General features: G+C 67.1%; 113 protein-coding genes, 1 pseudogene and 1 riboswitch (2 of these 115 running past the window's edge). Of the genes and pseudogenes, 49 read left to right on the forward strand and 65 right to left on the reverse strand.

The window, feature by feature from the left end; all coding sequences use genetic code 11:
- The 7 genes from moaD to CRT60_RS28930 all read right to left on the reverse strand — a co-directional run.
- A protein-coding gene (moaD, locus tag CRT60_RS28900) for a molybdopterin converting factor subunit 1 (RefSeq protein WP_098739904.1) crosses the window boundary here: on the reverse strand, positions 1 to 148 show its 5' portion. It extends 104 nt beyond the left edge of the window; 148 of the gene's 252 nt are visible here — the first part of the coding sequence; its start codon is at positions 146 to 148; its stop codon lies beyond the left edge, outside the window.
- A gap of 10 nt (positions 149 to 158) precedes the next feature.
- Positions 159 to 1424 carry a molybdopterin molybdotransferase MoeA gene (locus CRT60_RS28905; RefSeq protein ID WP_098739905.1) on the reverse strand — a complete coding sequence of 422 codons (1266 nt, stop codon included), beginning with the start codon at positions 1422 to 1424 and terminating at the stop codon, positions 159 to 161.
- A 70-nt stretch (positions 1425 to 1494) separates the two neighbouring features.
- Positions 1495 to 2166, reverse strand: coding sequence for an HAD hydrolase-like protein (locus CRT60_RS28910; protein WP_098739906.1), 672 nt, complete (start codon positions 2164 to 2166; stop codon positions 1495 to 1497).
- A gap of 30 nt (positions 2167 to 2196) precedes the next feature.
- A complete protein-coding gene (mobB, locus tag CRT60_RS28915) occupies positions 2197 to 2697 on the reverse strand; it encodes a molybdopterin-guanine dinucleotide biosynthesis protein B (RefSeq protein WP_098739907.1) in 501 nt (166 codons plus the stop codon).
- An 11-nt stretch (positions 2698 to 2708) separates the two neighbouring features.
- Positions 2709 to 3311 carry a CDP-diacylglycerol--glycerol-3-phosphate 3-phosphatidyltransferase gene (pgsA, locus tag CRT60_RS28920; RefSeq protein WP_098739908.1) on the reverse strand — a complete coding sequence of 201 codons (603 nt, stop codon included), beginning with the start codon at positions 3309 to 3311 and terminating at the stop codon, positions 2709 to 2711.
- Between the two features lie 78 nt (positions 3312 to 3389).
- Positions 3390 to 5408, reverse strand: a complete 2019-nt coding sequence (gene uvrC, locus CRT60_RS28925; RefSeq protein WP_098739909.1) for an excinuclease ABC subunit UvrC — start codon at positions 5406 to 5408, stop codon at positions 3390 to 3392.
- 405 nt (positions 5409 to 5813) lie between these two features.
- The gene (locus CRT60_RS28930) at positions 5814 to 6584 is read right to left on the reverse strand and encodes an SDR family oxidoreductase (protein ID WP_098739910.1); all 771 of its coding nucleotides are present in this window, start codon (positions 6582 to 6584) and stop codon (positions 5814 to 5816) included.
- A gap of 97 nt (positions 6585 to 6681) precedes the next feature.
- On the opposite strand from CRT60_RS28930, the gene CRT60_RS28935 reads away from it, so the two are divergent.
- The 3 genes from CRT60_RS28935 (at position 6682) to CRT60_RS36305 (ending at position 8262) form a co-directional block, all read left to right on the forward strand.
- Entirely contained in the window at positions 6682 to 7497 is an 816-nt protein-coding gene (locus CRT60_RS28935) for a hypothetical protein (protein WP_098739911.1), read from the forward strand.
- 40 nt (positions 7498 to 7537) lie between these two features.
- On the forward strand, positions 7538 to 7897 hold the full coding sequence (locus tag CRT60_RS36545) for a hypothetical protein (RefSeq protein WP_098739912.1): 360 nt from the start codon (positions 7538 to 7540) through the stop codon (positions 7895 to 7897).
- Between the two features lie 203 nt (positions 7898 to 8100).
- Positions 8101 to 8262 (forward strand): RSP_7527 family protein, encoded by a 162-nt coding sequence (locus CRT60_RS36305; protein ID WP_161958130.1) that lies wholly within the window; start codon positions 8101 to 8103, stop codon positions 8260 to 8262.
- An 86-nt stretch (positions 8263 to 8348) separates the two neighbouring features.
- Here the strand turns inward: CRT60_RS36305 and CRT60_RS28945 are convergent, their stop codons facing one another.
- The gene (locus tag CRT60_RS28945) at positions 8349 to 8729 is read right to left on the reverse strand and encodes a DUF983 domain-containing protein (protein WP_098739913.1); all 381 of its coding nucleotides are present in this window, start codon (positions 8727 to 8729) and stop codon (positions 8349 to 8351) included.
- 175 nt (positions 8730 to 8904) lie between these two features.
- Between CRT60_RS28945 and CRT60_RS28950 the strand changes: the two genes are divergently transcribed.
- The 3 genes from CRT60_RS28950 to CRT60_RS28960 are packed head-to-tail and all read left to right on the forward strand — an operon-like array spanning position 8905 to position 11633.
- Positions 8905 to 9885, forward strand: coding sequence for an ABC transporter substrate-binding protein (locus CRT60_RS28950; protein ID WP_098739914.1), 981 nt, complete (start codon positions 8905 to 8907; stop codon positions 9883 to 9885).
- A 57-nt stretch (positions 9886 to 9942) separates the two neighbouring features.
- Complete coding sequence (locus CRT60_RS28955; RefSeq protein ID WP_098739915.1) at positions 9943 to 10839, forward strand: ABC transporter permease; 897 nt, start codon at positions 9943 to 9945, stop codon at positions 10837 to 10839.
- Positions 10836 to 11633 carry an ABC transporter ATP-binding protein gene (locus CRT60_RS28960; protein WP_098739916.1) on the forward strand — a complete coding sequence of 266 codons (798 nt, stop codon included), beginning with the start codon at positions 10836 to 10838 and terminating at the stop codon, positions 11631 to 11633. The genes CRT60_RS28955 and CRT60_RS28960 overlap by 4 nt, the downstream gene beginning before the upstream one ends.
- Here the strand turns inward: CRT60_RS28960 and CRT60_RS28965 are convergent.
- From CRT60_RS28965 to CRT60_RS28990, 6 genes are all read right to left on the reverse strand, one after another.
- Positions 11630 to 13429: a monovalent cation:proton antiporter-2 (CPA2) family protein gene (locus CRT60_RS28965; protein ID WP_244592827.1), complete on the reverse strand. Its 1800-nt coding sequence runs from the start codon at positions 13427 to 13429 to the stop codon at positions 11630 to 11632. The two genes, CRT60_RS28960 and CRT60_RS28965, sit on opposite strands and share 4 nt — an antisense overlap.
- 114 nt (positions 13430 to 13543) lie before the next feature.
- Complete coding sequence (locus CRT60_RS28970) at positions 13544 to 14386, reverse strand: FTR1 family iron permease (protein ID WP_098739918.1); 843 nt, start codon at positions 14384 to 14386, stop codon at positions 13544 to 13546.
- Between the two features lie 75 nt (positions 14387 to 14461).
- Positions 14462 to 14809 (reverse strand): cupredoxin domain-containing protein, encoded by a 348-nt coding sequence (locus tag CRT60_RS28975; protein ID WP_098739919.1) that lies wholly within the window; start codon positions 14807 to 14809, stop codon positions 14462 to 14464.
- Positions 14810 to 15015: 206 nt separating this feature from the next.
- The gene (locus tag CRT60_RS28980; RefSeq protein WP_098739920.1) at positions 15016 to 15429 is read right to left on the reverse strand and encodes a GFA family protein; all 414 of its coding nucleotides are present in this window, start codon (positions 15427 to 15429) and stop codon (positions 15016 to 15018) included.
- A complete protein-coding gene (locus CRT60_RS28985) occupies positions 15426 to 15875 on the reverse strand; it encodes a GFA family protein (protein ID WP_098739921.1) in 450 nt (149 codons plus the stop codon). The genes CRT60_RS28980 and CRT60_RS28985 overlap by 4 nt, the downstream gene beginning before the upstream one ends.
- Positions 15876 to 15878: 3 nt before the next feature.
- A complete protein-coding gene (locus CRT60_RS28990; RefSeq protein WP_098739922.1) occupies positions 15879 to 16118 on the reverse strand; it encodes a DUF1127 domain-containing protein in 240 nt (79 codons plus the stop codon).
- A gap of 171 nt (positions 16119 to 16289) precedes the next feature.
- Here CRT60_RS28990 and CRT60_RS28995 point away from each other — a divergent pair, with 171 nt between their 5' ends.
- The 6 genes from CRT60_RS28995 to CRT60_RS29020 all read left to right on the forward strand — a co-directional run bounded on the left by CRT60_RS28995 (position 16290) and on the right by CRT60_RS29020 (position 22763).
- Positions 16290 to 17177: a transcriptional regulator GcvA gene (locus tag CRT60_RS28995; protein WP_098739923.1), complete on the forward strand. Its 888-nt coding sequence runs from the start codon at positions 16290 to 16292 to the stop codon at positions 17175 to 17177.
- A gap of 57 nt (positions 17178 to 17234) precedes the next feature.
- Positions 17235 to 18209, forward strand: coding sequence for an aspartate carbamoyltransferase catalytic subunit (locus tag CRT60_RS29000; RefSeq protein WP_098739924.1), 975 nt, complete (start codon positions 17235 to 17237; stop codon positions 18207 to 18209).
- Entirely contained in the window at positions 18209 to 19504 is a 1296-nt protein-coding gene (locus CRT60_RS29005) for a dihydroorotase (RefSeq protein WP_098739925.1), read from the forward strand. Before CRT60_RS29000 ends, CRT60_RS29005 begins: the two co-directional genes overlap by 1 nt.
- A gap of 4 nt (positions 19505 to 19508) precedes the next feature.
- Positions 19509 to 20108 (forward strand): glycerol-3-phosphate 1-O-acyltransferase PlsY, encoded by a 600-nt coding sequence (plsY, locus tag CRT60_RS29010; RefSeq protein WP_098739926.1) that lies wholly within the window; start codon positions 19509 to 19511, stop codon positions 20106 to 20108.
- A gap of 242 nt (positions 20109 to 20350) precedes the next feature.
- Positions 20351 to 22303, forward strand: a complete 1953-nt coding sequence (locus CRT60_RS29015) for an acetoacetate--CoA ligase (protein ID WP_098739927.1) — start codon at positions 20351 to 20353, stop codon at positions 22301 to 22303.
- Between the two features lies 1 nt (position 22304).
- Positions 22305 to 22763, forward strand: coding sequence for a hypothetical protein (locus CRT60_RS29020; RefSeq protein WP_098739928.1), 459 nt, complete (start codon positions 22305 to 22307; stop codon positions 22761 to 22763).
- Positions 22764 to 22819: 56 nt separating this feature from the next.
- Here the strand turns inward: CRT60_RS29020 and CRT60_RS29025 are convergent, their stop codons facing one another.
- Positions 22820 to 23812 (reverse strand): TerC family protein, encoded by a 993-nt coding sequence (locus CRT60_RS29025; RefSeq protein ID WP_098739929.1) that lies wholly within the window; start codon positions 23810 to 23812, stop codon positions 22820 to 22822.
- Positions 23813 to 24247: 435 nt separating this feature from the next.
- On the opposite strand from CRT60_RS29025, the gene CRT60_RS29030 reads away from it, so the two are divergent.
- From CRT60_RS29030 to CRT60_RS29045, 4 genes are all read left to right on the forward strand, one after another.
- Positions 24248 to 24523, forward strand: a complete 276-nt coding sequence (locus tag CRT60_RS29030; RefSeq protein WP_012974184.1) for an HU family DNA-binding protein — start codon at positions 24248 to 24250, stop codon at positions 24521 to 24523.
- Positions 24524 to 24557: 34 nt separating this feature from the next.
- Positions 24558 to 24968 (forward strand): Ros/MucR family transcriptional regulator, encoded by a 411-nt coding sequence (locus CRT60_RS29035; RefSeq protein WP_098739930.1) that lies wholly within the window; start codon positions 24558 to 24560, stop codon positions 24966 to 24968.
- A gap of 716 nt (positions 24969 to 25684) precedes the next feature.
- Positions 25685 to 26575, forward strand: a complete 891-nt coding sequence (rpoH, locus tag CRT60_RS29040) for an RNA polymerase sigma factor RpoH (RefSeq protein WP_098739931.1) — start codon at positions 25685 to 25687, stop codon at positions 26573 to 26575.
- A 353-nt stretch (positions 26576 to 26928) separates the two neighbouring features.
- Complete coding sequence (locus CRT60_RS29045; RefSeq protein ID WP_098739932.1) at positions 26929 to 28275, forward strand: globin-coupled sensor protein; 1347 nt, start codon at positions 26929 to 26931, stop codon at positions 28273 to 28275.
- A gap of 89 nt (positions 28276 to 28364) precedes the next feature.
- On the opposite strand, the gene CRT60_RS36550 is transcribed toward CRT60_RS29045, so the two are convergent.
- Together CRT60_RS36550 and CRT60_RS36310 are read right to left on the reverse strand one after the other, a co-directional pair.
- Positions 28365 to 28535 (reverse strand): hypothetical protein, encoded by a 171-nt coding sequence (locus CRT60_RS36550; protein ID WP_158285618.1) that lies wholly within the window; start codon positions 28533 to 28535, stop codon positions 28365 to 28367.
- Positions 28532 to 28693: a hypothetical protein gene (locus tag CRT60_RS36310; RefSeq protein WP_161958131.1), complete on the reverse strand. Its 162-nt coding sequence runs from the start codon at positions 28691 to 28693 to the stop codon at positions 28532 to 28534. The genes CRT60_RS36550 and CRT60_RS36310 overlap by 4 nt, the downstream gene beginning before the upstream one ends.
- Before the next feature lie 236 nt (positions 28694 to 28929).
- On the opposite strand from CRT60_RS36310, the gene CRT60_RS29050 reads away from it, so the two are divergent.
- Positions 28930 to 29586: a GNAT family N-acetyltransferase gene (locus CRT60_RS29050; protein WP_098739933.1), complete on the forward strand. Its 657-nt coding sequence runs from the start codon at positions 28930 to 28932 to the stop codon at positions 29584 to 29586.
- 44 nt (positions 29587 to 29630) lie between these two features.
- On the opposite strand, the gene CRT60_RS29055 is transcribed toward CRT60_RS29050, so the two are convergent.
- The gene (locus tag CRT60_RS29055) at positions 29631 to 30134 is read right to left on the reverse strand and encodes a hypothetical protein (RefSeq protein ID WP_098739934.1); all 504 of its coding nucleotides are present in this window, start codon (positions 30132 to 30134) and stop codon (positions 29631 to 29633) included.
- A gap of 240 nt (positions 30135 to 30374) precedes the next feature.
- On the opposite strand from CRT60_RS29055, the gene CRT60_RS29060 reads away from it, so the two are divergent.
- Positions 30375 to 31493 carry an alpha/beta fold hydrolase gene (locus tag CRT60_RS29060; RefSeq protein ID WP_244592828.1) on the forward strand — a complete coding sequence of 373 codons (1119 nt, stop codon included), beginning with the start codon at positions 30375 to 30377 and terminating at the stop codon, positions 31491 to 31493.
- A 20-nt stretch (positions 31494 to 31513) separates the two neighbouring features.
- Here CRT60_RS29060 and CRT60_RS29065 read toward each other — a convergent pair whose 3' ends face one another.
- The 3 genes from CRT60_RS29065 to uvrB all read right to left on the reverse strand — a co-directional run bounded on the left by CRT60_RS29065 (position 31514) and on the right by uvrB (position 35545).
- Complete coding sequence (locus tag CRT60_RS29065) at positions 31514 to 32371, reverse strand: alpha/beta fold hydrolase (protein WP_161958168.1); 858 nt, start codon at positions 32369 to 32371, stop codon at positions 31514 to 31516.
- Between the two features lie 37 nt (positions 32372 to 32408).
- Entirely contained in the window at positions 32409 to 33308 is a 900-nt protein-coding gene (locus CRT60_RS29070; RefSeq protein WP_098739937.1) for a lytic transglycosylase domain-containing protein, read from the reverse strand.
- Between the two features lie 95 nt (positions 33309 to 33403).
- Entirely contained in the window at positions 33404 to 35545 is a 2142-nt protein-coding gene (gene uvrB, locus CRT60_RS29075; protein WP_098739938.1) for an excinuclease ABC subunit UvrB, read from the reverse strand.
- Between the two features lie 385 nt (positions 35546 to 35930).
- Between uvrB and CRT60_RS29080 the strand changes: the two genes are divergently transcribed.
- Positions 35931 to 36947 carry a sensor domain-containing diguanylate cyclase gene (locus tag CRT60_RS29080; RefSeq protein WP_098739939.1) on the forward strand — a complete coding sequence of 339 codons (1017 nt, stop codon included), beginning with the start codon at positions 35931 to 35933 and terminating at the stop codon, positions 36945 to 36947.
- A gap of 44 nt (positions 36948 to 36991) precedes the next feature.
- On the opposite strand, the gene CRT60_RS29085 is transcribed toward CRT60_RS29080, so the two are convergent.
- From CRT60_RS29085 to CRT60_RS29095, 3 genes are all read right to left on the reverse strand, one after another.
- Positions 36992 to 37378, reverse strand: coding sequence for a DUF6285 domain-containing protein (locus CRT60_RS29085; protein WP_098739940.1), 387 nt, complete (start codon positions 37376 to 37378; stop codon positions 36992 to 36994).
- Positions 37378 to 38469: a phosphotransferase family protein gene (locus CRT60_RS29090; RefSeq protein WP_098739941.1), complete on the reverse strand. Its 1092-nt coding sequence runs from the start codon at positions 38467 to 38469 to the stop codon at positions 37378 to 37380. Before CRT60_RS29090 ends, CRT60_RS29085 begins: the two co-directional genes overlap by 1 nt.
- A 202-nt stretch (positions 38470 to 38671) precedes the next feature.
- Positions 38672 to 41317, reverse strand: a complete 2646-nt coding sequence (locus CRT60_RS29095; RefSeq protein ID WP_098739942.1) for a glycosyltransferase — start codon at positions 41315 to 41317, stop codon at positions 38672 to 38674.
- 188 nt (positions 41318 to 41505) lie between these two features.
- On the opposite strand from CRT60_RS29095, the gene CRT60_RS29100 reads away from it, so the two are divergent.
- The gene (locus CRT60_RS29100; protein ID WP_098739943.1) at positions 41506 to 41721 is read left to right on the forward strand and encodes a hypothetical protein; all 216 of its coding nucleotides are present in this window, start codon (positions 41506 to 41508) and stop codon (positions 41719 to 41721) included.
- Between the two features lie 55 nt (positions 41722 to 41776).
- Here the strand turns inward: CRT60_RS29100 and gcvPB are convergent, their stop codons facing one another.
- The 5 genes from gcvPB to CRT60_RS29125 form a co-directional block, all read right to left on the reverse strand.
- Positions 41777 to 43348, reverse strand: coding sequence for an aminomethyl-transferring glycine dehydrogenase subunit GcvPB (gene gcvPB, locus CRT60_RS29105; RefSeq protein WP_098739944.1), 1572 nt, complete (start codon positions 43346 to 43348; stop codon positions 41777 to 41779).
- Entirely contained in the window at positions 43345 to 44688 is a 1344-nt protein-coding gene (gene gcvPA / locus CRT60_RS29110; RefSeq protein ID WP_098739945.1) for an aminomethyl-transferring glycine dehydrogenase subunit GcvPA, read from the reverse strand. The genes gcvPB and gcvPA overlap by 4 nt, the downstream gene beginning before the upstream one ends.
- 1 nt (position 44689) lies before the next feature.
- Complete coding sequence (gene gcvH, locus CRT60_RS29115; RefSeq protein WP_098739946.1) at positions 44690 to 45064, reverse strand: glycine cleavage system protein GcvH; 375 nt, start codon at positions 45062 to 45064, stop codon at positions 44690 to 44692.
- 52 nt (positions 45065 to 45116) lie between these two features.
- Positions 45117 to 46229 (reverse strand): glycine cleavage system aminomethyltransferase GcvT, encoded by a 1113-nt coding sequence (gene gcvT / locus CRT60_RS29120; protein WP_098739947.1) that lies wholly within the window; start codon positions 46227 to 46229, stop codon positions 45117 to 45119.
- A 169-nt stretch (positions 46230 to 46398) separates the two neighbouring features.
- A riboswitch (glycine riboswitch) is annotated at positions 46399 to 46514 on the reverse strand.
- A 196-nt stretch (positions 46515 to 46710) separates the two neighbouring features.
- Complete coding sequence (locus CRT60_RS29125) at positions 46711 to 47241, reverse strand: hypothetical protein (RefSeq protein WP_098739948.1); 531 nt, start codon at positions 47239 to 47241, stop codon at positions 46711 to 46713.
- Between the two features lie 220 nt (positions 47242 to 47461).
- Between CRT60_RS29125 and ispH the strand changes: the two genes are divergently transcribed.
- Entirely contained in the window at positions 47462 to 48439 is a 978-nt protein-coding gene (gene ispH / locus CRT60_RS29130; RefSeq protein ID WP_098739949.1) for a 4-hydroxy-3-methylbut-2-enyl diphosphate reductase, read from the forward strand.
- 31 nt (positions 48440 to 48470) lie between these two features.
- Here the strand turns inward: ispH and CRT60_RS29135 are convergent, their stop codons facing one another.
- Genes CRT60_RS29135 through CRT60_RS29150 form a run of 4 tightly spaced genes read right to left on the reverse strand, consistent with a single transcriptional unit; the run spans position 48471 to position 51547 of the window.
- Positions 48471 to 49949, reverse strand: a complete 1479-nt coding sequence (locus CRT60_RS29135; RefSeq protein ID WP_161958132.1) for a cobyric acid synthase — start codon at positions 49947 to 49949, stop codon at positions 48471 to 48473.
- Between the two features lie 4 nt (positions 49950 to 49953).
- Complete coding sequence (gene cobO, locus CRT60_RS29140; RefSeq protein ID WP_098739950.1) at positions 49954 to 50568, reverse strand: cob(I)yrinic acid a,c-diamide adenosyltransferase; 615 nt, start codon at positions 50566 to 50568, stop codon at positions 49954 to 49956.
- Positions 50565 to 51089, reverse strand: a complete 525-nt coding sequence (cobU, locus tag CRT60_RS29145; protein ID WP_098739951.1) for a bifunctional adenosylcobinamide kinase/adenosylcobinamide-phosphate guanylyltransferase — start codon at positions 51087 to 51089, stop codon at positions 50565 to 50567. The genes cobO and cobU overlap by 4 nt, the downstream gene beginning before the upstream one ends.
- Complete coding sequence (locus CRT60_RS29150; RefSeq protein ID WP_098739952.1) at positions 51086 to 51547, reverse strand: cupin domain-containing protein; 462 nt, start codon at positions 51545 to 51547, stop codon at positions 51086 to 51088. Before CRT60_RS29150 ends, cobU begins: the two co-directional genes overlap by 4 nt.
- A 181-nt stretch (positions 51548 to 51728) precedes the next feature.
- Here CRT60_RS29150 and CRT60_RS29155 point away from each other — a divergent pair, with 181 nt between their 5' ends.
- Positions 51729 to 52553, forward strand: coding sequence for an alpha/beta hydrolase (locus CRT60_RS29155; protein WP_098739953.1), 825 nt, complete (start codon positions 51729 to 51731; stop codon positions 52551 to 52553).
- Between the two features lie 12 nt (positions 52554 to 52565).
- On the opposite strand, the gene CRT60_RS29160 is transcribed toward CRT60_RS29155, so the two are convergent.
- The 3 genes from CRT60_RS29160 to CRT60_RS37615 all read right to left on the reverse strand — a co-directional run bounded on the left by CRT60_RS29160 (position 52566) and on the right by CRT60_RS37615 (position 54280).
- Positions 52566 to 52796 (reverse strand): FmdB family zinc ribbon protein, encoded by a 231-nt coding sequence (locus tag CRT60_RS29160; protein ID WP_098739954.1) that lies wholly within the window; start codon positions 52794 to 52796, stop codon positions 52566 to 52568.
- Positions 52797 to 52887: 91 nt separating this feature from the next.
- Positions 52888 to 53106, reverse strand: coding sequence for a heavy-metal-associated domain-containing protein (locus CRT60_RS29165; RefSeq protein ID WP_342210687.1), 219 nt, complete (start codon positions 53104 to 53106; stop codon positions 52888 to 52890).
- A gap of 25 nt (positions 53107 to 53131) precedes the next feature.
- A complete protein-coding gene (locus tag CRT60_RS37615; protein ID WP_280177252.1) occupies positions 53132 to 54280 on the reverse strand; it encodes a divergent polysaccharide deacetylase family protein in 1149 nt (382 codons plus the stop codon).
- Between the two features lie 125 nt (positions 54281 to 54405).
- On the opposite strand from CRT60_RS37615, the gene CRT60_RS29175 reads away from it, so the two are divergent.
- The 8 genes from CRT60_RS29175 (at position 54406) to lexA (ending at position 60610) form a co-directional block, all read left to right on the forward strand.
- The gene (locus CRT60_RS29175) at positions 54406 to 54858 is read left to right on the forward strand and encodes an STY0301 family protein (RefSeq protein ID WP_098739956.1); all 453 of its coding nucleotides are present in this window, start codon (positions 54406 to 54408) and stop codon (positions 54856 to 54858) included.
- Positions 54859 to 55004: 146 nt separating this feature from the next.
- On the forward strand, positions 55005 to 55613 hold the full coding sequence (locus tag CRT60_RS29180) for an anthranilate synthase component II (protein WP_098739957.1): 609 nt from the start codon (positions 55005 to 55007) through the stop codon (positions 55611 to 55613).
- On the forward strand, positions 55610 to 56644 hold the full coding sequence (gene trpD, locus CRT60_RS29185; RefSeq protein WP_098739958.1) for an anthranilate phosphoribosyltransferase: 1035 nt from the start codon (positions 55610 to 55612) through the stop codon (positions 56642 to 56644). The genes CRT60_RS29180 and trpD overlap by 4 nt, the downstream gene beginning before the upstream one ends.
- On the forward strand, positions 56644 to 57447 hold the full coding sequence (gene trpC, locus CRT60_RS29190) for an indole-3-glycerol phosphate synthase TrpC (RefSeq protein WP_098739959.1): 804 nt from the start codon (positions 56644 to 56646) through the stop codon (positions 57445 to 57447). The genes trpD and trpC overlap by 1 nt, the downstream gene beginning before the upstream one ends.
- A 4-nt stretch (positions 57448 to 57451) precedes the next feature.
- Entirely contained in the window at positions 57452 to 57949 is a 498-nt protein-coding gene (locus CRT60_RS29195) for a GNAT family N-acetyltransferase (RefSeq protein WP_098739960.1), read from the forward strand.
- Positions 57946 to 58440 (forward strand): cyclic pyranopterin monophosphate synthase MoaC, encoded by a 495-nt coding sequence (gene moaC, locus CRT60_RS29200; RefSeq protein WP_098739961.1) that lies wholly within the window; start codon positions 57946 to 57948, stop codon positions 58438 to 58440. Before CRT60_RS29195 ends, moaC begins: the two co-directional genes overlap by 4 nt.
- 4 nt (positions 58441 to 58444) lie before the next feature.
- Positions 58445 to 59674, forward strand: coding sequence for a molybdopterin molybdotransferase MoeA (locus CRT60_RS29205; RefSeq protein ID WP_098739962.1), 1230 nt, complete (start codon positions 58445 to 58447; stop codon positions 59672 to 59674).
- A 210-nt stretch (positions 59675 to 59884) separates the two neighbouring features.
- Positions 59885 to 60610, forward strand: coding sequence for a transcriptional repressor LexA (gene lexA, locus CRT60_RS29210; RefSeq protein ID WP_098739963.1), 726 nt, complete (start codon positions 59885 to 59887; stop codon positions 60608 to 60610).
- A gap of 73 nt (positions 60611 to 60683) precedes the next feature.
- On the opposite strand, the gene CRT60_RS37620 is transcribed toward lexA, so the two are convergent.
- The gene (locus tag CRT60_RS37620) at positions 60684 to 62837 is read right to left on the reverse strand and encodes a ComEC/Rec2 family competence protein (RefSeq protein WP_098739964.1); all 2154 of its coding nucleotides are present in this window, start codon (positions 62835 to 62837) and stop codon (positions 60684 to 60686) included.
- 156 nt (positions 62838 to 62993) lie between these two features.
- Between CRT60_RS37620 and gltX the strand changes: the two genes are divergently transcribed.
- From gltX to CRT60_RS35910, 3 genes are all read left to right on the forward strand, one after another.
- Entirely contained in the window at positions 62994 to 64400 is a 1407-nt protein-coding gene (gene gltX, locus CRT60_RS29220; RefSeq protein WP_098739965.1) for a glutamate--tRNA ligase, read from the forward strand.
- Positions 64401 to 64499: 99 nt separating this feature from the next.
- The gene (gltA, locus tag CRT60_RS29225) at positions 64500 to 65813 is read left to right on the forward strand and encodes a citrate synthase (protein WP_098739966.1); all 1314 of its coding nucleotides are present in this window, start codon (positions 64500 to 64502) and stop codon (positions 65811 to 65813) included.
- Positions 65806 to 66009: a hypothetical protein gene (locus CRT60_RS35910; protein ID WP_143273409.1), complete on the forward strand. Its 204-nt coding sequence runs from the start codon at positions 65806 to 65808 to the stop codon at positions 66007 to 66009. Before gltA ends, CRT60_RS35910 begins: the two co-directional genes overlap by 8 nt.
- A 9-nt stretch (positions 66010 to 66018) precedes the next feature.
- Here CRT60_RS35910 and CRT60_RS29230 read toward each other — a convergent pair whose 3' ends face one another.
- The gene (locus CRT60_RS29230; RefSeq protein ID WP_098739967.1) at positions 66019 to 66417 is read right to left on the reverse strand and encodes a rhodanese-like domain-containing protein; all 399 of its coding nucleotides are present in this window, start codon (positions 66415 to 66417) and stop codon (positions 66019 to 66021) included.
- 100 nt (positions 66418 to 66517) lie between these two features.
- Between CRT60_RS29230 and ftrA the strand changes: the two genes are divergently transcribed.
- Entirely contained in the window at positions 66518 to 67507 is a 990-nt protein-coding gene (ftrA, locus tag CRT60_RS29235; RefSeq protein WP_098739968.1) for a transcriptional regulator FtrA, read from the forward strand.
- Positions 67508 to 67580: 73 nt separating this feature from the next.
- Here the strand turns inward: ftrA and gloA are convergent, their stop codons facing one another.
- The 15 genes from gloA to rpsB all read right to left on the reverse strand — a co-directional run bounded on the left by gloA (position 67581) and on the right by rpsB (position 81787).
- The gene (gene gloA, locus CRT60_RS29240; RefSeq protein ID WP_098739969.1) at positions 67581 to 67976 is read right to left on the reverse strand and encodes a lactoylglutathione lyase; all 396 of its coding nucleotides are present in this window, start codon (positions 67974 to 67976) and stop codon (positions 67581 to 67583) included.
- Positions 67973 to 69202 (reverse strand): lipid-A-disaccharide synthase, encoded by a 1230-nt coding sequence (gene lpxB, locus CRT60_RS29245; RefSeq protein WP_098739970.1) that lies wholly within the window; start codon positions 69200 to 69202, stop codon positions 67973 to 67975. Before lpxB ends, gloA begins: the two co-directional genes overlap by 4 nt.
- Before the next feature lie 11 nt (positions 69203 to 69213).
- Positions 69214 to 70071, reverse strand: coding sequence for an LpxI family protein (locus CRT60_RS29250; RefSeq protein ID WP_098739971.1), 858 nt, complete (start codon positions 70069 to 70071; stop codon positions 69214 to 69216).
- 12 nt (positions 70072 to 70083) lie between these two features.
- Entirely contained in the window at positions 70084 to 70878 is a 795-nt protein-coding gene (gene lpxA / locus CRT60_RS29255; protein ID WP_098739972.1) for an acyl-ACP--UDP-N-acetylglucosamine O-acyltransferase, read from the reverse strand.
- Positions 70875 to 71357 carry a 3-hydroxyacyl-ACP dehydratase FabZ gene (fabZ, locus tag CRT60_RS29260; protein ID WP_098739973.1) on the reverse strand — a complete coding sequence of 161 codons (483 nt, stop codon included), beginning with the start codon at positions 71355 to 71357 and terminating at the stop codon, positions 70875 to 70877. Before fabZ ends, lpxA begins: the two co-directional genes overlap by 4 nt.
- A gap of 229 nt (positions 71358 to 71586) precedes the next feature.
- Positions 71587 to 72231: an OmpH/Skp family outer membrane protein gene (locus tag CRT60_RS29265; RefSeq protein WP_098739974.1), complete on the reverse strand. Its 645-nt coding sequence runs from the start codon at positions 72229 to 72231 to the stop codon at positions 71587 to 71589.
- A gap of 1 nt (position 72232) precedes the next feature.
- The gene (gene bamA, locus CRT60_RS29270; RefSeq protein ID WP_098741085.1) at positions 72233 to 74521 is read right to left on the reverse strand and encodes an outer membrane protein assembly factor BamA; all 2289 of its coding nucleotides are present in this window, start codon (positions 74519 to 74521) and stop codon (positions 72233 to 72235) included.
- 78 nt (positions 74522 to 74599) lie between these two features.
- Positions 74600 to 75733 (reverse strand): RIP metalloprotease RseP, encoded by a 1134-nt coding sequence (gene rseP / locus CRT60_RS29275; protein WP_098739975.1) that lies wholly within the window; start codon positions 75731 to 75733, stop codon positions 74600 to 74602.
- 36 nt (positions 75734 to 75769) lie between these two features.
- Positions 75770 to 76966 carry a 1-deoxy-D-xylulose-5-phosphate reductoisomerase gene (locus CRT60_RS29280; RefSeq protein ID WP_098739976.1) on the reverse strand — a complete coding sequence of 399 codons (1197 nt, stop codon included), beginning with the start codon at positions 76964 to 76966 and terminating at the stop codon, positions 75770 to 75772.
- Complete coding sequence (locus tag CRT60_RS29285) at positions 76957 to 77850, reverse strand: phosphatidate cytidylyltransferase (RefSeq protein ID WP_098739977.1); 894 nt, start codon at positions 77848 to 77850, stop codon at positions 76957 to 76959. The genes CRT60_RS29280 and CRT60_RS29285 overlap by 10 nt, the downstream gene beginning before the upstream one ends.
- Complete coding sequence (locus CRT60_RS29290) at positions 77792 to 78532, reverse strand: isoprenyl transferase (RefSeq protein WP_098739978.1); 741 nt, start codon at positions 78530 to 78532, stop codon at positions 77792 to 77794. The genes CRT60_RS29285 and CRT60_RS29290 overlap by 59 nt, the downstream gene beginning before the upstream one ends.
- A 6-nt stretch (positions 78533 to 78538) precedes the next feature.
- The gene (gene frr / locus CRT60_RS29295; RefSeq protein ID WP_098739979.1) at positions 78539 to 79096 is read right to left on the reverse strand and encodes a ribosome recycling factor; all 558 of its coding nucleotides are present in this window, start codon (positions 79094 to 79096) and stop codon (positions 78539 to 78541) included.
- Positions 79097 to 79100: 4 nt separating this feature from the next.
- Entirely contained in the window at positions 79101 to 79856 is a 756-nt protein-coding gene (gene pyrH, locus CRT60_RS29300; protein ID WP_098739980.1) for a UMP kinase, read from the reverse strand.
- A 66-nt stretch (positions 79857 to 79922) separates the two neighbouring features.
- The gene (gene tsf / locus CRT60_RS29305; RefSeq protein WP_098739981.1) at positions 79923 to 80855 is read right to left on the reverse strand and encodes a translation elongation factor Ts; all 933 of its coding nucleotides are present in this window, start codon (positions 80853 to 80855) and stop codon (positions 79923 to 79925) included.
- A gap of 149 nt (positions 80856 to 81004) precedes the next feature.
- Positions 81005 to 81787: a 30S ribosomal protein S2 gene (rpsB, locus tag CRT60_RS29310; RefSeq protein WP_098739982.1), complete on the reverse strand. Its 783-nt coding sequence runs from the start codon at positions 81785 to 81787 to the stop codon at positions 81005 to 81007.
- A 245-nt stretch (positions 81788 to 82032) separates the two neighbouring features.
- Between rpsB and CRT60_RS29315 the strand changes: the two genes are divergently transcribed.
- On the forward strand, positions 82033 to 82887 hold the full coding sequence (locus CRT60_RS29315; RefSeq protein ID WP_098739983.1) for an EcsC family protein: 855 nt from the start codon (positions 82033 to 82035) through the stop codon (positions 82885 to 82887).
- A gap of 57 nt (positions 82888 to 82944) precedes the next feature.
- Here the strand turns inward: CRT60_RS29315 and aspS are convergent, their stop codons facing one another.
- Positions 82945 to 84771, reverse strand: a complete 1827-nt coding sequence (gene aspS, locus CRT60_RS29320; protein WP_098739984.1) for an aspartate--tRNA ligase — start codon at positions 84769 to 84771, stop codon at positions 82945 to 82947.
- A 356-nt stretch (positions 84772 to 85127) separates the two neighbouring features.
- On the opposite strand from aspS, the gene rnd reads away from it, so the two are divergent.
- Both rnd and CRT60_RS29330 read left to right on the forward strand, forming a co-directional pair.
- The gene (rnd, locus tag CRT60_RS29325; RefSeq protein WP_098739985.1) at positions 85128 to 86318 is read left to right on the forward strand and encodes a ribonuclease D; all 1191 of its coding nucleotides are present in this window, start codon (positions 85128 to 85130) and stop codon (positions 86316 to 86318) included.
- A 299-nt stretch (positions 86319 to 86617) separates the two neighbouring features.
- Positions 86618 to 87904, forward strand: coding sequence for an EAL domain-containing protein (locus CRT60_RS29330; RefSeq protein WP_098739986.1), 1287 nt, complete (start codon positions 86618 to 86620; stop codon positions 87902 to 87904).
- A gap of 6 nt (positions 87905 to 87910) precedes the next feature.
- On the opposite strand, the gene CRT60_RS29335 is transcribed toward CRT60_RS29330, so the two are convergent.
- Positions 87911 to 88672: an SDR family NAD(P)-dependent oxidoreductase gene (locus CRT60_RS29335; RefSeq protein WP_098739987.1), complete on the reverse strand. Its 762-nt coding sequence runs from the start codon at positions 88670 to 88672 to the stop codon at positions 87911 to 87913.
- A gap of 208 nt (positions 88673 to 88880) precedes the next feature.
- Here CRT60_RS29335 and CRT60_RS29340 point away from each other — a divergent pair, with 208 nt between their 5' ends.
- Together CRT60_RS29340 and gmk are read left to right on the forward strand one after the other, a co-directional pair.
- Entirely contained in the window at positions 88881 to 89747 is an 867-nt protein-coding gene (locus tag CRT60_RS29340; protein ID WP_098739988.1) for a YicC/YloC family endoribonuclease, read from the forward strand.
- 69 nt (positions 89748 to 89816) lie between these two features.
- The gene (gmk, locus tag CRT60_RS29345; protein WP_098739989.1) at positions 89817 to 90464 is read left to right on the forward strand and encodes a guanylate kinase; all 648 of its coding nucleotides are present in this window, start codon (positions 89817 to 89819) and stop codon (positions 90462 to 90464) included.
- Positions 90465 to 90479: 15 nt separating this feature from the next.
- Here gmk and CRT60_RS29350 read toward each other — a convergent pair whose 3' ends face one another.
- Positions 90480 to 91211, reverse strand: a complete 732-nt coding sequence (locus tag CRT60_RS29350; RefSeq protein ID WP_098739990.1) for a DUF6065 family protein — start codon at positions 91209 to 91211, stop codon at positions 90480 to 90482.
- A gap of 233 nt (positions 91212 to 91444) precedes the next feature.
- On the opposite strand from CRT60_RS29350, the gene CRT60_RS29355 reads away from it, so the two are divergent.
- The 3 genes from CRT60_RS29355 to CRT60_RS29365 all read left to right on the forward strand — a co-directional run bounded on the left by CRT60_RS29355 (position 91445) and on the right by CRT60_RS29365 (position 94789).
- On the forward strand, positions 91445 to 93133 hold the full coding sequence (locus CRT60_RS29355; RefSeq protein WP_098739991.1) for a methyl-accepting chemotaxis protein: 1689 nt from the start codon (positions 91445 to 91447) through the stop codon (positions 93131 to 93133).
- Positions 93134 to 93225: 92 nt separating this feature from the next.
- Positions 93226 to 94353 carry a PLP-dependent cysteine synthase family protein gene (locus CRT60_RS29360; RefSeq protein WP_098739992.1) on the forward strand — a complete coding sequence of 376 codons (1128 nt, stop codon included), beginning with the start codon at positions 93226 to 93228 and terminating at the stop codon, positions 94351 to 94353.
- A gap of 16 nt (positions 94354 to 94369) precedes the next feature.
- Entirely contained in the window at positions 94370 to 94789 is a 420-nt protein-coding gene (locus CRT60_RS29365; protein ID WP_098739993.1) for a winged helix-turn-helix domain-containing protein, read from the forward strand.
- Positions 94790 to 94873: 84 nt separating this feature from the next.
- On the opposite strand, the gene CRT60_RS29370 is transcribed toward CRT60_RS29365, so the two are convergent.
- Positions 94874 to 95116: an Lrp/AsnC ligand binding domain-containing protein gene (locus tag CRT60_RS29370; protein ID WP_042694936.1), complete on the reverse strand. Its 243-nt coding sequence runs from the start codon at positions 95114 to 95116 to the stop codon at positions 94874 to 94876.
- 4 nt (positions 95117 to 95120) lie between these two features.
- Complete coding sequence (locus CRT60_RS29375) at positions 95121 to 96689, reverse strand: DEAD/DEAH box helicase (protein WP_098739994.1); 1569 nt, start codon at positions 96687 to 96689, stop codon at positions 95121 to 95123.
- Positions 96690 to 96946: 257 nt separating this feature from the next.
- On the opposite strand from CRT60_RS29375, the gene CRT60_RS29380 reads away from it, so the two are divergent.
- On the forward strand, positions 96947 to 97492 hold the full coding sequence (locus tag CRT60_RS29380) for a hydrolase (RefSeq protein WP_098739995.1): 546 nt from the start codon (positions 96947 to 96949) through the stop codon (positions 97490 to 97492).
- A 109-nt stretch (positions 97493 to 97601) separates the two neighbouring features.
- Positions 97602 to 98270, forward strand: a complete 669-nt coding sequence (locus tag CRT60_RS29385; protein WP_098741086.1) for an alpha/beta fold hydrolase — start codon at positions 97602 to 97604, stop codon at positions 98268 to 98270.
- 48 nt (positions 98271 to 98318) lie between these two features.
- Here the strand turns inward: CRT60_RS29385 and CRT60_RS29390 are convergent, their stop codons facing one another.
- The 3 genes from CRT60_RS29390 to parE all read right to left on the reverse strand — a co-directional run bounded on the left by CRT60_RS29390 (position 98319) and on the right by parE (position 101996).
- A complete protein-coding gene (locus CRT60_RS29390) occupies positions 98319 to 98873 on the reverse strand; it encodes a hypothetical protein (RefSeq protein WP_098739996.1) in 555 nt (184 codons plus the stop codon).
- Positions 98874 to 98976: 103 nt separating this feature from the next.
- On the reverse strand, positions 98977 to 99783 hold the full coding sequence (locus CRT60_RS29395; RefSeq protein WP_244592830.1) for a hypothetical protein: 807 nt from the start codon (positions 99781 to 99783) through the stop codon (positions 98977 to 98979).
- A 224-nt stretch (positions 99784 to 100007) separates the two neighbouring features.
- Positions 100008 to 101996, reverse strand: coding sequence for a DNA topoisomerase IV subunit B (gene parE / locus CRT60_RS29400; protein ID WP_098739997.1), 1989 nt, complete (start codon positions 101994 to 101996; stop codon positions 100008 to 100010).
- 108 nt (positions 101997 to 102104) lie between these two features.
- On the opposite strand from parE, the gene CRT60_RS29405 reads away from it, so the two are divergent.
- Positions 102105 to 102500: an acyl-CoA thioesterase gene (locus CRT60_RS29405; RefSeq protein ID WP_014247936.1), complete on the forward strand. Its 396-nt coding sequence runs from the start codon at positions 102105 to 102107 to the stop codon at positions 102498 to 102500.
- Between the two features lie 6 nt (positions 102501 to 102506).
- Here CRT60_RS29405 and CRT60_RS29410 read toward each other — a convergent pair.
- The 4 genes and pseudogenes from CRT60_RS29410 to CRT60_RS29425 all read right to left on the reverse strand — a co-directional run.
- Positions 102507 to 103076: pseudogene (locus CRT60_RS29410) on the reverse strand (ArsC/Spx/MgsR family protein); the annotation flags it as partial.
- A gap of 16 nt (positions 103077 to 103092) precedes the next feature.
- Positions 103093 to 104121, reverse strand: coding sequence for an ABC transporter substrate-binding protein (locus CRT60_RS29415; protein ID WP_098739999.1), 1029 nt, complete (start codon positions 104119 to 104121; stop codon positions 103093 to 103095).
- Between the two features lie 34 nt (positions 104122 to 104155).
- Positions 104156 to 104953, reverse strand: coding sequence for an ABC transporter permease (locus CRT60_RS29420; protein WP_098740000.1), 798 nt, complete (start codon positions 104951 to 104953; stop codon positions 104156 to 104158).
- 7 nt (positions 104954 to 104960) lie between these two features.
- Positions 104961 to 105785 carry an ABC transporter ATP-binding protein gene (locus CRT60_RS29425; protein ID WP_098740001.1) on the reverse strand — a complete coding sequence of 275 codons (825 nt, stop codon included), beginning with the start codon at positions 105783 to 105785 and terminating at the stop codon, positions 104961 to 104963.
- Positions 105786 to 106024: 239 nt separating this feature from the next.
- Between CRT60_RS29425 and ftsH the strand changes: the two genes are divergently transcribed.
- The 4 genes from ftsH to CRT60_RS29445 form a co-directional block, all read left to right on the forward strand.
- A complete protein-coding gene (gene ftsH, locus CRT60_RS29430; protein ID WP_098740002.1) occupies positions 106025 to 107806 on the forward strand; it encodes an ATP-dependent zinc metalloprotease FtsH in 1782 nt (593 codons plus the stop codon).
- A gap of 176 nt (positions 107807 to 107982) precedes the next feature.
- Positions 107983 to 108729: a substrate-binding periplasmic protein gene (locus CRT60_RS29435; protein ID WP_244592831.1), complete on the forward strand. Its 747-nt coding sequence runs from the start codon at positions 107983 to 107985 to the stop codon at positions 108727 to 108729.
- A complete protein-coding gene (locus tag CRT60_RS29440) occupies positions 108726 to 110351 on the forward strand; it encodes a SpoIIE family protein phosphatase (protein ID WP_098741088.1) in 1626 nt (541 codons plus the stop codon). The genes CRT60_RS29435 and CRT60_RS29440 overlap by 4 nt, the downstream gene beginning before the upstream one ends.
- A gap of 164 nt (positions 110352 to 110515) precedes the next feature.
- A protein-coding gene (locus tag CRT60_RS29445; RefSeq protein ID WP_098740004.1) for a response regulator transcription factor crosses the window boundary here: on the forward strand, positions 110516 to 110610 show its start. The gene runs 667 nt beyond the window's last position; 95 of the gene's 762 nt are visible here — the first part of the coding sequence; the start codon lies at positions 110516 to 110518; its stop codon lies beyond the right edge, outside the window.

A 110610-nucleotide genomic window follows, 5' to 3' on the forward strand; every position in this document is an offset into this window, starting at 1 on the left:
TGTTCGCCAGGGCTTCGGCATGGCGGGGGCTGCGGCTCTTCAGCCATTCGACCAGCGCACCGGCTGTGGTGACCTCCGCCGGCAGTTCCACCGTCTCGGTCGGCACGCCGATCTTGCTGCGCAACCAGGCGAAATAGAGAATCTTCATCACACGCCCTCTACAGGAATTCTTTAAAAGGCAGGAAATCGACGGTCATGCCGGGCTCGACCCGCGCCAGATCCTCGGGCAACTCGATCAAGCCCTCGGACTCCACCAGAGACGACAGCACGCCGGCCCCGTCGCGCGGGTATTTGGTCGCCTCCAGCGCGCCATCGGCGCCCGACACCAGCGACCCGCGCAGGAACTCGCGACGGCCCGGCTTCTTCTTGTGGGCGAAGCCCGCGCGCACCGGGATCGGCCTCGGCGTCTCGCCGGATGCCCCCATCAGCGTCAGCAGGATCGGCCGGGCGATGCGCAAGAAGGTCACCACCACTGCGACCGGATTGCCGGGCAAGCCGACGAACACGGCGTCGCGCACCCGGCCCAGCGCCACCGGCCGTCCCGGCTTGATCGCCAGCCGCCAGAAATCGAGCCGCCCATTCGCCTCCACCGCCGGCTTGACGTGATCCTCCTCGCCGGTGGACATGCCGCCGGAGGTGATGAGCGCGTCATGGCCGGACGCAGCCTCGGCCAGAGCGTCGCGGATGGCCTCGAACCGGTCGGGCAGAATGCCGAGGTCGGTGACGGAGCAGCCCAGCCGGGTCAGCAACGCGATCAAGGCAAAGCGGTTGGCGTCATAGACGGCGCCGGGCTCCAGCGCCTGCCCCGGCTGCCGCAGCTCGTCGCCGGTGGAGAACACCGCCACCCGCAGGCGGCAGCGCACGTCCAGCATCGCATGGCCGAGCGAGGCGGCGAGCGCTATGTCCTCCGGCCGCAGGCGGCGCCCGGCCGAAAGCACGACCGAGCCCTCGCGCACATCCTCTCCCGCCAGCCGGCGGTTCACGCCACGGCGAATGCCGGGCGGCAAGACGACCGTGGCATCGCGTCCGGTCCCGGCGCTGCGGCAATCCTCCTGCATGAAGACGGTGTCCATGCCGGCGGGCATCGGCGCGCCGGTGAAGATCCGCACCGCCTCCCCCCGCGCCGCCGGCCGGCCGAGCCACTGCCCGGCGGCAACCCGCGCCGTCACCGGCAGCGTGGTGGGGGCGTCGGGGTCAAGGTCGTCGAAGAACACGGCATAGCCGTCCACAGCGGCGTTGTCGTGCGGCGGCACATTGAAGGGCGCCACCAGATCGGCGGCCAGAACCCGCCCCAGCGCATCGGACAGCGGCACGGCTTCGGTCGCCGTCACCGGCCCGACCCGTCCGGCCAGCAGAGCCAGCGCCGGCTCCAGCGCCATCATCGGTCCGCCGAAGGCGAAGCAGTCATTATCGAGTTGCACCATGGCCGCCACTCTAGTCCGTTGCGGCGTCGGGTGCGAAGAGGGAAAAGGCGCGCTTTCCGGGACGTGGCATTCAGCCGCCGAACAGGCCCGGAATCTCATCCACCCGGGTCAGCAGCCGATCCGGACGCAGCAACGCCAGCGCATCGCCGCGCGTATAGCCCCAGGAGACCGCGGCACAGGCCATGCCCACCGTCCGAGCCGCCTCGATGTCGCGCACCTCATCGCCGATCCCGATGGCCTGGGACGCCGGAACGCCGGTCGTGCGCAGCATCCTGCGAAACTTCGCCGCCTTGCCGAACAGCGAGGCGCCGCAGCCGTAATGAGCCACCTGCCCCGCCGCCTCCGGCCCCAGGATGCGGCGGATGTTCCCGACGGAATTGGAACTGACGACGGCGACCGCCACCCCACGGCCAGTGAGCGCCCGCAGCATGTCCGGCACGCCGTCGAACAGCCGGATGCCGTCGATGTCGCGCGCCATCAGTCGGCGCATGTGGTTGGCGATGAAGGGAAGCTTCCAACTCGGCACCCGCAGGTGCCGCATGATCTGCCGCGCGTCATAGCCGCGGAGCAGTTCGACCTCGTCGGCCTGCACACGGTTGAAGCCATAGCGGTCGGCGACACCGTTCAGAACGCCGACGAACCAGGGAAAGGAGTCGGCCAGCGTCCCGTCGAAATCGAAGATGGCGAGTCGAAGGCCATCGCGGTCGGGTGCCCGCTGGGTGGAGGAGGAAGCGCCATCCATACTACCGTCCGACCACGTGAAGGCTGAGCCTCACCCCAACCCGCAGCGCGCAACGATGAAGGCAGCGACCGCATCCGCGTCGTTCAGGTCCAGCACCGGAACCGGGCATTCCGGCACAGCGCTGTCGCTTGCCACCGCGACGATGGTGGGGTCGTCCGGTGCGATCAGCGCCTTGTCCACATCGGCCCGCCAGACCTCGATCTTCTCGTGCCGGTCGCGCTTGAAGCCCTCGATCAGCAGCAGATCGACCGGCGCGATCTTGCCGATCAGCTGGTCCAGCGTCAGTTCCGGTTCGGCGTCGCGCAGTTCGTGCATCAGCGCCCAGCGGCGCGGGGAACTGACCAGAACCTCCGTGGCGCCAGCCATGCGGTGGTTGTGGCTGTCCTTGCCGGGATGGTCGATGTCGAAGCCCTTGTGCGCATGCTTGACCGTCGAGACCCGCAAGCCGCGCGCCGTCAGCGCTGGAATCAGGCGCACCATCAGCGAGGTCTTGCCGCTGCCGCTCCAGCCGGTCAGCCCGAAAATCTTCATGTCGGAAACTTTCAACCGGCGCTACGGGCCGAACGGGCGGCACCGGGCTTCGCCGGCTGCTCCGCCATCATGTGGGTCAAGCCGGCGCGCATGTAGTCCCACCCGGTGTAGAAGGTCAGCGCCGCCGCGATCCACAGGCCGACCGTACCGATGAAGGTCACCGGCAGTTCGACCGGACCATAATCGCCGACGATCAGGAAGCCCAGCGCGATCATCTGGATCGTCGTCTTCCATTTTGCCAGCCAGGTCACCGGCACGCCGACATTCAGGCCGGCCAGATACTCGCGCAGGCCAGACACCAGAACCTCGCGCAGCAGGATCACAACCGCCGGCAGGATCGACAGGCCGGTCAGCCGGTGGAATCCCACCAGCATGATCAGCGTCGCCGCCACCAGCAGCTTGTCGGCGATGGGGTCCAGGAACTTGCCGATCACGCTTTCCTGCGCCCAGGCGCGCGCCAGATAGCCGTCGAACCAGTCGGTGATGCAGGCGGCCGCATAGAGCGAGCAGGCGGTGTAGGCGGCCCACGCCTCCGGCACATAGAACAGCCCGACCACCACCGGGATCACCGCGATGCGCGACAGGGTCAGCAGGTTGGGCAGGCTGGTCAGCATGACGGAGAACTCGAACCGCTGGAGGATGTCGCCGCACGGCGCCCGTGAGAGAGCCGGCTGAATTCGTGTGCCTGCATTCTAACCATCGGGATGGAAGTGATCGTATATCTTTTTCGCAACGGTCCGATTGATCCCTTCCACCGCCTCCAGATCGGCGAGCCCGGCGCGCGCCACGGCGGCGCCGCTGCCGAAATGGTGCAGCAGGGCCTTCTTGCGGGCAGGACCGATGCCGGCGATCTCGTCGATGGGCGATTTGCCGATGGCCTTGGTCCGCTTGGCCCGGTGGGTACCGATGGCGAAGCGGTGCGCCTCGTCGCGCAGCCGCTGCAGGAAATACAGCACCGGATCGCGCATCTCCATCTGGAAAGGCGGACGGTTCTCCATGAAGAAATGCTCGCGCCCCGCGTCGCGGTCGGGCCCCTTGGCGATGCCGACCAGCGTCACATCGTCGATGCCAAGCTCCGCGAACACCTCAAGCGCGACGTTCAGCTGCCCGAGGCCGCCGTCGATCAGCACCAGATCGGGCCAGCTTCCCAGGCTGCGTTCCGGATCCTCCTTCACCGCCCGGCCGAATCGGCGGGTCAGAACCTCGCGCATCATGGCGAAGTCGTCGCCGGCCGCACCCTCCGTGCGGATGTTGAACTTGCGGTAGGCGTTCTTGATGAAGCCCTCCGGGCCGGCGACGATCATCCCGCCGATGGCGTGCGCGCCCTGGATGTGGGAGTTGTCGTAGACCTCCACCCGCTCCGGCGCCGAATCCATCCCGAAGGCGGCGGCCACCCCCTCCAGCAGCCGCGCCTGGCTGGAGCTTTCGGCCAGCCGGCGCCCATGCGCCTCGCGCGCGTTGGTCAGCGCATGCTCTACGATCCGGCGCTTCTCGCCGCGCTTGGGCTCCGCCAACTCCACCTTATGCCCGGCGCGGACCGCCAGCGCCTCGTTCAGCAGCTCCAGCTCCGGTAGGGCATGGCTGACCAGAACCAGCGGCGGCGCCGCCTTGTTCTCGTAGAACTGGGCGATGAAGGCGGCCAGCACCTCCTCGGTCTCTGCCGCCTTGTCGTGGCTGGGAAAATAGGCGCGGTTGCCATAGTTGCGCCCGCCGCGGAAGAAGAAGACCTGGATGCAGGTCACCCCGCCCTCGGCATAGGCGGCGATGACGTCGGCATCCTCCACCACCCCCTCGACATTGATGTCCTGGTGGGCCTGGATCGCCGTCAGGGCGCGGATGCGGTCGCGGTAGCGCGCCGCCGTCTCGAAATCCATCGCGTCCGAGGCGGCCATCATCCGGTCCGCGAACTCCGTCTGGATGTCGCGGCTCTTGCCCGCCAGGAAGGCGCGCGCCTGATCGACCTGCGCCTGATACTCCGCCGGGCTGACCCGGCCGACGCAGGGCGCCGTGCAGCGCTTGATCTGGAATTGCAGGCAGGGCCGGGTGCGGGCAGCGAACACCGTGTCGGCGCAGTTGCGCAGCAGGAAGGCGCGTTGCAGAGCCGTGATGGTGCGGTTCACCGCCCCGGCCGAGGCGAAGGGGCCGAAATAGTCGGCATCGCGCCCACGGGCGCCGCGGTGCTTGGTCAGCTGCGGATAGTCATGGTCCTTGGTGATCATGATGTGCGGAAACGTCTTGTCGTCCCGCAACAACACGTTGTAGCGCGGCATCAGCTTCTTGATCAGGTTCGATTCGAGAAGCAGCGCCTCCACCTCGGTGTGGGTGTTGACGAACTCCATCGTCTCGGTCTCCGCGACCATGCGCTGGAGCCTGACCGGCAGCTTTCCCACCTGGGTGTAGTTGGTCACCCGGCGTTTCAGGTTGCGCGCCTTGCCGACATACAGGACCGCCCCGTCGCCCGCCAGCATGCGATAGACGCCCGGCGTCTGCGGCAGGGTCTTCAGATGCTCCCGAATGATCTCGACACCCCGGTTGATGTCGGCCGGACGCCGCTTCGGCCGCGCGGCGGCACCTTCCCCCACCGGCACTGCATCGGTCGGGGCGGCCAGATCGGTCAAACCGTCTTCGGCCAGTCGATGTTCAGCGAAACCATCTGCGGCATCGTCGGCCGAGGGGGAATCCAGGGGGTCTGAGGAATGCGTTTCGGACATGACCAGAATGTCGTCGAGCGGCCGCCGCGGGTCAACTGTTGGGCACATGCAGGTCGCATGTGGATCGACTCACCCCTCCGGAAGAATATCCACGAAACCTGTGGATAAGTTTGTCGATAACGGAGGGAGTAGCCCGCCCGGAGCTAGGCGCCGCAAGGGATCGCATGCCTCTGCCTATTTTTTGAGCATTTTTGCTAAGCTATTGATTTCACTAGGGCAGGGTCAAGTCAAGGGCGGGAATTGACGCGCTGACACAAAATCGTCCCTGCGGCGCAGGCGCCTCTTGCGCGGGGTGGGGCACCTGTGTAAAACGCGCGGTCCTTTTCCTCGCCCCCGCTTCCATCACGTCCGTCGTCCGGCGCCGGACGGGCGCCTTTTGCCATGTTTACACGCTGTAACACACCGTCATTCAACGGGCACGAAGCCATGCGCCGGCTGCGCCCATCCCAGATGCTCGCCACCGTCCAGCGCGATCATCTGTCCTGTCATCGCCGGGGCGGCGATCAGGAAGCGGATGGCGGCGCAGACCTCCTCCGGCTTGGTGCCGCGCCGCAGCGGAGTCGAGTCCCACTGCGCGGCGAATTCCTCCACCGTCTGGCGGTCGTTGCGCAGGGTCGGGCCGGGACCGATGCCGTTGACGCGGATCCGCGGGGCCAGCGCCAAGGCCATCGTCCGGGTCAGCGCCCACAGCCCCATCTTCGACAGGGTGTAGGAGACGAAATGCGGCGTGGGGTTCCAGACGCGCTGGTCGATGATGTTGACGATCAGCCCGCTCTCGCCTTCGGGCAACCGAGACGCGAAGTCCTGCGACAGCACGAAGGGAGCCCGCAGGTTGGCCTCCATATGCGCATCCCACGATTCGCGGGTCACGTCGGCAACCTCGTCGCGTTCGAACCGGGATGCGTTGTTGACCAGCAGCGTCAGCGGACCGAGCCGCTCCGTCACCGCCGGCACCAGGGTCTTCACCTCCGCCTCGCAATCCAGATCGGCGGCGAAGGCGATGGCGCGTCCGCCCGCCCGCTCGATCTCCGCGACGACGGCATCGGCCTCCGAGCGGGAGCTTCGGTAATGGACGGCGACGTCCCACCCCTGCCCCGCCAGATCGAGCGCGATGGCCCGCCCGATGCGCTTGCCGGCCCCGGTGACGAGGGCCGCTTTCCTCTTGATCTCGACCATGGCGCCATAGGTACCTTGCCACCCTCGTGGGTCAAGGGGTGAGACGGCCAAAAAGCGAGGCGCCAGGAAGAGACCGACGGGAGGGAATTGGCCGGCGATGTTGCGCGAAGCCTTCGAATATCTGACCACCCCCTGCCCGCCGCTGGCCCGCAGGTTCGGCTATCTGTCGGAGATGGTGGCGCTGGGCGCCCGCCACCGGCGGCAAGGACGGGCGTGGGCGCCGCACGTCGCCGCCTGCCACCGCTTCGTCGAACAGGCGATGGAATGGGCGACTCCGGGCGGACGGGCGCTCATTGCCGGGTCCGGGCTGCTGATCGAAATCCCGCTGGAAAGGCTGACGGCCCGCTTCGACGAGGTGGTGCTGGTCGACATGCTGCACAGCCGCGCCGTCCGCCGCAGGGCCGCCGCCCTTCCCAACGTCCGGCTGGTCGAGATGGACGTCAGCGGTGCCCTGGCCCCGCTTGCCGCGTCGCTCGACAGCCGCGGCCCGCTGCCGACCGGCTTCGTCGCGCCGATGCTGGAGGGAGCCCCCTTCCGCTTCGCGCTCTCCTGCAACCTGCTGTCCCAGTTGCCCCTGCTGCCGCTGGAGGCAGTAGAGCGCCGCGCCCCGAAGATCCCGGCGGCGGACCGGATGGCCTTCGCGCTGCGCATGGTCCACGGCCACCTGCGCTGGCTGACCGCCATCGCCGAACACGCGGCTCTGTTCACCGACATCGACGCCTCCTGGATCCATGGCGGCACCGTATCCGAGGTGGAGGATTCGACCTGGGGCCTCGCCCTTCCCGCCCCCGACATGTCCTGGCTGTGGGACATCGCCCCGGCACCGGAGCAGGACCGTCGGCACGATCTGCGCCACAGCGTCGGCGGCTGGTTCGACTTGCGGTCGGTGACAAGTGCCTTTCCGCCCTGTTGAGGAACACGAAACCTCGACACAGCAGACCGGAGAGCACCCCATGGCAACCAATGACCGCAATGACGGCCGCAAGACCGGCAACGCCACAGGCCCCAGCGACAGCGGCGGTGTCGACGAGCGCGACATCCCGCTGGATATCCGCGAGACGCGCGATCATCTGGACGTCGACGAGGAGATCGAAGGCTTCCAGCGGATCATCGGACCCGGCGCCGGCGGCCCTGTCGACCAGCCCGACGAGGATTTCGGCATCCCCGGCAGCGAGGAGGCCGGCGGTCTCGGCACCGGTCCGCTGCCGCCGCGCCAGCCCGACCGTCCGCAGGGGCAGGCGGGAGAACGCGGCAATGACCGCATCGTCTCCGACCGCAATGTCGCGGTGGACGGCGCACGCGACCGCGAGTGAGGCCGGACCGGCGAACCGCGTCCTGCGGCAATAGTTCGCACCTCCGTTGATTGACAAAGCTGATACGGAAAACGTCGGTCGGCGTTGCACGCACCGCGCTTCATGGGACAGCGGCTCTGCCCTATGTTGAACTCCACAAAGCAAACAATGCCAAAGGGAGTGGACGTCTCTCACCTCACGTGGAGATTCCCAGAGCCATGACCATGTCTATCGATGAAGTCCGCGATCCCCGCAGCCACGACGAAATCATGCTGGCCGCCCGCCAGCTGCGCGCCGAGTACCTGCGCGAGCTGTTCGGCAAGCTGCGCGCCAGCCTGTCCGGCGCCCGCACCGGCCACGGCAGCGCCCTGCCGAGCGCGCGCTGACAGCAAGCAGTGTTCAAGATGTAATGAGATGCGGCACCGTGCCTCACCGCACGGTGCCGTTTTCCGTTTCAGCGTCGGCCGAAGCCTTAGCCGCGCTCCGACCCCGGCGCTCCCGTGCTCCACAGCAGCCCCAGCACCAGCCCCTTGCAGCGCGGCAGCAGAAGCAGCGTCAACAGCAGGGTCAGCGACGGCCAGATCGTCAGATGCACCCAGGTCGGCGGCTCGTAGGTCTGTTCGACAGACAGCAGGGCGGGAATGACGATGTGGCCGACGATCAGGATCGTCATCCATGGCGGCGCGTCGTCGGCACGCAGATGACCATAGGCCTCGCCGCAGGCCGAACACTGGTCGACCGGCTTGAGGAAGTTCCGCAGCAGCCGGCCGCGCCCGCAATTGGGGCAGCAGCCGATCAGGCCGCGGAAGGAGGCGAGAAACTTCGACGGAGCCGTTCCGGTCCCTGCGATCATGGCCACTCCTTCCGTGTTGCCCACAATATAGGCTCTTCTCCGGCAAACCACACTCCCGATTGTGGGCAGGGTCGGCATGCCGCCATATCCTGACCCGAACGCCCCTGCTGCCGAGTTGACGGCGGCGCCCGCGCGGTCTAGGGGAAGACCTTTGCGTTGCGGAGATTTTCAAGCCATGTCCTTCACCCGCCTGTTGTGCGCCGCGGCGGCACTCGCCGCCTTCGTCGGTCCGATCGCCGCGCCGGTTCCGGCCATGGCGCAGAGCAAGACCGTCGCCATCACCGCCATCGTCCAGCACCCGGCGCTCGACGCCACCCGCGACGGCATCGTGGAGGCTCTGAAGGACGCCGGCTTCGTCCAGGGCCAGACCCTGAAGGTCGAATACCAGAGCGCGCAGGGCAATCCGGCCACCGCTGCCCAGATCGCCCGCCAGTTCGCCGGCTCCCGCCCCGACGTGATCGTGCCGATCTCCACCCCCTCGGCCCAGGCGGTGGCGGCGGCGACCCGCGATATCCCGGTTGTCTTCACCGCGGTGACCGATCCGATCTCGGCCCAGATGGTGAAGTCGATGGAGAAGCCCGGCGCCAACATCACCGGCCTGTCAGACATGGCCCCGGTGGGCGAGCATGTGGCGCTGATCCGCGAGATCCTGCCGCAGGTCAAGCGCATCGGCGTGCTGTACAACCCCGGTGAGCCCAACTCCATCGTGCTGGTCAAGGCGCTGAAGGACGAGGCGGCCAAGGTGGGCCTGAGCGTCGTCGAAGCCTCCGTGCCGAAATCGTCCGATGCCCAGCAGGCGGTGCGCAGCCTCGTCGGCAAGGCCGATGCCGTCTACATCCCGCTCGACAACACCGTCGTCTCGGCCCTGGAAAGCGTGATCGCGGTCGGCCAGCAGGCGAAGCTGCCGATCTTCTCCGCCGACACCGACAGCGTCGCCCGCGGCACGGTCGCCTCGGTCGGCTTCGACTATTTCCAGGTCGGCAAGCAGACCGGCGCCATCGTCGCCCGCGTCCTGAAAGGCGAGAAGCCGGGCGACATCCCGGTGGCGCTCGCCAAGGGCACCGACCTGTTCGTCAACCCCAAGTCCGCCGCAGCCATGGGCGTCACCCTGCCCGACGCGGTGGTGAAGCGCGCGACGAAGGTTGTCGGGCAGTAAGCGATCGTCAGGGGGGAGCGGAGCGCTCCCCCGCAAAGCCCTTTCAAAAGCACCGCAATGACTGAAATCGCCCTCTTCGGCGCCATCGAGATCGGCCTCGTCTATGCGCTGGTCGCCATCGGCGTCTATCTGTCCTTCCGCATCCTGGACTTCCCCGACCTGACGGTGGACGGAAGCTTTCCGCTGGGGGCGGCCGTCTGCGCGGTGCTGCTGATCGCCGGGGTCAATCCATGGCTCGCCAGCCTCGCGGCGGCACTCGCCGGTGCGGCGGCCGGGCTGGTCACGGCGACGCTGAACGTCCGCTTCAAGATCCTGCATCTGCTCGCCAGCATCCTGACGATGATCGCGCTGTTCTCGGTCAACCTGCGGGTCATGGGCCGGCCGAACGTCGCGCTGCTGATGCAGGACACCGTGCTGACTCCTTTCTATGGGCTGGGCATCCCCGACCACATCGTCCGTCCGCTGGTGGTCGGCATCATCGTCGCGGCGGTCGTGCTGCTGCTCGCCCGTTTCCTGGGCAGCGAGTTCGGGCTGGCGATGCGGGCCACCGGCGTCAATGCACGGATGGCGCGGGCGCAAGGCGTCGACACCGACGCCCATGTCTATGCCGGCATCGCCCTGTCGAACGCCCTGGCCGGTCTGGCCGGCGCCCTGTTCGCCCAGACAAACGGCTTCGCCGACGTCACCACCGGCATCGGCACCATCGTCGTCGGGCTGGCCGCCGTGATCGTCGGCGAGACGGTGCTGCCCGCCCGCGCGCTGGCGCTGGCGCTGGTCGGCTGCGTCGCCGGGTCGATCCTCTATCGTCTCGCGGTGCAGCTGGCACTGTCGGCCGACGCCATCGGGCTACAGGCCTCCGACCTCAATCTGGTGACCGCGGTGCTGGTCGCCGTCGCCCTGATCCTGCCGCGCCTGAAGGCGAAGGCCAGCCGCAGCACGAAAGCCGCCCGATGATCGTCGTCGAAGACATCCACGTCACCTTCGGGCGCGGCACGCCGCTGGAAAAGCATGCGCTGCGCGGCGTCGACCTGACCATTCCCGAAGGAGAGTTCGTAACCGTCATCGGCTCCAACGGCGCCGGCAAATCCACCTTCCTCGGCTCGCTGGCCGGCGACGTGCTGGCGGAGCAGGGGCGCATCTCCATCGACGGCACCGACGTCACCCGCTGGGACACGCCGCGCCGCGCCGGTCTGGTCGCCCGTGTCTTCCAGGACCCGATGGCCGGCAGTTGCGCCACCTTGACCATCGAGGAGAACATGGCGCTCGCCGCCGCCCGCGGACGCCGCCGCGGTCTGGCACCGGCGCTGGGCGGTGACCGCCGCAAGGGCTTCCGCGACTGCATCGCGGCGCTGGGCCTGGGGTTGGAGAACCGGCTGCACGACCGCATGGGCCTGCTGTCCGGCGGCCAGCGTCAGGCGGTCAGCCTGCTGATGGCGACGCTCGCCGGTTCCAAGATCCTTCTGCTGGACGAGCACACCGCGGCACTCGATCCCGCCACCGCCGATTTCGTGCTGGATCTGACCCGCCGCATCGTCCGCGACAACCGCCTGACCACACTGATGGTCACCCATTCGATGCGGCAGGCGCTCGACTATGGCGACCGCACGCTGATGCTGCACGAGGGCCGCGTCGTGCTGGACGTGGCGGGGGAGGAGCGCACCGGGCTCGATGTGCCGCACCTGCTCGCGCTGTTCGCCAGGCAGCGCGGCGGGGCGGAAATCAGTGACGACAGCCTGCTGATCGGTTAGGCGCTGGCGGTTCTCGGTTCCGCCTCTCCCTGCACGGCATCCTCGCGATCCGCCTCGAACAGCGATTGAAGCTCGGCGGCGGCATCGCGGGAGGTCTGGATCAGCTTGGTCTCGTCATTGTGGACGGCGTGCTGGCGGACCAGGGTCCGCTCGTCATGGGCGCGGAAGGTCTCCAGCGTCCGCGTGACCTCGCCCTCCGCCATGCCCATCTGGCGCAGCACGTCGCCGGTCAGCCGGATGCTGCTGTCGAAGGTCTCGCGCACGATGTGGGTGACCCCGCGGTCCATCAGATGGTGGACGTGGCGGCGGTTGCGGGCGCGGGCGAAGATGGTCAGGTTGGGGAAATGGCGGGTCGCCATCTCGACCACCCGCAGCGACTGCTCCATGTCGTCCAGCGCCACCACCAGCACACTGGCCTTCTCCGCCCCGGCGGCGCGCAGAAGCTCGACGCGCGTCGGATCGCCGTAATAGGCCTTGCTGCCGAACTTGCGGACGAAGTCGACCTGCGCCGCACTGCTCTCCAGCGCGGTGAAGGCGATGCCGCGCATCCGCAACACGCGGCCGACCACCTGCCCGACCCGGCCGAAGCCGCAGATGATGACCGGCGGATTCTCGTCGGGCGGGGTATCGAACGGGCGCTTGGGCTTGCCTGCCATCAGGCGCGGCGCGAACCAGCGTTCCTCCGCCGCGAACAGGAAGGGGGTCGCCAGCATCGACAGGGTGACCACCAGCATGGCCGCCGACGCCTGTTCCCCCGCCATCGCACCGCCGCCGACCGCCAGCCCGAACAGGACGAAGCCGAACTCGCCGCCCTGGCTCAGCACCGTCGCCATCCGCCCCGCCCCGGCCCAGGGCACGCCGGCGATGCGGGCCAGCACCAGCAGCACCGCCCCCTTCACCACCAGCAACGCCATGGCAAGGCCGAGGAAGCGGATCGGGTGCGCCATCAGTGTCGGCACATCCGCCCCCATCCCGACCGAAACGAAGAACAGGCCGAGCAGCAGCCCCTCGAACGGCTCGATGTCCGCCTGCACCTCGTGCCGGTATTCCGAATCCGACAACAGGACGCCGGCCATGAAGGCGCCCAACGACATTGACAGGCCGGCCTCCTGGATCAGCACGGCGGTGCCGATGACGATCAGCAGGGCGGTGGCCGTGAAGATCTCCGGCGCGCCGGCACGGTCGACAGCATGGAAGATCGGCCGCAGCAGATAGCGCCCGCCGATCAGCACCAGCGCCACCGCGACCACCGCCTTGGCCACGGCCAGCCAGGCGCCGTCGGCATGCGGAACGGAGCCGCTGCCCAGCAGCGGCAGCAACGCCACCGCCGGGATGATGGCGAGGTCCTGGAACAGCAGGATTGAAAAGGCGTTGCGCCCGGACTGGTTGGCGAGCAGACCGCGCTCCGCCATCATCGGCAGGGCCATGGCGGTTGAGGACAGGGCGAAGCCGAAGCCCAGCACCACCGCGGTCGGCCAGGCAAGCCCCAGCCCCCAGCCGCACAGCGCAGCGATCACAGCACCGGTGACGGCGACCTGCGCACCGCCCAGCCCCAGCACCGATTTCCGCATGACCCACAGGCGGGCGGGCCGCAACTCCAGCCCGATCAGGAACAGCAGCATGACGACGCCGAGTTCCGAGGCGTGGGCAATCGCCCCCACATTGGTCACCAGCCCAAGGCCCGCAGGCCCCACCGCCAGTCCGGCGGCGAGATAGCCGAGCGGCGCGCCGAACCCGAACCTTTTCGCCACCGGCACGGCGACCACCATCGCCGCCAGCAGCACAACCAACGTCACAAGCTCCGCCATATTCCCCGCCGCTCGACTGTCGCAGCGGCACTATGACGCGATTTCAACGGGCAAGGCCAGACGCTTGACCGCCGGCCCGGCCCTACACCTTCATGCTATTGATCATTCCGCTGCGGACGCAACCCGCGACCGGTTCGACGGCGAATTGCCGGCCGCCCAGCGGGTCAGCAGCAGGATGCCGGCGACCACGCCGACATAGGCGATCAGCTGCGCCTCGGTCGGACGGTCGGTGTAGCCGACCAGAACATGCAGCGCCTGCCCGATCAGGCTGTTGTCGCGCAGAATGGCCGAGCTGTCCCACAGCACGGTTCCGCCGGCATTCAGCATGCCGCCCTGCGCCAGGAAATTGACCGCGGTGGCGGCCATGCCGGCGGCCAGCAGCGTCAGCAGCCACGTGGTGGTGGCGAACAGGTGCCGTGTCGGAATCTGCACCAGCCCGGCATAGAGCAGGACCGAGACCAGCCCGCCCAGCGCCACGCCTCCCAGCCCACCCGCCGCCACGGTGGCAATTCCGCCCTCTTCCGACGCCAGGATGCCGGTCAGGAACAGGACGATCTCCGACCCTTCGCGCAGGACGGCGACGCCGATGACGATGGCCAGTGCAGCCAGCGACTTCTCGCCGCTCCTTACCGCATGGCCGACCGCCTTCATGTCGCGCGCCAGCTCGCGGCCATGCTGCGCCATCCAGGCATTGTGCCAGGCCAGCATGACGACGGCGATCAGCAGGACCGTGGCGTTGAACAGCTCCTGCCCGGTGTCGGCGAACAGCGAGCTGATGCCGTCGGCGAAGGCGGCGACGACGCAGGACCCGACGATGCCGCCGACGATGCCGAGGGCGATCCACCGGCCGCGTCCGGCCACCCCCTGGGTGGCGGCCAGCACGATGCCGACGATGAGGCCCGCTTCGAGGACCTCGCGAAAGACGATGATCAGACTGGCGAGCATGGTCGTCTCCGGTGCTGGGCGGTCTCTGGCATAAGACTGCGCCCTAAGACTGCATCGAACGGTCTTAAGACTGCGTCACTCGGCGATCACGGCGCCCTGCGCCGTCGCCTCGTGGAACTCGCCGAAGAAGGGATAGCGCCCCGGCTTCAGCGGACCGACCATGACCTTGATCTGCTTGCGGCCGCCGACGATCTTCTCGACCTTCATCTCGCCGCTTTCGAACTCTTCCGACGTGGCGTCCTGGTTGTCGACGAGCAGGGTGACCCGCTTGTTGGCAGGCACCTTGACCTCGGCCGGTTCGAACTTGTGATCCTTGATGACGATGGTGATCGCATCGTCGGCCCGGACCGGAGCGGCGTTCAGAAAAACCGCGCCGGACATGGCGATGGCGCAGGCGGCAGACAGCAGGGAAACACGGCGCATTCGCGGAAAACCTCAGGGGCTGGTGGGCCTTTTGCTTCTGAAAATCATTCTCACCCCAGCCATCCAGGGTCAAATGAAAAGGCACCCTCAGGCTCCGCAACGCACCTGCGACGGAAACGCGCACCCGGCAGGAATGCGGCCGTCCACAAACAACTGTCCCTGCCAACTGTCCCTGGCAACTTTCCGTGCCTGAAATCCCGGCGCGCCTATTCCGGTTCCGACGAAGCCGGAAACTGCTCAAGCCCGTCGGTGATCTCGTAGTAATCGGCTTTGCCGGCGACATAGCCATGGCGGAGCGTCGTCAGCCCGGTCGGCTGGTCCAGGCTGCCGGCGGCGATCTCGATCTCGCTTTTGCCGTCGCCCTTCCAGAACAGCGACGATCCGCAGCGGCCGCAGAATCCGCGCTCCGCGATGTCGGAGGAGCGATACCAGGACAGGGTCGCGTCGGCATCGAAGGTGACGGTGTCGCGCGGCACGGTGATGTAGGCGCCGATATGACCGTGGAAACGGCGGCATTGGCCGCAATGGCAGGTCACCACCCCGTCCGGCCGCTCGGCCAGCAGGAAGCGCACGCCACCGCACAGGCAACCCCCGGAAAGTGCCCTGCCCTGTCCGCTCATTCCACCGTCTCTCCCGTGCTGGCCCGGCGTTCGATGCCGTCGTCGCCGATGTCGTAATAGGCGCCCTTGTGGTCGACGAAGATATGACGCTCGACCCGGAGCGCCGACGCATCGTCCAGGCTGCCGGCGGTCACGGTGATGCGCGGTCCATCCTCGGCATCGCCCTGGTCGAGCGCCTCCCAGAACAGCCCGGCACCGCAACGCGCGCAGAAGCCGCGCCGCGCCCGGTCGGAAGAGGCATACCATGTCAGCGTTGCGTCGTTCAGCAGACGCAACGCCGCACGCGGCAGGCCGGTGTAGGCGCCGACATGGCTATGCTGGCGCCTGCATTGGGAACAGTGGCAGAAGGAGATCGGCTCCGGATGCGTGTCGATGGCATAGCGCACGCCGCCGCACAGGCAGCCGCCGGTCCAGACCCGCTCTCCCCCTGCCGTGGCGTCGGTCATCGCTCACCCCCGCCAGAACGGCTTCTCGGCCTCATAGTCGGCGTCGGCACGGGAAATGCCGATGTCCGACAGCAGGTGGTCGGGCAAGGCCTCCAACGCGCGGCGCTGGCGGCGGCGCTCGTTCCAGGTGGCGAGGCGGTCGAACAGCGACACCACGCGCCCGCCCAGACCGGGATTGGCCTGCACCGGCTTGGCGACGAACAGCTCTGCGGCGGAAAACTGCGACTGCGTTCCCTTTGCCATGATTCCATTTCCTTCGCTGGATGGGGAGCGGGGCATCGGCCTCGCCGCTCCGTTCAGTGATCGTTTGTGAAACTGAGAATGGGGCACGGGACGCTTGCCGACAAACGACGCTTTCTCATAGAATCGATTAGCTTTGCTAATCCGAATCCACCTCCGGTCCATAACTGCCCCATGTCCCGCCGCCTGCCCCCGCTGAACGCGCTCCGCGCCTTCGAAGCCGCCGCCCGCCATCTTTCCTTCACAAAGGCCGCCGAGGAACTGCATGTGACGCAGGCCGCCGTCAGCCACCAGATCAAGGCGCTGGAGGAGTGGCTCGGATTACCGCTGTTTCGCCGAATGAACCGGGCGCTGGCGCTGACCGAGGCCGGGCAGAGCTACCTGCCGCCGGTGCGCGAGGCGATGGACACGCTGTCCCAGGCGACCGACCGGCTGATCCGCGCCGACAGCAGCGGCACGCTGACCATCTCCACCATGCCCAGCTTCGCGTCCAAATGGCTGGTGCCGCGGCTGGTCCGCTTCCAAAAGCGTCATCCCGATATGGACGTGCGGGTCCACAGCACGGCGCAGGTGGTCGATTTCGCCCGGCATGACGTCGATCTGGCGATCCGCTTCGGCAATGGGCTGTGGCCGGATCTGCGGGTGGAGCGGCTGTTGACCGAGGACATCTTCCCGGTCGGCCATCCATCCCTGTTGTCCGGCAAGCGGCCGCTGGTTAATCCGGAGGATCTGCGGCACCACACGCTGCTGCACGACGACTACAACATTTCCTGGGCGGTGTGGTGCCGGGTGGCGGGGATCGAGGGCGTGGACACCGAACGCGGCCTGCGGTTCGACGATTCGTCCTTCACCCTCCAGGCGGCGATCAACGGCCATGGCATAGCACTCGCCCGCGGCGTGCTGGTGGCCGACGACATCGCCGCCGGGCGGCTGGTCCGCCTGTTCGATGTGCGGCTGCCTGGAAGCCTCGCCTATTACGTCGTGGCACCGCAGCATTACTTTTCCCGGCCCAAGGTGAAGGCCTTCTACGACTGGTTGTTCGAGGAAGCGGGAGCGGTGTGAAACCCTTCGCATGGAGCGGCTTGCGGGCGTAACGGACCGCTCCTATAGTCCGCGGCCATGAGCGCGAACCCGCCCCCCGACACGGTCTTCCCGCACCGCCACCTTCTCGGAATCGAGGGGCTGCGGGCTGGCGAGATCACCCAGATTCTCGACCTCGCCGATGGCTATGTCGAGCAGAACCGCCGCCCCGTGAAGAAGTCCAACCTGTTGGACGGCCGCACGCAGGTGAACCTGTTCTTCGAGAACTCCACCCGCACCCGCACCAGCTTCGAGCTGGCCGGCAAGCGGCTGGGGGCCGACGTCATCAACATGTCGACCGACAGCAGCTCGGTGAAGAAGGGCGAGACCCTGATCGACACGGCGATGACGCTGAACGCCATGCACCTCGACGCGCTGGTGGTGCGCCACGCCGATTCAGGTGCCGTCAAACTGCTGGCCGACAAGGTCAACTGCTCCGTCATCAACGCCGGCGACGGCCACCACGAACACCCGACCCAGGCCCTGCTCGACGCGCTGGCGATCCGCCGCCGCCTCGGCCGGCTGGACGGGCTGATCGTGGCGATCTGCGGCGACATCCTGCACAGCCGCGTCGCGCGCTCCAACATCCACCTGCTGAACGCCATGGGCGCCCGGGTGCGCTGCGTGGCGCCGCCGACCCTGCTGCCGTCGCAGATCGAACGGCTGGGCGTCGAGGTCCATCATTCGATGAAGGCCGGACTGCGCGACGCCGACGTGGTGATGATGCTGCGCCTGCAGACCGAGCGGATGAGCGGCCAGTACGTCCCCTCCACCCGGGAATACTTCTACTTCTACGGCCTCGATTACGAGAAGCTGGAGGTGGCGAAGCCCGACGCGGTCATCATGCACCCCGGTCCGATGAACCGCGGCGTGGAGATCGATTCGGAGGTCGCGGACGATCTCAAGCGCTCGATGATCCTCGATCAGGTGGAGCTGGGCGTCGCCGTCCGCATGGCCGTGCTCGACCTTCTGACCCGCGAACGCCGCCAGTCCGACCTTGCGGGAGCCGTCTGATGAGCAGCCGTACCGTCTACCGCAACGCCCGCCTGCTCGATCCGGCGACGGGCCTCGACCAGCGCGGCGACCTGCTGATCGATGGCGAGACCATCGCCGATTTCGGCCCCGGCCTGTTCAACGACTCCACGCCCGAAGGCGCGGAGGTCATCGACCTCGCCGGCCAGTGCCTCGCGCCCGGCCTCGTCGACATGCGGGTGCTGATCGGCGAACCGGGCGAGGAGGAAAAGGACACGATCAAGAGCGCGTCGCGCGCCGCGGCGGCCGGCGGCATCACCGCCATGGCGCTGCTGCCCAACACCGACCCGGTGCTGGACGAGGTCGCGGGACTGGAGTTCATCGCGCGGCGTGCCCGCGAGGTGAAGCTGGTCAAGGTCTTCGCCTACGGCTCCGCCACCCGCGGCACCGAAGGCAACGAGATCACCGAGATGGGCCTGCTCGGGCAGGCCGGCGCGGTCGCCTTCACCGACGGCACCAAGGCCATCGTCAGCGCCAAGACCATGCGCCGGGCGCTCAGCTACGCCAAGACCTTCGGCAAGCTGATCGTCCAGCACCCCGAAGAGCCTTCGCTGGCGTCGGGCGGCATGATGAATTCCGGCGAGATCGCCACCCGCCTCGGCCTCGTCGGCATCCCGCGCGAGGCCGAGATCATCATGATCGAGCGCGACCTGCGGCTGGCCGAGCTGACCGGCGGGCGCCTGCACTTCGCCCACGTCACCACAGGCGAATCCGTCGACCTGATCCGCCGCGCCAAGGCGCGCGGGCTGACGGTGACCTGCGATACCGCTCCGCACTATTTCGCCCTGACCGAGACCGACGTCGGCGATTACCGCACCTATGCCAAGGTGTCGCCGCCGCTGCGCGGCGAGATGGACCGCCGCGCCATCGTCGAGGGGCTGGCCGACGGCACCATCGACGCCATCGCGTCCGACCATGTGCCGCAGGACCAGGACCAGAAGCGCCTGCCCTTCGCCCAGGCCGCCCCCGGCGTCATCGGGCTGGAGACCCTGTTCCCGCTGACGCTGGAACTGGTGCACAAGGGCAGGATGCCGCTGCTGAAGGCGCTGGCCTGCGTCACCGCCAACCCGGCGGCCATCCTCGACTTGCCGCTCGGCCGCATCGTCAAGGGCGGGCCGGCCGATCTGGTCGTCTTCGATGCCGACGTGCCGTGGCAGATCGACGTCAGCCGCTTCAAGTCGAAGTCGAAGAACTCGCCTTTCGAGAACCGTCCGGTCCAGGGCCGGCCGCTGCGCACCGTCGTCGACGGCCGCACCGTCTGGCAGGCGGAGGGCTGATCCGGTGCTTATCCTCGTGCTTGCCGCCCTGCTGGGCTACCTGCTGGGCTCGATCCCCTTCGGGCTGGTGCTGACCCGGATGGCCGGTCTGGGCGACATCCGCCAGATCGGTTCCGGCAACATCGGCGCCACCAACGTGCTGCGCACCGGCAACAAGCCGCTGGCGCTGGCGACCTTGCTGCTCGACAGCGGCAAGGGCGCCATCGCGGCCCTGCTGGCCCTGTGGTGGGCCGGACCGGAGGCGGCGGTTCTGGCCGCCGGCGGCGCCATGCTGGGCCACAGCTTCCCGGTCTGGCTGGGCTTCAAGGGCGGCAAGGGCGTCGCCACGGCAATCGGCGTCCTGCTGGCCGTGTGCTGGCCGGTCGGGCTGCTGGCCTGCCTGACCTGGATCGTCATGGCGGCGCTGTTCCGCATCTCGTCGCTGTCGGCGCTGACGGCTCTCGGCGTCAGCCCGTTGACCGGCTGGTATTTCGGCGGACCGCTGGTCGCCGGCCTCTGCCTGTTCATCGCCGTGCTGGTTTTCATCCGGCACGAGGCGAACATCCGGCGCCTGCTGAAAGGCGAGGAGCCGAAGATCGGCGCCGGCAAGAAGAAGGCCGCCTGACCGGCAATCCGGCAGACAGGTGACAGGAGGGCGGGGAGGAAACTCCCCGCCCTTTTCGTTTGCAGCGCCTTGATTCCGTTACCCTTGCCCTCTGCCGCCCTATCCGATTTCGCCCACCCGGGCGCAGACAACCGGTGCGGCCATGCGCTATGCTGCATGGCAATCCGGGGCACGAACAAGCAACCCGGCAGGAGAGCCGGCCGCTGGGGCCGGTCGAAAACGAGACGCTGAGGGAACCGAGAATGGACACTCCGCTGTGGAGCCCGAGTGAGGAGCGCATCGCGCAGGCCAACCTGACCGTCTTCCGCGAGGCGGCGAATGCGCGATTCGGACTGCGGCTGGACGATTACGACGCGCTCTACAACTGGTCGATCGCGGAGAAGGAGCGGTTCTGGCGCTTCCTGTGGGAATGGGCCGGGCTGACCGGCGATCTCGGCGCCGTCGACCTGCTGGACGGCGACAGGATGCCGGGCGCCCGCTGGTTCCCGGAAGCCCGTCTCAGCTATGCCGAGAACCTGCTGGCCGGCGCGCCGGACGACACTGCGGTCGTCTTCTGGGGCGAGGACAAGGTGAAGGTCCGCTGGAGCGGGGCGGAGCTGAAGGCCACCGTCTCCCGCCTTCAGCAGGCGCTGAAGGCCAAGGGCGTCGGCAAGGGCGACCGCGTCGCCGCCATCATGCCGAACATGCCGGAAACGCTGGCGGCGATGATCGCCACCACCAGCCTGGGCGCGGTGTGGTCGTCCTGCTCGCCCGATTTCGGCATCCAGGGCATCACCGACCGCTTCGGCCAGATCGAGCCGAAGGTGGTCTTCGCTCCCGACGCCTATTGGTACAACGGCAAGAGCCACGACGTCCGCGCCAAGGTGGCCGAAGTCCTCAAGGACCTGCCGACCGTCGTCGCCACCGTCATCGTCCCCTATGTCGACAAGGATCCCGACCTGTCGGCGATCCCCGGCGCCGTCGGCTTCCACGACTTCATGGCGCCCCATCCGGTGGCCGAGCCGACCTTCGAACGGGTCGAATTCGATCACCCGCTGTTCATCCTCTATTCGTCCGGCACCACCGGAAAGCCGAAATGCATCGTCCACGGCACCGGCGGCACCATCCTTCAGCATGTGAAGGAACACCGGCTGCACTGCGACCTCAAGCCCGGCGACCGGCTGTTCTACTTCACCACCTGCGGCTGGATGATGTGGAACTGGCTGGTGACCGGATTGGCCAGCGGCACCACGCTGGTCCTCTATGACGGCTCGCCCTTCGCCCCCACCGGCAACATCCTGTTCGACTATGCCGATGCGGAGCAGGTGACCCTGTTCGGCACCTCGGCCAAGTTCATCCAGTCGCTGGAGAAATCCGGGCTGGAGCCGATGAAGACCCATTCTCTCGCCAGCGTTCGCGCCCTGGCCTCCACCGGCTCGCCGCTGATGCCGGAGAATTTCGAGTTCGTCTACCGCTCGATCAAGCAGGACCTCCATCTCGCCTCGATCAGCGGCGGCACCGACATCATGTCCTGCTTCGTGCTGGGCAACCCGATTTCGCCGGTGTGGAAGGGCGAGATCCAGACGCGCGGCCTCGGCATGGCGGTCGAGGCCTTCGACGACAACGGCCATGCCGTCCGCGGCGAGAAGGGCGAACTGGTCTGCACCCGCCCCTTCCCCAGCATGCCCATCGGCTTCTGGGCCGATCCGGACGGCTCGAAATACCGCTCCGCCTATTTCGACCGCTTCCCCAACATCTGGGTCCATGGCGACTTCATCGAGCAGACCGAGCATGGCGGCTGGGTGATCTACGGCCGCTCGGACGCGGTGCTCAACCCCGGCGGCGTGCGTATCGGCACGGCGGAAATCTACCGCCAGGTCGAGCAGCTGCCGGAAATCATGGAGGCGGTCTGCATCGGCCAGGAATGGGATGGCGACGTGCGCGTCGTGCTGTTCGTCGTGCTGCGCGAGGGGATGAAACTGGACGAGGCTCTGGCCGCCACCATCCGCAAGCGGATCAAGGACAACTGCTCGCCCCGCCATGTCCCGGCGAAGATCGTGCAGGTCACCGACATCCCGCGCACGCGCTCCGGCAAGATCACCGAGCTGGCGGTGCGCGACGCCGTCCACGGCCGGCCGATCAAGAACACCGAGGCGCTGTCCAACCCGCAGGCGCTCGACGAGTTCCGCGAGCGGACGGAACTGAGCGGGGCCTGACATGGCGCCGCCGCTGTTCCTCGACCTCGACGGCGTGCTGGCCGATTTCGACCGCGGCGTCGTCGCGGTCACCGGCAAGCGGCCGGAACAGCTGGCGATGAAGGAGATGTGGCGGGCGCTGTCCCGGCATGCCGACTTCTTCGGCACGCTGGAATTCATGCACGACGCGCAGGAGCTTTGGAGCTTCTGCGCGCCGCACCGGCCGACCATCCTGACCGGCCTGCCGCTCGGCAGCTGGGCGCCGGAGCAGAAGACGCGCTGGGTCGCCCGCATGCTGGGGGCCGACGTCCCGGTCATCACCTGCATGGCCCGCGACAAGGCCCGCTACGCCACTCCCGACGCCATCCTGGTCGATGACCGCGACAAGGCCCGCGAGCCTTGGGAAGCGGCCGGCGGACGCTTCATCCTCCACCGGACTGCCGCGGACAGCATCGCCGAACTGGCGAAGCTGGGGTTCTGAGAATGACGGAAGGGGCGGCACCGGCATGCCGCCCCCCCCAGCGTCGAACGTCGCGGTTACTCGGCCGCCACCGCCTTGTTTTCGCGGCTGGTCTTCCACAGCGACACCACCACGCCGCCGCCGATCAGGGCGAAGGTGACGCCCAGCGCGATCAGCGGGTCGGGCTTGCCGAAGACCTGCGTGTAGAAGATCTTGCCACCGATGAACACCAGCACCAGCGCCAGGGCGTATTTCAGGTACCGGAAGCGGTGGACCATCGCGGCCAGGGCGAAATACAGCGCGCGCAGGCCCAGGATGGCGAAGATGTTGCTGGTATAGACCAGATACGGGTCGGTGGTGATGGCGAAGATCGCCGGCACGCTGTCCACCGCGAAGACCAGATCGGCCAGTTCGACCATGATCAGCGCCAGCAGCAGCGGCGTCGCCGTCCAGCGCATCGCGCCGCTGTCGCCCACCGGTTCCTTGACGAGGAAGCGATGGCCGTGGAAGCGGTCGGTGACGCGGATGTGGCGCTTCACGAACCGGAGCGCGACATTCTCGCCCAGGTTGGTCTCCTCGTCCTTGGCGAACAGCATCTTGATGCCGGTCAGCAGCAGGAAGGCGCCGAAGACGTAGAGAATCCAGTGGAATTCCGACACCAGCGCCGCACCGGCGCCGATCATCAGGCCGCGCAGCACGATGACACCCAGGATGCCCCAGAACAGCACCCGGTGCTGCAATTCACGCGGCACGGCGAAATAGCTGAAGATCAGCGATATGACGAAGACGTTGTCGAGTGACAGGCTCTTTTCGACGAAAAAGCCCGTGTAATACTGCAAGCCGGCTTCGCCGCCCATCGACCACCAGACCCAGCCGCCGAACAGCATGGCGACCGCGATGTAGAAGGCGGAGAGCTTCAGGCTCTCGCCGACGCCGATGACATGGTCGCGGCGGTTCAGAACACCCAGGTCCAGCACCAGAAGGGTCAGGACAATGCCGACGAATACCAACCAAATCCAGACCGGTTTTCCCAAAAATTCGAGAAAAACAGTCGCTAACAAACTGTCCATCGCAAAACCCACTTGATGACGCTGCGTGAGCGGAGAGATCAAGCGGTTCCGACATCACGATCGACGCCTCGATCGCCAGAGGGGCCCGGACCCGAACTTGCCAGCAGATGGTGTCGCTCTGCCGCGGGTCAAGACCGCGATAAGGAGCGAACGCAGCTGCCAAGCAAAAGCACCGCTCAGCATCTTTCGCTGACCTTTGCGAGTCGCAGCCCCGACAGCGTGGCTGAGATGCCGAACCCCTGGAAATCTGCGGCGGCGGCGAACGAAACGCCATCCGGACCCGGTACTTGATGCAGCGACGCCACAGATGGCGAACGAATGACGCGCAAGAAAAACACCAACGGTTGCCCGATCTGTGTTCGCTCTTGTGCGGATGGTGCCATTCTGCCAATAACTCCGAAAAACCGAAACCAAACCGAACAAATGGAGTTTTGCATGAACCAGGCCGAGCTGATCGAAACCGTCGCCACCAACGCCGGCATCAAGAAGGCCGACGCGGCCAAGGTCGTTCAGGCCGTGTTCGAGGGCATCTCCGGCGCGCTGGGCCGCGGCGAAGATGTGCGCCTGGCCGGTTTCGGCATCTTCGAGGTGGCCGAGCGCGCCGCCCGTGAAGGCCGCAACCCGCGCACCGGCGAAGTCGTGGCGATCGCCGCCTCCAAGGCTCCGAAGTTCAAGCCGGCCAAGCAGCTGCGCGATCTGGTGAACGGCTGATCCGCCCGCATCCGCGTCACAAGGGATCGCAGCCATGACCATCGATCAAACCGAACTGCAATCGCTGACCGCCAAGGTCGTTGCCGCCTATGTCGGCAACAACTCGGTGCCGGTCCAGGAATTGCCCACGCTGATCAACAGCGTCCAGATCGCCTTCCGCAATTTGGGCGACGACAAGCCGGCCCCGGCCAAGGCCGAACTGGTCCCGGCCGTCGCGATCAAGAAGTCGGTCACGCCGGAATTCATCGTCTGCCTGGAAGATGGAAAGAAGCTGAAGATGCTGAAGCGGCATCTGAAGACCGTCTACGACATGACGCCGGACGATTACCGCGCCAAGTGGGGCCTGCCGCCGGAATACCCGATGGTTGCCCCGAACTATGCCAAGGCGCGTTCGGAAATGGCGACCAAGCTCGGGCTTGGCCGCAAGCGTGCGGCGGCCGAATAACGGCCTTCCGTCCATCGCTGCTCGATCGGGCGCGTCCTTCGGGACGCGCCTTTTTCTTTGCCCACACCCGGCTCCATTCGACGCCGCCTCACTCCGCCCGGGCTACCTCGTTGCCCATTGTCGTCATATGACCAATGTTCGGGTGGCGAAGTGGATCGGCCTTCCCATCTAGGGTTCCGGTATGGTTGAGTGACCACGGGCGGTTCTATCACCATCCTCATCGCAGAGGCATAGCCGCCTCCCGCCAATCCGGTCGACCGGGGGACTGCCTGCCTCCGTTCCCTTTCGCAGATGCGGTATGGCGATGCTGTTCGGTCCTAAGTTCGACCGGCCGATTGGGGATGAACCGCTCGCCCGTAAGTCACCCGGCCGAAGGTCAAGGGTCATAGAAATGCCCCCTCCTCCAGACTGCCGGTGCGGGTGGAAGAAGAGCGTGGGTATACGCCGAAAAACACCCGGAACACGCCCTTTACAGGGTTGATCGGTCGCATTTCTGCGGCCACATTAACAGTGTCAAAAGGACGCAGTTCCTTAAGACGCCAGGCAAAATACAGACCCCACTATAAACCAAAGCCGGCCAGAGCCGATAGAGACGGACGATATTCCTGCGTCCGCCAATGGATCATCGCCTCTAAGGCGATTCCCGCCATGGGCCCCGACCGGGCCGGCCTTGAAAAAGAGGCCGTTCCGGGAAGCGTTGGAGAGGAGGCAATCGCGTGCTGAAGAAACTGCTGACCGGTGAAAACGCCAGCCTGACCCGCTACATCGAGGAGTCGAAGCGCTTCCCGATCCTTGCCCCGGATGTCGAGCGTGACCTCGCCATCGCCTGGCGCGAGCGCGGAAATCCGCAGGCCCTGGAACAGCTCGTGGGCAGCCACCTCCGCCTCGTCATCAAGATCGCCCGCGGCTTCGGCGGCTATGGCCTGCCACTGGTCGATCTGGTCGCAGAGGGCAATGTCGGCCTGATGCAGGCGGCCCAGAAATTCGATCCGCAGCGCGGGTTCCGCTTCGCCACCTACGCCACCTGGTGGATCCGCGCGGCGATCCAGGAATACATCCTGCACAGCTGGTCACTGGTGAAGATGGGCACCACCGCCGCTCAGAAGAAGCTGTTCTTCAACCTGCGCCGCCTGAAGAGCCAGATGGCCGAGTTGGAGCAGGGCGACCTGTCGCCGGAGACCGTCGCCACCATCGCCGCCGAACTGGACGTGCCGGAGACCGAGGTGGTGGAGATGAACCGCCGTCTCGCCGCCAACGACAGCTCGCTCGACGCCACCCTCTCGTCCGATGGCGAAACCAACTGGCTGGAACTGCTGGCCGATGACCGGCCCACCCAGGATGCAATGCTGGCCGAGGCCGACGAACTGGCGCTGCGCCGCCGGCTGGTCGGACAGGCGCTGGACCGGTTGGACGCCCGCGAACGCCGCATCCTCTTCGAACGCCGCCTGAAGGACGACCCCTCGACCCTGGAAGCGCTGAGCCAGCAATTCTCGGTTTCGCGCGAACGGGTGCGCCAGATCGAAGTGCGGGCTTTCGAAAAGCTCCAGAAGGCGGTGCTCAGCGCCGCGCAGGCCCTGCGCCGCCCGGTCGCCCCGATGGTGGCCTGACCGGACATCGTTCTCCCGTCCGGCTGCCGCGCTGCCGGACGGGTCATATGCGGGACCGGCTATGCCGTGCGCCGCATCGTTCCAGCGGGCTGTAGCCCGCCTGTTGCCTCCAGACCTGTAACCTTCACGCCGGCGGTGCCCATGGCCCCGCCGGCTTTTTCTTTTATGGACCGTTTCGGTGTCGATCCCGACCGGCCGCAATCCGTTGCGTTTTCTGCCGCTTAAGGATGTCATGCGACAAAGTGACAGGTTCAAAGTTACGAATGCCTGCGCATGATGTGCGGCCCGCGGGAAAGATTGCATTTTCGCCAATTCTTAGTACGCTAGTCATATCACAAATGGGAGAGGGCTCCATGTCGAACGCTGCCCAGACTCAATCGATCATCGACCGCATCACCTTCCTGCGCATCGACGAGGCGACGAAGGCAACCCTGCGGGAATTCCAGCCCTATCTGGCGCAGCGCATCGACCAAATTCTGGAAGAGTTCTACGGCTACCTGCGCGCCGTGCCGCAGGTTGCGCCGATGCTGGTCAATCCGGCGGTGACCGGCCGCGCCCGCGACCTGCAGAAGCAGCATTGGCTGCGCAACGTCTTCACCGGCACCTTCGACGAGGCCTACGTCAATCAGGTCCTGAAGATCGGCCAGACCCACCAGCGCATCGGACTCGAACCGCGCTGGTACACCGGCGCCTATTGCTTCACCCTGAACAAGCTGATCGAGCTGGCGGCCCAGATCTACCGCAAGAAGCCGGAAAAGCTGTCGCAGCTACTCCAGGCGATCAACAAGGCGGTGTTCCTGGACATGGACCTCGCCACCTCCGTCTATATCGACCTGAACACCGCGGCGATCATCGCGCGGGAATTGGGCAGCACCGCCGACAGCTTCGAACGCGAAGTCAAGGGTGTGGTCCAGGCGGTGGCGAGTGCCGCCCAGCAGCTTCAGGGCACCGCCCAGGCGATGAGCCGCACGGCGGAAACCACCAGCGAGCAGTCGACACAGGTCGCCGCCGCCGCCGAAGAGGCTTCGGTCAACATCCAGACCGTCGCCGCGGCGGCGGAGGAGCTGACCGCCTCGATCGGCGAAATCAGCCATCAGGTGACCCAGTCGGCCGCCATCGCCAACGCCGCGATGACCGAGGCCGAGCGGACCAACGCCACCGTGCAGGGCTTGGCCGACGCCGCCAGCCGCATCGGGCAGGTGGTCAAGCTGATTCACGACATCGCCAGCCAGACCAACCTGCTTGCCTTGAACGCCACCATCGAGGCGGCGCGTGCCGGGGAGGCCGGCAAGGGCTTCGCCGTGGTGGCGAGCGAGGTGAAGAGCCTCGCCAACCAGACCGCCAAGGCGACGGAGGAGATCAATTCGCAGATCGGCGCCGTTCAGGGGGCGACCCAGGAGGCCGTCGGGGCCATCCGGTCCATCTCCGGCACCATCGCCCGCATCAACGAGATCTCCACCTCCATCGCCACGGCCATGGAAGAGCAAGGCGCTGCCACGACGGAGATCGCCCGCAACGTGCAGCAGGCGTCTATCGGCACCCGCGAGGTCAGCGAAACCATCGTCGCGGTGAACGCTTCGGCCAACAACGCCGGTGAAGAGGCCCGCCAGGTTCTGGAGGCGACCAACGAACTGTCGCGCCAGTCGGGAACCCTGAGGTCCGAGGTCGAGCGCTTCCTGACCCGCGTCCGCGCCGGCTGATCCGTTTCACGGTGCAGGTTAGAAGAAAAGGGCGCGTTCCCAGGAACGCGCCCCTTTTCATTGTCCAGGCTCGGCCGCGACGCGACCGCTCAGGCCAGCGTGCGGACCACGAGATCGCTGACCGGAATATTCTCCGCCAGCGCGGCGCGGCGAACCTCGTCCGCGCTGCGCCAATGGCTGTGACCGCCCAGGCTGGTCATAACTCCACCGCGCATCGCCACGAATAAACCAGTCCGTCCCAGATTGACGATTCTCGTCATGATTCAATCCCCCGCCCAATGGTGCGTATTTTAGGTAAAATTGTTTTATTCTTCATGCGATAGAGAAAACCTGTCTCTGCCCACAGACTTATCAAACGGTGTCCTATAACGTCAATAAGACTTCCGGCCTTCAACTCCCTGCCGTTTTCATTGGTCATCTTTCATCCATAAGTGCCAGCCCTCTTCAGAACACCACCGACAATCTTCTGGTATTAATTAGAATCAAATTTTATTTGTTTTACATGGAGATGCAGAAAAGGGGTAACCCTCCGAAAGCCTTATCCCAACCGCGCAGCGTGGGAACGTCCGCATGGCGTGTAGGGTTGTCAGCGAAGCCGCCCTCCGATCCATCGGCGGCACAGTGCGGGGAAAAAACCTGCGAGGCATCGGCATCATGGCAACAGCACAACGCCGCGTCGGCATCTGCGGCACAGCCACCACCGCTCACTTCGAACTGGATACGGCAGAGGAGGACAGCAGCGAAGGCGGGAACAGCGAGAAGCTTGGGTTGCCGCTGACCATCCGTCCGGCAAGGCAGGAGGATTTGCCGACGCTCGAATGGTACGGCCTGCACACCCCCCATCGCGAAATCATCGCCGGCGCTTTCCGTCTTCAGGAACGCGGTGACGGTGCCATGCTGCTGGCCGACGTCAACGGTTTTCCGGCCGGCCAGATCTGCATCGATTTCCTGCGCAAGCGGCCGAGCGGCCGTGCGACCCTATGGGCACTGCGGGTGTTCCAACCCTTTCGTGGCCTCGGCATCGGTATCCGCCTGGTGCGGGCAGCCGAACGGGTGGTGATCCAGCGCGGCGTGCCCTTCGCCGAACTGGGGGTGGATCGCGACAATGCCGGCGTGCTGCCCTTTTACGAACGGCTCGGCTATGAACATTGCGGGCGGGAGCGCGGGCAGTTCCTTTACCACACGCCGGAAGGCCGGCTCGTCCGCGTCGCCATCGACCAGTGGCTCCTGCACAAACGGCTGCTTGAAGCCAGTGGCGTGGCCGGCACCCCCTCGGACCGCAACCAGAGCCTGAAGATGGCCGGCGACTGACCCCTGCTCAGCCTTCTATCCATCTCCATCTGTTCGGCCGCCGCTTATTCGGCCGCCATCGCCATATCGCCCATGGTCGGGCTGTTTGCCGACGTCACCAGCCGCGCCGCCCGTCGGCGCGGCAGGAAGATGCGCGCACCATCCAGCACTCCGCCCAGTTCGGCCATCGCGTCGGTCGCCATGAGCAGTGCGACCGGCGGCAGCCAGCGGTCGAACAGCTGTATCGCCACCTCCGCATCGCCACCCTGCACCGCGGCCAGGGAATCAAGCAGGGCGGCTTCGTCGATGCTGATCCGGCTGCAGGCCGGGCAGCGGATCTCCGGCCTGCGGGCGCCGGCCACCGCAAAGGTGCCGAGCAGGGCGAACAGCGGCAGCAGTGCGGTGTTCGGCACGCCGGCCACATTCAGTCCGATGCGCATCGATGCCATCGCCCCGGCGGTGCCGGCGCGGAACCACTGGCGCACACCGGTCAGCAGCGCCCGTTCGGCGGTTGTCAGGTCCGCCACCATCCAAGGCGAATACCGCCCCTCTTCCACCGTCCCGCACATGCCGATGCTCCTTCATCCGGTTGCAGGAACACCCTACCGCTTCCCCTCTCTAATTGCGAGTCATTCTTATTTGCGAAACTCACCTGTGACAAAAAACAGCTGCCCGTGACAGTGAAAACCATGGAAAGGTCGCGTTAACGAACGGCGGCAATCCTGAAGCGACTATGCAGTTCAGGGGGGTCGCTGGGCATGAGGCGGACGATTCGGGGGGTTGTTCTCGCACTGGTCTCGACGATCGGATTGGCTGTCGCCGGGGGCTTGACGGTCGCCCGCCCGGCAACCGCCCAGATCGTTCTGAAATCCGCCTACGGCGAGGCCTCGCTGGCTGGTCCGGCCAAGGCCCGCGGCGCGGTGGTCTGGAGCCACGGCCGCTCGGTGGACTCCGAAGATTCGGAAGCCCCCACCCCGCTCTACATGAAGGCGATGCGCGACGCCGGCTGGGACGTCTACCGGCTGGACCGCATGCGGGTCAGCGACACCCTGCCCAACAGCTCCCGCGCGCTCGCCGGCTATTCGGAGGCACTGAAGGCCAAGGGCTATCGGCGGGTCGCCCTGACCGGCCAGTCCTTCGGCGCCTTCATCTCGCTGATCGCCGCCGGCCAGACCAACGCCATCGACGCCATCATCGCCACCGCCCCAGCCGCCTTCGGCAACTTCACCGAGGCGTTCGACAGCTATCGCGAGAACGCCGCCCAGCTCTGGCCGATCCTGCGCGAGGTCCGGCGGGCGCGGGTGATGATGTTCTTCTTCCACGGCGACGATTTCGATCCGGGCGGGCGCGCCGAGCCGGCCCGCAACATCCTGACCCAGCGCGGGTTGAGCAGCCTGATCGTCGACCAGCCGTCGCTGCTGACCGGCCATGGCGCCGCCAACACCGGGCTGTTCGTCCGCCGCTTCGGCGCCTGCATCGTCCGCTTCGCGGAAGAGCCGCCGACGCCCAACGACCCGCCCTGCGACGAGACCTGGGGCCGAAGCCCGAGTGCCGAGATGCTGCAGGCCGCCCTGCCCGCGAATGCATCGGGTTCGGCCAGGGGCAACGACGCGACAACCACGCTGCGCCCCTACATGGGCATGTGGTACGGCAGCTACATCAATGGCCGCGAGGTCGCCCTGTCGGTGGAGAAGGCCGAGGGCGACGCCGTCTATGCCGACTATGTGCTGGGCGCCGGCATGGAATCGGACCAGCCCGCCGAGCGGGTGCGCCGCAAGGGCCGGATCGAGAATGGCGAGCTGGTCTTCGATGAAAAGGGGCGCAACATCCTGCGCTACCGCCTGCGCCCGGATGGCCGTGTCGCCGCCAGCTGGCTCGACAAGGACGGCCATGGCCGGCTCGACACGGTGCTGCGCCGGGTGAACTGACTGGCTGCTCCGGAGGGTGCTCAGCCCTCCGCCAGGAAATTGCGGACGATGGCGATCTGCTCGTCCGTCATCAGGGAGGGGGCGTGGCCGGTGTTTGCAATCTCCACCACCCGCACCAGACCGGCAGCCCCCGGCCCACGCTCCGCCATCCGCTCCGCCGTTTCGGCGCTAAGCAGATCGGAGTCCGCGCCGCGCAGGACCAGCACCGGGCAGCGCACGCGGTCCCACAGCGCCCACAGATCGACATCGCCGATGGGGGCCGTCTTGAACGCATCGCCGATGGCCGGATCGTAGGCCAAGCGGAAACGCCCGTCGGGCAGCCGCCGGGCACTGTGCTGGGCCATATGGCGCCAGCACGCGTCGCCGATCGTGCCGAAGCCCATCAGCACGAAGCGCAGGTAGGATTCCAGCGCCGGCAGATCCTCGAACACCGGATCCTTGCCGACATAGTCGGCGATCCGCTGCAACCCGGCCTGGGCGATGAAAGGGCCGACATCGTTGATCACCATGCGGCGGATCGGGCTGTTGGCCTGCGCCGCCAGGGTCATGCCGATCAGCCCGCCCATCGAGGTGCCGATCCAATCGACCGTTTCCACACCCATGCGGGCGATCAGCGCCACCATGTCGGAGCAATATTGCGGATAGCCGTAGAGCGCCGGCACCGGCAGCCAGTCGCTGCGGCCGCGCCCGACCACGTCGGGACAGGCCACCCGCCAGCCATCCGCCAGGGCCAGCGCCAGCCGGTCGAAATCGCGGCCGTTGCGCGTCAGCCCATGGACGCAGACCGCGGTGCGCGCGGCATCGTCCCGCCCCCACTGGGTGTAGGCCATCCTGTGGAACCCGGCGGCGCTGAGGCCGAGGACGTTGCGTTCGGACATCGGCACGGGCGGGCACTCCTGCTCAGGATTGACGGGACTATCCCTTTTTCGGCGATTTGGCGCCGCGTGGCAACTCCGCCTCGACCGCGCGTTCCGCCGCAGCACGGATGGCCGGCATGGCCGAAGACGGCTCCGCCACCGACCCGTCGAAGGGATGGCGGGTGGTGTCGTAGATGCGGCGGATGATGCGGACGTAGTTGCGCGTCTCGTCATAGGGCGGAACGCCCTTGTAACGGTCGACCGCCCCTTCCCCGGCATTGTAGCCGGCCAGCGCCAGCGTCACGTCGCCCTGGAAATAGGCCAGCAGCCAGCGCAGGTATTTCACTCCGCCGGTGATGTTCTGCTTGGGGTCGAAGACGTCGCCGACACCGAAGCGGTCGGCCGTATCGGGGATCAGCTGCATCAGCCCGGCGGCATCCTTGGGCGACACCGCATCGGTGCGGAAGGCGCTTTCCGCCTGGATCACCGCCAGCACCAGCGCCGGGTCGATGCCGTATTTCGGCGCGATGCTGTTGACCAGCGCCACCACCTCCGCCGGGGGCGGCCCCATCTCCCGCACCGGACCGGCGCCGGGACGGCACCAGGGACGGATGCGCCCCATGCGGCCGGGCACATAGTTGACCAGCCGTCGCGCCTCCGGATGCCCGCGCGAGGCGGCGGCGCGCAGCCAGGCGGTGCCGAGCCGGCGGTCCTTGTGCACCCCCTTGCCGAACAGATAGCGGCGGGCCAGCCGGAACGCCGCATCGGCATCACCCTGCTCCGCCAGTTCGCAATCGCCCGATCTGGCTTTGGGAGACGGCGGCAGCAGTTCGGCCACCGCGTTCGGCTTCGCTGCGGATTTCGCATCCGCCGCCGCGGCGATGGACACCGACCCGATACCGACGCCACACAGCGCCAGCGCAATCAGCGGCACCATCACGACACGACGAACGAACAAGCCACGACCCTCCTACGATCCCGCGCCACCCTACGGGAAGCGGAAGTATGGTGTTGCAACCTGTTCAGGACAAGGGTGGGCCAACAGGAGGTGGATCACGGCCCGCGGCGGCGCCTGCCCTGCTTCTTCGGCGCCCCTTCCGGAATGCCGCGTCCCTGGCGGGCGCTGCTGATGCCGATGCTGCCGGGGGTTTCCAGCCCCAGATCCATCGCCTCCAGCCGGCGCAGCTCGTCGCGCAGCCGGGCGGCTTCTTCGAACTCCAGGTCGGCGGCAGCGGCCCGCATGCGCTTTTCCAGATCGGCGATGACGTTCTTCAGATTATGCCCGACCAGCTCGTTGGAGCTCAGGCCGGTCTTGACCGTCACATGGTCGCCGCGCTCATACACGCTTTCCAGAATGTCGCCGATGGCCTTCTTCACCGATTCCGGCGTGATACCATGTTCGAGGTTGTAGGCCATCTGCTTTTCACGGCGGCGTGCCGTTTCGTCGATGGCGTACTTCATGCTGTCGGTGATCTTGTCGGCGTAGAGGATCGCCCGTCCGTCGATGTTACGGGCGGCACGGCCGATGGTCTGGATCAGCGAGGTCCTGGACCGCAGATAGCCTTCCTTGTCGGCATCGAGGATCGCCACCAGCGCGCATTCCGGAATGTCCAACCCCTCGCGCAGCAGGTTGATGCCGACCAGCACGTCATAGGCACCCAGCCGCAGGTCGCGGATGATCTCGATGCGCTCCAGCGTCTCCACGTCGGAGTGGATGTAACGCACGCGCAATCCCGCCTCGTGCATGTATTCGGTCAGCGCCTCCGCCATCTTCTTGGTCAGGGTGGTGACCAGAACGCGATAGCCCTTGGCGACCACCTCCTTGCACTCGCCGATCAAATCGTCGACCTGGGTCTCGGTCGGGCGGATGATCACCGGCGGATCGATCAGGCCGGTCGGGCGGACCAGCTGTTCGGTGAAGACGCCGCCGGTACGCTCCATTTCCCAGGGACCGGGCGTGGCGGAGACGAAAACCGTCTGCGGCCGCATGCCCTCCCATTCCTCGAACTTCAGCGGCCGGTTGTCCTTGGCGCTGGGCAGGCGGAAACCGTAGTCGGTCAGCGTCGATTTGCGCATAAAGTCGCCGCGGTACATGCCGCCGATCTGCGGCACCATGACGTGGCTCTCGTCGACGATCAGCAGCGCGTCGCCCGGCAGATATTCGAACAGCGTCGGCGGCGGATCGCCAGGGGCGCGGCCGGTCAGATAGCGGGAATAATTCTCGATGCCGGCGCAGGATCCGGTCGCCGCCATCATCTCGATGTCGAAGGTGGTGCGCTGCTCCAGCCGCTGAGCCTCCAGCAGCTTGCCTTCGGCGGCGAACTCCTCCAGTCGGTCCTTCAGGTCCCGCTTGATCTGGCTGATCGCCTGATTGAGCGTCGGCTTCGGCGTCACATAGTGGCTGTTCGGATAGACGCGTACCGCCTCCAACGCCGCCAGCTTCTCGCCGGTCAGCGGGTCGATTTCGTGGATGGCCTCGATCTCGTCGCCGAACAGCGAGATGCGCCACGCCCGGTCTTCCATGTGGGCCGGGAACAGCTCCACCGTGTCGCCGCGGACGCGGAACAGGCCGCGGCCGAAGGCGGCGTCGTTGCGCTTGTATTGAAGCTCGGTCAGCTTGCGCAGCAGCTCCGGCTGGGCGATCACCTCGCCCTTGCGCAGATCGACGGTCATCTCGGAATAGGTCTCGACCGAACCGATACCGTAGATGCAGGACACCGACGCCACGATGATGACGTCGTCGCGCTCCAGCAGAGCCCGCGTCGCCGAGTGGCGCATGCGGTCGATCTGCTCGTTGATCGACGATTCCTTCTCGATGTAGGTGTCGGTGCGCGGGACGTAGGCTTCCGGCTGGTAATAGTCGTAGTAGGAGACGAAGTATTCCACCGCATTGTTGGGGAAGAACGACTTCATCTCGCCATACAGCTGCGCCGCCAGCGTCTTGTTGGGCGCCAGGATCAGCGTCGGGCGCTGCACGGTCTGGATGACGTGCGCGATGGTGAAGGTCTTGCCCGACCCGGTGACGCCCAGCAGCACCTGATCCTTCTCGCCCTGCCGCAGTCCGCCGGTCAATTCCTCGATGGCGTTCGGCTGGTCGCCCGCAGGCGTGTAGTCCGACACGATGACGAATTGCTTTCCAGCTTCCAGCTTCGCGAGAGGCTTGGCGGGAATGGCGGACAGGACAGGGCTTGCCATGGGGCGGCGATCCGGATCAGGGGACGGGTACGGAACAGGAACCGATTATATGGCTGCAATCCCCCTGCCTGTCGAGCGCGGGCTTGGCGGGAATTGCAATCCGGTTCATACCCCGCCCATCATCCGATTTCCCGAAGCGCTTGCCCTCAGTGCATTCACCGGGACTTCAGCGCCTCACACAAATGGCTTGGAAGTTGATGACACGGGAGGGACAGGTGCCCCAACTTGAACGCTGCATTAGGTTATGGCATTATCCTGTTTAGAGTATGAAGTTGAGGCGGCTCACCAAGCGTATCCGGGACGGGGCAACAGCGAGTGGTCCTTCCTTAAGTGCGGCCACAACGTTTCATAGACCTACTGTTGTCGTGCAGTCGACGGACCCTCCATGTCAGACAAATTCTTTTCTGAGATTTCCGACACTCTGTCTTCCGCCAGATCGGTCGAGGATTTGACCCGCCCGCTGCTGAGCCTTCTTGAAGCGGTAACGGAGCTGGAGGCCACCTATCTGACCTGCATCGACCAGGAACTCGGCGTCCAACGCGTCATGTTCGCCTACAACAGCAAGACGATGCAGATCCCGGAAGGGCTTGTCGTTCCCTGGGAAGGAACCCTGTGCAAGCGTGCACTCGACGAAGGGCGGTTTCATACCGACGATGTGCCGACGCTGTGGGGCGATTGTGACGCCGCCAAGTCTCTCGGCATTCAGACCTACGTCAGCACTCCGGTTCGGCTGAACGACGGCAGGATTTTCGGCACCCTGTGCGCCGCCGGGTCGGAACGCAAGCCGCTGACCCCGAAGGGCGAACAGGTTCTCCGCCTCTTCTCCTCGCTGATCGGCCTGCATGTGGAGCGGGAGCAGCTTCTCGAAAACCTTCAAACCGTCAACACCGCGCTGGAAGCGCATTCCTTCACCGACGTGCTGACCGGACTGCCGAACCGCCGCTTCCTGCTGAAGGAGATGGAGAGGCTGTTCTCGGATGCCGAACGGACCGGACAGACGGTCCTGATCGCGTTCATCGATCTGGATGGCTTCAAGGCGATCAACGACCGTCACGGCCATGAGATCGGCGACGGGTTCCTGATCGAGGTGGGAAAGCGCCTGTCGGGCGGCCTGCGGGCCGGAGACATCCTCGCCCGCTTCGGCGGCGACGAATTCATCGTCACCGGCCTCGGTCCCTCCGGCGACGACAAAGGCCAGGCAGCGGCAGAGGTTCTGTGCAGCCGCCTTGCACCGCTGCTGGTCGGCGACTACGCGTTGCGCGGCACGACGCTGCACTATTCGGGCGCAAGCTTCGGCCCCATCGCGTCCGATCCGCGAACCGTCACGGTTGAGACCGCGCTGAGGAACGCGGACGCCGCGATGTACGAGGTGAAGCGCAGACGGAAGGCGCTTCGAGCCTGACAACTCGAGCCTGACAGCGGGGCGGGGACGGGGGCGGCGGCCCCCTACCCCAGTGCCTTCGGATTGGAAATTCCCAGTCGCGCTTCGACGATGGCCTCCAGCGAGTCCATCAGCACGTCCTGCCCTTCATTGTCGAAATCTCCGGCGGCGATCTCGATGCACAGGCGGTGCTGCAAGGCTTCCACCCGCTTGCGCAGGTCGTCGCCCGACAGCGCGTCGTCGGCATCCTCGCCATACAGCAGGGCGAGCGCCCCCAGCATCGAATGGCCGGCGGCGTCCAGTCCCTTCAACTCGCGCTCGGCAATCTCCAGCGCATTGGCGACCATCAGCGCGGCGAAACGCGCTTCCGGTGCCACATGGGGAAGCACGTCGGCACGGAAGGTGGAGGCGGCGATCTCCAGCAGGCCGCGGGCGTCGGGATTGGCGCGCATCAGGCCACCCTCTCCACGGCACCCGCCGCCATGCCGCCGAGGGCGCTGACGGCGCGCAGATGGCGCAGCATGTCCATCTCGATTTCCGGCAGCATCCGTCCGGTCAGCGCCAGTTCCAGCGAGCGCTCGGCCCCGGAGCTGTGGCGCAGCCCCTGCTCCACCGCGATCGCCGCCCAGCGCAGATAGGCCGCCGTTTCCCAATAGGCGACGCGCGCCGGATCGACGCGGCGGCCGGAGGTTTCCTCATAGCCGGCATAGAAGTCCGCCCGGTCGGCGATGCCGCCCGCCTCGCGGTCGGGCCGGCGGAACCGCCAGGAGCGGGCGCAGAACCAGCCCAGATCCTCCATCGGGTCGCTGAATCCGGCGAACTCCCAATCCAGGATCGCGGTCAGCGCGCCGTCCTTGACCAGATAATTGCCGGTGCGGAAGTCGCGGTGGCACAGCACCACCGCACCCGGCTGCGGCGCGTTGACCTCCAGCCAGCGCAGCCCCCAGGCGATCACCGGATCGCGCCGCCCCAGATCGCCGAACCAGCGGCGGTACTGCGCCAGCGTCCCCTGCGCCGGGCAGTCGGGCGCCTCGCCCAGCCGCTCCAGCCCCTCGGCATCCGGCGTGATCCGGTGCAGCAGGCCAAGCTGCCGTCCAAGCTCGCGCGCCAGCTCCGGCTGCGCCGCATCGGACCGCGTCACCGCATGGCCGGCACCAAGCCCCTCGGCCCGCCGCATGATGTAGAAGTCATGCCCCAGCACGGCCGGATCGTCGCAGCCGAACAGCGGTTCCGGCGCCATCACCCCGGCCGCGAAGGCGGCGCGCAGGATCACGAATTCCCGCAGCTTGCCGATGCTGGCCGAAATACGCCCGCCGCCCTCGGCCCGCAGGACGCATGCATGGCACCCGGCCAGCGGTCCGCCGACGATATCCAGAGTCACCGCCAGATTCAGGGAGATCGCTCCGCCGCCGAGCCGTCCATCCTCCGTCACCGTGACGCGGGATGCGCCGGCCTGTGCGGCCAGCCAGTGTTCCAGTCGAACCCGGTTGGCACCGGACAGCAGCGAAGGCGGGGACTGGTCGGACGCTTTCACGACGTGCATGACGATCTCCCTCCGAAGGTTGCTGGGCGCGTTGGTTCGCGCGTCTTTATCGGTTTGAGCCGCCGATGGTAGGCACGAAGCGCTGTTGCAGACAAGTTTCACCTTGGTAGGAAAAACGACTACACCCCCAAAAAAGTCGGCCCCTCCCCCACCGGTCAGGCGGGGAAGGGGCCGTTTTTGCGTGAGGGAAGGAGAAAAGGCCTTACGCGGCGACCGGGTGGTTCTTGCCCTGCTCCTGGCCGGCCGTATTGCCCTGCTGGGCGGCCGGAACCGGGGCCGGCCTGGCTTCGCGGACCGGAAGCATGTCACCGATGCCGAAGGCGACGGCCATCAGGTTCGGCACCGCCATCGCGGCGAGCAGGACCGACCACAGTTCCAGCGACAGGGTGCCCAGCGGGTTGACCAGCGCGGCGGTGGCGGACGAGGCGACCAGCGCGGCGGAAAGCCAGGCCTCCGGCTTGGCGCAGAAGCGGCCGGCGGTGCGCTTGCCGCCCTTGGCGGTCACCCGGAAGGCATCTTGGCTGCGGACCAGACCGCGGACGACGGCCAGGGCGACGGTGGTGGACAGCGCCATGCCGACGGCGCAGGCGCCCAGGCTTTCCTTCCAGCTGTTGCCCGAGGCATAGCGCGAGGCCAGCAGGCTGGAGCCGGCACGCAGGACCAGGGCACCCAGCACGGCGGCGGTGGCTGCCACCGGCGGCAGGTGCAGCGGCAGTACCAGCGAGGCGAAGGTCCAGACCACGGCGGCGGCGGCGGCGAACAGGCCGACCGCGTCGGACCACCAGCGGATCCAGTTGGTGACGTAGCCCAGCTTCTGCCGCGCGCTCAGCTCGGCCGCACCCGGCAGGAACTTCTTCCAGTGGGCGCGGACGATCTGGGTCGAGCCGAACACCCAGCGGTCACGCTGCTTGCGGAACTGCATGAAGTTGTCCGGGGCCAGACCGGCGCCGAGCCGCTCGTCGGTGTAGGCGGCGCGGTAACCGGCCGACAGGATGCGCAGGCCCAGCTCGGTGTCCTCGCAGATGCCGGCTTCCGACCAGCCGCCGACCCGATCCATCGCCGAGCGGCGCAGCATGATCATCGTGCCATGGCAGATGAAGGCCTGGGACGACACGCCCTCCTGCATGCCGACGTCGAAGAAGGGACGGTACTCGGCGGTCATCGCTGACTTCAGCATCGTCTCGTGGCCGTCGCGGTGCTCCTGCGGAGCCTGGACGATGCCGACCGACGGATCGGCGAAGGTCGGGGCCAGCTTCGACAGCCAGTCGGGCGATACGGTGTAGTCGGCATCCAGCACGGCGACGATCTCGGCGGCCGGATCGGTGTGGCGCAGCGCGGCGTTCAGGGCGCCGGCCTTGAAGCCGGAGATCTTCTTGTACCAGTGGAACTTGAACTTCGGCCCCAGCGCCTGGCACATCTCCTCCACCGGGCGGACCAGATGCTCCTCCTCGGTGTTGTTGATCAGGACGACGACCTCGTAGTTCGGGTAGTCGAGCCGCGACAGCGAAGCCAGCGTGGCGTTCAGCACGTCCGGCTGCTCGCGGCAGGCGGCGACGTGGATCGAGACCATCGGCTTGTGCTCGATGCTCGGCACCGCGTGCGGCAGCAGGGCCGGGGCGCGGCCGGTCAACAGCCGGCGGGCGACGTCCACCAGATCGGCGAAGGCGACGCTCATCATCAGGGTGCCGAGCGCGAAGGCCGAGCCCCAGGTGGTGACCGCACCGAAGGTCAAATACTCGGAATAGGCGCCGGCAACGGCCGAGCCGATGGCGAAGCCGATGATGTTGGCACCGAGCGAGGCGGCGAGCGCGAAGCCGGCATTGGTCCGGCGGCGGAAGACGGCGAAGGCCGACAGGGCGAGGCCGACGGCGAGCGCCACGCCCGCGGCGACCCGCTCGCCATAGGGGGCGGCGACGGCGCCGGTCATCGACCATTTCGGCTGGCGGTCGGCATCGAGCACGCCCCAGGTCGGGCCGGGCGAGCCTTCGATGGTGGACTTCCAGATGCCGTCGAAGGCCTCGACGACGTTGTAATGCAGGCCGAGCGCGTTGGCTTCCGCCGCGAAGCCGCGGACGACGGCGGCCTGGGCCTCCGGCGTCGGGTAGGCGTCGTGGAAGTTCTCGCCGCCCGACGGCCAGCCGACCTCGCCGACGAACAACGCCTTGCCCGGATGGGCCTTGCGCACGGTGTCGAGCCGGTCGCGGATCCAGGTCAGCGCATCGGACACCGGCACGCCTTCCCAGTAGGGCAGGACGTGGACGCCCATGAAGTCGGACGCCTTCACCGTGGCGTCGGCCTTGACCATCTCCGACCACACGTCGGCGGTGCCGACCTTGATGGTGGCGGGAACGGCGGCGCGTACGCGCTTGATGTAGGAGGCCAGCTCGGCATCGGTCAGCTCGGCGCGCAGCAGCGTCTCGTTGCCGACGACGATGCGCTTGATGCCGCGGAATTCCTTGGCCAGCGCGATGCCGTGCAGCACCTCCCGCTCGTTGCGGGACTTGTCCTTGCTCAGCCAGATTCCGAGCGTGACGTCCAGCCCCTTGGACACCGCGATCTCCGGCACCTCGCCCTGCGAGCCGAGCGTCGAGTAGGTGCGGACGCCGTCGGCGAAGCCGGCGATGGCGGTCATGTCCTTCTCGATGTCCTTGCGCGGCACCACCGGCTGGTGGTTCGGGTCGTAGCTGCGGCCCGACGGCGAGTAGGATACGGATTCGATACGGCCCGGCTCCGCCTCCACAGGCGTCGGCGCATTGCGCCAGGACCAGAAGGACGCGTGGCCGGCGGTCACGGCCAGCAGTGCGGCGGCGATGGCTGCGCGCCGGATCGAGTTCTTCGGGTTGCTCATGGGGAGTTCGCGTGCCCTGTTGCTGGGTGGCCGTTCGCCACCGGACATCCGCACAAACGGGCAAACCCACTTCCCTATTCCGCCGCTTCCAAAAAATTTTTGTGCAGTGCGGAGAGCGGAACCCCGGCCGTCGGCTCCTGTTGGACAACGACAGGTTTACAAATGCTCAAGCCACAGGAGAACGCCCCATGGCCACCCGCCACGAAGACAGCCCCGAACACAAGAAGGCCCACGATCTGGCCGAGCAGGCGCTGGACAAGGCCGCCGGCGGCGATCCCCGCAAGGCGCGCGACCTGATCGAGGAAGCCAAGAGCATCGATCCGAAGATCGGCGAGGAAATGGCCCGCGAGGCCGCCGAGGATCAGAAAAAGGCCGACAAGTTCGTCGACAAGACCGACAGGTAAGCGACAGGAAGACGCTCCCCCTCCCAGCGCGGGAGGGGGAGCGTCTTGTTCGTCCTTACTCCGCCGCCAGCGCCTCCGCCGGCACCGGCGGGGTCCAGCGCAGGACCGGCTTGCGGGCGGCGGCCGTCTCGTCCAGGCGACGGCGCGGCGTCAGGCGCGGCGCAGCCTGGAAATAGGCGACGTCACCCGACTTCGCCCGCTCGGCCAGCGCACGCAGCGCATCGACGAACTGGTCGAGGCTGGCCTTGCTCTCCGTCTCGGTCGGCTCGATCAGCAGGGCACCGTGGACGACCAGCGGGAAATACATGGTCATCGGGTGGAAGCCCTCGTCAATCAGCGCCTTCGCCATGTCGAGCGTGGTGACCCCCGTCCCCTTCAGGAAGCGGTCGTCGAACAGGCATTCGTGCATGCACGGCCCCTCGAAGGAGGCCGTCATCACGTCCTCCAGCCGTGCCATGACGTAATTGGCGTTCAGCACCGCATCGCCCGACGCCTGCCACAGCCCGTCGGCGCCATGGCTCAGCATGTAGGACAGGGCGCGGACGAACATGCCCATCTGGCCGTGGAAGGCCTTCATGCGGCCGAAGGCCGGACCGTCGCCGGCATTCTCGACCAGCGCGAAGCCGTCCTTGCCATGGGTGACGTAGGGCACAGGGATGTAGGGCGCCAGCGACTCCGCGAAGACCACCGGCCCCGACCCCGGACCGCCGCCGCCATGCGGGGTGGAGAAGGTCTTGTGCAGGTTGATGTGCATGACGTCGATGCCGAGATCGGCCGGACGTACCCGCCCGACGATGGCATTGAAGTTGGCGCCGTCGCAGTAGAAATAGGCGCCGGCCGCATGCACCGCCTCGGCAATCGCGATGATGTCGCGTTCGAACAGGCCGCAGGTGTTCGGGTTGGTCAGCATCAGCCCGGCCACGTCGGGACCGAGCTTGCCCTTCAGCGCGTCCAGATCGACGCGGCCGTCGGCGGTCGCCGGGATGGCATCGACGCTGTAGCCGCAGGCGGCGGCGGTCGCCGGGTTGGTGCCGTGGGCGCTTTCCGGCACCAGGATCTTGGTGCGGCCGCTGTCGCCCTTCGCCTCATGCGCCGAGCGGATCGCCATGATGCCGCACATCTCGCCATGGGCGCCGGCAGCGGGCGCCAGCGTCACGGCGGCCATGCCGGTCAGCGTCTTCAGCCAGTAGGCCAGCTGGTCCATCAGCTCCAGGGCACCCTGCACCGTGCTGACCGGCTGCATCGGGTGCACGTCGGAGAAGCCCGGCAGCCGCGCCATCTTCTCGTTCAGGCGCGGGTTGTGCTTCATCGTGCAGGAGCCCAGCGGATAGAACCCGCTGTCGATGGCGTAGTTCTTCTGCGACAGGCGGGTGTAGTGGCGGACCACCTGCGGCTCGGCAAGGCCGGGCAGCCCGACCCTGGCGCGCGGCTTCACCGCACCCAGCCGCGAGGCCACCTTCGGCACGTCCGGCAGATCGACGCCGGTGCGGCCGGCACTGTCCTGTTCGAAGATCAGCGGCTCTTCGATCTGGAGACCGCGGTTGCCGGTGACGGTGCCGGTCACGCCGTCGAACGAGGCGGCACCGGCCGGAATGGCCGACGGACGGCCCTGGTTGTTCATGCTCATGCCAGAACCTCACTCAGAGCGGCAGCGAAGGCGTCCATGTCGGCGTCGGTGTTGGTCTCGGTGACGGCGACCAGGAGAAGGTCTTCCATCTCGCCCGGATAGAGGCGCGACACCGGCACGCCGCCCAGGATGCGGCGCTTGGCAAGCTCCTCGACCACCGCGGCGGCCGGCTTCGGCAGCTTGACGGTGAACTCGTTGAAGAAGCCGTCGTTGAGCACCTGCACACCCGGAACCGCCGCCAGCTTGTCGGCCATCCGGACCGCCTTGACATGGTTCAACTGGGCCAGCTGCGTGATCCCCGCCTCGCCCAGCAGGCTGACATGGATCGAGAAGGCCAGCGCGCACAGGCCGGAGTTGGTGCAGATGTTCGAGGTCGCCTTCTCGCGGCGGATGTGCTGCTCGCGGGTGGAGAGCGTCAGCACGAAGCCGCGGCGGCCGTCGGCATCCACCGTCTCGCCGCACAGGCGGCCCGGCATCTGGCGGACATATTTGTCCTTCACCGCGAACAGCCCGACATAGGGGCCGCCGAAGTTCAGGGCGTTGCCGAAGGACTGGCCTTCCGCCGCGACGATGTCGGCGCCCATGTCGCCCGGCGGCGTCAGCAACCCCAGCGACAGAGCCTCCGTCACCACGACGATCAGCAGCGCGCCCTTGGCCTGGCAGGCGGCGGCAAGATCGGTGTAGTCGCGGACATGGCCGAACACGTCCGGATTCTGCACGACGACGCAAGCCGTCTTGTCGTCGACCAGCGCCAGCAGATCCTCGCCGCCGGTCGGGGCGGCAGGCAGGGCCACCGCCTCGAAGCCGATGAAGCGGGCATCGGTGGTGGTCACGTCGCGGTAATGCGGGTGCAGGCCGCCGGACAGGATCGCCTTCTTCCGCCGGGTGACGCGGTTGGCCATCATGACGGCTTCGGCGCAGGAGGTGGCGCCGTCATACATCGAGGCGTTGGCGACATCCATGCCGGTCAGCAGCGCGACCTGGGTCTGGAATTCGAACAGGACCTGAAGCGTGCCCTGGCTCACCTCCGGCTGGTACGGCGTGTACGCGGTCAGGAACTCGCCGCGCTGGACCAGATGGTCGACGGTGGCCGGCACATGGTGGCGGTAGGCGCCGGCGCCGAGGAAGCTCGGCACCGACCCGGCCGGCACATTCTTGGCCGCCATGGAGCCGAGCAGCCGTTCGACCTCAAGCTCGCCCATATGGTTGGGCAAGCCCCCGATCGGGCCGGCCAGACGGGCCGCCTTTGGAACGTCGCGGAACAGGTCTTCGACCGATGTTGCGCGGATGGCCTCCAGCATCGACTGCCGGTCGGCCTCGGTCAGGGGCAGATAGCGCATGTTAGTGGGATTCCTCCACGAAGGCCTTGTAGGCCGATTCGTCCATCAGGCCATCCAGTTCGGAGGCGTCCTTGAGCTGCAACTTGAAGAACCAGCCCTCGCCCTCGGCGGCGCTGTTGACCATCGACGGGTCGTCCACCAGGGCCTGGTTGGCTTCCACGACTGTACCCGACACCGGGGCGTAGACGTCGCTGGCGGCCTTCACCGATTCGACGACGGCGGCTTCCTTGCCCTTCTCCAGCACGCGGCCGGCGTCGGGCAGCTCGACGAACACAACGTCGCCCAGCTGGCTCTGGGCGAAGTCTGTGACGCCGACGGTGGCGACATCGCCATCGACCTGAACCCACTCGTGGTCCTTGGTGAATTTCTTGCTCATCGGAAGGTTTCCCTGTTCAAAACGGTTGCTTGTGGTTGGGAGCGCCGAGGCATCAGCCCCGGTAATAGCGTTGCGGCACGAAGGGCGTGGCGGCGACGCGGGCGGGCAGCGGCTTGCCGCGCACCACCAGAGTCAGCGGCGTGCCGACCGCGGAGTTCGCGATGTCGACATAGCCCATGGCGACCGGCGCACCGGCGGTCGGGCCGAAGCCGCCGCTGGTGATCTCGCCGATGACGGTGCCGTTGGCGTCCTGGATTTCGGTGTGCTCGCGGGCCGGCTGGCGGCCTTCCGGCTGGATGCCGACGCGGCGGCGCGACGTGCCCTCGGTCAGCTGCCGGTGGATGATGTCATAGCCGGGGAACCCGCCCTCGGCGCGGCGGCGCTTCGGCAGGGTCCATTCCAGAGCGCCGTCCACCGGCGTCGTGGTGGTGTCGATGTCGTGGCCGTAGAGGCAGAGCCCGGCCTCCAGGCGCAGCGAGTCGCGGGCACCCAGCCCGATGGCCTCAACCTCCGACTCGCCCAGCAGCGCGCGGGCGATCATCTCCGCGTCGGCCTTGTCGCAGGAGATCTCGTAGCCGTCTTCGCCGGTATAGCCGGAGCGGGTCAGGATCACCGGCACGCCCTTGAAGGTGGCGGACAGGTAGCTCATGAACTTCATGGTGGCGGCTTCCGGCACGAAGCGGGCCATCATCGCGGCCGCCATCGGACCCTGGAGCGCCATCAGGGCGAGGTCGTCCAGCAGCTCCACCTCGGCCTTGCCGGCCAGCTTCTCGCGCAGATGGGCGACGTCCTGCTCCTTGCAGGCGGCATTCACCACCAGGAACAGATGGTCACCGGCATTGGTCACCATCAGGTCGTCGAGAATGCCGCCCTGCTCGTTCAGGAACAGCGTGTAGCGCATGCGGCCCTGCGCCAGCCCCTTGATGTCGCCGGGAACCAGCGTTTCCAAGGCAGCGGCCGGATCGGCGCCGGTCAGGCGGACCTGCCCCATGTGGGACACGTCGAACAGCCCGGCCTTCTCGCGGGTGTGCTGGTGCTCCTTGAGGATGCCCAGCGGATACTGCACCGGCATGTCATAGCCGGCGAAGGGGACCATGCGGGCGCCAAGCTCGACATGGAGCGCGTGCAGCGGGGTGGTCTTGAGAGCGGTTGCGGCCTCGGTCACGCTGGTCCTCCGACAGGGTTACGGCTCCCGCACCGGGATCGGTGCGGATCGCTGCCCCCTCTGTCTTGGACCTGAGAGATTCACCGCCGTCCGGTCGAGCCGAACACCCGGTTTACTCCTTCGGTGAGTCGCGGCGACTGGGCGCCGAGGCTGCTTTCCAGAGTTGCCTTATCCCCTTGCGGTCCTTTTGCCTGAGAGTTTCCGGGGGCGGTTGCTCCTTCGGCGCCACCTGCGGACCTGTCGATTTACGACAAGCTCACAAGCGATCTCTCCCGCGAGGGATCATCGGCGTGATGGCGGCACACTGTCGCGAATGGACAGGTTTGTCAATTGGAGGGATTGGGCTTCATGCCCGCCCCTCCCCGGCCGTCATCCCCGCGAAGGCGGGGATCCAGGTTGCCAGCCCAAACACTTGAGGTCTCTGGATTCCCGCATCCACGGGAATGACGGTCGATAAGGATTGCGCCTGCTAAGCGACGACCTACTTCTTCACCTGCGTCCGGTTGAAGTTCAGCTGCTCCGGCGTCAGCTGGAAGCCGAGATAGATCTTCCAATCCTTGGCGTTGGCGTCCTTGGGCAGCGGGATCTTCGGCGTCAACTCCTCGCGGGTGCCGGCGCGCGGCTGGCCGGGGACGAAGGTCACGTCGGTGTCGAAATAGGCCTTCGACACCAGCGTGTCGTCCGGCTGGGCCAGGGCGACGAAATACTGGTACTTGGCCGTGCTGCCCTGGAGCGCCGGGCCGCGTTCCGCCACCAGATAGACGTTCACGTTCACGGTGACGCCGCTGCTGGTGTAGTCGCAGCTGCCGGTGAAATCGGTCAGGGCGGCGCGCGACTCCAGATCGGTCAGATCCTTGCCGCCGGGACGGAACACCGTCACTTCCTGCAGGTCGCGGACGATGTTGACCTTCGGGCAGGCCAGCGCCGCTTCCGACGGGCTGGTCGGCCCCAAGCCGGAGCAGCCGGAAAGCACCAGAACGGCCCCGGCCGCGAGCGACGCAGGGCGGCCCATCCCAAAGAGGGACGCCAGCGGGCTTTTCCGGGCGGGGGTTCCTATATTACGGTCGCGGCGGTCCATCGGTTCGGCCTGATCGGTTAACGGGCTGTTGGACCGCGACTTTAGTGTCCCAGCTTGACCGGCACAAGACCGCGCGGCGGTTCTATCCCTTGTGACCGTTCAGCGCAGGATTACCTAAGGGCGACCTTCTCCACGCAAGGGCGGTACAGCGCATATGACCACGACCAATTCCCCAACCCGCCAGCCCCTGACCATCCTGCTGGCGGCACCGCGCGGTTTCTGCGCCGGGGTGGACCGGGCGATCCAGATCGTCGAGACGGCGCTGGAGCGCTTCGGGGCGCCGGTCTATGTGCGGCACGAGATCGTCCACAACCGCTTCGTGGTCGAAAGCCTGGAGGCCAAGGGCGCCGTCTTCGTCGATGAGCTGACCGAGGTGCCGGACGGCCGCCCGGTGGTGTTCTCCGCCCATGGCGTGCCGAAATCGGTGCCGCAGGCAGCCGAGGCGCGCGGGCTGTTCTATCTCGACGCCACCTGCCCGCTGGTCAGCAAGGTCCACCGCGAGGCGGAACGCCATTACGAGGATGGTAAGCAGATCGTCCTGATCGGCCATGCCGGCCATCCCGAGGTCATCGGCACCATGGGCCAGCTGCCCGCGGGGGCGGTGGTGCTGGTGGAGACGGTGGCCGATGTCGCGACGCTGGAGGTGAGCGACCCGGAAAACCTCGCCTACGCTACCCAGACCACCCTGTCGGTCGACGAGACGACGGAGATTCTGGCAGCCCTCCAGGCCCGTTTCCCCGCCATCGCCGGGCCGAAGAAGGAGGACATCTGCTACGCCACCACCAACCGTCAGGCGGCGGTGAAGGCCATCGCGCCGAAGGTGGAAGCTCTGCTGGTGCTGGGGGCGCCGAACTCCTCCAACTCCAAGCGTCTGGTGGAGGTGGCGAAGACCCATGGCTGCCCGGCCGCCCAGCTGGTCCAGCGCGCCGCCGACATCGACTGGAGCGCGCTCGCCGGCGTCGCCCGCCTCGGCATCACTGCCGGCGCGTCCGCCCCGGAAGTGCTGGTGGAGGAGGTCATCGAGGCCGCCCGCAGCCGCTTCGACGTGACGGTCGAGGAACTGCGCACCGCGACCGAGAACATCGTCTTCAAGCTGCCGCGCGCGTTATCGGTGGAGCAGGAGGCGGTTTGAGGGGGCGTCGCCCCCTCCTTCACCCCTGCCCTCACCCCTGCGCCACCGCCAACAGCCCCTCCACGTCGACGACGCTCTCCAGCCGATCAGCGACCGCATCCAGCGCCCGCTCGACGGCCACGCCATAGCCGAGATCCGACCCGGCGCCTCCCAGCCGGCGCAGATAGGCCGCACGGAAACCGTCGGCGGTGAACAGGCCGTGCAGGTAGCATCCGGCCACCCGCCCGTCCGCCGACTCCGCCCCATCGGTTCCGCCGCCGGCAAGCTCCAGCATCGGCCTCGCCCGGTCGGCCCCCTCGGTGCGGCCCATATGCATCTCGTAGCCCGCCACCGCGGCACCGGTGCGCCGCTCGGTCCCGTGGGCCTCCTCCAGCACCTTGGGCCCCTTCAGCACCGTTTCGACATCCAGCAGCCCCAGCCCGGCCGCCTCGCCGGGCGGGCCTTCGATGCCGTCGGGATCGGCGATGCGCCGGCCCAGCATCTGGTAGCCGCCGCAGATGCCCAGCACCCGGCCGCCGCGCCGCCAATGGGCCATCAGGTCGATGTCCCAGCCCTGCGCCCGCAGGAAGGCGAGGTCGGCGATGGTCGCCTTGGTGCCGGGCAGGATGACCAGATCGCAATCGCCGGGCAGCGGCTGGCCCGGACGCACCATGGTCAGGGCGACACCCGGCTCCTGCGCCAGCGGATCGAAATCGTCGAAATTGGCGATCCGCGACAGCATCGGCACCGCGATGCGCAGCGCCCCGTCGCCGGCCTCCCGCGGCCGGTCGAGCGCAACCGCATCCTCGGCGGGCAGGATCGCTGCCTCCTTGAGCCAGGGCACCACGCCGAAACCGCGCCAGCCGGTGTGGCTCTCGATGATCCGCAGCCCTTCATCGAACAAGCGAACATCGCCGCGGAACTTATTGATGAGAAAGCCCTTGATCCGCTCCTGTTCAGATTTCGGTAGAAGTGCGTGGGTGCCGACCAGACTGGCGATCACGCCGCCGCGGTCGATGTCGCCGACCAGCAGAACCGGCACGTCGGCGGCGGTGGCGAAGCCCATGTTGGCGATGTCGCCGGCCCGCAGATTGACCTCCGCCGGGCTGCCGGCCCCCTCGACAACGACGATGTCGGCCTCGCCCCGCAGCCGCTCGAAACTGTCGAGAACGGTGCCGAGCAGTTCGCGCTTGCGCACCTGATAGTCGGCGGCGCGCGCGGTGCCGACCACCACGCCGCGCACCACCACCTGACTGCCGACATCCGACTGCGGCTTCAGCAGCACCGGGTTCATGTGGACGCTGGGCGCCACGCCACAGGCCCGCGCCTGGAGCGCCTGGGCGCGGCCGATCTCACCGCCGTCCGCCGTGACCGCGGCGTTGTTCGACATGTTCTGCGGCTTGAACGGCCGGACGCTCAGCCCGCGCCGCACCAGCGCCCGGCACAGCCCGGCCACCAGCAGCGACTTGCCGACGTCGGAGCCGGTGCCCTGCAACATGATCGCCCGAGACCGGATAGCTTGTGACGCCATGGCGTCAGAACTCGATGCCGGCCTGGGCCTTCACCCCGGCCTCGAACGGGTGCTTGACCAGAGTCATCTCGGTGACGAGGTCGGCGGCGGCGATCAGCTCCGGCTTGGCGTTGCGGCCGGTGATGCAGACATGCAGGTCCGGCCGGCGGGCGGCCAGCGTCGCCAGCACCTCGTCCAGCGGCAGATAATCCATGCGCAGCACGATGTTCAGCTCGTCCAGCACGATCAGGCGATAGCGCGGATCGGCCATCAGCTCCTTGGCCTTGGCCCAGGCGGCTTCGGCAGCGGCGATGTCGCGGGCGCGGTCCTGGGTGTCCCAGGTGAAGCCCTCGCCCATGGTGTGGAAATCGACCAGATCCTCGAAGCGCTCCAGCGCCACCGTCTCGCCGGTCGACCACGCCCCCTTGACGAACTGCACCATGCCGACGCGCATACCATGGCCGACGGCACGCATCATCAGGCCGAAGGCGGCGGTGGACTTGCCCTTGCCCTTGCCGGTGTGGACCATCAGCAGGCCCTTCTCCACCGTCTTGGAGGCGAGCGCCCGCTCCTGCAATGCCTTGCGCCGCTTCATCTTCTCGGCGTGACGGCGGTTCAGGTCTTCGGTATCGGCAGTCATGCAGGAGTCCCTTTCACGAACATCGGCAGACCGGCGACGGTCAGCACGACGCGCGGCGCCACGGCCGCGATGGATTGGTGCAGGCGGCCGGCATGGTCGCGGAAACGGCGGGCCAGCGCGTTGTCGGGCACGATGCCGAGCCCGACCTCGTTGGAAACGAGCACCACCCGGCCGGGCAGCGCCGGCAGAAGCTCCACCAGCGCCGCGGTTTCCGCAGCGATGTCGGCCTCGGCCATCATCAGGTTGGTCAGCCACAGCGTCAGGCAATCGACCAGGACGCCGGTGCCCTCGGCGGCGTGCCGGCGCAAGCTTCCGGTCAGGTCGCGCGGCTCCTCCACCGTCGTCCAGTCCGGGCCGCGGTCATCGCGGTGCTTCGCCACCCGCTCGGCCATCTCGGCGTCCCACACCTGCGAGGTGGCGATGTAAACACGCGGCCCGCCCGGCGCCGTCACCAGCCCCTCGGCATAGCGGCTCTTTCCCGAGCGGGCGCCGCCCAGCACCAGCGTGACGTCGGCAGTCATTCCCAAACCGTGCCGTCACGGTGGTGGTAGGCACCATCGCGCCAGACCATGTCCTCGTCGGAATAGTCGATCTCGTCGCCGCCGCTGCGGTCGCCGACCTCCAGATAGCTGGCGGGCCGGTCGCTGCGGTTGATCAGGCGATGGCCGTCGGCGACGCCCTGCGGAAAGCCGGCGCACATGCCTGGGGTCAGCAGCGTCTCGCCCGCGTCGGTCACCAGGGTCAGCTCGCCCTCCACCACATAGACGAACTCGTCCTGCCGGCTGTGCCAGTGGCGCAGGGCGGAGGAGGCGCCGGGCACCAGCGTGGTCAGGTTGACGCCGAAATTGCTCAAGCCCAGCGGATCGCCCAGCACTACCCGGTGCCGGCCGGCGACCTGCGACCGGAAGGGCTGCGGATAATCGGTGGCGCCGGTTTCGGCGGTCAGCGTCGCGGGGTCGAGGACCGGTGGATTCGGCACGGGCGCTCTCCGGTTCTGTGTTGCGGGTCCGGACTGTCGCAAACCGCACCGGCGGCGTCAAACGGCTCAAGTCCCCTTACAGAGCAGGCTCTTACAAAGCTGGGTTGCCGGGACCGTGGCTGGACAGGGGCGGTTTCGCCCACCATGCTTATTGCAGCGCAAAACAACAACCTGCGATCCGATGTCCAACCTGGAAATCATCAGCCGCCGCCCTTCTGGCACCGCCAAGATGCCGCCGCTCCTGTTCGTCCACGGCGCCTTCAGCGGCGCCTGGATCTGGGACGCCAAGTTCCTGCCCTGGTTTGCCGAACGGGGATGGGAGGCGCATGCCGTCTCGCTTCGCGGCCACGGCAACAGCGAGGGGGGCGACCGGCTGCATGATTTCGGCATCGCCGATTATGTCGACGACGTGCTGGAAGCGGCGGGCCGCCTGTCCGCCCCCCCGGTGCTGATCGGCCATTCGATGGGCGGCATCGTTGTGCAGCGCGCGCTGGCGAAACGCCGCTTTCCGGCCGGCGTGCTGATGGCGTCGACACCGCCCTACGGCCTGCTGACCTCGACCATGGGGCTGGCCTGGCGCTCGCCCTACGTGTTCCAGCAGATGTCGATGCTGATGGCCTTCGGCGAAAGCGCGTTCGATCCGGACGCCATCCGCCGCGCGATGTTCTCCGACAAGATGCCGCGCGACGAAGCCGCGCAATATGACAGCCGCATGCAGGAGGAATCGCGCCGCGTCCTGCTCGACATCGGCGGCTGGATCCCCTTCCCCGTCCTGCCGCCGCGCGACACGCCGGTGCTGGTGATGGGGGCCGAGGAGGATCTGCTGTTCCCACGCGCCGAAATCGTCGCCACCGCGATGGCGCTTGGAACCCAGCCGGTGTTCATGCCGGGCATGGGCCATGCGATGATGCTGGAACAGGACTGGCAGGCGGCGGCTGAGCGCGTGGAAGGCTGGATCGCCGCAACGGTGACGGCCGAAGCCGCCCCGTCCGCCTCCGCCGTCTGACCCTGCCCGCCCCTATCCCTTCGGCCGTTCCGACCGGGAATAATTGCTGAAATGCCCCTCCCTGGAGGCCTGCCGGCGGGCGGACTGGAGGATGGCGCCGGACTTGCCCTCCGGCGCCACGTTCGACAGCTGGCGGGTCAGGTCGGCACCGCCGCAGGACGGGCAGGCAGGCGTCTCGCCGGAGCGGACCAGGGTCTCGAACCCCTGGCCGCAGGACTGGCAACGGTAGGAATAGAGCGGCATCGCACCCTCGTGGAACGGATCGCACCGGTCCGAGCATGCCGCAATACCCACAACAAGAAAACGGTTTTATTGCGCCGCAACAGCGGAGCGATCAGGCCGCCGCTCCGGCGAAATCGAATCCGGCCGCCTCGACCGCCTGCTGCACCAGTTCGGCCGGGATGCCGCCGGCGACCACGACGGTGCCGGTTGCGAGATCGACGGTCACCGCGGCATTGGGGGCCGCCTTGGTGATCGCGTTCGAAACGGAGCGGGCGCAGCCGCTGCAGGTCATCCCATCCACCTTGTACGCATCGGTCATCGTTACTGGCATCGCCACGGGCTTTCTTTGGATCGGGTCAGCCGCCGGCATGGTGCGTCCGCACCACCGCGCTGACCGGGACAAGAACGAAGCCACGCTTTTGCACATCCGGCAACCAGGATGCCAGAGCCTCGATTGTCGCATCGTGCGGGTGGCCGATGGCGACGGCGTAGCCCTGGCGCTTCGCCACCTGTTCGGTCTTGGTCAGCTGGGCCTTCACCGCCGCCACCGTTTCCACATTGTCGAGGAACACGTCGCGGCCAACCCAGGGCATCTTCAACTCCTGCGCCAGCCCGATTCCAGCGCTGTTGGGCGTCGTCCGGCTGTCCAGCCACAGCAGTCCGCGCCGGTGCAGTTCCGTCAGCACCGGCGCCAGCGCCGCCCGGTCGGCGGTGAATCGGCTGCCCATATGGTTGTTCACCCCGACATAGCCGTCGAAGCTGTCCAGTGCCGCGCGGAACCGCTTCACGATCTCGCCCTTGTCCAGCGAGACCAGCAGCGCGTTCGGACCGGGGTCGGCCTTCACGCTGGGTTCCATCGGCATGTGCAGCATCAGCTCATGCCCGTTGGCGCGGGCCGCCTTCGACTGGGCCGACAGCTCGCGGGCATAGGGCAGCCAGGACAGCGTCAGCGGACCGTGCAGCCCGGCCATCCGGGACGAGCGCTTGCGGTCGAGCCCCATGTCGTCGATGACGATGGCGATAATCGGCCTGCCCTGCGGAACTTCGGCCGGCAGCGCATTCCTGCGCCACAATGCCGCATTGCCCGAGGGCGCCTGCACCGGCGGCTGGGCCGGCGGAACCGGCGGCGGCAGCATCGCCACGGTGGTCGCGGGCGGGCGGGTTTCCGGCTGGGCCGGCTTTTCCGGCACCGCATGCTCCGGGCCGACCGCCGCATGCTGGGCGGGGGCCGGAGCCTCCGCCTTCATCGCCGGCAGCGAGGGCGGCGACGGCGGCACGGCAGCCGGCTGGGGCGGGGCCTGCTGGACCGGAGCCTGTTGAACGGCTGCCTGCTGGGCACGCTCGCCGCCGGACCGGCCACCGGTCAGCGTCGCCACGCCCATCGCCACCGCGAACACCGCAGCGACCGCCGCCAGAGCCAGGACGAAGGGATTCGACAGAAAGGGGGGAAGCGGAACCTTGCGGGCTTTCGAAGGCGCCTTGCGGGCCATGGTGACGATGTCCATCCTGCGACCGGGGCGGCGCACAGTGGCACCCTGCCGCAGCGACCGCAATTGCTCAAACGACACAAGACGGCCGCCGCAATTGCGCCGTCATCCCAACGGCCCGACCAGTCCCCGGAGACCGCCCGATGCGCCCGTTCCTCGTCACCGTCCCGCTGCTGCTGGCCGCCGCCTCTCCGGCACTGGCCGCCGGCGGCCCGCAATGCCCGCCGACCGTCAGCGTGACCGCCCAGCCGGAAGCGCCGGGCGGCTGGGCGCCCTATCCGGGCCGCGACAGCCACGGCTTCATCGGCATCACCCTGATCGAGGGCGACCGCAGCCAGCAGATGGCCACCGCCTCGCGCACCACCCTGGCCCCCGACAGCGAGACCAGGCATGCGCGCCGTCTGGTCCAGCTCTGGGAGTTCGACGCCGCGCAGCGCGGCAAGCTCTTCGTGCTCTGCCGGTATCGCGGCACCGAGGCGACGCTCGCCGCCGACCTGCCGCGCCAGACCCGCCGCTGCACCCTGACGCTGGAAACCGACATCCGCGGCGACGTCCTGGACGAGCCGAAGACACCGCCGCAGCTCGACTGCCGGTGAGGTCGCGAGGCCCCAAGGCGAAGTTCTGCGCGGAGGCTGGAAATCCGCCCTTTCAGCCGCTAGGGTGTCCATCGTTGGAACAGGGCCGGAACGGCCCGGACGACCCGGGCGACGGTGGCCGGGCAAAGGTGGAAGGCGGAAGGCGCATGCTGCTGCTCATCGATAACTACGACAGCTTTACCTACAACCTCGTCCATTACCTGGGCGAGCTTGGCGCCGACGTGCAGGTCCGCCGCAACGACGCCCTGACGGTGGACGAGGCGATGGCGCTCCGCCCCGACGGCATCGTCCTGTCGCCCGGCCCGTGCGATCCCGACCGCGCCGGCATCTGCCTGCCCCTGATCGACGCCGCCGCCAAGGCCCGCCTGCCGCTGATGGGCGTCTGCCTGGGCCACCAGTCGATCGGGCAGGCCTTCGGCGGCCGGGTGATCCGCGCGCCGGTTCCCATGCACGGCAAGGTCGACAACATCCGGCATGAGGGGCGCGGCGTGCTCGCCCGCCTGCCCAGCCCGTTCCGCGCCACCCGCTACCATTCGCTTATCGTCGAGCGCGACACGCTGCCCGCCTGCCTGGAGGTGACCGGCGAGACCGCCGACGGCCTGATCATGGCGCTGGCCCACCGCGAGCTGCCGATCCACGGCGTGCAGTTCCACCCCGAGAGCATCGAGAGCGAGCACGGCCACCAGATCCTGCGGAACTTCCTGGATCTGACCCGTCCCCGCCCGGAAAACGCGTCGCTGGAGACCGCGGCATGAGCGGCGATCTGTCCGACATGAAGGCCATCCTGGGCAAGGTCGCCACCGGCGCCGCCCTGACCGAGGCCGAGGCCGGCTTCGCCTTCGACATCATCATGTCCGGCAACGCCACCCCGTCGCAGATGGGCGGCTTCCTGATGGCGCTGCGCGTCCGCGGCGAGACGGTGGACGAGATCACCGGCGCCGCCCGCGTCATGCGCGCCAAGGCGATCCCGGTCGAAGCGCCTCCCGGCACCATCGACACCTGCGGCACCGGCGGCGACGGCGCCGGCACCTACAACATCTCCACCGCCGCGGCGCTGGTGGTGTCGTCCTGCGGCGTGCCGGTCGCCAAGCACGGCAACCGCGCCATCTCGTCCAAGTCCGGTGCCGCCGACGTGCTCGGTTCGCTGGGCGTCAACCTCGACTGCGACTTCGCGCTGGTCCGCAAGGCGCTGTGGGACGCCGGCATCGCCTTCCTGATGGCGCCGCGCCACCACCTCGCCATGCGCAACGTCGGCCCGACCCGCGTCGAGCTCGGCACCCGCACCGTCTTCAACCTGCTGGGTCCGCTCGCCAACCCGGCGACCGCCAGGCGGCAGGTGCTGGGCGTCTTCTCCAAGCAGTGGGTGGAGCCGCTGGCCCAGGTGCTGAAGCGGCTGGGCTCCGAAGCCGCCTGGGTCGTCCACGGCTCCGACGGGCTGGACGAGATCACCACCACAGGCCCCACCACCGTCGCCCAGTTGAAGGACGGCGAGGTGACGGTGTTCGAGGTGACGCCGGAGGATGCCGGCTTGCCCCGCGCCCGGATCGAGGAGTTGAAGGGCGGCGACGCCCAGGTCAACGCCGAGGCGATCCACGCCCTGTTCGACGGGGTGCGCAGCCCCTACCGCGACATCGTGCTCCTGAACGCCGCCGCCGCCCTGCTGGTGTCCGGCAAGGCCGCGACGCTGAAGGACGGTGTCGCCATGGCCGCCGACGCCATCGACAGCGGCGGCGCCCGCGACCGCCTGCGCCGGCTGGTCGCCATCACCAACGAGGCAGTGGCCTGATGAGCGACGTTCTGACCCGCATCAACGACGACAAGCGCGCCCTGGTGGCCTCCCGCAAGGCCGCCCGTCCCCTGTCGGAGGTTGAGGCCGCCGCCAGGGCCGCCAACGAGACCAACCCGCCGCGCGGCTTCATCCGGGCGCTGAGCGCCGCGGTCGAGGCCGGGCGTTACGGCCTGATCGCCGAGATCAAGAAGGCCAGCCCGTCCAAGGGCCTGATCCGTCCCGATTTCGACCCGCCAGCCCTGGCCCGTGCCTACCGCGAGGGCGGGGCGACCTGCCTGTCGGTGCTGACCGACGAGCCTTATTTCCAGGGCAAGGACGAGTATCTGGTGGCCGCCCGCGCCGCGGTGGATTTGCCGGTTCTGCGCAAGGACTTCATGGTCGATCCTTATCAGATCGTTGAAGCCCGCGCGCTGGGGGCCGACTGCATCCTGATCATCATGGCGTCGCTGTCCGATGCCCAGGCGGCGGAGATCGAGGACGCCGCCATCGCCCAGGGGCTGGACGTGCTGGTCGAGGTGCATGACCGCGCCGAACTGGACCGCGCGCTGCTGCTGAAGACGCCGCTGCTGGGCGTCAACAACCGCAATCTCAAGACCTTGTCGGTCGATATTGCGACGACGGAAGAGCTGGCCGCCAACGTGCCGGCCGACCGCATGCTGGTGGCGGAAAGCGGGCTCTACAGCCCCGCCGATCTGGCCCGGATGGCGAAGGTCGGGGCGCGCTCCTTCCTGGTCGGCGAATCGCTGATGCGGCAGGCCGACGTCACCGCCGCCACCCGCGCCCTGCTGGCTCCGGTGTGATGCGATGACCGATGTGGTGGCCCAGGTGGCGGCGGATGTCGTGATCGCCGCGGAGAGCCCGCGCCAGGATGCCGTGATCGCGCTGGTGGCGGCGCTCGACCGCTATCTGCTGGACCTCTATCCGGCAGACACCTGCCACCTGCTCGACATCGGCGAACTGGAGGCGCCTGACCTGCGCTTCCTCGTCGCCCGCAAGGACGGCGTTCCGGTCGGCTGCGCCGCACTCCGCGTCGATCCGGCCGGCTATGGCGAGATCAAGCGGATGTATGTCGATCCCGCCGCCCGCGGACAGCGCATCGGCGACCGTCTGCTCGCCCGGCTGGAGGAGCAGGCGCGGGCGGAGGGCCTGAACGCCCTGCTGCTCGAATCGGGCATCCATCAGCCCGAGGCGCTGGCGCTCTACCGCAAGGCCGGCTTCACCGACCGCGGCCCCTACGCCTGCTACCAAGACAATGGCGTCAGCGTCTTCATGGAAAAATTTCTGACGGAGACCGTGCGATGACCGGCTTCACCCATTTCGACGCCGAGGGCAAGGCGGTGATGGTCGATGTCTCCGACAAGGCCGACACCGAGCGCACCGCCACCGCCGCGGCGACCGTGCTGATGCAGCCGGAAACCCTTGATCTCATCATGCAGGGCGGGGTGAAGAAGGGCGACGTGCTGTCGGTCGCCCGGCTGGCCGGCATCATGGGGGCCAAACGCACGCCCGACCTGATCCCGCTGTGCCACCCGCTGATGCTGACCTCGGTCAAGGTCGACCTGTCCTGCGACCCCGCCCGCAACGCGGTGGACGTGACGGCGACCTGCAAGCTGAAGGGCCAGACCGGCGTGGAGATGGAGGCGCTGACCGCCGTCACCATCGCGGCATTGACCGTCTACGACATGTGCAAGGCGGTGGACCGCGGGATGACCGTTACCGACGTGCGTCTGCTGCACAAGGCCGGCGGCAAGAGCGGCGAGTGGGGCGCGTCCACCTCCTCCACCGGAGCCTGACCCCATGATCTCCGTCGCCGAGGCGCGCGCCCGCATCCTGTCGGCCTTCGCCGCCCTCCCGGCGGAGACGGTCGCCCTGCCCGACGCTCTCGGCCGCGTGCTGGCCGAACCGGTGGTCGCCCGGCTGACCCAGCCGCCCTTCCATGCCGCCGCCATGGATGGCTGGGCCGTGCGTGCCGCCGACATCGCCGCCGCGACCGCCGAGGCCCCCGTCCTGCTGAGCCGCATCGGCGAATCCGCCGCCGGCCACGCCTTCACCGGCAGGGTCGGCCGGGGCGATGCGGTGCGCATCTTCACCGGCGCCCCCCTGCCCGACGGTGCCGACGCCGTGGTGATGCAGGAGGATTGCAGCGCCGACGACGCCATCGTGCGGATCGGCCGCGCCGTCGCCGCCGGCCGCTTCGTCCGCGAGGCCGGCTTCGACTTCACGGCCGGCCAGGAGCTTCTGCCGAAGGGCCGGCGCCTGACCGCCCGCGACATTGCGCTGGCCGCCGGCGGCAACGTGCCGTGGCTGTCGGTCCACCGCCGGCCGCGTATCGCCATCCTCGCCACCGGCGACGAGATCGCCCTGCCCGGCGACCCGCTGGGTCCGAGCCAGATCGTCAGCACAAATGCGCTCGGCCTCTGCGCCCTGGTGGCCGCCCAGGGCGGGCTCGCCCACAATCTGGGCGTCGCCAAGGACACGCCGGAGAGCGTGGCGGCCCTGGCGAAGGGGGCCGCCGGCTGCGACCTGCTGGTCACCACCGGCGGGGCGGCACATGGCGATTACGATTTCGTGCGCGATGTGCTGGCCGAACGCGGCGTGGCGCTGGAGGTGCAGACGGTGGCGATGCGTCCGGGCAAGGCCTTGATGTTCGGCCGTGCCGGATCGGTGCCGCTGCTGGGATTGCCCGGCAACCCGGTGTCCACCGGCGTCACCGCGCTCCTGTTCCTCCGCCCGATCCTGCGCGTGCTGCAGGGCCTGCCGCCGGAGGACGACCGCCTGCCGCTGCGCGCCCGCTTGACCGGCCCGCTGAGGGCCAACGACCGGCGCGAGGAATATCTGCGCGCCACGCTGGCCGCCGGCCCGGACGGTGTCCTGACCGTGACGCCCTTCGCCCGGCAGGACAGCGCCATCACCACCCTGTACGCCCAGGCCGATTGCCTGATTCCCCGCCCGCCCCATGCCGATCCCGAGCCGGCCGGCGCGATGGTGACCGTGCTTCCTTTGACGGATGGAGCGCTCAGCATTTAGACTTGGGCGAGGCGCCTGGAACGGCGCTTGGACGAGCACTGGAACAGGTGAACATCCCCCGGAAAACTGTTTCACCGCGTTCCAAATGTTCCACACAAGTTCTAAAAGAAGCCGATGCGGGGCTTGACGCGCAGCAGGAACCAAACTAGAACATGGAGCAACGTTTAGTTTTTGTTCCATCTTCAGTCTGGCCGAGGCCGGGAGGCATCCATGCTCACGCGCAAGCAGCACGAATTGCTGCTGTTCATCCACGAACGGCTTGGCCAGGGCGGTGTCTCGCCGTCGTTCGACGAGATGAAGGACGCCCTGGGCCTGAAGTCCAAGTCGGGTATCCATCGCCTGATCACCGGGCTGGAGGAGCGCGGGTTCATCCGCCGCCTGCCCCATCGGGCCCGTGCGCTGGAGGTTCTGCGCCTTCCCGAGGGTCTCGACGCCTCCCGCAACCGGACCGCGGCTCCCAAGCCGAAGTTCCAGCCCAACGTCATCAAGGGCGATTTCGCCTTCGCCGGCCGCGATGCCGCTTCCCCCGCCCCGACCCCGGCCGCCGCGAACGAGACGGTGCAGCTCCCGCTCTATGGCCGGATCGCCGCCGGTACGCCGATCGAGGCCCTGCGCGACAACAGCGCCTTCGTCGACGTTCCGGCCTCGATGTTGACCGGTGGCGACCATTATGCGCTGGAGGTTTCCGGCGACTCGATGATCGAAGCCGGCATCCTCGACCACGACACCATCGTCATCCAGCGCTGCGATGCGGCCGAAAACGGCACGATTGTCGTCGCTCTGGTGGACGAGGGCGAAGTGACGCTGAAGCGCCTGCGCCGCAAGGGCAACACCATCGCCCTGGAGCCCGCCAACGCCGCCTACGAAACCCGCATCTTCGGCGCCGACCGCGTCCGCGTGCAGGGCAAGCTGGTCGGTCTGGTGCGCAAGTACTGAGCTTTTCGTGCCCGGCCGCCGCTCCCCTCCTCCGCCCCTGCGGAGGAGGGGAGCGGCGAGGTCCAAGCTCCTCTCACTTCCCTCCGGTCCAGGGCCGATCTCCCCTCAGCCCGCGCACCGTCTTCACCGCCACCCCCTCGGCGGTCACCGTCAGCGTATGCGCGCCTTCATGGCGCAGGATCCAGCGGTCCACCACCAGCTCCCCCCGGCAGCGCCGCGCCACCTCCGCCGTCACCACCGCATCGACCGCCCCGCAGTCCTCGTCCAGCGCATCCGGCAGCCGCAACAAGGCCACCGTCTTTCCCTGCACCCGGTACAGGCAGCCAAGTGCGTCGCAGTCCAGCGAGCGCCCTCCCCCGCTCCATCCCCCGTCACCCGGCCAGGGATCGGCCGGCGACCGCTCGCCATCGCGCTCCCGCCAGGTTTCGGTCATCCGCCCGCCGCCCTTGACCGACGCGCTGAGCCGTCCGTCCGGCAGCCTGACCGCCATCACCGTGCCGTCGCCGGCCACCAGCACATCCGGCCGCACCGCCAGCATCGGCGAGGCCAGTCCCGCCAGGACCGGCAGCATCCCCAGCCAACGCCACCACCGCGTCCACAGGCACAGCCAAATCCCACCCATCACCAGCAGCGCGAACCCGTCCGCCGGCATCGCCGGCACGGTCAGCGACGCCCAGGGGAGGCGGCCGAAGAACTCCGCCGTCCAGATCACCGCCCGGTCACCCCAGTTCATGGCGATCAGCGCCGGCGCCTCCAGCCCGAAGGGCAGCAGCGCGTAGGCGATCAGACTCCACGGCATGACCCAGAAGGACGTGATGGGAATGGCGATCAGGTTCGACAGAACGCCATAGAAAGCGATCTGCTGGAAATGGAAGAGCGAGAAGGGCAAGGTCGCCAGCGTCGCCACCACGCTGGTCAGCAGAATTCCGCCGACATAGAGCAGCCCGCGCACGATCCACCCCGCATCGCGCCGCCATTCCGCCAGCCTGACGCTGCCCTTTTCGAATGCGGCGATCAGCGCCACCACGGCGGCGAAGGACATCTGGAAGCTCGGCCCCAGCATCCCCTCCGGGTCCATCGCCATGGTGACCAGCCCGGCGAAGGCGACCAGCCGCATGCTCAACGGGTGGCGGTCCAGCATGATCGCTCCCATCACCATGCCGGTCATCAGCACCGACCGCACCGTCGGCAGGGGCGCCCCGACCAGCAGCGTATAGCCAAGCGCCGACAGGATGCCGAACAGCGCCGCGATCTTCTTGATCGGCCACCGCAGGGCGATATAGGGCACCGCCGCCAGCAATGCCCGCACGACATAGAACAGGATGCCGGCGGCGATGCCGACATGCAGGCCGGAGATCGACAGCAGATGCGCCAGCCCGCTGTTGCGGAAGTCGTCCATCGTCGCTTCCGGGATGCCGAACTCCTCGCCGTTCAGCAGCGCCGTTGTGACGCTCGCCTCCACCGGATCGCCGATGGCAACCGCCACCCGCTCGGCAATCGCGCCGCGCGCCTTCTCGAAGGCGATGGCAACCGTGCTCCACCCCGTTACCGGCGGCGCCTCGACCAGTTCCGGCGCACCGGTGGCAAAGCCCGTGCCGCCCAGCCCCATGAACCAGGCCCGCCTCTGGAAGTCGAAGGCTCCGGGTTCGGCCGGCGCCTGCGGCGGCAGCAGCGTCGCCCGCAGCCGCACCACCGATCCGGGCGTCGGTGCCGGGAAGCGGTCAGACAGGCGGACCCGCAAGGCGGCCGGCGTCCGTTCCGGCGCCAGCTTGCTGACGGTCACGTCCCGCAGGGTGATCCGTGTCGCACCCGGCCGCCGCTCCACCGCCATCACGCGGCCGGTGACGGTCGCACCGGCGATGCTGCGGCTCAGGACCGGTGCCGCCATGTGGATGGTGTGCGCCTGCGCCACCAGGAGCCCCGCCGCCAGCATCAGCAGCGCCATCGCCACGCCGGCCATGGCGAACCATCGCCGCAGCGCCAGCACCAGCACCATGCAGCCGCCGACCGCCGCCGCGCCGATCCACCAGTCGGGCTCCTGCCGCAGCCCGAAATAGAGCGATACACCCGCCCCGAAGGCGACGGGCAGCCACAGCACCCAGCGCTCGCCCTCCGCCTCCGCGAGCGCCACGAGTCGCCCGCCCCCGCGCGCCAGCAGGCGCCGCCAGCGTCCGCCGGGCATCGGGGGAGCGTCGGTTTCCTCCCCCGGCCAGCCTGCGGCCGTCACCGGTAACGGATTCCAGGCGCAGCGATGCCGCCTGCGAGCCCCTCAACGACCGTCCATGCGCGCATCGCATTGCCTCCAAGCCGGGTGGCTGTGTTAAACCACGGTGTCGAACCACCGGCGCATCATATCAGCGCCGAACCGGAAATTGAGAGACCGATGACCGTCGTCACCCGCTTCGCTCCGTCGCCGACCGGCTTTCTGCACATCGGCGGTGGCCGCACCGCCCTGTTCAACTGGCTGTACGCCCGCAACACCGGCGGCAAGTTCCTGCTGCGGATCGAAGACACCGACCGGCAACGCTCGACCGACGCGGCGGTGGACGCCATCATCGACGGGCTGAAGTGGCTGGGTCTGGATTGGGACGGCGACGCCGTCAGCCAGTTCGAGCGCAAGGACCGCCATGCCGAGGTCGCGCACCAGATGCTGGCCGCCGGCAAGGCCTATCGCTGCTATTGCAGCCCGGAAGAGCTGGAGGAGATGCGCGCCGCGCAGAAGGCCGCCGGCCAGCCGATGCGCTACGATGGCCGCTGGCGCGACCGTCCCGAGTCCGATGCTCCTCCGGGCGTGGCGCCGGTGATCCGCCTGAAGGCGCCGCAGGAAGGCCAGACCGTCCTGAACGACCTCGTCCAGGGCGAGGTGACGGTGCAGAACGCCCAGCTCGACGACCTGATCCTGCTGCGCGCCGACGGCACGCCGACCTATCTGCTGGCGGTGGTGGTGGACGACCACGACATGGGCGTCACCCACGTCATCCGCGGCGACGACCATCTGACCAACACCTTCCGCCAGATCCAGATCTTCAACTCGATGGGCTGGGACCTGCCGCGCTTCGGCCATATCCCGCTCATCCACGGGCCGGACGGCGCCAAGCTGTCCAAGCGCCATGGCGCGTTGGGCGTCGATGCCTACCGCGACATGGGCTATCTGCCGGAGGCGGTGCGCAACTATCTGCTGCGGCTCGGCTGGTCGCATGGCGACGACGAGATCATCTCGACCGAGCAGGCGATCGAGTGGTTCAATCTGGAAAGCATCGGCCGATCGGCGTCGCGCTTCGACTTCGCCAAGCTGGAGAATCTGAACGCCCATTACATGCGCCTGGCCGACGATTCCCGCCTGCTCGGCCTGATCGCCCCGCGGCTGGAAGCCGATCTCGGCCGCAGCCTGTCCGAGGCGGAACGCGACCTTCTGACGCGGGCGATGAGCGGGCTGAAGCAGCGCGCCCGCACCGTCGTCGATCTGGCCCAGAGCGCACGCTTCTATGTCGCGCCGCAGCCGCTCAGCTATGACGAAAAAGCAACCGCCCTGTTGGACGAAAAGGGCCGCAACCTGTTGAAGGAACTGGCCGCCGCCTTTGCCGCCGAGCCGGACTTCACCGCCGCCGCGCTCGAATCCCAGGTCCGCGCCTTCGCCGAGGCACGGGGCGAAAAGCTGGGCAAGGTGGCGCAGCCGCTGCGCGCCGCACTGACCGGTTCGACGGTGTCGCCGCCGATCTTCGAGGTGGCCGAACTGCTGGGTCGGGAAGCGACGCTTTCTCGCATCCGCGATGCAGCGGGTGCAGCATAATGGTCATTTCCGTGCGTTGCCATCGGGCAGCCATGGAACTATGCTGCGCGACGAAAAAAGGGCGCCAAGCCCGACCCTCAACGATAAGGACGTGCCGAGATGACCCAGACTGAGGACGGCAAGGACACCGTTACCCTCATCGACAATAAGACGGGCAAGCAGGTCACGATGCCGATCATGCACGGCAGCGTCGGGCCGAGCGTGATCGACATCCGCAAGCTCTACGCCGAGACCGGCTATTTCACCTACGATCCGGGCTTCACCTCCACGGGCAGCTGCGAGTCCGGCATCACCTACATCGACGGCGACGAGGGTGTGCTGCTGCACCGCGGCTACGCCATCGATGAGCTGGCCGAGCATTCGACCTTCCCGGAAGTCTGCTTCCTCCTGCTCAACAACCACCTGCCGACCGCGGCCGAGCGCACGGATTTCGAGAACATCCTGCGCCGCCACTCGATGGTGCATGAGCAACTGACCAAGTTCTACAGCGGCTTCCGCCGTGACGCCCACCCGATGGCGATCATGTGCGGCGTCGTCGGCGCCCTGTCGGCCTTCTACCATGACTCGCTCGACATCAACGATCCGACCGCGCGCAAGATCGCCGCGCATCGCCTGATCGCCAAGATGCCGACGATCGCGGCGATGGCCTACAAGTACTCGACCGGCCAGCCCTTCATGTATCCGCGCAACGACCTGTCCTACGCGGAAAACTTCCTCTACATGACCTTCGGCACGCCCTGCGAGCCGTTCAAGGTCAACCCGATCCTGTCCAAGGCGATGGACAAGATCTTCATCCTGCACGCCGACCACGAGCAGAACGCCTCGACCTCCACCGTCCGTCTGGCCGGTTCGTCGGGCGCCAACCCGTTCGCCTGCATCGCCGCCGGCATCGCCTCGCTGTGGGGTCCGGCCCATGGCGGTGCGAACGAAGCCGTGCTGAAGATGCTGGAAGAGATCGGTTCGGTGGATCGCATCCCCGAGTTCGTCCGCCGCGCCAAGGACAAGAACGACAACTTCCGCCTGATGGGCTTCGGCCACCGGGTCTACAAGAACTACGACCCGCGCGCCCAGGTCATGCGCCAGACCTGCCACGAGGTTCTCGGCGAGCTCGGCATCAAGGACGAGCCGCTGCTGGACATCGCGATGGAGCTGGAGAAGATCGCCCTGTCGGACGAGTACTTCATCGAGAAGAAGCTCTATCCGAACGTCGACTTCTACTCGGGCATCATCCTGAAGGCGATGGGCTTCCCGACCAGCATGTTCACCGTGCTGTTCGCGCTGGCCCGCACCGTCGGCTGGATCAGCCAGTGGAAGGAGATGATCGAGGACCCGGTGCAGAAGATCGGCCGTCCGCGTCAGCTCTACACCGGCGACGTCAAGCGGCCGTTCGTGCCGCTGGCCGAGCGTGGCTAACCGGCCCACAGCCCATATCGGACTGGGCGGCTCCAACGGAGCCGCCCAGGACCCGACTGCGTACATCGTTCCGGCTCGGCGGGTGCGTCTGCGCCCGCCGGCCAACGACAACCGGGCACCGCTTGGCTGGCGCGTCCGCCGGTTGGTCGTCTATCTGCTGATCCTGGCGCTGATCGCCGGGATCGTCTTCGTCTGAAGCAATCCCTCAGCCGTCGCTTTCCAGCGCAAAGCCTTCGTCGATCCAGCCGGTCACGCCGCCGATCATCAGTTTGACCGACCGCCCGATCCGCGCCAGACGCAGTGCCGCGCGATCCGCCCCGTTGCAATGGGGGCCGGCGCAATACACCACGAACAGCGTTCCCTCCGGCCACTCGGCCATCCGCCGCTCCGTAATCTTGCCATGCGGCAGGTTCAAGGCGCCCGGCACATGGCCACGCGCATAAGCTGCCGGCCCGCGGACATCGAGCAGGACGAAATCCGGCGTCCCGGACTTCGATGAGTCGTGAACATCCCAGCAGTCGGTCTCCAGGGACAGGCGCCTGGCAAAGTGCGCTTCCGCCTGTTCGGAAGGGGCGGCGGGTATTTCGCTGACGAGACTGACCATGTTGTCCTCTTCGCAATTGCCCGATGAATGATGAGGACCCAATCATCCCTGTGGCGGCTTCGGCTGGAAAGTGGCGCGATTGCCAGCTATCGTGCAGTTCATGCCAAAAGCCATTTCCCCCCTGGCGGTCGCACTCGCCTATGACGGTCTCTGCACCTTCGAGTTCGGCGTCGCCGTCGAAGTGTTCGGCCTGCCCCGTCCGGAGTTGGGACCGGATTGGTATCGCTTCGCCGTCGCGGCACTCGACGACGGTCCGTTGCGGGCGGTGGGAGGCATCCGCGTCGAGGCGGACGGCGGTCTCGATCTGCTCGACCAAGCCGACATCATCGTCATTCCCGGATGGCGCGGCGCACTGGAGCCGGTTCCCGCCGCATTGACTGCCGCCCTTCGACAGGCGGACACCAGGGGCGCCCGCATCCTGTCGATCTGCTCCGGGGCCTTCGTTCTCGCCGCGTCCGGTCTGTTGAACGGCCGCCGAGCGACAACCCACTGGCGATACGCCGCAACCCTTGCGGACCTCTATCCCGATATCCGGGTGGTGCCCGATGTGCTGTATGTGGATGAAGGCAACATCCTGACCTCCGCCGGCAGCGCGGCCGGCATCGACCTCTGCCTGCATCTGGTTCGTCGCGATTTCGGCCCTGAGGCGGCGAACAGTGTCGCCCGCCGTCTGGTGGTGCAGCCCCACCGCGAAGGCGGTCAGGCGCAGTTCATCGAAACGCCCGTGCCGATAGCCCGCGAGGGCGCGCGCCTGGCCCCCCTGCTCGATCATCTGCGGGAGACGCTGGCGGAGGACCACAGCCTGTCGAGCATGGCGTCACGGGCGGGCATGAGCCTGCGGACCTTCCTGCGCCGCTTTCAGGCGATGACCGGGACCACCCCTGGCGACTGGCTGCTGACCGAACGTCTGGCCCGGGCCCGCGAGGTGCTGGAATGCAGCAGCCTGCCGGTGGAGGAGGTGGCAACCTTGACCGGCTTCGGCTCCGCCGCCACCCTGCGCCACCATTTCCGGCAAAGGCTTGGGCTCAGTCCGGCGAGTTACCGGACGCGCTTCCGCCGACTTCCTGTCGCGCCGGCTTCCCGTCGATGATCCCGCCGCATCGAAAAAGGGCGCGGCCGTCACCGACCGCGCCCTTTCCCAAAAGCGGTAATGTCCCGAAGGGTCACTTCCGCTCGATCAGTTCGACCTTATAGCCGTCCGGATCCTCGATGAAGGCGATCACCGTGGTGCCGTGCTTCATCGGGCCGGGCGGCCGCGGAATCTTCACGCCTTCGGCCGCCAGCTTTTCGCAGGTGCCGTAGATGTCCGGCACGCCCAGCGCGATGTGGCCATAGGCGGTGCCGATCTCGTACGGCTCCTTCTGATCCCAGTTGTGGGTCAGTTCCAGAACGGCAGTATCGGACTCTTCGCCATAGCCGACGAAGGCGAGGGTGAAACGGCCGCCCTCAAAGTCATTTCGGCGCAACAGCTTCATGCCGAGCAGGCGGGTGTAGAAGTCCAGCGACTTCTCCAGATCCAGCACGCGCAGCATCGTATGCAACAGACGGAATTCGCTCATGGTCTCTGTTCTCCCGTTCGGGGTTTGCCCTCTTGGGGCCTGATCGAGCGGTGCTCTGCGACGACGTCCAAAATGGCGTGCGCGGCCCGTTCGCTCGGCGGGATATCTCCCTGCCCCAGCCAGCGGGCAACCTCGGCGACGCCATCGATCTGCACTTGGCGCGCCTCCGGATCGTCGAGCAGGCGCCCCAATTCGGCCGCCAGTCTATCGGGTCGGCAGTCCTGTTGCAGCAGTTCCGGAACCAGCATGCGGTCGAGCATCAGATTGACGAGGTTCACATACTTGACCCGGATCAGCCGCCGATAAAGCGCGACCGTCACCGGATTGAGGCGATAGGCGATGACCGTCGGCAACCGGGCAAGCGCCAACTCCAACGCCACCGTACCGGAGGCGGCGAGTGCCGCTTCCGCTGCGGCGAAGGCGTCGTATTTCTCGTTGTCCCCCTCGACCATAAGGGTTCGGACCGGCCAGTCGGCAATGGCGGCAGCCACACGGTCGCGCACCGTCGCCACAGTCGGCACCACCGCCACCAGATTGGGATGGGTCGGGCGCAGCAGGTCCAGCGTCGCGCGGAAATCCGGCAACAGACGCGAAACTTCGCCCTTGCGGCTGCCTGGAAGCACGGCCACGACACGGTCGGTCGCGGCAATCCCATGGCGTTGCCGGAATCCCGGGCCATCTCCCCTGCCCGCCCGCCCCTCGACAACCGAATGGCCGACGAAGGTGCAGGCCAACCCTTCCTTCTCGAAATAGGGCGGCTCGAACGGAAGCACCGCAAGAAGGTGATCGTAGATGGCCGCATACTTCGCCGCACGCTTGGGCTTCCATGCCCAGACCGTCGGCGCCACGTAATGGACCAACGGAATTGCCGGGTCGGCCGAACGCAGCTTTTTCGCAACGCGCACCGTGAAGCCAGGCGAGTCGATGCCGACCACCGCGTCGGGACGCATGCGCAGGATCTCGGCGACAGTCTGGTCGATGCGGCGGATCAGGTTCGGCAGATGCGGCAGAAGCTCGAAAATTCCGAACAGTGTCAGTTCCGCCATCGGGAAAAGGCTGACCAGCCCCTCCGCCGTCATCCGCTCGCCGCCGATGCCGACGAAGCGCACCTTGCCGCCGGTCAGCCGCTTCGCCGCCGCCATCAGTCTCGCGCCAAGCGCATCGCCGGACGGTTCGCCGGCAATCAGGAACAGCGTCGGTGCATCGCCAGCCACATCGTCGGCCATATCACCGGCAGTCATTGCGGACTCTCGATGCCGACGACGAACAGGCCGAGACGGTCTGCCGCTTCGGCCACCGCGGCACGGTCGACCAGCAGGCTGCCGCCGGCTTCGACCGCAATGCCACGCAGCCCGCAGGCCGCAGCCCGCTCCACAGTGGTGACCCCCATGGTGGGCAGGTCGATGCGGCGGTCCTGCTTGGGCTTCTTCACCTTGACCAACACGCCGCCAGGGCCCGGCCGGATCAATCCGGCGCAGCGGCCAAGCATCGCATCGGTCCCCTCGATGGCCTCGACCGCCAGGACGATGCCCTGCTGGACCACCGCTCCCTGCCCGACATCGAGCGCGCCCAGGGCACGGGCAACCTCGACCCCACGGGCAATGTCGCGCTCCGCATCGGCATCGGGCATCAGCCGGCCCACCGGCCCTGCGACGGTCAGCAGATCCTTCAGCAGCTCGTGCAAACCGACCACACGGAACCCGTCCTCCTCGACTTCGCGCACGACAGCCCGCAGCAGGCCGTCATCGCCCAAAGCGCGCGTCCCGACGCGGGCGAGAAAGCGCGCGGTACGCCAATCCGGCATCAACTCGGTGAAGGACGGTCGCCTGACGGGTCCGGCGAGCACGACCTCACCGACACCTTCCTCGTGAAGACGGCGCAAGATCGTACCGGCGGCTCCGAAACGGCTCCACAGATGCGGAAGTCCCGCAACCGTTTGCGGATCGGTATGACCGTCGAAGGCGACAACGAAGACGTCGCGGCCCTGCCCACGCACCGCCTCGGCGATGCGGGCGGGCAGCGTGCCGCCGCCGGCGAGGATCGCCAGCTTCGGTCCGGTCGCCGGCGACCCTGAACTTTGCGCGGTATCGGCCATCGGCCGGCTGCCTCAGCTCTCGCGCGGCTGGCAGAGAGACCGGGCTTCCTTGGCGCGGATGAAGGACAGAACGTCCGAAATCAGCGCCCGCTCTCCGAAGTCGCGGCCGACCCCGTCAACCCGCTCGGCGAAGGTGCCTTCCGGACCGAACAGCATGCGATAGGCGGCGCGCAGGGCGTGGATGTCGTCCTTCTTGAAGCCGCGACGCTCCAGCCCCACAAGGTTCAGGCCGGCCAGCCGTGCCCGGTCTCCCATCACGAGACCGAAGGGAATCACATCGTTCTCGACGCCCGACATGCCGCCGATCATGGCGTGGGAGCCGATGCGCACGAACTGGCGCACCGCCGACAACCCGCCGATGATGACATAATCGCCCAAGGTCACGTGGCCGCCCAGGGTGGCGTTGTTGGCCATGATGACATGGTCGCCGACGACGCAGTCGTGGGCCACGTGCGAGCCCATCATGAACAGCCCGTCGTCGCCGACGCGGGTGATCATGCCGCCGCCCTCGGTGCCCGGATTCATCGTCACATGCTCGCGAATCTGGTTGCGGGCACCGATGACAAGCTCGGACGGCTCGCCATGGAACTTCAGATCCTGCGGGCGATGGCCGATGGACGCAAAGGGGTAGATGACGGTGTCCGCACCGATGCTGGTGCGCCCATCGACCGCCACATGCGACACCAGCCGAACGCCGTCGCCCAGCGTGACGTCGGGACCGACGACGCAGAAGGGGCCGATGTTGACCCCCTCCCCCAGCTTGGCCGCAGGATCGACGATGGCGGACGGATGGATGGTGACGGTCATTTTTCGTCCAGAATCATGGCGGAATAGACGGCTTCAGCGACGAGGACGCCGTTGACCTTGGCCTCGCCCTTGAACTTCCACACGTTGGCACGCTGGCGCTGCTTGGTGACGTGGATGTGGATGGTGTCGCCGGGGGTGACGGGACGGCGGAAACGCGCCTCGTCGACGGTCATGAAATAGACCAGCTTGCCTTCGGCATCCGGACCCAGCGTGGCCACCACCAGAACGGCGGAGGTCTGAGCCATCGCCTCGATGATCAGGACACCGGGCATCACGGGGCGCGACGGGAAATGCCCCTGGAAGAAGGGCTCGTTGATCGTGACGTTCTTGACGCCGGTGGCGCCTTCGCCCAGCGTCACATCGATCACCCGGTCGATCATCAGGATCGGGTAGCGATGCGGAATCATCTTCATGATCCGCATGATGTCGATGTCGTCGATCTTGTTGCTTTGTGCGCTGTTGTCCGCCGTCACGTCCATTGCCCGGCCGCCCGCCTTTCCACCAACCGATTGGGTTCAGTATTCCCCGTTTCAGGGAACGGGCACCGCCGCCCCGATGGGGAGCACCGGCGCCTTCCTGTTTGCACCGCCTTCTTGCCCCATTTCCGCGGCGACCGCAACGCCGAACCCGGAAGAGGACAGAAACCGGAAACAGAACGGGGCCGCCGCCTTCCCGCCTGGGATGGCAGCGGCCCCGGTCAGATTTGCATCACTGCTTGGGAACGTTCAGCGCAACCTGCGGCAGCTTCTTGTTCACCCGCTCCATCACCGTGTCGGTGACGTCGAGCTGGGTGTCGACCAGAACGAACTGCTGGCGGGCCAGAACGAGGTTGGCACCCCGCTCGCGGGAAATGTCCGCGACCACTTCGACCATCGTCTTGTGAACGACAGCCATCGCCTCGTTCAGGCTGGTCTCCAGGGCGCGCTTGCGGTTCTGCACCGTCTTCTGGACGTCGGCGACCTGCTTTTCGAAGTCACGGCGCTTGGTGGCGAGCGCTTCCGGCGACAGAACGGTCTGCTGCTTACGCAGTTCATCCTCGTTCTTGCGGAGCTTGTCCTCCAGCGCGGAGATTTCCTTCTGGTAGGAGTCGCGCAACGATTCGAAGGACTTGGTGATGCCCTTCGACGCGTTCGACTCCTGCATGATCTTCTGCACGTCGATCACGGCGATGACCGGAGCCTTCAGCTCCGCACCCGGCGCCGGTACGTCGGTCTTGGGCGCTTCCGCCTTGGGGGCATCGGCCTTGGGCGCCGACTGGGCCTGAACAGCACCTGCGGTAAGAACGAGACCGGCAGCCGTGACGGCCGACAGAAGGGCGACGCGAAGCCGCGTCTTGAACAGCGTGGATTGCATCTTAGAACCTGGTTCCGAAGCTGAAGCGGACGAGCTCTTTCTTGTCGTAGCCTTCCTTGCGGATCGGCAGCGCGACGTCGAGCCGGATGGGGCCGAACGGCGATTTCCACGACACACCGGTGCCGATGGAAACGCGGATGCTCTCGTCATCCTTCACGTTCGGATCTTTGATGTCGACCTTGCCGAGGGTGCCGACGTCGGTGAAGGCATGCCCAAGCAGGCCGAATTCCTCCGGCAGGCCGAACGGGAAGCTCATCTCCACCGAGGCACGGGCATAGCGCGTGCCGCCGAGCGCGTCGCCGGTCGAAACGTCGCGGGGGCCGATACCGGCGGTGTTGAAGCCGCGCAAGGTATCGCCGCCGATGAAGAAGCGGTCGCCCAGGTCGACCTTCTTGCCGAGACCGTGGATATACCCGATCTCACCGGTCGTGCTGAGCACCCATTGGTCGTCACCGAGCGGCAGATAGTATCCACCGGCCAGCTTGTTCCGCAGGAAGCGCACCGAGCCGCCAAGGCCGGCAATGTCGTTGGTCAGGCGGATGAAATAACCTTCCGTCGGCGTCAGCTTGCTGTTGCGGACGTCGTAGGTCAGTTCCTGGCCGATCAGCGAGGTGAGGCGCTCGCCGCGCTGCTCCTGGATGTACTTCGACGCGGTCGTCGGCACTTCCTCGATCAGCGTGTCCTGCAGCTGGTAGTAGACGCGCTGGCGCAGACGCTCGGTCAGCGGATAGCCCAGGCGCAGGGCGAAGCCGGTGTTCTTCTCGTTGAACGAGCTTTCGTCCTGGTAGTTGTAGCGGGTCCGGAACACGTCGACGCCAGCCGACAGGTCGCGGTCCATGAAGTACGGCTCCGTGAAGGAGATATCGTACAGCTGGCGCCGGCCCGACAGGGTCGCACCCAGACGCAGATCCTGACCTCGGCCGAGCAGGTTGCGCTCGCGGATCGAGAAGTCGCCCAGCGGACCGTCGGAGGTCGAGAAGCCGGCACCGATGGAGATTTCACCGGTGGACTGCTCGGCCACGTCGACATTCACCACGGTGCGGTCGGGCGCGCTGCTCTCGGCGGTCGTGATGTTCACGCGCTCGAAGAAGCCGAGATCCTTGATGCGCTGTTCAGAGCGCTTCAACTTCGAGGAGTTGAAGGGATCGCCTTCGGACAGCAGCATCTCGCGGCGGATCACCTTGTCGAGCGTCCGGACGTTGCCCGAGATGTCGATGCGGTCGACGAAGGTGCGCGGCCCCTCGTTGATCTCGTAGGTGATGTCGATCGTGTGGGTTTCGCGGTTGCGAGTGATCCGCGGCCGGACGTCGACGAAGGCATATTGCAGATCGCCGACGGCGTTCGTCAGCTTCGTGATGGTGTCTTCCACCTTCTGGGCGTTGTACCAATCGCCCTCGGTGGTGAGAACACTGTTCTGCAGGACGGCCGGATCGAGCTGCTTCAGCGAGGTGTTGATGTCGACCTTGCCGAATTTGTACCGCTCGCCTTCCTCGATGGTGAAGGTGATGAAAAAGTCCGACTTGTCCGGCGTCAGCTCGGCGACCGCAGAGACCACGCGGAAGTCGGCATAGCCTTCCTTCAGGTAGAAGCGGCGCAGCAGGTCGCGGTCGTAGCTCAGCCGGTCGGGATCGTAATTGTCATCCGACGTCAGGAAGCGCCACCAGGCCGATTCCTTGGTCTGGACGTTCTCGCGCAGGGTGCCGTCCGAAAAATGTTCGTTGCCGATGAAGGTGATGCCCCGCACACCGGTGCGCACGCCTTCATTGATCTCGAACACCAGATCGACGCGGTTCTGGTCGAGCTGGATGATCTTCGGCTCGACCGTCGCGCCGAAGCGGCCCTGGCGGCGATAGATGTCCTGGATGCGCTGGACGTCGGACTGGACGCGGGTGCGCGTGTAGACGACGCGGGGACGCAGCTGGATTTCCTTATCCAGCGTCTCCTTGTCGATGCGCCGGTTCCCTTCGAACGCGATGCGGTTGATGATCGGGTTTTCGGCCACCGTCACGACCAGAGCATCGCCCTCGCGCTTCAGCACGACGTCGGCGAACAGGCCGGTGTTGAACAGCGACTTCAACGACTGATCGATCCGGTCGGGATCGAACGGGTCGCCCGGCTGGATCGTCAGATAGGAGCGGACCGTGGAGGGCTCGATTCGCTGGGTGCCTTCGACCCGGATGTCGCGCACCGTACCGCCACTGAACACCTGGGCGACCATGGACCCCGTGGCACCCGTCGCCCGTCCGGGCGAGGATGCGTTTTGGGCGTGGGCGACAGACACCGTCGTCATGGCGCAGCCGGCCAGCAGGCCCGCCACCAGAACTTTGCTCGACACCGGCAAATCACGCTCCCTGGCAAGGGGCTGGCTTTAGGAAACCAGTCCCCGGAAGAAATCGACCACGCGCAACTGAACCAGGTCGTTCCACGTGGCGAAGACCATGAGCGTTAATACCAAGGCCAATCCAATTCGGAAACCGTATTCTTGCGCTCGCGCTCCCAATGGCCGGCCGAGCAGCTTTTCGATCCCGTAAAAAAGCAGGTGTCCGCCATCGAGCATCGGGACCGGAAACAGGTTGATCAGCCCCAGATTGACCGACAGGAAGGTCATGAACCAAACCAGCGGATACCAGCCGGACTGGGCCACCTCGCCCGACATCTGGGCGATGCGCAGCGGTCCGCCCAGCTCCTCCGTCCCGCGCGATCCCTGGACCATCTGGCCCAGCGCGGTGAAGGTGCCGGTGATCATGCCTGCGACTTCTCGTCCCGCCTGCCAGACCGCGGTCAGGGGATCGTGGCGCATCATTCCGACGCTGCCACGGCTGATCCCGAGCAACCCGATCTGATGGGCGTTGCCGAGTCGGTCGGTGACGGTCTGCGAATCCGGCGTCGCGGTCAGGGTTATCACCCGGCCGTCGCGCTTCAGCTCGACCGCCAGCGGCTCGCCGGGACGGATCGAGACGATCTGGCGGATTTCCTCGAATCGCTGAACGCCGGTTCCGTCGACCGACAGGATCAGGTCGCCCGGCTGGATGCCGGCGCGCTCCGCGGCACTGCCGGGCTGGATGCCGCCGACGTCCGGCGGGGTGAAGGACTGGCCGGCGGTCATGAACAGCAGGGCCAGCACGACGATGGAAAAGACGAAATTGGCAATCGGGCCGGCGGCGACGATGGCCGCGCGCTGCCCCACCCGCTTGTGGTGGAAGGAAACCGCACGCTCCTCCGCTGACATCGCGGTCAGGTGCGCTCCCGGCGTGCTGGCCGGATCGGCATCGCCGAACATCTTGACGTAGCCGCCTAGCGGCAGCGCGCTGAACTTCCAGCGCGTGCCGGCACGGTCGGTAAAGCCGAAGATCTCAGGCCCGAAGCCGATGGAGAAAGTCTCGATCCGCACGCCGTTGCGCCGCGCGACCAGATAGTGACCGAGCTCGTGCACGAAGACGAGCACGGTGAGGACCAGAAGGAAGGCCAACACCGAGGTCCAAAAACCGCCGATAACGTCCATTTCAACCCTTGCGCCTTCCAGCGCCTCGAACGCGGATCATCGGCTGCCAACCGCCGTCGCACCGATGGCCGCAACACGGCCGGCGGCATCCCGCCTCGCATCCGCGTCGGCCTCCCGCACGGCGGCGAGATCGCGCAGCGGGCGGTGGGGCAACGCCGTCAACGTCTCCTCGACGATCCGTTCGATGTCGAGGAAGCCGATCCGGCGGTCGAGAAACGCCTGGACGGCCACCTCGTTGGCGGCACTGAGTATAGTAGGAGCGCCCCCACCGCTTTGCAAGGCGGCCCGGGCCAGCCGAAGTGCCGGGAATCGCACGGGATCCGGCGCCTCGAAGGTCAACGTCGCCGCCTTGACCAGATCCAGCCGCTCCGCCGGGGTGGCGATGCGGGCGGGCCAGCCGAGGGCATAGGCGATGGGCGTGCGCATATCGGGCGTGCCGAGTTGCGCCAGCACCGAGCCGTCGACATATTCCACCAGGGAATGGATGACCGACTGCGGGTGGACCAGCACGTCGATGCGCTCTTCCGGAATGCCGAACAGGAAATGGGCCTCGATCAGTTCCAGCCCTTTGTTCATCATCGTGGCGCTGTCGACGGAAATCTTGGCGCCCATGTCCCAGGTGGGATGGGCCACCGCCTGCTCCCGCGTCGCCGCCGCCATGAAGGCGCGGTTCTTTGCACGGAAGGGACCGCCGGACGCGGTCAGGATCAGGCGGGAAACGCTGTCGGTGCGCTCGAAATCGAAGACCTGGTAAATCGCCGAGTGCTCGCTGTCGACCGGCAGAAGCGTGGCGCCATGCGCCTTGACCTCCTCCATCATCAGGGCGCCGGCGCAGACCAGCACCTCCTTGTTGGCGAAGGCGACGATGGCGCCGCGCCGGATGGCGGCGAGCGTCGGCTCCAGTCCGGCAGCGCCGACGATGGCGGCCATCACCCAGTCGGCCGGGCGTTCGGCTGCGGCGGCGACCGCCTCGGAACCGGCGGCGACCTCGATGCCGGTTCCGGACAGAAGCTGCTTCAACTCGGCATAGGCGGCGGTGTCGGCGACCACGGCCAGGCGGGCATTCAGCTGCCTGGCCTGCTGAGCCAGAAGGGTGACGTTGCGGTTGGCGGTCAGCGCCTCCACCGGGAAGCGCTCCGGATCGCGGGAGACGAGGTCGACGGTCTGCGTGCCAACCGAGCCGGTCGACCCGAGTATCGTCACGCTGCGCGGCGCATCCGCTTTCACCACCATGACAGAACCGATCCAACGGCCGCGTGGAACAGGGCCAGCACCGGGGCAGCGGCCAGAAGCCCGTCGATGCGGTCGAGGATACCGCCATGCCCGGGGATGAGCTGGCCGCTGTCCTTCACGTTGTAGCGCCGCTTGACCGCCGACTCGAACAGGTCGCCCGCCTGCCCGACCACAGCGGTGGCGGCACCGACCGCCAGAGCGATGTCGGGACGCGCCGCCCCGAACGCGAGCGCCACCAGCCAGCCGAACAGGGCGGACGCAGCCATGCCGCCGATCAGGCCGGCCCAGGTTTTCTTGGGGCTTATGCGCGGCGCCAGCTTCGGACCGCCGATGCTTCGCCCGGCGGCATAGGCGCCGATATCGGTCGCCCAGATGGCAAAGAGGACGAAGAGGAACAGGGAGAGGCCGCTGTCCGGCAGATCGCGCAGCCACATCAGGCCGGCCATGCCGACCGCGACATACAGCACACCGAAGCCGAGCAGGCCGCGGTCGGAGCCACCGCCGACGATGGCGGTCAAAACCGCGAAGGCAGTCGCCGCACCCAACCCGGCAGCCGGGCCGGCGACGATCTGCACCATCAGCGCAACCAGGATTCCTATGGTCGCCATCAGTCGTGCGGGAAGCCGGCGCGCACTGGGAACGATGCTGGTCCATTCGGAAACGGCAATCACCGATCCGAAGGCGATCAGGGCATGGAACACCCAGCCACCGGCCCAGACGGCGCCCAGCACGACCGGCGCCATGACCAGCGCCGACAGGACACGGACCTTGAGGTCGCCCGTCTTGGGTGGCTTGGCCGGAGCCGCGGCGGCGGCCGCCGCGCTGTCAGCGGGACCCGGCGGTGGTTGCGCCGAAGCGGCGTTCCCGTCGGTGGAACTCTTCAATCGCCGCCTCCAGATCGCGCTTGGTGAAATCGGGCCACAGCGTATCGACGAAGACCAGCTCGGCATAGGCCGCCTGCCAGAGCAGGAAATTGCTGATCCGCTTCTCGCCGCTGGTGCGGATGATCAGGTCGGGGTCGGGAATGTCGGACGTGTAGAGCCGGGCCGACAGCGCGTCCTCGTCGATGGAGTCGGGAGAGAGGCGGCCGGCAGCCACCTCCTCCGCCAGCCGGCGGGCGGCATGGACGATCTCCAGGCGCGAACCATAGCTGAGAGCCACGACCAGGGTCATGGTCCGGTTGTCGCGGGTCAACGCCTCGGCATTGTCGATCAGCCGGTTGATGTCCTCGGACAGCCGGGCGCGGTCGCCGATCACCCGCAGGCGGACACCTCCGCGGTGCAGTTCGGCGACCTCGCTGCGCAGATAGAAGCGCAGCAGGCCCATCAGGTCGCTGATCTCCTCCTCCGGCCGGCGCCAGTTCTCCGAGGAGAAGCTGAAGATCGTCAGAGTGCCGATGCCAAGTTCGCGCGCCGCTTCCACGGTGCGGCGGACGGCGTCCACGCCCTTCTTGTGCCCGGCGGTGCGCGGCAGGCCGCGCGCCTTGGCCCAACGCCCATTGCCATCCATGATGATGGCGACGTGCCCAGGAGCCGTGTTGGACCGGTTGTCGTCCGCGTCGCGCATTCCGGATCAGACCTGCATGATTTCCTTTTCTTTTTGCGCAAGCGAATCGTCGACCAGCTTGATGTGCTGGTCGGTCAGAACCTGCACCTTGTCCGACTGGACCTTGTGCTCGTCCTGGGTGATCTCGCTCGCCTTCTCCGCCTTCTTCAGGCCGTCCATGCCATCGCGACGGATGTTGCGGATGGCGACGCGGCACTGCTCCGCGTACTTGTGGGCGACCTTCGCCAGTTCGGCGCGGCGCTCCTGGGTCAGGTCCGGCAGCGGCACGCGGATGACCTGGCCTTCGGCCTGCGGGTTCAGGCCCAGACCGCTGTCGCGGATGGCCTTCTCGACCGCCTTGGTCATGCCGCGGTCCCAGACCTGGACCGAGATCAGGCGAGGCTCCGGAACGGAAACCGTCGCGACCTCGCGCAGGTGCATGCGGCTGCCATAGGCCTCCACCATCACCGGTTCCAGCAGATTGGAAGAGGCGCGGCCGGTACGGAGACCGCCCAGTTCCTTGCGAAACGAGTCAAGCGCGCCTTCCATGCGGCGCTTCAGATCCGATAGGTCGGGCGCAGCCACGGGCCTACTCCCTTTCTTCCGTTATGATGGTGTGCTTGCCACGGCCCTGCATCACTTCAGCGAAGGCGCCGGGCGTGTGGATCGAGAAGACCAGAATGGGAATGTGGTTCTCGCGCGACAGCGCGATCGCCGAAGCGTCCATCACCTGCAGTTCCTTGGTCAGGACGTCCATGTAGGTGAGGCGTTCGTAACGTTCGGCCGCCGGATCCTTCTTCGGATCGGCGGTATAGACGCCGTCGACCTGCGTCCCCTTCAGCAGACCGTCACACCCCATCTCCGAAGCGCGCAGCGCCGCGGCGGTGTCGGTGGTGAAGAAGGGATTGCCGGTGCCGGCGGCGAAGATCACCACCCGGCCTTTTTCCATGTGACGGACGGCGCGGCGCCGGATGTAGGGCTCGCAGACCGTCGACATGGGGATGGCCGACTGCACCCGCGTGCTGACACCCATCCGTTCAAGCGCGCTCTGCATCGAGAGCGCGTTCATCACGGTGGCGAGCATGCCGATATAGTCGGCCGAGGCACGCTCCATGCCGCTCGCCGCACCCTTCACACCCCGGAAGATGTTCCCCCCGCCGATGACCAGACAGACCTGGACGCCGAGCCCGATGACCGCCTTCACCTCGTTGGCGATGCGGTTGACCATCTCCGGGTCCAGGCCGTAGTCGCGCTGACCCATCAGCGCTTCGCCCGACACCTTGAGGAGAACGCGCTTGTAGCGCGCGCTCCCGGCCGGCGTGGTGGTCCCGGTGGTATCGACCATGGGGGGAACGCTCCCTTGCTGTTTCAGAATGCGGCTTGCGGACCTAGGCGTTCGACCTTACCGGTCTCAGCCCTGACCGCCGGCGGCGGCAGCGACTTCGGCGGCGAAGTCCGACTGGGCCTTCTCGATGCCCTCGCCCAGCGCGAAGCGGGTGAAGCCCGTGACCTTGACCGGGGCGCCGATGTCCTTGGCGGCGTTCTCAACCACCTTGCGGAGCTTGGTCTCGCCGTCGATCACATAGGTCTGCTCCAGCAGGCAGACTTCCTCGTAATACTTGCGGACGCGGCCTTCCACCATCTTCTCGATGATGTTCTCCGGCTTGCCCGAAGCGCGGGCCTGCTCGGCCAGCACGCTGCGCTCACGCTCCAGCGACGAGCTGTCGACATCGGCGATGTCCAGCGCGTCCGGGCGGGCGGCGGCGATGTGCATGGCGATCTGCTTGCCGAGGTCGGCCAGCTTGCCGGCATCGCCGGTCGACTCCAGGGCGACCAGAACGCCGATCTTGCCCAGGCCCGGCGCGATGGCCGAGTGGACGTAGCTGACGACGACACCGGCCGAAACCGACAGCGTGACGGCGCGGCGCAGGTTCATGTTTTCGCCGACGGTGGCGATCAGGCTGGTCAGCTCGTCCTGCGCGGTGTGCGAGGTGCCCGGATAGGCGGCGGCCTTCAGGGCCTCGACATCGCCACCGGTGACCAGGGCCAGTTCGGCGCACTTGGCGGCGAAACCCTGGAACTTGTCGTTGCGGGCGACGAAGTCGGTCTCGGCGTTCACCTCGACGACGGCACCCTTGGTGCCGGCGGTGGCGACGGCGACCAGACCTTCGGCAGCGACGCGGCCCGACTTCTTGGCGGCGGCGGCAAGGCCCTTCTTGCGCAGCCAGTCGACGGCGCCCTCGAGGTCGCCCTGCGTCTCGTTCAGCGCCTTCTTGCAGTCCATCATGCCCGCGCCGGTCTTCTCGCGCAGTTCCTTGACGAGCGAGGCGGTAATCTCGGCCATGTTGCGCCCTCTTCCTTCCAAGCGATCCGGCAGGCGGATCGGATTGAGTCACAAAGTCAAAACGGGTGGCAACCCATCAAAAAGGCAGCCCATAAAAAAAGCAGCCGGGCCATAGGTCATAAGGCCCGGCTGCCCTTCAACCGTCAGGGTCAGGCCTGGGCGGCGGTCTCGGCGGTCTCTTCTTCCGGCAGCTGCTCGGCCGGGGCATCCTCGGCGGCGCCGACGTCGATGCCGGCGGCGCTCATCTCGGCCTGCAGGCCGTCAAGCACGGCGCCGACCGTCAGGTCGCAGTACATCTCAATGGCGCGCAGCGCGTCGTCGTTGCCCGGGATCGGGAAGGCCACGCCGTCCGGATCGGAGTTGCTGTCGAGGACCGCGATGACCGGGATGCCCAGCTTGTTGGCTTCCTTGACCGCGATCGACTCCTTGTTGGTGTCGATGATGAAGATGACGTCCGGCAGGCCGCCCATCTCCTTGATGCCGCCCAGCGCACGCTCCAGCTTGTCGCGCTCGCGGGTCAGCTCCAGGATTTCGCGCTTGGTCAGGCCCGAGGTGTCGCCGCCCAGACGCTCTTCCATCTCGCGCAGGCGCTTGATCGACTGGGAGATCGTCTTCCAGTTGGTCAGCATGCCGCCGAGCCAGCGGTGGTTGACGTAGTACTGGCCGCACTTGGCGGCAGCCTCGGCGATACGCTCCTGGGCCTGGCGCTTGGTGCCGACGAACAGGACGCGGCCGCCGCCGGCGACGACGTCACGCACGGCCTGCAGGGCGCGGTGCAGCATCGGGACGGTCTGCTCGAGGTCGATGATGTGCACGCCATTGCGCACGCCGAAGATGTACTGGTTCATCTTCGGGTTCCAGCGGCGGGTGTGGTGACCGAAGTGGACACCGGCTTCCAGCAGCTGGCGCATGGTGAAGGTGGGCATGGTCATGTGGAAAAAATCCCTTTTTCCGGTTGCTCCGCCGCGGGCATTGTCGACAGCGCATGGAAACCATGACTGAAGACACCGGATCGGGCCATCGGGGTAAAACCGAGGGTCCGCCAGCCCGCGTGAGGTTTTGACGACGGCGCTTACATAGCTCTCTTGCATCACTTTGGCAACAGCGACGCGGGGAGGAAGAGTCTTTTTGTCGTTGTGATCCTCTCTCCGCATTCTCATCGTTATAGAGTCGCCGAATGCTCAGCCTTGGCCGCTCCCGCCAGACCGGCGGCGCAGCGTATCGCGGTCTATTTCAGTGGATGAAGCAGATGACTTTGGACTCAAAAGCGTTGTCCGCGGTGGAAGGCGCCGCAGAGCAATATATGGCGGCGCAGGGCGTTCTGATGTCCGCGGTGGCGAAACTGGGAAGCACTGTCGATGGCACGTTGAATTTGCTGCCCGAGACCATTCGCAGTTCGCTGCACGATACGCTTCGTTCGGCGCTCGATCAGGCGTTCAAGGTCGCGATCCTGAACATGGATGACGAGACGGGCAAGGAGGCGTCGAAAGGCCTTTACAAGTTGCTGGGTGCAGCGACCGGCGCGGCGGGCGGCTTTTTCGGAGCGCCGGGGATTCTGGCGGAACTGCCCGTGACGACCACGGCGATCCTTCGCTCCATTGCCGACGTGGCCCGCTCCAAAGGGGCGGATTTGAAAGATCCGGCGGTACAGCTCGCCTGTCTCCAGGTCTTCGCGCTGGGCGGACCGCTGGACGATGACGACGAGGCGGACGCCCTTTTCGTCGCTTCGCGAGTCGGGGCGAACATTGCCGCGCCGAAGATGGCTGAAATGATCACGAAGATCGCCAGCCGCTTCGCGATAACGCTGTCGCCCAAGATCGTGGCGCAGTCGGTGCCGATCGCCGGGGCCGTGGCGGGGGCCGGGCTGAACCTGACCTACATGTCGTTCTATCAGACGATGGCCGCCGTGATGTTTACACTCAGGCCCATCGAGGCCGAGTTCGGCAGGGAAGCGACCCGGCAGAGCTTCCTCGATGCGGTCGGCGCTGCCAGGGCGAAGAAGGTCACCGGAAAGAAAGGCGTTTTTCCATAAGAAAAAGGGCCGCGCCCGAAAGCGCGGCCCTTGTCGATAGCTGCGGGCTGTCCGGCTTTACGCCTGCGGCGCCGCCGGAGCGGCCACCTTCGGCTTCGGCAGGTCGAGTTTCAGGTGAAGCTCGCGCAAGCGGGCGGTGTCGACCGGCGCCGGGGCCTGCATCAGCAGGTCTTCGGCCCGCTGGTTCAGCGGGAAGGCGATGACCTCGCGGATGTTCGGCTCGTCGGCCAGCAGCATGACGATGCGGTCGATGCCCGGGGCCGAACCGCCGTGCGGCGGGGCGCCCAGCTTGAAGGCGCTCAGCATGCCGCCGAATCGGGCTTCCAGCTCCTCCGGCGGGTAGCCGGCGATGTCGAAGGCCTTGTACATGACTTCGGGCAGATGGTTGCGGATCGCGCCCGAGGACAGTTCCACGCCGTTGCAGACGATGTCGTACTGGTAGGCGTTGATCTCCAGCGGGTTCTTTTCCTGCAGCGCCTTCAGGCCGCCCTGGGGCATGGAGAACGGGTTGTGGCTGAAGATGACCTTGTTGGTCTCCTCGTCCAGCTCGTACATCGGGAAGTCGACGATCCAGCAGAAGCGGAAGGCGTTCTTCTCGATCAGGTCCAGCTCCTCGCCGATGCGGGTGCGGGCGAAGCCGGCCAGCTTGGCCGCCGGGCCGGGCTGGTCGCAGACGAAGAAGATCGCGTCGCCGTCCTCAAGGCCAGCCAGTTCGCGCAGGGCGGCCTGGGCCGCTTCCGGCACGAACTTGGCAATCGGACCTTTGCCGCCGCCGGCCTCCATCACGATGTAGCCGAGGCCGGGAGCGCCGAGCCCACGGGCCCAGTCGTTCAGCTTGTCGAAGAAGCTGCGCGGACGGTCGGAGACCTTCGGCGCGCGGATGGCGCGGACGACGCCGCCCTTCTCCAGCGTCTGCTTGAAGGCGCGGAATTCCACGTCGTCGCGCTTGAACACCTCGGTCACGTCGGTGATGACCAGCGGGTTGCGCAGGTCCGGCTTGTCGTTGCCGTACTTCAGCATCGACTCGGCGTAGGAGATGCGGCGGAACGGCAGGCCGTCGATGGCCGGCTTCGAGTCGCGGCGGAAGCTGCCGAACTCGTCGAAGATGCCGTGCAGAACCGGCTCGATGGCGGCGAAGACGTCTTCCTGGGTGACGAAGGACATCTCGAAATCGAGCTGGTAGAACTCGCCCGGGCTGCGGTCGGCGCGGGCGTCCTCGTCGCGGAAGCAGGGGGCGATCTGGAAGTAGCGGTCGAAGCCCGCGACCATCAGCAGTTGCTTGAACTGCTGCGGCGCCTGCGGCAGGGCGTAGAACTTGCCGGGATGGTTGCGGCTGGGCACCAGATAGTCACGCGCGCCTTCCGGAGAGGAGGCGGTGAGGATCGGCGTCTGGAATTCGGTGAAGCCCTGGTCGATCATGCGGCGGCGCGCCGAGGCGATCACGCGCGAACGCAGCATGATGTTCTCGTGGATGCGCTCGCGGCGCAGGTCGAGGAAGCGGTAGCGCAGGCGAACGTCCTCGCCGGCATCGGTGTCCTGGTTGACCTGCAGCGGAATCTGCTCCGCCTCGCCTTCCACGGTCAGCTCGGCGATCTGCATCTCGATGCGGCCGGTGGGCAGCTTGTCGTTGATGGTCTCGGCCGTGCGCTTCACCACCTTGCCGGTGACGGTGATGACCGATTCCAGCTTCAGCCGGTTCGCGACCTCGAAGGCCGGGTTGGAGGTATCGACCACGCACTGCGTCAGGCCGTAATGGTCGCGCAGGTCGATGAACAGCAGCTGTCCATGGTCGCGCTTCCGGTTCATCCAGCCCGACAGGCGGACGGTTTCACCGGCATTCTCTTCACGAAGCTGGCCGCAGGTGTGCGTGCGGTAGGGGTGCATGGGTCGAAACACCTTGAAAAGGGCGGATTCCGGCGGAAAAAGCGGTCCGACACACCACACCGGACGCGCGCGAAAGTCAAGCCGCGATAGGGCGGAGCGCGCAGCCGGCAGGGCCTGAACGCGACATTTGGAACGCCATGAAACACTCTGCGCCCCCCTGTTCACTGTTCCATCCGCCGGTGTGCCGGCCGTCGAAACCGAGTTTAACACCGTGGCGGCTGCGGGATAAGCGGAGCGGTGAAATCGGGCCGGGGCGATGCCCTCCTCCACCGGCCCGGACGGCCACCTCGAGAAACGCATCGCCTTCGCGCGTCGGCGGACTTTCAAGCACCCGTTCGGTCGTGTATGAAGCAACCATGACGCTCATCACGACAACCGACGCCCTCCAGGCCTTCTGTCAGTCGCTGGCAGGGACCGAATACATCACGGTCGACACCGAGTTCCTGCGGGAAAAGACCTATTGGCCGCAACTGTGTCTCGTCCAGGTCGGCGGGCCCGACGGCGCGGTCGCCATCGACCCGCTGGCCGAGGGCATCGACCTGACGCCGCTGTTCGCGCTGATGAGCGACCCGTCGGTCCTGAAGGTGTTCCACGCCGCCAGGCAGGATGTGGAGATCTTCTGGCACCTGTCCGGCCAGATTCCCCATCCGCTGTTCGACACCCAGGTCGCGGCGATGGTCTGCGGCTTCGGCGAAAGCGTGGGCTACGAAACGCTGGTGACCAAGCTGGCCGGCGCACGCATCGACAAGTCCAGCCGCTTCACCGACTGGTCCCACCGCCCGCTGACCGAGCGGCAGCTGACCTACGCCCTGTCCGACGTCATCCATCTGCGCCCGGCCTACGAGAAACTCAAGCGCCGCCTCGCACGCTCCGGCCGGTCGCACTGGCTGGAGGAGGAGATGGCGATCCTCACCGATCCGGCCACATATCAGGTCGATCCGGAAAGCTCCTACCTGCGGCTGAAGGTGCGCACCAACAAGCCACGCTTCATGGCGATCCTGAAGGAGCTGGCGGCCTGGCGCGAACGCGAGGCCCAGCGCCGCGACCAGCCACGGTCCCGCATCCTGCGCGACGAGGCCCTGCTGGAAATCGCCGCCCATGCGCCGACCACCGTCGATGATCTCGCCCGCACCCGCGGGCTGGGCCGCGGCTTCGCCGAGGGGCGCCAGGGCGCCGACGTGCTGGCGGCGGTGAAGGGCGGGCTGGACCTGCCGGACAGCGCCCTGCCCCGCGTCGAACCGCGCGAGGAACCGCCGCCCGGCCTGCAACCGATCGTCGAACTTCTGCGCGTCCTGCTGAAGATGAAGTGCGACGAGAACAATGTCGCGGCGAAGCTGGTCGCGTCGTCCGCCGATCTGGAGGCTCTGGCGGCCGACGATGGCGCAGACATTGCGGCGATGCAGGGATGGCGGCGCGAACTCTTCGGCAATGATGCACTTGCCTTGAAGCACGGAAAGATCGGACTTGCGGTCATAGATCGCCGTGTCCGCATCGTTCCTGCTGGCGAACCACGCCCGTCGGCAGCTCCGCCGGAACCGGAAACTTGACCTTTTCGGATGGCGTCGCTTCGATGACTGTGACGTCTTTTGCTGCGGTCCGGGTACCTCCTGCGCCCGGACTTCAGCCTTAAGGGCTTTTTAAAGAAAGTTACCGTTAAGATCGGTTCGGCTTCGCAGCATCGGGCGGACCGGGGTATGCCGACCGCGGCATGCCCGGCCTGGCGGCCTGCCGACAACGCCACCCGGGCAGACTGGCCCGGATGGAAAGAAAAAGGCTGCCGAACAACGAGCGGCCGAAGATACGGGTGGTTGGCAGGCGTGACGCTTGTTGTGGGAGTGAGCAAGGTATGAGCAAGTTTGGCGGCAGACCACCCATTGGACGGGACCGTGTCCGGCTATCCACCACGGAGAAGCAGGCCGCCGTCGCCGCCGCCAAGGATCAGAAGCCGGATTTCGACAACGACAAACTGCTGAATCTGCTGCGGTCGGCGAAGAACGAACTGCAGGGCATGCGCCTGATCCACATGCACCTGTCGCTTTTGAAGGACCGCGACCCCACCAGCCAGATGATGGTGCGGTCCATCATCCAGGAACTGGCGACCAAGGCGTCCTACCTGCAATCCTTCAACATTTCCAACGGCGACGTCATCATCCTCTACAAGGGGCTGAAGCTGACCGGCGTGACCGACGTCTGCCAGACGGTCGAACAGGTCTTCCTGTCGAAGACGACGCTGACCGGTCCCAACCCCTACAAGGAATATTCGCTCTATTCGATCATGGAACTGGCGTTGAACTTCATCAACGTCATCCGTTTCATCGAGGAATTGCAGGCGAGCGAGACCGGCACCCACGTCACCGAGACCAAGCCGCCGATCACGCTGGAAGAACTCGGCAAGCTCGAACGCTCCATGCAGATGTTCGACCTGTCGCCCTTCCTGTTCAACCAGGGCATCGCCAACATCGGCAGCGGCGAAGCCGAAATGGAGTATTTCGAACTCTACATCTCGATCAAGCTTCTTCAGGAACGGCTCTGCCCGGATTACGACATCACCGCCAACAAGTGGCTGTTCAACTACTTCACCGCCAATCTCGACCAGTCGGTGCTGCGCGCCCTGAACCATGGGCTCAGCTTCATGCGGGGGCGGCGGATCGGCATCAACATCAACCTGTCCACCGTCATTTCGACCGGATTCGTGAAGTTCGACGAGCGGCTGCCGATCGACTTCCGCGGGCAGGTGGTGCTCGAGGTGTCGAAGGGCGACCTGATCGAAAACCTGTCGCTGTTCAACGAGGTGGTGGAGTTCGCCCAGGACCGCCGCTACCAGATCGCGGTCGACGGGCTGAACCCGTTCTGGGTGACGAATTTCGACCTGGAATATCTGAACGCCGACTACGCCAAGATCTTCTGGTCGAACGACATGCTGGAGATGGACCCGTCGTTCGAGAAGTATTTCCGCGACCGCATCGCCGAACAGGACCGCTGCAAATTCATCCTGGCCCGCTGCGACAGCGTCACCAGCTTGGTCTATGCCCACAAGATGGGGATCAATCTGGTCCAGGGCCGCGCGGTCGACAACATCATGCGCAAGGGCGTCAGCGTTCGCGAAGCCATCGCACACGCGAAGGTCGACTGAGCCCGTTCAAGTCTTGCGCGGGGCCTGCCGCAGCAGACCGTCGGTCCAGGCCGGAGGAAGAAGAGCGAGCAGCCAGACCGCGGCCATCATCGGCCAGGGGAAGGCGATTCGCGCCCGATTGCGCTCCAGCCCGCGGCGGATGACCCGGGCTGCGGCATCGGTCTCCATCAGAAACGGCATGGGGAAGCGGTTCACCGCCGTCATCCGGCTTTTGACGAAGCCCGGACAGATGACCGAGACACCGATCCCCTCCCCGGCCAGATCGCCGCGCAGTGCCTCGCCATAGACCCGGACCATCGCCTTGCTGGCGCAATAGGCAGGCGCACCGGGAAGGCCGCGGAAGCCGGCCAGCGACGCCATGATGGCGATCTGTCCGCTCCGCCGCTCCCGCATCGCCGGAAGCAGCGGGTGGATGCTGTTCAGAACGCCGTCGATGTTAACCGCCAGGATGCGCCGCGCCTGCTCCTCCGTCTCACCGCCATCGCCGGTGCCCGCCGACATGCCGGCATTGGCGATCAGCAGGTCGACCGGGGTGTCCGCATCGACCCGGGCCAGCCAGTCCGCCATCGCCTTGCGGTCGGCCACATCGATCGCCTTCGTCTCGACCAGGGCACCGGCGGCGCGGCAGCGCTGCGCCACGCCCTCCAGCCTTGCGGAGTCGCGGCCGGTCAGGGCAAGTCCGACTCCGGGGGCGGCGTACAGGACGGCCAGGGCTTCGCCGATGCCGCTGGAGGCCCCGGTGATGACGATGGAACGCGGCTGTTTCATGGGATGTGCGCCCTGCCCGTCGGCTGCCCGATGGCGCCGACGCTTGTTGTGGGGGTGATGTCGCGTTCGTAGCGTCCTGTTCGACGATCGGAGTCACGCTCCAAATCGATTCCGATTTGGCACGATCCGATCTATAAGCACGACATCATTCGACACCGCTTTTCAAGTGAGGCCGCCGTTGCCAGCCCATCGCCCCGTCATTGCCAGCATGACCGGTTTCGCACGCGTCGACGGGCACGGCGACGGCTATTCCTGGACCTTCGAAGCCAAAAGCGTCAATGGCCGCAGCCTGGATCTGCGCTGCCGCCTGCCGTCGGGCTTCGACAGCGTCGAGGCGGCGGCCCGGGCCGATGTGCCGAAGCGGCTGGCCCGTGGCAACGTCAACCTGACGCTGACCGTCAACCGCGCCCAGGCGGTGTCGCAGCTGCGCATCAACCGCGAGCTTCTGACGCAGGTTCTGGAAATCGCTCGGGAGATCGAGGGGGCCGGCGCCGCCGCGCCGCGTCTCGATTCGCTGCTGGCCGTCCGCGGCATCATCGAGCCGGTGGAAGAGGATGAAACCGAGGCGCGCGAGCGCGTCGAGTCGGCGTTGAAGGGTGACCTGTCCAGGCTGATCGACCAGCTGGCGGTCAACCGCCTCGCCGAGGGAGCGCGCATCGCCGAGGTGCTGAACGGCCATCTCGACGAGATCGCCCGGCTGGTGGAGGCGGCGTCGGCCTGCGCCTCGACCCAGCCGGACGCGCTGCGCGAGAAGCTGCGGACCCAGGTCGCGGCGATCCTCGGCTCCTTCCCCGCCCTGTCGGAGGAGCGGCTGGCCCAGGAGGCGGCGATCCTGATCGGCAAGGCCGACGTGCGCGAGGAACTGGACCGGCTGCGCGCCCACATTCAGGCCGCGCGCGACATGATGGCGGAGGGCGGCGCCATCGGCCGCCGGTTCGACTTCCTGTGCCAGGAGTTCAACCGCGAGGCCAACACGCTCTGCTCCAAATCGGCGGACGTCGAACTGACCCGCATCGGCCTGTCGCTGAAAGCCTCCATCGAGCAGCTTCGCGAGCAGGTCCAGAACATCGAATGACGACCATTTTCGAATGAGCCGTTTTCGAATGAACCGTTTTCGAATGACAGGCAACTGCGAGTGACCGCCATGGCTGCGACCACCACCTCTCCGATCCACCGCCGCGGCCTGATGCTGGTGCTGTCCTCCCCGTCGGGGGCCGGCAAGACCACCATCGCCCGCGGGCTGCTGGACCGCGATGCCGGCATCACCATGTCGGTGTCGGTGACCACCCGCGCGATGCGTCCGGGCGAGGTCGAAGGGCTGGATTACTACTTCATCGACCAGCAGCGCTTCGACCGCATGGCCGAGACCGGCGACCTGCTGGAACATGCCCGCGTCTTCGGCAACTGCTATGGCACGCCGCGGGTGGCGGTGGAGGACGCGCTGGGGGCCGGCCGCGACGTGCTGTTCGCCATCGATTGGCAGGGCGCGCAGCAGCTGGCGCAGAACGCCCGCGACGATCTGGTCAGCGTCTTCGTCCTGCCGCCGTCTGTCAGCGAGCTGGAACGCCGCCTGCGCGGCCGCGGCCAGGATTCGGAGGAGGTGATCGCCAACCGGATGGCGAAGGCGTCCAACGAGATCAGCCACTGGCCGGAATACGACTACGTCATCGTCAACAGCGACGTGACCGAGAGCATCGCCGCGGTCTGGGCGATCCTGCATGCCGAACGGCTGCGCCGCCGCCGTCAGATCGGCCTGCCGGAGTTCGTGCGCAGCATTCAGGACACGCTCTAACTGTTTGTCTTGTAGTTATTTTTCGGGAAACGGCTTCGCCCGCACCTTGATTTCATGGTCGGGCGGGCCGTCGCTGCCGTCCGGCTTTTTGCCGCGGTAATAGCCCTTCTGCCAGCGTTCCTGTGCCGCAGTGCTGCCGGGGGTCTGCAGATCGCTGTTGAACTGGCTGCGCGAGGTCGCCCAGGCGCGGTACTGCGCCGCGGTCTCCGGATCGCTGTCCAGGTCGCGAACCTCCGGCGTCAGGCTTTCCACCAGACCGCGCTGGATCGGCATGAGATGGGCGAAGGGCTCGCCCTTTTCCCAGGTCACCGGGATGCCGGCAGCAGTGAACTTCCAGTTCATGGTGAAGGGGTAAGGCGACCAGTCGGTCTCGATGATTCCCGAAAGGCCCAGGATTCCGTGTTTCGGATGGTTCAGCGGGCCGGTGACCATCAGGTTGACGCCCGGCGGCGTGCGGAACAGCGCCGCGACATGGAAGGTCAGGACACCGCTGCCGAAATGGCTGGCCGGCAGCAGGGGATGTGGCTCGTCGGCCGTGACGGCGATGGCATCCAGCCCCGTTCCGCCATCCCACACGGCGGTGACCCGCACCGGGCAGCAAACCTCCCATCCATGCATGCTGGCGATGTTCAGCGGCAGGCAGCGGTAGCCGTACTGCTCCGGCAGGGCATCGATCCAGTCGCGGGTCGGGCGGGCCGGACGGATGTCGGGCATCGCGCCCGAGAGGGGATAGGCGATCAGCGTCATGGCGTCGCATCCTGACAGACTTCTTTGTCCGGTGTAACCCTAGTGCTCCAATGGTCACAACCGGTTTCGCGACCATCCGGATTACTCCTGGCTCGACGTCGGGCATTGCGTCGACGATCAATACTCCAGTATGACTGACTTGGTGTATTAGAGTTCGTTTTATTAGCGGATCACATCCTCGCCCCCGTTGGGCGGCGGATGCGGCGTCGCGCGCATGGGGTGGAAACAGGGCGATGATCGGCAAACTTCACAGCATCAAGGCGAAGCTCCTGATCCTTCAGGGGCTGTTCCTCGTCGCCATTCTGGTGGGCGGCATCTGGTCCGCGACATCGAAGCGCGAAACCATGGTGGAGGGCTACCGCAACTCCATCCAGGCGGTGGTGCAGACCTCGCTGTCGATCATGAAGTCCTATGACGCCCGCGCCGCCAAGGGCGAGTTCAGCCGGGAGGAGGCGCAGACCCTGGCCAAGGGTGCGCTGCGGGCCCTGCGCTTCTTCGGCAACGAATACATGTTCGGCTACGAATTCGACGGCACCAACGTGTTCCACGGCGTGCGCCCCGACCTGGAGGGCACGCGCAAGCTCGCCGACTTCAAGGACAGCAACGGCGTGCTGGTGATCCGCGGCCTGATCGATTCGGCCCGCAGCGGCGACGGCACCCTGATCTACAACTTCCCCAAGGCCGGCGGGACCGAGCCGATGCCGAAGCTGGCCTATGCCGCGATCTATGAGCCGTGGGGCTGGATGATCGGCACCGGCGTCTACATCGACGATGTCGACGCCGCCTTCCGCAGCACGCTGGTCCAGACGCTGCTGGTGACGGCGGCGGCGGCCCTGCTGCTCGGGCTGTTCGGTTTCCGTCTGGTGTCGCGCATCGGCAAGGGGCTGGACGGCATCGCCCATGCCACCGACCGCATCGCCAAGGGCGATCTGGCCGCCCAGGTTTCCGGCGCGGACCGTGCCGACGAGGTGGGGGCCCTGGCCCGCTCGGTCGAGACCCTGCGGCTTAGCGCCATCGAGGCCGAGGATTTGCGCCGCCGCCATGCCGCGCTGGAACGGGAAGCCGAGGAAGGCCGCCGCGCCACCATGAGGCGGCTGGCCGACGAGTTCGAAAGCACGGTCGGTGCGCTGGTCCATTCCGTCGCCGAGTCGGCCGGACAGCTGACCCACACCTCGGGCGAGATGAGCCGCGGGGCGGAGCAAACCACACGGCTGATGGACGGCGCCGCCCGCGCCGCCGGAACCACCTCCGGCAACGTCCAGGCGGTGGCGGGCGCCACCGAGGAACTGGCCGCCTCCATCCGCGAGATCGCCCAGCAGATCGCCGAGTCGACGACCGGCTCCGCCCGCGCCGTCGAGGATGTGCGCCGCACCTACGCCCTGATCGAACAGCTGGATGGCGTCGCCCGCCGCACCGTAGAGGTCGTCGACCTGATCCGCTCCATCGCCGAGCAGACCAACCTGCTGGCGCTGAACGCGACCATCGAGGCAGCCCGTGCCGGCGAGGCCGGCAAGGGCTTCGCCGTGGTCGCCAGCGAGGTGAAGAATCTCGCCAACCAGACCGCCAAGGCGACCGACGACGTGCAGGCGCAGATCGCCGCGATGACCGACGCCACCTCGTCCGTCGTCGAGGCGATGCGCGGCGTCGGCGGCGCCATCGAGACGGTGAACAACGTCGCCTCCAGCATCTCCGCCGCCATCGAGGAGCAGGGTGCGGCGACCCGCGACATCAGCCAGAACGTCAACGAGGCGGCGCAGGGCGTCAGCTCGGTGTCCGACAGCCTGAATCTGGTGTGCAGCCACGCCACCGCCACCGGCCAGGCCTCCGCCGAGGTGGCCGCTGCCGCCCGTACGGTGGGCGAGCGCGCCGACCGCATGCTGGGCGAGGTGTCGGCCTTCGTCGCCCGCATCCGGCAAGGCTGACCTTCCACCATGGCGGGGAGGGTTATTCTACCGGATGCATTCGGTAAAATTCCGCGCTATGGATGGGGCAGCCAATCGCCGGATATGACGCCATGACCATCCCCTCCCCCGCCGCAGCCGCTCCCACCGTCGCCCGCCGGGGCTGGCTCGACGAGGCTCTGCGCCGGATCGAGGCGGACGTGAACCGCTCCGCCGACACCCACCTGCTGCGGATGCCGATCCCGGCGGCGCAGGGGATCACGCTGTATCTGAAGGACGAGTCGACCCATCCCACCGGCAGCCTGAAGCACCGGCTGGCGCGGTCGCTGTTCCTCTACGCGATCTGCAATGGCTGGGTGCGCGCGGGCACCACGGTGATCGAGGCCTCGTCCGGCTCCACCGCGGTGTCGGAGGCCTATTTCGCCCAGCTGCTGGAACTGCCCTTCGTCGCCGTGGTGCCGCGCAACACCTCGCCGGCCAAGATCGCCCAGATCGAGTTCTACGGCGGCCGCTGCCATATGGTGGAGCGCGCGTCGGAGGTCTGTGCCGAGGCGCAGCGGCTGGCCCGCGACTGCGATGGCCATTTCATGGACCAGTTCACCTATGCCGAGCGCGCCACCGACTGGCGCGGCAACAACAACATCGCCCAGTCGATCTTCGAACAGCTGGCGCAGGAGCCGCATCCGGTGCCGGACTGGATCGTCTGCGGCGCCGGCACCGGCGGCACCTCGGCCACCTTCGGGCGCTATGTGCGCTATCGCCGGCTGCCGACGCGGGTGTGCGTCGCCGATCCCGAACATTCCGCCTTCTTCGCCGGCTTCCGCGACAACGACCCGAAGGCCAGCGTCGGCCGCGGCTCCGGCATCGAGGGCATCGGGCGCCCGACGGTGGAGCCGTCCTTCCAGCCGACGGTGATCGACCGGATGATCCGCGTGCCCGACGCCGCCAGCATCGCCGCCGTCTGGGTGCTGCGCGAGCGGCTGGGCCGCGCCTGCGGCGGCTCGACCGGCACCAATCTGGTGGGTGCCATCGAGCTGATCGCCGGAATGATGCGGGAGGGCCGGCAGGGCAGCGTCGCCACGCTGATCTGCGATCCGGGCGACCGCTATTTGGGGACCTACTTCAACCGCGACTGGCTGGAGTCCGCCGGGCTGGACATCGATCCCTGGTACGAGCGGATCGACGCCTTCTTCCGCACCGGCGCCTGGAGCGGCGACGGTCTGGACTCGGCCGAGCGCTGAAGGGGAGCCTGTCACCATGACCCGCATGAGAATCCGCATCGATTTCGAAAGCGGCGGCTCGATCGGGCCGGGCAAGATCGCGCTGCTGGAGCAGATTCGCGGCACCGGCTCCATCTCCGCCGCCGGACGGGCGCTGGGCATGTCCTACCGGCGGGCGTGGCTGCTGGTGGACGACCTGAACCGCATCTTCAGCGAACCGGTGGTGAGCGCCGCGGTCGGCGGCAAGCATGGCGGCGGCACGGTGCTGACCGCCTTCGGCGAACAGGTGATCGACCATTACCGTGCGGTCGAACGCGAAGCGCATGTGGCGACCGCCCATCGGCTGGCGGCGCTGGCGGCAGGGACCAATCCCGATTACGGCGCGGACAGTCAGGTCGATGACGGGAGCTTCGCAAACGATCCCGCCGTCGGGCCTGGATGCGGACCGGACAAGTAACCGGGCCCCACGACAACGAAAAAGGCCGGGCAAATGCCCGGCCTTTTCATGTCCGCACGCCGAAACCGGCTGCGCGAACAGCCTCTATGCAAACGCCTTGTACGCAATCAGCGTGAAGGTGTCCCGCACGCCGGCCAGAGTCTGCACATGCTCCGTCACGAAGCGGCCGATGTCGTCGTCCTGCTTCAGGTAGCACTTCATCAGCAGATCGTACTGGCCGGAGATGGAATGCACCTCCGACACCTGTTCGATGAGCTGCACAGCCTGATCGGCGACCTCATAGGCGCGTCCGAGATCGCATTTGACCATGACGAAGATGGTCTGCACGGGCTTAGCCCTCCTGCGACGGATCGGTCGAGGTCTCGCTGGACGGACGCGGACGGGCCGAGCGCAGCATGAAGGCCGGCATATGGTCGCCGAAACCGATCACCGGCACATCGTCATCCTCGTCGTCACGGCGGCGGCGGCGATCACGGTCACGGTCACGATCACGGCGCGGCTCGCTGCTGCGGCGGGATTCCGCGGCAGCCAGCGATTCACGGGGCTGACGCTCCTCACGGACCGGGCGTTCTTCACGCATCGGGCGCTCCTCACGGACGGGACGCTCTTCGCGGGCGGCACGCTCTTCGCGGGGAGCGGCTTCCTCGCGCGGGGCGCGCTCTTCACGGGCAGCACGGGGCGGACGGGCTTCCGAACGGGTGTCAGGCTTGGCTCCACGACCGCCACGGCCGCGGCCACGCCCGCGGGAGCTGCTGTCTTCCTCGCCGAACTCGGCCGTTTCCAGGCCGTCGATGGCGATCATGGGGATCTCCCGCTTGATGAGGCGCGTGATCGCGCCGACCAGTTTCGTGTCGTCGGGCGTCGCCAGCATGAAGGCACGGCCCTGCTTGCCGGCGCGGCCGGTGCGGCCGATCCGGTGGACATAGTCGTCGGGGGTCAGCGGCACGTCGAAGTTGAAGACGTGGCTGAGGCCCTGGACGTCGATGCCGCGGGCGGCGACGTCCGAGCAGACCAGCAGCGTGATCTCACCCTGCTTGAAGCGTTCCAGCGTCTCGGTCCGCTTGGACTGCACCATGTCGCCATGCAGCGCGCCGACATTGAAGCCGTGGCGTTCCAGCGACTTCTGCAGCACGGCGATGTCGCGCTTGCGGTTGCAGAAGATGAAGGCGTTCTTGACGTCCTCGGTCTGCAGCAGATGGCGCAGCGCCTTGCGCTTGTCCATCTCATGCACGAGGCTCAGGGCCTGGGTCACCGTTTCCGCCGGCGAGGCGGGCGGAGCGACGGAGATCTCAACCGGCTGGTTCAGGAAGGCATCGGCCAGACGGCGGATTTCCGGCGGCATGGTCGCCGAGAAGAACAGGGTCTGGCGGTTCTTCGGCAGCTTGCTGACGATGCGCTCGATGTCCGGGATGAAGCCCATGTCGAGCATGCGGTCGGCCTCGTCGATGACGAAGACCTTGATGTCGTTCAGCATGATGTTGCCGCGCTCGAACAGGTCGATGAGACGACCCGGAGTCGCGATCAGCACATCCACGCCGCGGTCGAGCTTCTTCACCTGTTCGGTGAAGGTCTCGCCGCCGATCAGCAGCGCCATGCTGAGCTTGTGGTACTTGCCGTAGGTCTCGAAGCTTTCCGATACCTGGGCGGCCAGCTCGCGCGTCGGCTCCAGGATCAGCGACCGCGGCATCCGCGCGCGGGCACGGCCCGACGCCAGGATGTCGATCATGGGCAAGGTGAAGCTCGCCGTCTTGCCAGTGCCCGTCTGCGCGCAGCCCAGCACGTCGCGGCGTTGCAGGACACAGGGAATTGCCTGTTCCTGAATGGGCGTCGGTTGGGTGTAACCCTTGTCCTCGATGGCGCGCAGGACGTCAGGGCCAAGCCCAAGTTCCGAAAAAAGCATCCAACCTGTTTCTGTTCTGGAGTGCGGAAATCGAGCGTTCGACGCCCGATGCCTGGATGAGGCCGAAGAATAGGAAGTCAAAGCTACATGTCAATAGATCCGATGTTCGAAGACCGAAAATTGACGCGAAAATACGCCGCGTTGGCGAAATCCGTCCCCTGCGCTAGGCTGTCGTCCGGCAACACCGCGAGTCGCGGCGCTTGCCGGCACCCTGGAACGGGGTGGCCCGCTTCAAATGGAACGGTCGAGAGCATTTGATGATTCTTCGTGCCCAGGACTCGGTGCTGGTGGTGGTGGATGTGCAGGAACGGCTGCTGCCGGCCATCCACGACTCCGCCCGCGTCGTCCGCAACGCCGGAATGCTGCTGAAGGGCGCCGCCGCCCTGTCGGTGCCGGTGCTGCTGACCGAACAATATCCGCGCGGCCTGGGGCCGACGGTGGAGGCGGTGCGCGCCGACCTGCCGGCCGGAACCCCGGTGATCGAGAAGATCACCTTCGGCTGCACCGGCGAGCCGGCCTTCAACGCCGCGCTGGCGGAGTTGAAGCGCCCGCAGATCGTGCTGTGCGGGACGGAAGCCCATGTGTGCGTGATGCAGACGGCGCTCGGGCTGCGCCAGCAGGGCCATGCGGTCTATCTGGTGGCAGACGCCGTGTCGTCGCGCACGCCCGACAACCGCGCCATGGCGCTGGAACGGATGCGCGCCGCCGGCGTGACCATCGTCACCACCGAAATGGTGCTGTTCGAGTGGATGGAGCGCGCCGGCACTCCCGTCTTCAAGCTCGTCAGCGCGCTGGTGAAGTGAGCGCAGGAGACATCCCATGGCCCCGAACTCCGCACCCCCGACCTCCGTGTCCGCGGCCCCCGCGTCTGCAAACGCCGGTAGCCGCCCCGCGCTGATCCTGCTGCCCGGCATGCCGCTGGACGCCGCATTGTGGGACCATCAGGTCCGGCATCTCGGCGAGGTGGCGGATCCGCAGGTGGTCGAGCTGGCCGACTGCGACAGCATCGCGGCGATGGCCGGCAAGGTGCTGGCCCAGGCGCCGGAACGCTTCGCCGTCGCCGGCCTGTCGATGGGCGGCTATGTGGCGCTGGAGATCCTGCGCCGGGCACCGGAGCGGGTGGAGCGGCTCGCCCTGCTCGACACCAACGCCCGCCCCGACACGGCGGAGGCGACGGCCACGCGGCGGGAGGCGGTGGCGCTCGCCCGCCAGGGCCGCTACGGGCAGGTCATCCGTGCCGCCCTGCCCCGCCTGATCCATCCCGAGCGGCTGGCCGACGAGCGCTTCGTCCGCTCGGTCCTGGCGCAGATGGAACGGGTGGGCGTCGATGGCTATGCGCGGGAGCAGGAGGCGATCGTCAACCGGGTGGACAGCCGGCCGGGCCTGGCCGCCATCCGTTGCCCGACGCTGGTCGTCTGCGGCCGCCAGGACATCCTGACGCCGCCGGCCCTGCATGAGGAGATGGCGGGAGCCATTCCCGGCGCGCGGCTGGTGGTGATCGAGGAGTGCGGCCACCTGTCAGCGATGGAACAGCCGCAGGCGGTCACCGCCCTGATGCGCGACTGGCTGCTGCGCGATTGAGCGGCATCGACAATCGGGGATCAGCAACCGGGACTCAGCGGTCCGGGATCAGCAATCCGGTGTGCCGCAGAGCAGATCCGACCGCTGGCTCGGGAACAGCGAGAAGGTCATGTCGCTGATCAGGCTGCGGAAATCCGGATCGTCCGGTCCCTGCGGCCGGTCCAGCCAGCCTGTGGCGGAGGTCAGCGCGCCACCCGACCGGCAGAACGCGCCCTGCACGATGATGGGCCCGCCCGGCGGAGCGGTCGGGATCGGCCCTTCGGTGCAGAGGGCCGAGTTCAGCATGTTTTCCGATACGTTGAAGGCCAGCACCACCTTGTAGTCACGCCGCGCCGTGTCGTTGGGCGTGGTGGTGAGGTTGGTCCTCACGCCGAACACCCGGTCCTGCATGTGGGGCAGAACCTTCTCGGCAAAGCGGTCGGGCGTCAGGCCGAAGGGGTTGCCGTGCAGGACCACCCGAAGGTCGCGGTCGCTCGCGGCATAGGCGACCTCGCTGCGCGTGTAGGCCGGCGTCGGCTCGCTCGCCACCACCCGCTCGTTGGTGCAGGCGGCGAGACCGGAAGCGCCCAGCAGGAGGGTGGCGAGCAGCGGGAGCATGCGCATGATCGGGGTATCCGTTGGTGTGGCTGGCATCGGTATCGCTTGGCCGGATATGGGGTGCGGCTGCCGGAAGGGCGAGTGCTCCCCTGCTCCGCCTTCCTGCCCGTCACACCTCTCTCAGCCACTTGTCCGCGGCGCGGGCGATCAGGTCCGGATAATCGGGACAGTCCAGGCCAACCAAGGGAAGATCGAATTCCGCTGCAATTCGGGCGACCGTCCGGTGCGTCAAGTCCAGCCCCAGACCACGAGCGCGGCGGGCAATGGCCAGTTCCTGACCCCAAACATAGACGTATCGCGCGCAAGTGTTGCGCGCCATCGCCCGGGATTGCTCCATCCGCTCGTCACCGTTGATCGGCAGCCAGATGTCGGTCATCAGCATGTCGGCAGGGGTGTCGGAGCGGTATTTCATGGCATCGGCATTGACCACCTCGATCTTTGCTACGATGTCGGCCGGAAGCTGGTCGAACAAACCGATCAGCCGGTTCACCTCGATGACGTCGGGGTCCAGTTCGACAATGGTGACCCGCGTCACCTCCGGTCGCAGCGCCGCGTTCACCGCAGCCCAACCCATGCCCATCCCCATCACCACCGTGTGGCCGGTAGCGGCACGCACGCCGATCTCCTGGCTTTCGATTTCCATCGGTGTCATCGACATCCAGGTGCGATAGCCCTGACCGACCTCGCGCCGGCTGAGAATCGCGGTATCCCTGGTCAGCCGGGCCGGACTCCAGTAGCCGGCACTCAGCAGCAAGGGAACCACCTGGAGCCGCCAACGTCCGACCTCGCAGGACTGGTAACGCGGTATGAAAAGGTCGGTGACGAATGGGATCAGCGGAGCCAGCGCGTCCGCCAGAATTTCGGACGGAACCGCGTCAACCGGGATATCTGCTCCGGGAAATGCTGGGGTATGCATACGCCTCCTTAAGGAACAGGCCATGATGCGGGAAAAACCCCAAGCCGGCCGTTCACCGGAGGATAGAACAGGGTCTCACTCCCTGTAACCGGGAAATTCTCACACATCTTTCCACCCGATCCTGAGGCGGGATCCGGGATTAGAGCTTGGAAGGCGACCGTTGGGCAGCGGATCCCCACTGCCCCTCGCCGGGCGGCTGAAAGGCGGGGGAACACCCTCCCCCGTCACACGTCGATATCGTCGGCCTTCACGAACTTCGCATTGTCCTGAATGAACTTGAAGCGCAGCTCCGGACGCTTGCCCATCAGGTCCTCCACCAGCGACCGCGTGCGCTCGCACTCCGGCTTTTCCTCCGGGTCGGCGGCGTTGGGCACGACGACACGCAGCAGCGAGCGCTTGGACGGGTCCATCGTCGTGTCGCGCAGCTGGGCCGGCATCATCTCGCCCAGGCCCTTGAAGCGGCTGATGTCGGGCTTCTTGCCCTTGAACATCTTCGACAGCAGCTCGTCCTTGTGGGCGTCGTCGCGGGCGTAGACCTGCTTGTTGCCGTGGCTGAGACGGTAGAGCGGCGGCAGGGCGAGGTAGAGGTGGCCCTCCTGGATCAGCCCCGGCATCTCGCGGTAGAAGAAGGTCATCAGCAGCGAGGCGATGTGGGCGCCGTCGACATCGGCGTCGGTCATGATGATGACCCGCTCGTAGCGCAGCTTGTCGGTCGAGAAATCCTTGCCGATGCCGCAGCCGAGCGCCTGGGTCAGGTCGTTCAGCTCCTGGTTGGCCTTCATCTTGTCGACCGACGCGCTGGCGACGTTCAGGATCTTGCCGCGGAGCGGCAGGATCGCCTGGGTCTCGCGCTGGCGGGCCTGCTTGGCGGAGCCGCCGGCCGAATCGCCCTCCACCAGGAACAGCTCGGTGCCCTCGGGTGAATTCCGCGAGCAGTCGGCCAGCTTGCCGGGCAGGCGCAGCCGGCGGGTGGCCGACTTGCGCGTCATCTCCTTGGACTGCTTGCGCCGCGCCCGCTCCTCGGCCTTTTCGATCAGGCGTTCCAGCAGGCCGTTGGCGCTGTGCGGATCGCCGGACAGCCAATGGTCGAAATGGTCCTTCACCGCGGTCTCGACGAGGCGCTGGGCCTCCGCCGTCACCAGCCTCTCCTTGGTCTGGCCCTGGAAATGCGGTTCGCGGATGAAGACGGAGAGCAGGACGCAGGCGTCGCCCATCACGTCGTCGGACGTGACCTGCCCGGCGCGCTTGTTGCTGGTCAGCTCGCCATAGGCCTTCAGGCCGCGGGTCAGCGCGGTGCGCAGGCCGGCCTCGTGCGTGCCGCCCTGCGGGGTCGGCACGGTGTTGCAGTAGGTGTGGGAGAAACCTTCGTCATCGTCGGGCCACGCCACCGCCCACTCCACCCGGCCCTGGCCGTTGGGGAAATCGAGCGCGCCGGCGAAGGGAAGCCGCGTCAGGGTCTTGCGGTCCTTCAACGCGGCGTTCAGGTAATCCTGGAGCCCGCCGGGGAAATGCAGGGTCTCCGAGGCCGGCGTGGTGGCGTCGACCGACAGCAGGGCCGGATCGCAGCTCCACCGGATCTCCACGCCGCGGTAGAGATAGGCCTTGGAGCGGGCCAGCCGGTAGAGCCGGTGCGGTTCGAAATGAGCGGTCTCGCCGAAGATTTCCGGGTCGGCGTGGAAACGGATGGTGGTCCCGCGCCGGTTGACGTTGCCGCGATGGGCCAGCGGCCCCTGCGGCAGGCCGCGGCTGTACTCCTGCACGTAGAGCTGCTTTTCGCGGGCGATCTCCACGGTCAGCCGGTCCGACAGGGCGTTCACCACCGACAGGCCGACGCCGTGCAGGCCGCCCGAGGTCTGGTAGACCTTGTTGGAGAATTTGCCGCCGGAGTGCAGCGTGGTCATGATGACCTCCAGCGCCGACTTGCCCGGATATTTCGGGTGGTCGTCGATGGGGATGCCGCGACCGTTGTCGCGCACCATCACCGTGTAGTCGGCGGTCAGCTCCAGGTCGATTCGGCTGGCGTGTCCGGCCACCGCCTCGTCCATGGCGTTGTCCAGGACCTCGGCCACCAGATGGTGCAGCGCGCGGTCGTCGGTGCCGCCGATATACATGCCCGGCCGGCGCCGGACAGGCTCCAGCCCCTCCAGAACCTCGATGTCCTGGGCGGAATAGCTGTCGGCCTTGGGGGCCGTGTTCTCGAAAAGATCGCTCATGACGGGATGATAGGAATTTCGTCAGGGGTGCGCAAGCGCATCCTGGGCCGCTTATACTGCGTCGCCACATGGTTTTGTGGGCAAATTTTTTATGACGCCGGAGGAAGCATGAGCGCAGCGGACGCATACGACTTCGACAACGGCCCTGCCCTGCGGGCCATTGCGATGCCGGCGGACACCAATCCGAACGGCGACATCTTCGGCGGATGGCTGCTGGCACAGATGGATCTGGCGGGCGGGACGGTGGCGGTGCGGCGCAGCCATGGCCGCGTCGCCACCGTCGGGATCGAGGCGATGACCTTCCACAAGCCGGTCTTCGTCGGTGACGAGGTCAGCTGCTTCGCCCGGATCGAGAAGGTCGGCCGCACCTCGCTGCGCGTCCGCATCGAGACCTGGGTGCGGCGCGAACGGTCCGGCTCCGATCCGATCAAGGTGACGGAGGGCGTCTTCACCTATGTCGCCATTGGCGAGGACCGCAAGCCGCGCGAAGTGCCGCCGGAGTAAGGCGCCTCAGGCCGCCGGCGCCTTGACGAAATGCTGGTGGCCGTGGTCGCACTGGCCGCGGGCGTGCTTGTCGTCGCAGCTTTCGCCGGAGGTCAGGCCGATCCAGCCATGCAGAGCGGTCGGGTCGAAGCCGGCCTCGCGGCGGTCGCCCACCTGGATCAGCGGGCGGCGGATCAGGTCGCGGTCGGCCAGCATCGCCGCCAGCGCGGCGGACTCGTCGAGGGTGTCGGGCGTCACGGCGCCGGATTTCACCGCTGCGGCGCGGCGGTTGAACCAGGCATCGACCTCCTTGTCGCCGAAGAAGGCGCGCAACTCGGCAGCGGTCAGCTCGGCGGTGGCGAGGTCGCGCTCGACCAGCCGGTGGCCGGCAGCGGCCAGCTGCTGCTTCTGTCTGGCGTTCGCCGGGCAACCGGCCAGTCCGTAGAAAATCACTTCGGCCATGGGACACTCCGCTGCTGGATGGGCGGCCCTGATCCGGGGAGCAATCAGGACCGATTTCGTCCAGTCTAACGGCGGTGCAGCATGAAAAAGGGCGCGACAGAATGCCGCGCCCACATTTTTTCTATGGGTATTCCGAAACGCACCGCAGAACTTACTTCTGGAGGCGCTTCAGCGCGTCCTCGACATACTGGTTGGTGTAGGTCTTGGACAGGTCGATGCTGGCGGACGCCACCGCCGGGTCGAAGGCCTTCAGCACCTTCAGCGCGGCATCGGCACCCTCCTGGGTGAAGCGGCCGTCCGGCGAGTAGGTCGGCTTGGAATGCTCGAAGGCCTGGGCGTAGAGCGACTTGTTGCCCAGGAAATACTCCTCCGGCAGGACCTTCAACACGTCGTCGGTGCTGGCCTTGTTCAGCCACAGCATGGTGCGGACGAAGACGTCGGCCAGCGCCTGGGTGGTTTTCGGGTTCTCCTTGATGAAGTCCGGCTTCATGTAGAGCACGGCGGCGGGATAGGGGCCGCCATAGACGTCCATCGTGCCCTTCTCGGTCCGCGTGTCGGCCAGGATGGTGATGTCGCCGTCGGCCTGGGCCTGGCTGATCACCGGGTCCAGATTGACGATGGCGTCGATCTCGCCGCGCTTGATCGCCGCGATGGCGCTGGGGCCGCCGCCGACGCCGATGACCGAGGCATCCTCCGGCTTCATGCCGAGCGAGGTCAGCACGTAATTCAGCATGAAGTTGGTCGAGGAGCCGGGGGCGGTGACGCCGACCTTCTTGCCCTTCAGATCCATCACCGACTTGACGGTGCCGGACTTGTTGACCGACGCCAGCACGATGCCGGGATAGCGGCCGAGCTGCGTCACCGCGACGATGGGCTGGCCCTTGGCCTGCATCTGGATGGTGTGGTCGTAGGCGCCGGTCACGACATCGGCGGAGCCGCCGACGAGGGCCTGAAGACTCTTGGCGCCGCCGCCGAAGTCGCTGACCTCGACGTTAAGCCCGGCGTCCTTGAAGTAGCCGAGCCGCTCGGCCAGCGTCAGCGGCAGGTAATAGAGCAGCGGCTTGCCGCCGACGGCGATCTTGATGTCGGTCTTCTCAAGCTTGCCCTGGGCCGCGGCAAAGCCGGAGGTTCCCAGGGTCAGGGCGACCGCGGCGGCCGCGATCAGCGATTTGAGCGTCATTGGTTGCCTCCCTTTGGAATTTTCCTATTGGATTTCAGTGCTGCCCACCGGTGTCCTGCGGGCGCCAGTGCAGAAGCCGCTTCTCGATCATGGTGACGGCGGCGTCGATCAGGACGACGAAGATCGTCAGAACCAGCATGCCGGAGAAGACGCCGACGGTGTCGAACACGCCTTCCGCCTGATGGATGCGGTAGCCGAGGCCGGCGGCGGATCCCAGATACTCGCCCACCACCGCGCCGACCATGGCGAAGCCGACGGCGGTGTGCAGCGAGGAGAAGACCCAGGACAGGGCCGAGGGCAGATAGACATGCCGGAACAGGTCGCGGGAGCTGGCGCCCAGCATGCGGGCATTGGCCAGCACCACCGGGCTGACCTCCTTCACGCCCTGGTAGACGTTGAAGAAGACGATGAAGAAGACCAGCGTCACCCCCAGCGCCACCTTCGACCAGATGCCGAGCCCGAGCCACAGCGCGAAGATCGGCGCCAGCACCACGCGGGGCAGCGCGTTGACCGCCTTGATGTAGGGGTCGAAGACGACGGAGACCAACGGCGCGCGGGCGAACCAGAAGCCGAAGGCGATGCCGGCCACGGTGCCGATGATGAAGGCCAGCGCGGTCTCCAGCAACGTGATGCCGAGATGGTACCAGATGACCCCCGACGCGAAGTCGGCCCAGGTGCGGGCCAGCACCGCCCCCGGCGTGCCGAAGAAGAAGGGGCTGAGGATCTTCGTGTCGGTCAGGACATGCCAGATCAGGAAGAAGGCGATCAGGACGCCCAGCTGCAGCAGCAGGATGACCGGACGGCTGGGCAGGCGTTTGGCGTGGGATCTCATGATGTCGTCACCGCAGCTTGGTCTGGGCGTAGCCCTTCAGCACCTCGTCGCGCAGCTGCGCCCAGATTTCCTGGTGCAGAGCGAGGAACTGCGGGGTCATGCGGATTTCCGCCACATCGCGCGGACGGTCGAGGTCGATGCGGTATTCGCCGATCAGCCGCGCCCCCGGCCCGGCCGACAGCACCAGCACCCGGTCGGACATGGCGATGGCCTCCTCCAGGTCGTGGGTGATGAAGACCACCGACTTGCGGTCGGCCGCCCACAGGTCGAGCAGTTCGTTCTCCATCATCTGGCGGGTCTGGACGTCGAGCGCCGAGAAGGGCTCGTCCATCAGGATGATCTTCGGATCGACGATCAGCGTCTGGGCCAGGGCCACCCGCTTGCGCATGCCGCCGGAGAGCTGGTGCGGGAAGCGGTCGCCGAACCCCTCCAGCCCGACGCGCGACAGCCAGGGCAGCGCGCGCTGCCGCGCCTCCGCCTTCGACACGCCACGGAACTCCAGCCCGGCGGCGACATTGTCGAGCGCCGATTTCCAGGGCATCAGCGCCTCGGCCTGGAACATGTAGCCGGCCTTGGGATTGATGCCGGTCACCGGCTGCCCGAAGGAGAGCGCGCGGCCCTCGCTGGGCTTCAGCAGGCCGGCAGCGACGTTGAGCATCGTCGACTTGCCGCTGCCGGTCGGACCGACGATCGACACGAACTCCCCGTCGGCGACGGTGAAGCTGGCACCCTGGACGGCGGTGTAGGAACGTCCCCGGCCGTCGGGTGAGGGAAAGGTGCAGGTCACGCCTTCCAGCTGGAGGGCGGGCGCCGCGGCGGCGGCCTCGGCCATGTCGGTGTGGTCCTTATCGTTCGGGCGGTGTGCTTTGGTTGGAGGACCATACTGTCCGAAGAGAAGCCTATCGGCAACCGCTTGAGATCTCCGTAGAATCCGAAAGGAGCCATTCCGCAAACGCACCGCTTACGGTGTCAAAGAAGGGACGCGGGGCCTTATCGGTTGCCGTCATGCCCTGCCCTCCAGCATCAATGGCATAGATCGAAAGCCAGTCCCTTTCCCTTTGCGGAGCCGACATGCCCACGCTGCCGAAACGCCCGTTGATCGCACTTGCTGTCCTGGCCGCCCTGCTTGCCGTGTGGCTCGGCTTCGCCGCCTGGTACGATCACCACCAGCGGGCGGACGAACGGCCGGCCACCTACAGCGCGCTGATCGAACAGGCCGGGCGCGGCGAACTCGGTTCGATCACCTTTGCCAACGGCACCGGCCATGCGGTCGGCACGGACGGCAGCCGCTATCGCGTCGTCATGCCGGTGACCGACGATCTGCTGAAGGAGATGCGCGCCCACAAGGTCGCCATCGCCTTCGACGAGGGGCCCGGCGGGCTGCTGGCGCAGACGGTGGGCGTGCTGGACCGCGCCGCCCCCTTCCTGGTGGTGGCCCTGCTGATCGGCGGGCTGCTGATGAGCGGCGGACAGTTCTTCGGCATGGGCCGCGCCACCCGCGTGCGGCCGGAGGACACCAAGACCGTCTTCGCCGACGTGGCCGGCGTGGACGAGGCAAAGGAGGAGCTGCGCGAGACGGTGCAGTTCCTGAAGGACCCGCGCCGCTTCGCCATGGCCGGTGCGCGCGTGCCGAAGGGCATCCTGCTGGTCGGCCCGCCCGGCACCGGCAAGACCATGCTGGCCAAGGCGGCGGCGGGAGAGGCCGGCGTCCCCTTCTTCGCCGCGTCGGGTTCCGATTTCGTCGAGATGTTCGTCGGGCTGGGTGCGGCGCGCGTGCGCAGCCTGTTCAAGACCGCCCGCGCCAACGCCCCCTGCATCCTGTTCATCGACGAGATCGACGCGCTGGCCGGCAAGCGCGGCGAATCGACCAGCCATTCGGAACGCGAGCAGACGCTGAACCAGCTTCTGGTCGAGATGGACGGCATCGTCGAGGGCGGCGAGGTGGTGGTGATCGCCGCCACCAATCGGTCGGAGATGCTGGACCCCGCCGTGCTGCGCCCCGGCCGTTTCGACCGCCACATCCATGTCAGCCTGCCCGACGTCGCCGGGCGCGAGGCCATCCTCGGTGTCCATGCCGGGCGCCTGACGCTGGCCCCCGACGTCTGCGCCCGCACGGTGGCACGCGGCACGCCGGGCTTCTCCGGCGCGGAACTCGCCAACCTGACCAACGAGGCGGCGCTGTCGGCGGCGCGCCAGGGCCGCGTCATCGTCACCATGGCCGATTACGAGGCCGCCAAGGACCGTGTGCTGATGGGCACCGAGCGCCGCAGCCTCGCCCTGACGGCGCACGAGCGGCGGCTGATCGCGGTGCATGAGGCCGGCCATGCGCTGGTGTCGCTGCGCTGCCCGCAGGCCGACCCGATCCACAAGGCCACCATCATCCCGCGCGGCGGCGCGCTGGGCATGGTGGTGCGGCTGCCGGAGGGCGACCGCGTCTCGGTCTCGCGCGCCAAGCTGATGGCCGACATCGCCGTCGCCATGGCCGGCCGCGCCGCGGAGGAGATCGCCTTCGGCGCCGATCAGGTCACCACCGGGGCCGAGGCCGACTTCCGCGCCGCCACCGATCTGGCGCGGCGGATGGTCACGGCCTGGGGAATGAGCGAGGAGATCGGCTTCGTCGCCCACGCGTCGGCGGAGCCCGGAGCCCGGTCCGAACGGACGGCCTGGCGCATCGACGAGGAGGTCCGGCGCATCACCGACGAAGGCATGGACCATGCCCGCCGCCTGCTGCGCACCGACCGCGCCGCCCTGGACGGCATAGCCCAGGCCCTGCTGGAGCGCGAGACCCTGACCGGCGGTGAGATCGCCGCCCTGGCCGATGCCCAGACGGAAAGGGCCACCGAGGCGGCTTGAGACTTTGAGAGGAAGTTACCGCACCGGAGAGACTGTCTTCCCGGACTTGATAAGGAAATGTCCTGCATTGCGGCGTGGGTGCATACCGGGGTAGACTGATCCTAATCTGTTCGAAGTAGCACGAGAGGGGCGCAATGTCGGGACCGATATCCCGCCGGACGGTTCTTGGAACCGCCTTGCCCCTTCTCTGCACCCTTCCGCTCCTTGGGTTCCGGCCGGCCCCGGCACGCGCGTCGGCCACGGTCATCCAGGTCGGTGCCTATGAATTCCCGCCCTATGTCGATGAAACCGGCGGAGGCGTCACGCGCGACCTGCTGGAGCTGCTGAACGGCGCGCAGGGCGACTTCCGGTTCGAGACGGTCAGGACCGCCCCGCAGCGCCGTTACGAGGATCTGGAACAGGGGCGGTTCGACATGATCGCCTTCGAGTGCCGCAATTGGGGCTGGCAGGACCGCCCGGTCGATGCCACCCGCCCCTTTCTGCGCGATGCGGAGGTGTTCATCGCCAGGGCGGCGCCGGGAATCGACCAGCGTTATTTCGAAGACCTGGGCGGGAAGACGATTCTCGGCCGGCTCGGCTATCACTATGCCTTCGCCGGATTCGATGCCGACCCCAAGCGGCTGGAGCAGCGCTACCGCACCCGCGTCACGGTGACGCATGAGGGCAATGTCCGCAGCGTCGTCGCCGGGCGGGCCGACCTGGCCATCGTCACCCGATCCTTCCTGACCCGCTTCCTTCAGCGCGAGCCGGAGCTTGCCCGGCAGGTCCTGGTCTCCGACCGCACCGATCAGATTTACGAGCACACCATCCTGATCCGGCAAGGCGCGGCGCTCACCACCGGCTGGCTCGACGGGCTGCTCGACCGTCTGGAGACGGAGGGGCGGCTGGAAGCGCTGTGGCGGCGCAGCGGGATCCTGTCTTGAACCGGCGATCCTCCCTGCTTGCGCGGGTGGCCGGGGCCATCCTGCTGACGACGGCAAGCATCGGCACCATCGCGATGCTGCTGTCGGAGCAGATCGTCGAGGGACAGCGCCATCAGGATCTGCTGCGGCGGGCCGAGCTGGTCACCGCCACCCAGGCCGACGCGCTCAGCGGCTTCGTCTGGGAAATGGACAACCGCAGCGCCCAGCGCATGATCGAGGCGCTGACCGCCCGCGATCCGGCGATCCGCTCCATCGCCGTCTTCGAGACGGACCGGGAGCAACCGCTGGCACGGACCGCGGCCGGAAAAATCGCCGGGAACACCGCAGGAAAGACCGAGGATGCCGACGGCATCGTCACCGTCGAACGCCCCATCCTTCTGCACGGGCGCGAAGGGCGGGTGCAGTCGGTCGGGCATCTGCGCATCGCCTATTCGACGGCCGAGGTCCGGCAGGCAACGTTGGATGCGCTGATCCCGGTCGCCGGGCTGCTCCTGCTGTCGCTGCTGGGGGCGATGGCGGCGCTGGGGCTGACGCTGAACCGGATGGTGCTGCGCCCGCTGCGCCGCCTGACGCAGCTGGCCAGCGCCATGGCCCGCGGAGAGTACGGCGCCCGCATGGATGCCGGTCGGACCGACGAGATCGGTGTGCTTGCCGATGGCTTCAACCGGATGGCGGCGACGGTGCAGGATCACACCAGCACCCTGGAAAGCCGGGTCCGCGACCGGACCGAGGCGCTGGCCGCCACCAACCGCGCCATCATGGACAGCATCAACTACGCCCAGCTGATCCAGTCGGCCATCCTGCCGTCCGCCGGGACGCTGTCGGCCGGCTTGACCGAACATTTCGTGCTGTGGCGCCCGCGCGACGTGGTCAGCGGCGACTTCTATGTCTGCCGCGAGGTCGAGGACGGATTCGTGGTCGCCGTGGCCGACTGCACCGGCCATGGCGTCCCTGGCGCCTTCATGACCATGACCGCCAGCGCGATCCTCAACAATGTGCTGGACCAGCTTGGCGCAGCAGATCCGGCCGCGGTGCTTGCCGCCGTCGACCGCAAGGTCCGCGCCGCCCTGCATCAGGAGGAGGAAGCGCGCGGCGGAGCCGACTGCTTCGACAACGGCCTCGACCTGGGGCTGTGCCACATCCGGCCGGCCGAGGGCAAACTGGTCTTCGCCGGCGCCCGTATCCCGCTGCTGGTCGTTGCCGACGGCAGCGTGGACGGCGGCGTGACGGAACTGCGGGGCGACCGCCGCAGCCTGGGCTATCGCCCGAGCGCTTTTCGCGCGACCGGCAGCGAGCCGTCCGGGTGTGACACCGAGTCGCCCTTCACCAACCAGAGCATTTCCCTGCGGCCCGGCCAGACCTTCCTGATGGGCACCGACGGTCTGGTCGACCAGAATGGCGGGGAGCGCGGACGCAGCTTCGGCAGGATCAGGCTGCACGAGCTGTTGAGCCAAGGCGCCCACAGCCCACTCGACCGGCTGAAGACCGATGTGGAAAGTTCGCTCGACCGGTTCCAGTGCGGCCGCGAACAGCGTGACGACATCACCCTGTTCGGTTTCCGCGTGCGGCTGACGGACGCAGCCGCCATTTCCAGCACAGGGTCCGGCCGCCGGGCGGCGTAAAAGTCCTGGACCGATTGTGCGAATCTGTTACAGACATGTCATATATTGTGACGGGTTGTGACGCAGGCGCAACGGGAACGGCGACTACCTCTCAAGTTTGTTTTAAAATTTAGGCATTCCGGGGTATGTTGCACCCGCTGGAGTGGTGATAGGGAGAACACGGCATGGCCGGTCCGACGATCGTCGTGGTCGAAGATGAGAATTCCTTGCGGTCCGACATGGTGGAGTATCTGTCGAGCTGCGGATTCGATGCCATCGG

The organism is Azospirillum palustre (assembly GCF_002573965.1).
Lineage (GTDB): Bacteria > Pseudomonadota > Alphaproteobacteria > Azospirillales > Azospirillaceae > Azospirillum > Azospirillum palustre.

What these genes read in the sequence shown, in the direction of transcription:
- CRT60_RS28990 (WP_098739922.1), bottom strand. Translation starts at nt 16,118, where the DNA reads ATGGCAAAGGGAACGCAGTCGCAGTTTTCCGCCGCAGAGCTGTTCGTC.
- CRT60_RS29100 (WP_098739943.1), top strand. Translation starts at nt 41,506, where the DNA reads ATGGCCACCCGCCACGAAGACAGCCCCGAACACAAGAAGGCCCACGAT.
- CRT60_RS29135 (WP_161958132.1), bottom strand. Translation starts at nt 49,949, where the DNA reads ATGGCGTCACAAGCTATCCGGTCTCGGGCGATCATGTTGCAGGGCACC.
- CRT60_RS36310 (WP_161958131.1), bottom strand. Translation starts at nt 28,693, where the DNA reads ATGACCAATGAAAACGGCAGGGAGTTGAAGGCCGGAAGTCTTATTGAC.
- CRT60_RS28980 (WP_098739920.1), bottom strand. Translation starts at nt 15,429, where the DNA reads ATGAGCGGACAGGGCAGGGCACTTTCCGGGGGTTGCCTGTGCGGTGGC.
- CRT60_RS29080 (WP_098739939.1), top strand. Translation starts at nt 35,931, where the DNA reads ATGTCAGACAAATTCTTTTCTGAGATTTCCGACACTCTGTCTTCCGCC.
- gloA (WP_098739969.1), bottom strand. Translation starts at nt 67,976, where the DNA reads ATGAGCGAATTCCGTCTGTTGCATACGATGCTGCGCGTGCTGGATCTG.
- aspS (WP_098739984.1), bottom strand. Translation starts at nt 84,771, where the DNA reads ATGCACCCCTACCGCACGCACACCTGCGGCCAGCTTCGTGAAGAGAAT.
- CRT60_RS29405 (WP_014247936.1), top strand. Translation starts at nt 102,105, where the DNA reads ATGAGCGCAGCGGACGCATACGACTTCGACAACGGCCCTGCCCTGCGG.
- cobO (WP_098739950.1), bottom strand. Translation starts at nt 50,568, where the DNA reads ATGACTGCCGATACCGAAGACCTGAACCGCCGTCACGCCGAGAAGATG.
- CRT60_RS29195 (WP_098739960.1), top strand. Translation starts at nt 57,452, where the DNA reads ATGACCGATGTGGTGGCCCAGGTGGCGGCGGATGTCGTGATCGCCGCG.
- rnd (WP_098739985.1), top strand. Translation starts at nt 85,128, where the DNA reads ATGACGCTCATCACGACAACCGACGCCCTCCAGGCCTTCTGTCAGTCG.
- pyrH (WP_098739980.1), bottom strand. Translation starts at nt 79,856, where the DNA reads ATGGTCGATACCACCGGGACCACCACGCCGGCCGGGAGCGCGCGCTAC.
- CRT60_RS28910 (WP_098739906.1), bottom strand. Translation starts at nt 2,166, where the DNA reads ATGGATGGCGCTTCCTCCTCCACCCAGCGGGCACCCGACCGCGATGGC.
- CRT60_RS29155 (WP_098739953.1), top strand. Translation starts at nt 51,729, where the DNA reads ATGTCCAACCTGGAAATCATCAGCCGCCGCCCTTCTGGCACCGCCAAG.
- CRT60_RS28975 (WP_098739919.1), bottom strand. Translation starts at nt 14,809, where the DNA reads ATGCGCCGTGTTTCCCTGCTGTCTGCCGCCTGCGCCATCGCCATGTCC.
- trpC (WP_098739959.1), top strand. Translation starts at nt 56,644, where the DNA reads ATGAGCGACGTTCTGACCCGCATCAACGACGACAAGCGCGCCCTGGTG.
- CRT60_RS29395 (WP_244592830.1), bottom strand. Translation starts at nt 99,783, where the DNA reads ATGCATACCCCAGCATTTCCCGGAGCAGATATCCCGGTTGACGCGGTT.
- CRT60_RS36550 (WP_158285618.1), bottom strand. Translation starts at nt 28,535, where the DNA reads ATGACGAGAATCGTCAATCTGGGACGGACTGGTTTATTCGTGGCGATG.
- CRT60_RS28930 (WP_098739910.1), bottom strand. Translation starts at nt 6,584, where the DNA reads ATGGTCGAGATCAAGAGGAAAGCGGCCCTCGTCACCGGGGCCGGCAAG.
- CRT60_RS29015 (WP_098739927.1), top strand. Translation starts at nt 20,351, where the DNA reads ATGGACACTCCGCTGTGGAGCCCGAGTGAGGAGCGCATCGCGCAGGCC.
- CRT60_RS28985 (WP_098739921.1), bottom strand. Translation starts at nt 15,875, where the DNA reads ATGACCGACGCCACGGCAGGGGGAGAGCGGGTCTGGACCGGCGGCTGC.
- CRT60_RS29365 (WP_098739993.1), top strand. Translation starts at nt 94,370, where the DNA reads ATGACCCGCATGAGAATCCGCATCGATTTCGAAAGCGGCGGCTCGATC.
- CRT60_RS29425 (WP_098740001.1), bottom strand. Translation starts at nt 105,785, where the DNA reads ATGGCCGAGGCCGCCGCCGCGGCGCCCGCCCTCCAGCTGGAAGGCGTG.
- parE (WP_098739997.1), bottom strand. Translation starts at nt 101,996, where the DNA reads ATGAGCGATCTTTTCGAGAACACGGCCCCCAAGGCCGACAGCTATTCC.
- CRT60_RS37615 (WP_280177252.1), bottom strand. Translation starts at nt 54,280, where the DNA reads ATGGACATCGTCACCATGGCCCGCAAGGCGCCTTCGAAAGCCCGCAAG.
- CRT60_RS29180 (WP_098739957.1), top strand. Translation starts at nt 55,005, where the DNA reads ATGCTGCTGCTCATCGATAACTACGACAGCTTTACCTACAACCTCGTC.
- moaC (WP_098739961.1), top strand. Translation starts at nt 57,946, where the DNA reads ATGACCGGCTTCACCCATTTCGACGCCGAGGGCAAGGCGGTGATGGTC.
- cobU (WP_098739951.1), bottom strand. Translation starts at nt 51,089, where the DNA reads ATGACTGCCGACGTCACGCTGGTGCTGGGCGGCGCCCGCTCGGGAAAG.
- pgsA (WP_098739908.1), bottom strand. Translation starts at nt 3,311, where the DNA reads ATGCTGACCAGCCTGCCCAACCTGCTGACCCTGTCGCGCATCGCGGTG.
- CRT60_RS29205 (WP_098739962.1), top strand. Translation starts at nt 58,445, where the DNA reads ATGATCTCCGTCGCCGAGGCGCGCGCCCGCATCCTGTCGGCCTTCGCC.
- CRT60_RS28950 (WP_098739914.1), top strand. Translation starts at nt 8,905, where the DNA reads ATGTCCTTCACCCGCCTGTTGTGCGCCGCGGCGGCACTCGCCGCCTTC.
- ftrA (WP_098739968.1), top strand. Translation starts at nt 66,518, where the DNA reads ATGCCAAAAGCCATTTCCCCCCTGGCGGTCGCACTCGCCTATGACGGT.
- gcvH (WP_098739946.1), bottom strand. Translation starts at nt 45,064, where the DNA reads ATGAGCAAGAAATTCACCAAGGACCACGAGTGGGTTCAGGTCGATGGC.
- rpsB (WP_098739982.1), bottom strand. Translation starts at nt 81,787, where the DNA reads ATGACCATGCCCACCTTCACCATGCGCCAGCTGCTGGAAGCCGGTGTC.
- CRT60_RS28995 (WP_098739923.1), top strand. Translation starts at nt 16,290, where the DNA reads ATGTCCCGCCGCCTGCCCCCGCTGAACGCGCTCCGCGCCTTCGAAGCC.
- CRT60_RS29165 (WP_342210687.1), bottom strand. Translation starts at nt 53,106, where the DNA reads ATGCCAGTAACGATGACCGATGCGTACAAGGTGGATGGGATGACCTGC.
- CRT60_RS29250 (WP_098739971.1), bottom strand. Translation starts at nt 70,071, where the DNA reads ATGGCCGATACCGCGCAAAGTTCAGGGTCGCCGGCGACCGGACCGAAG.
- CRT60_RS29335 (WP_098739987.1), bottom strand. Translation starts at nt 88,672, where the DNA reads ATGAAACAGCCGCGTTCCATCGTCATCACCGGGGCCTCCAGCGGCATC.
- CRT60_RS29055 (WP_098739934.1), bottom strand. Translation starts at nt 30,134, where the DNA reads ATGTGCGGGACGGTGGAAGAGGGGCGGTATTCGCCTTGGATGGTGGCG.
- CRT60_RS28970 (WP_098739918.1), bottom strand. Translation starts at nt 14,386, where the DNA reads ATGCTCGCCAGTCTGATCATCGTCTTTCGCGAGGTCCTCGAAGCGGGC.
- CRT60_RS36305 (WP_161958130.1), top strand. Translation starts at nt 8,101, where the DNA reads ATGTCTATCGATGAAGTCCGCGATCCCCGCAGCCACGACGAAATCATG.
- fabZ (WP_098739973.1), bottom strand. Translation starts at nt 71,357, where the DNA reads ATGGACGTGACGGCGGACAACAGCGCACAAAGCAACAAGATCGACGAC.
- CRT60_RS29030 (WP_012974184.1), top strand. Translation starts at nt 24,248, where the DNA reads ATGAACCAGGCCGAGCTGATCGAAACCGTCGCCACCAACGCCGGCATC.
- ftsH (WP_098740002.1), top strand. Translation starts at nt 106,025, where the DNA reads ATGCCCACGCTGCCGAAACGCCCGTTGATCGCACTTGCTGTCCTGGCC.
- CRT60_RS28935 (WP_098739911.1), top strand. Translation starts at nt 6,682, where the DNA reads ATGTTGCGCGAAGCCTTCGAATATCTGACCACCCCCTGCCCGCCGCTG.
- CRT60_RS29415 (WP_098739999.1), bottom strand. Translation starts at nt 104,121, where the DNA reads ATGACGCTCAAATCGCTGATCGCGGCCGCCGCGGTCGCCCTGACCCTG.
- CRT60_RS28960 (WP_098739916.1), top strand. Translation starts at nt 10,836, where the DNA reads ATGATCGTCGTCGAAGACATCCACGTCACCTTCGGGCGCGGCACGCCG.
- CRT60_RS36545 (WP_098739912.1), top strand. Translation starts at nt 7,538, where the DNA reads ATGGCAACCAATGACCGCAATGACGGCCGCAAGACCGGCAACGCCACA.
- CRT60_RS29065 (WP_161958168.1), bottom strand. Translation starts at nt 32,371, where the DNA reads ATGTCCGAACGCAACGTCCTCGGCCTCAGCGCCGCCGGGTTCCACAGG.
- lexA (WP_098739963.1), top strand. Translation starts at nt 59,885, where the DNA reads ATGCTCACGCGCAAGCAGCACGAATTGCTGCTGTTCATCCACGAACGG.
- rseP (WP_098739975.1), bottom strand. Translation starts at nt 75,733, where the DNA reads ATGGACGTTATCGGCGGTTTTTGGACCTCGGTGTTGGCCTTCCTTCTG.
- trpD (WP_098739958.1), top strand. Translation starts at nt 55,610, where the DNA reads ATGAGCGGCGATCTGTCCGACATGAAGGCCATCCTGGGCAAGGTCGCC.
- uvrB (WP_098739938.1), bottom strand. Translation starts at nt 35,545, where the DNA reads ATGGCAAGCCCTGTCCTGTCCGCCATTCCCGCCAAGCCTCTCGCGAAG.
- lpxA (WP_098739972.1), bottom strand. Translation starts at nt 70,878, where the DNA reads ATGACCGTCACCATCCATCCGTCCGCCATCGTCGATCCTGCGGCCAAG.
- mobB (WP_098739907.1), bottom strand. Translation starts at nt 2,697, where the DNA reads ATGAAGATTTTCGGGCTGACCGGCTGGAGCGGCAGCGGCAAGACCTCG.
- CRT60_RS29005 (WP_098739925.1), top strand. Translation starts at nt 18,209, where the DNA reads ATGAGCAGCCGTACCGTCTACCGCAACGCCCGCCTGCTCGATCCGGCG.
- CRT60_RS29175 (WP_098739956.1), top strand. Translation starts at nt 54,406, where the DNA reads ATGCGCCCGTTCCTCGTCACCGTCCCGCTGCTGCTGGCCGCCGCCTCT.
- ispH (WP_098739949.1), top strand. Translation starts at nt 47,462, where the DNA reads ATGACCACGACCAATTCCCCAACCCGCCAGCCCCTGACCATCCTGCTG.
- gcvPA (WP_098739945.1), bottom strand. Translation starts at nt 44,688, where the DNA reads ATGCGCTATCTGCCCCTGACCGAGGCCGACCGGCAGTCGATGCTGGAG.
- CRT60_RS29050 (WP_098739933.1), top strand. Translation starts at nt 28,930, where the DNA reads ATGGCAACAGCACAACGCCGCGTCGGCATCTGCGGCACAGCCACCACC.
- CRT60_RS29290 (WP_098739978.1), bottom strand. Translation starts at nt 78,532, where the DNA reads ATGCGCGACGCGGACGACAACCGGTCCAACACGGCTCCTGGGCACGTC.
- CRT60_RS29020 (WP_098739928.1), top strand. Translation starts at nt 22,305, where the DNA reads ATGGCGCCGCCGCTGTTCCTCGACCTCGACGGCGTGCTGGCCGATTTC.
- tsf (WP_098739981.1), bottom strand. Translation starts at nt 80,855, where the DNA reads ATGGCCGAGATTACCGCCTCGCTCGTCAAGGAACTGCGCGAGAAGACC.
- CRT60_RS29000 (WP_098739924.1), top strand. Translation starts at nt 17,235, where the DNA reads ATGAGCGCGAACCCGCCCCCCGACACGGTCTTCCCGCACCGCCACCTT.
- CRT60_RS29340 (WP_098739988.1), top strand. Translation starts at nt 88,881, where the DNA reads ATGACCGGTTTCGCACGCGTCGACGGGCACGGCGACGGCTATTCCTGG.
- CRT60_RS29035 (WP_098739930.1), top strand. Translation starts at nt 24,558, where the DNA reads ATGACCATCGATCAAACCGAACTGCAATCGCTGACCGCCAAGGTCGTT.
- CRT60_RS28905 (WP_098739905.1), bottom strand. Translation starts at nt 1,424, where the DNA reads ATGGTGCAACTCGATAATGACTGCTTCGCCTTCGGCGGACCGATGATG.
- CRT60_RS29315 (WP_098739983.1), top strand. Translation starts at nt 82,033, where the DNA reads ATGCTCAGCCTTGGCCGCTCCCGCCAGACCGGCGGCGCAGCGTATCGC.
- CRT60_RS29360 (WP_098739992.1), top strand. Translation starts at nt 93,226, where the DNA reads ATGACCATCCCCTCCCCCGCCGCAGCCGCTCCCACCGTCGCCCGCCGG.
- CRT60_RS29125 (WP_098739948.1), bottom strand. Translation starts at nt 47,241, where the DNA reads ATGGGCCGCCCTGCGTCGCTCGCGGCCGGGGCCGTTCTGGTGCTTTCC.
- lpxB (WP_098739970.1), bottom strand. Translation starts at nt 69,202, where the DNA reads ATGGCCGACGATGTGGCTGGCGATGCACCGACGCTGTTCCTGATTGCC.
- CRT60_RS29375 (WP_098739994.1), bottom strand. Translation starts at nt 96,689, where the DNA reads ATGCTTTTTTCGGAACTTGGGCTTGGCCCTGACGTCCTGCGCGCCATC.
- CRT60_RS29280 (WP_098739976.1), bottom strand. Translation starts at nt 76,966, where the DNA reads ATGGTGGTGAAAGCGGATGCGCCGCGCAGCGTGACGATACTCGGGTCG.
- CRT60_RS29420 (WP_098740000.1), bottom strand. Translation starts at nt 104,953, where the DNA reads ATGAGATCCCACGCCAAACGCCTGCCCAGCCGTCCGGTCATCCTGCTG.
- CRT60_RS29025 (WP_098739929.1), bottom strand. Translation starts at nt 23,812, where the DNA reads ATGGACAGTTTGTTAGCGACTGTTTTTCTCGAATTTTTGGGAAAACCG.
- CRT60_RS29090 (WP_098739941.1), bottom strand. Translation starts at nt 38,469, where the DNA reads ATGCACGTCGTGAAAGCGTCCGACCAGTCCCCGCCTTCGCTGCTGTCC.
- CRT60_RS29355 (WP_098739991.1), top strand. Translation starts at nt 91,445, where the DNA reads ATGATCGGCAAACTTCACAGCATCAAGGCGAAGCTCCTGATCCTTCAG.
- gcvPB (WP_098739944.1), bottom strand. Translation starts at nt 43,348, where the DNA reads ATGAGCATGAACAACCAGGGCCGTCCGTCGGCCATTCCGGCCGGTGCC.
- gltX (WP_098739965.1), top strand. Translation starts at nt 62,994, where the DNA reads ATGACCGTCGTCACCCGCTTCGCTCCGTCGCCGACCGGCTTTCTGCAC.
- CRT60_RS29095 (WP_098739942.1), bottom strand. Translation starts at nt 41,317, where the DNA reads ATGAGCAACCCGAAGAACTCGATCCGGCGCGCAGCCATCGCCGCCGCA.
- CRT60_RS29265 (WP_098739974.1), bottom strand. Translation starts at nt 72,231, where the DNA reads ATGCAATCCACGCTGTTCAAGACGCGGCTTCGCGTCGCCCTTCTGTCG.
- CRT60_RS29085 (WP_098739940.1), bottom strand. Translation starts at nt 37,378, where the DNA reads ATGCGCGCCAATCCCGACGCCCGCGGCCTGCTGGAGATCGCCGCCTCC.
- gltA (WP_098739966.1), top strand. Translation starts at nt 64,500, where the DNA reads ATGACCCAGACTGAGGACGGCAAGGACACCGTTACCCTCATCGACAAT.
- CRT60_RS28955 (WP_098739915.1), top strand. Translation starts at nt 9,943, where the DNA reads ATGACTGAAATCGCCCTCTTCGGCGCCATCGAGATCGGCCTCGTCTAT.
- CRT60_RS29385 (WP_098741086.1), top strand. Translation starts at nt 97,602, where the DNA reads ATGCCGCTGGACGCCGCATTGTGGGACCATCAGGTCCGGCATCTCGGC.
- CRT60_RS28945 (WP_098739913.1), bottom strand. Translation starts at nt 8,729, where the DNA reads ATGATCGCAGGGACCGGAACGGCTCCGTCGAAGTTTCTCGCCTCCTTC.
- gmk (WP_098739989.1), top strand. Translation starts at nt 89,817, where the DNA reads ATGGCTGCGACCACCACCTCTCCGATCCACCGCCGCGGCCTGATGCTG.
- CRT60_RS29230 (WP_098739967.1), bottom strand. Translation starts at nt 66,417, where the DNA reads ATGGTCAGTCTCGTCAGCGAAATACCCGCCGCCCCTTCCGAACAGGCG.
- CRT60_RS29390 (WP_098739996.1), bottom strand. Translation starts at nt 98,873, where the DNA reads ATGCGCATGCTCCCGCTGCTCGCCACCCTCCTGCTGGGCGCTTCCGGT.
- CRT60_RS29380 (WP_098739995.1), top strand. Translation starts at nt 96,947, where the DNA reads ATGATTCTTCGTGCCCAGGACTCGGTGCTGGTGGTGGTGGATGTGCAG.
- CRT60_RS29160 (WP_098739954.1), bottom strand. Translation starts at nt 52,796, where the DNA reads ATGCCGCTCTATTCCTACCGTTGCCAGTCCTGCGGCCAGGGGTTCGAG.
- CRT60_RS29045 (WP_098739932.1), top strand. Translation starts at nt 26,929, where the DNA reads ATGTCGAACGCTGCCCAGACTCAATCGATCATCGACCGCATCACCTTC.
- uvrC (WP_098739909.1), bottom strand. Translation starts at nt 5,408, where the DNA reads ATGTCCGAAACGCATTCCTCAGACCCCCTGGATTCCCCCTCGGCCGAC.
- CRT60_RS29350 (WP_098739990.1), bottom strand. Translation starts at nt 91,211, where the DNA reads ATGACGCTGATCGCCTATCCCCTCTCGGGCGCGATGCCCGACATCCGT.
- CRT60_RS29330 (WP_098739986.1), top strand. Translation starts at nt 86,618, where the DNA reads ATGAGCAAGTTTGGCGGCAGACCACCCATTGGACGGGACCGTGTCCGG.
- bamA (WP_098741085.1), bottom strand. Translation starts at nt 74,521, where the DNA reads ATGACGACGGTGTCTGTCGCCCACGCCCAAAACGCATCCTCGCCCGGA.